The sequence below is a fragment of the Caldimicrobium sp. SLHALR3 genome, assembly GCF_058692735.1.
In genome coordinates this window covers 283,817-395,276 of sequence record NZ_CP182484.1, presented here as the reverse complement: position 1 = coordinate 395,276, position 111,460 = coordinate 283,817, and the positions used below count along the sequence as shown (strand labels likewise).

Genomic DNA, 111,460 nt, shown 5'->3' with positions numbered 1-111,460 from the left:
TACCTAAGAGATGTATTAAGCTTTTTAGCTATGTTGGAGATACTGTACTTGACCCTTTTTTAGGAAGTGGAACAACCTTAATCGCTTGTGCTTTATATAATAGAAAAGGAATTGGAGTTGAAATTGATGAAAAATATTGTGAGTTAGCAAAAAAAAGAATTTTAAAAGAAGTGTTTAAGAAACAAAATTTATTATGGAGTAGAATAAAAATTGCGAAAGAAATTAAGGTGTAAAAAAGAACTTTTTGAAAAGTTGGAAGAAATTTATGAAAATATAGTTAAAGAAGAAGAATTTCAAGAAGACTGGATAAAGGCGTTAGAAAATTTTGATGAAATAACTGAAAACAAATTAAAATTGATTTTAAAAGAATTTTATCCTGTGCAAAAAAGTAGAGATCAGGCTTGGAAATCTTGTAGAGGATTGCTATATGAAAGGGTAGTTTTTAAAACTTTAAAACAGATTATTAATAAAGATGATGAATTGAAAAAGAAATTCGAAGTTATTACTGGAGAAGAGGGAGTTAAAGAAGAATTTCTTAAAGAACAAATTGTAATTAGAAATTGGAATGAAATATGGCCAGATGCAGATATATTGCTTATTAATAAGAAAGATTCACGAATAAAAGCAATTATCTCCTGTAAAACCAGCTTGAGAGAACGATTAACTGAAACAGCTTTTTGGAAAAGAGAGATTGAGGAAAGGCATGGTTCCAAGATTTTTGTTATTTTTATAACAAGCGATAAAGATGAAGAGTTAAAAAACGAGACCAATCGTTACATAATTTTACATGTTATTGATTACACTTTTATTACAAATAAGAAAAAATATGAAGAAATTCATAAAACTTTTGAAAAAAGGTATGCTAATAAAGAAGACTTCTCTATTTTACAGGAAAAGATTAGACCTATAAGCGAATTTGGTGTGGTTTTAAAAAACTTAAAATAAGCAAGAATTTCTTAAAAAGGAGGGAAATAGCAATGAAATTAGAAGGCTCCATTGTAGCACTTGTAACTCCTTTTAAAGATGGAAAGGTAGATGAAAACTCATTAAGAAATCTGATAAAATGGCATTTAGAATCTGGAACGCATGGAATACTTGTTCTTGGAACAACAGGAGAGGCTCCAGCTATTGATTTTGAAGAGAGAAAAAGAATAATGGAGATAGCATTAGAAGAAGCAAAAGGGAAAGTTCCTTTAATTGTAGGAACAGGCACGAACAATACCAAAAAGGTTCTTGAATACACCAAGCTTGCAGAGGAGATGGGATTTGATGCAGCACTAATAGTAACTCCCTATTATAACAAACCTTCGCAAAATGGGCTTTATGAGCACTATAGCTACATTGCAAAAAACACCAAAATTCCCATTATACTTTATAATGTTCCTGGAAGAACAGGGGTTAACCTACTTCCTGAAACAACAGCTAAACTTGCTCAGATTGAAAACATAGTAGCCATAAAGGAAGCCTGCGGAGACATAAAACAGGTTTCAGAACTTCTCCTCAAGTGTCCTAAGGATTTTACTATTCTTTCTGGGGACGACTTTACAGCCTATGCAACGGTTATGCTGGGAGGAAAGGGAGTGATTTCAGTTGCAGCAAATGTTGTTCCAAAGGAGATGGCTCAACTTATGAAATCAGCTTTAAATGGAGAAGTAACAAAAGCTCAGGAGCTTAATCTAAAGCTCTATCAGCTTTACAAAGCCATGTTTGTTGAGACAAATCCTGTTCCAGCCAAAACTGCTCTCTGGCTTATGGGAAAAATTGAAACCCCAGAAGTTAGAATGCCACTTGCTCCACTTACTGAAAAATCTTTAGAAACCTTAAAAACTGTTTTAAAAGAAACTTACAATTTAATTTAATGTTCCACGTGGAACAATTTTTATAATACCAATTTAATTGTTTCTGGAATAAATTTTACAATTTCTGAGATTTGGGTTGAAGGATCAGGGTTTGAAAGCTTTCCTGCGAATCTGTTTATTTTAGCTCCCAAAATGCAGGCTTTTTCTATTTCATATCCTATACCCATGTTTGGAGGATTACCAAGTTTTTGAAGGATAGGTGCTAAAATTCCAATAACTAAGCCTACTGAAATAATTCCCCAACGCGTGGCAAAAAAGTTCTTTAATCCATTCATAGCTACCCCTACAAAAATTATTTAGCTTAATTTTATTTAATTAATTTTTTTAGCTGATAAGTCAAATTGATTGTATCAATTGAAAATCTTTAATTAATAAATATTTTCTATAAGCTAAAGACCAAGATAATTTTTCCAGGATTCTGGATTTAAAAGTTTTATCTCTTTTCCCTTTACCTCAAGAAGCCCTTCATCCTTGAATTTCTGAAAAAGTCTTGAAAGTGTTTCAGGAGTTACTCCAAGAAGAAGGGCAAGTTGCGACTTGCTGAGGTTCAGATTAAAAACCGGTTTTTTCCCTTCTTTTGATAAATCCCATAGATAGCTTAAAAGCCTTTCTCCAGCTTCTTTTAATGTTAAATTTTCTATCTGTTTTACGAGAGTTTTAAGTTTTACGGCAAAAAGTGCCATAATACTTAAGGCAATTTCAGGTTTTCTCTGGATCAGGTTTAAAAATTTCTTCCTTTCAAAAAAGGCAAGGCTTGTCTTTGTAAGGGTCTGGGCATAGGCTGGATAAGTATCGGCTCCTCCAAGAACAATTTCAGCAAAAATATCACCTGGTCCCAGTATGTGAATTATTTGCTCCCTTCCTTTGGGAGAAATTTTGTAAATTTTTACCAATCCTTCTAACACGAGGTAAAATCCCAGAGCCTTTTCCCCTTCTTCAAAAATTTCCTGATTTTTTTCAAAATTTAAACTTATTCCAAGATCTGCTATTTCAGAAAGTATGTCCTTAGGCAATCCCTGAAAAAGGGAGCTTTTATTTAAACTTGCCAAGATTTTTTCTTTTTCTTTCATTGCTGTGTTCCACGTGGAACACATTTAATTTAAAGCAAAATTTGATCTACATCAAGGAAAAATAAAAAGAACGATTTTAAAATTTATATTAAGAAAAATTCTAAAAATAAAAGAGGAGGTAGAGGTTATGTTTTGTAATCAGTGTGAACAAACAGCTAAGAGTTTTGCCTGTACTGTAAGGGGAGTTTGTGGTAAAACCCATGAAACGGATGTGTTGCAGGACCTTCTAATTTATGTTTGTGCTGGCCTTTTAGAGGTTGCACTTGAGGCAGAAAAAAAGGGAATGAAAAAAGATGAGGTGGATTTTTTCCTGATGGAGGCAATGTTTTCAACTTTGACCAATGTAAATTTTGCCCCGGAAAGAATTAGAGCTTATATTGAGAAAGCAGTAAACTTAAGAGAAGAATTAAAGCATGAGGCTAAAGTTGAGGTCACATCCCCCTGGGCCAATTATAAGCCAGCTAAAGATATGGAAATTCTCATTAAGGAGGCAGAAGAAAGGGAGATTGAGCCCAATGTTTTAAAAGAGGAAGGAGAGGACATTGCAAGTCTTAAATTGACCATTCTTTATGCCTTAAAAGGAATTGCTGCCTATGCTTATCATGCCGAAAAGCTTGGAGTAAGAAATGAAGAGGTTTATCGGGCCTTCAAAGAACTTCTGGTGAACATTTACAAGGATAAAACTTCAGATCTTAGGACCTGGGTGGAAAGGGCCCTTGAGGCAGGAAAAATAAATCTTCTTACCATGGAGGCACTTGATAAGGCTAATACCTTTGCCTTTGGTCACCCTGTTCCTACCAAAGTGCCCCTTGGTGCTAAGGCTGGAAAGGCCATCCTTGTCTCTGGACACGACTTAAAAGACCTCTACGAACTTCTCAAACAGACAGAGGGTAAGGGAATTTACATCTACACTCATGGAGAGATGCTTCCAGCTCATGGTTATCCTGAACTCAAGAAATTCCCTCATCTCTATGGCCACTATGGCACAGCCTGGCAGAACCAGCAAAAGGAATTTGAGGTCTTCCCTGGCCCCATCGTGATGACCACCAACTGCCTTATGCCTCCCAAGGATTCTTACAAAGACAGGGTCTTTACCCTCGGACCTGTGGGTTATCCAGGAGTGAAGCACCTTCCTGATGAAGACTTTACACCTGTTATTAAGATGGCCCTACAGATGGAGGGTTTCAAGGAGGATGTCCCTGGAAAGGATATTATGACTGGTTTTGCAAGGAATGCTGTACTATCGGTGGCTGATAAGGTGATTGAGCTTGTTAAGGCTGGCAAAATCAGACACTTTTTCCTCGTAGGTGGCTGTGACGGAGCAAAGCCCGCAAGAAATTATTATACCGAGTTTGTGGAGAAGGTGCCTCAGGATTGTCTCGTACTTACCCTTGGATGTGGAAAATTCAGATTCTTTGACAAGGACCTTGGAACCATTGAAGGTATTCCCAGGCTTCTTGACATTGGACAGTGCAATGATGCCTATTCAGCCATTCAGATTGCTCTTGCACTTTCCAGGGCATTTAATGTAAAGATAAACGAACTTCCGCTTTCTTTAGTGCTTTCTTGGTATGAACAAAAAGCTGTAGCCATATTTTTAACCTTACTCTATCTGGGAATAAAAAATATTAGACTTGGACCGAGTATACCTGCTTTTCTGAGCAAGAATGTAACTAATTTTATTGTTGAAAAATATAGTTTAAAACCAATTACTACTCCAGAAGAGGATATTAAAGCAATACTTGGAGAATCTAAACCTTAGGTTGGACCTTGTTATAAAGTGTTTAATAATATTATAAGGGAGGGTAATAATTGTGAGATGTCCCGGACAGGATTGGAGATTGTGGGGAAAAGATGCAATTTTTGAGGTAAAATGTCCTTATTGTGGAGAGGAAGTAGAATTTTTCAAAGACGATGTTTTTAGAAAATGTCCAAAGTGTAAGAAAAAAAGTTTTTAATCCTAAAATAAACAATAATGAATGTATTAAATACTGTAAGTATGCAGAAAAATGTTTAAAAGAAAGATCATAGTTTTTATGGTTTAATACTATGGGAATAGAAAAAGAAATTTTTAAAAAATTGTCCGAAACAGAAGAGGGATATAAAATCAAAAGATGTTTTGGGTTAAATGGTTGCCCCAATGCTATAACTAATTCTGAAAATCTTTTAAAGGATCTGGAAAGGATTTTAAAAGAAGAAAAAATTACTGAGTTTTTAAAAGAAAAAGTGAAAGGTAAGCTTAAAATTCACCATAAATTTAAGGTAGGGCTTTCTGAATGTCCCAATGCCTGTTCCCAGATTTACATATGTGACTTTGCCTTACATGGAGTGGTTGAGCCTGAGGTAAATGTTAAAAAGTGTTCTTTCTGTGGCTCATGTGTGGAGGTATGTGAAGAAGAAGCAATTACACTTACAGACTATGGTCCTGTAATTGATGAAAAAAAGTGTGTTGGATGTGGTGCATGTATAAGGATATGTCCTGAACAGCTATTAAAGGAACATTTCAAAGGATATAAAATTTATATAGGTGGAAAACTGGGAAGACATCCCCGTTTGGCAACCTTTTTAAGCTATGCTAATGAAAATGAAGTAATAGAGATTTTTAAAAAAGTGCTTAATTTTTACAAAAAACACAATGTAAAAGGAGAAAGACTTGGAGCAATCATTGAAAGGATTGGATTTTTAGATGCTAACTCGCTTTTTCTGCAATCACTCTGAGAATAGTGCTTTGTTTTCTCACATCTTCTTGTTTAAAAGATTGAAAATAATTAACTTAATTAAAACCTATTTTAAGGAGGAGGTGGGTTATGGAAAATTTTGAATTCTATGTGCCAACAAGAATAATTTTTGGTAAGAAGACAGAAGAAAAGATTGGAGAAATCCTGAAAAAGGACAGGATTAAAAAGGGTTTATTTGTTTATGGCAGGGAATCTATTAAAAAGATAGGGCTTTATGATAGGGTTGTTAATTCTTTAAAAAATGCAGGAATTGAGTTTGTAGAACACTCGGGAGTTAAGCCCAATCCTGTGCTTTCTCATACAAGAGAGGGGAATTAAAAAAGCCAAGGAAAACGGAGTTGAAGCAGTTCTTGCTGTATGTGGGGGTTCTGTAAAAACTCAATCTTGATTCAGAACACATCTTCCCAAGAGTATCCATTTTTGATCCCGAATTAACCTATACGGTGAGTTCCCAGTATCAAGCTTATGCTTCGGTAGATGTTATAGCTCACATAATTGAATATTACTTTACTTGCAAGGTATGTCCCAATATATCAAACAGGATTTCAGAGGGACTTATAAAAACAGTTATGGAAACCACAGAGATTATTCTTAAAGAGCCTCGCAATTATCAGGCAAGAGCTGAATTTATGTGGGCTTCAACCCTTGCTTTAAATGGACTTACAAGAACTGGTGTGGGAGGAGGACTTTTCCCCAATCATCTTATAGCTCACGCACTTGGAGGAATTTATGATCTTCCATACGGAGCATGCCTTTCTATAGTAATTCCTGCCTGGATGGAGTGGTATAAGGATGAAAACAGAGCTCAGTTTGATAGATTTGCCAAGGAAATTTTTGGAGTTAATTCTGCTGAAGAAGGAATAAAAGCTCTAAAAAGCTGGTTTAAAAAGATAGGAGCACCTGTTAACTTGAAAGAGGTAAACATTTCAGAAAGTGAAATACCAGAGATTGCAGAAAATGGATACAATCTTGCCAAAGTGTGGGGGATAGAAAACATTTATACCAAAGAGATAATAGCAGAAATATTGAAAAAAGCTTTATAGAGATTTAAAATAAGAATATGTATATTGCAAGAAGACCTGTTGCAGGACACTACGAATATTCTTTAAAGGAATCTTATTATGAGGCTCCCTACTGGAGAAGCAAAACCATTTTAAATCTTGGTTCCTCTCCAGAAGAATACATTACCTACTACAGTGAAGTTGCCTTCTCCATTGATCTTGAAGACAAACTTGAAAAATTAGGTTATAAAGTTGACCAGTGGGAGCTTGAAAGACTCTTTTTCAGGTTTTTAAATCCTGAAGCTCAAAGAATAATCACTCAGTTTACCCGTCCAAAAAGTATAAAAAGGGTTCGCAAAAAGTTTTCTTTAAAAGAAATTCATCCTTTTGACATTAAAAGAAGGCTTGTTTTAAAGTTTGGAGTCACTAATCCAGAAAAATTTATGCACATCCCTTATCCTTTCTTGAGTGATTTATGTGAAAAATCTAGAGATGAGCTTGAAAACTATTTTTGGGACTTAGAGGATAGGCTGAAACACAGAGAAAAGATAAAATACCTTCTGGCAATTTTTGGTCTTTCCTATGTATCTTCCAGGGCAACTCAGGAAGAAATAGATAAACTTTTTATAAACAACCTTTGTGCAATTTTAAAAGACTCCACCTTTAGAATGGGTTTAAGTGAGGAAGAACTTCATAGAAACTATTTTTGTAGATATGTTTGGATGTATTTTGACATGGTTCCCTTCTTTTCTAAACCCAGAGGAGTTCAGCTCAAAGAAAAAGAGATTTATTTAAAGGCTTTCCGTATTCTTGGCATTTCTATTGAGGAGTTAAAGTGTTTATCCAGAAAAGAGCTGTTAAGAATTTTTAGGAAAAAGGCAAAAGAGCTTCATCCAGATAAAGGAGGCTCCCACGAAAAGTTTATTGAGCTGAGAAAAATTTTTGAAGAACTTCTTAGAATTAAAAAATACGAATAAAGGAGAGAGGTTTGAACCTCTCCCCCTCTTTAATAAAGAAGGTGTAGTATGAAGGTAGCCTTTTTAAAAACTTACCTGTAAGGTTAGTTGAAATCTCTTGTCATCTTTTAAAAGTTTGTCCTTGTAGTCCACATGGTCATAGTCAAGTAAAATCATGTTTTTGTGTGGTTTGTCAAGGTGATAGGCAATGCCAACAATGTATCTTTTGCTTTCATCCACTTTACCATCATCTAAATCCTTCTTATCATCATTTTGATCAAAGTAATCGTATCTTCCTATTAGACTTATGGGAAGATTAGAGAAGGCATAGGGTTTTAATTCTAAGAAGAAGGAGTATCCGTCTTTGTCATAGTTATCTGTTCCTTGTTGATTTGATTTACCCCAGTAATATTGGGCAGTTGCGGTAAAATATTGATGTTCATAGCTTGCAAAAAGAATGTTAACCTGCCAGTTAGGAGGATTCTTTTCCTGATTTCCTTTTCCGCGAATTCCAAAGTAGGAAAACTGAAGACCTGGTAAGAGGTCTGGAAGAGGTCTTATAGTTATTCTTGCTTCAATGGGTTTATCGTTATTTTTTTCTCTGGCATGATACCCTGCTCCGTTGTAAATTCCTAAAGCAATGCTTCCGTATCTTCCTGCGTAGTGGGAATTGACCTTTTCTTTATACCAATCTGGCATTTCTCCGCCAAGAAGAGCCATAAAGGTTACTCCAAAGTCTGCAGAATTAAAGACACCATTTCTTTCCGTAAACATGGTATCCTGACAGCGATAGAAGTTTACATGTTCTTCAAAGTCAAGCCAGGGAAAGTGAACCTGTCCAAATTCAAGTTCAGGTTTAGTTAAGAATCCAAAGTCAGGAAACTTAAATTTTCCGTAAATGTATTTGGTTCTAACCATTATTGAACCATCTATATTAGTAGTATTAGGTTTTTGCAGTTCTTCTTTAACCTGAGTTACATCAAAGGTTACATGACCTTCAAACCAGGGGGTTATGCTTTTGGTAAATCTTACATAGCCTCTTTTTATAGCAACTTGACTTCTTTGTTTATCATCTCCTGCATTCCCACCAACATCTTTTCCCTTACCGTTCATGTAAGATATATACCAGAGTCCATTTACTTTAAGTCCCTTTAGATTCTTAACGATGTTTTCTAAATCTTTATCTTTGGTCTTAAGTTCTTCCTTGGTCTTTTCTATCTCTTTAACTATAGTAGACAAGTTTTCCTCCCGGCTCTTTAATTCGCTTTCTTTTTTTTCAAGTTCTGAGAGAAGTTTTTGGATTTCCTGTTTTTTTACTTCGTATTCCTCAAGGAGGGTTTTGAGTTCTGCTATTTTTTGGTCAAGGGCTGTTTGATTTAAAGTTTCAGCGTTGGCTTTAAAACTTGGTAAGGCAATTAAACCTAAGGAAAAAGCTAAGGAAAGGATTTTAAACCTTTTCATACTCCACCTCCTCTTTAATTTTTTCTCTTAGTTTAGCAGAGAAGTGTTAAAAAAATGTTAAAAAAGTATAAAGGAAATGTTAAAAGTTACAGAGGTTTTAAGGAATTTTCAATTTTAACCTTGCTTTAACATTTCTTTAAAAAAATTTTAAAGAAAGGAGCATATACTATAAGAAAAAATTTTAAAAAGGAGGGGTGGATTATGGTGAAGAAGTTACTTTATCTAATTATTACCTTAATGATTGGGTTGTGCTTTTGTTTAGGTAAGGAGGTATTTGCTACCGAGGTATTAAATGGAGCTGGAGCAACTTTTCCGTATCCACTTTATTCTGCTTGGGCTTACGAATACTATAAAAACTCAGGAATAAAAATCAATTATCAACCTATTGGTTCTGGGGGAGGAATTAGACAGATCACTGATAGAACCGTAGATTTTGGGGCAAGCGATATGCCTCTTAAACCTGAGGAATTGAAAGAAAAAAGACTTTTACAGTTTCCTACAGTAGTAGGTGGTGTTGTAATAACCTATAATATCCCTGAACTTAAAAATACTGCACTTGTGCTTGATGGAAGTACTATATGTAAAATTTACTTAGGAGAGATTAAAAAGTGGAACGATCCCCAGATTAAAAGGTTAAATCCAAGGGTAAATCTTCCTGATAAGGAAATTGTTCCTGTACGCAGATCTGATGGTTCTGGAACTACTGCCATTTTTACGCATTATTTAACAGAGGTATGTGCTGAGTGGAAAAGCCAGGTTGGTTATGGAACTTCAGTAAATTGGAAAGCTGGGATTGGGGCAAAAGGGAATGAAGGTGTAGCAAATTATGTAAAAAGAACTCCCTATGCTATAGGGTATGTTGAATTTGCTTATGCCATTCAGAATAAACTACCTGTTGCTTATTTAAAAAATGCAAGTGGAAAGGTAGTAGCACCTTCCATTGAGTCTTTCAAAGAGGCAGCTAAAACCTCTGATCTGAATCCAGAAAAACACTTCTATACTTGGATGACAAATGCTAAAGGTAAAAATTCTTGGCCTATTGCAGGTGCTACTTATATCCTTTTACCTCAAGAGAAAAAGGAAAAAAACAGGTTAGTTGTTAAATTTTTTGATTGGGCTTACACTCATGGGGACAAGCAAGCTATTGATCTTCAGTATGTTCCTCTTCCAAATGAGATAAAAAAGAAGATAAGAGATTACTGGAAAGCTCATGAGATTTATTAAACTCATGAAATTTTCGTAAGAAAATAAATTTTTAGAGGTGGGTCCCCTTTAGTGGGACCCCTCTTCACTTCAAAAAACTTCACTTCAAATAAAAATTGAAGATTTAAAAACTTGAGATTAAAATTGTAAATGTGAAAAAGATTCTCATTGTAGAAGATAACAAAGAGATTGCGGATCTTCTTTCCTTAGCCTTAAAGGAGGTAGGTTTTCAAACTGAGATTCGTGAAAGCCTTTCTCAGGCTTATGTCTACCTTTCTACCTCCCCAGAAATAGATCTTTTACTACTTGATCTGATTTTACCTGATGGCGATGGGCTTAACCTTCTAAAATTTGTAAGAAGTTCCTACAAGTATAAAAATCTCCCAGTAGTAATAGTTTCTGCCAAAGGACAGGAACTTGACCGCATTCTTGGCTTTGAACTTGGAGCTGATGACTATGTAGTAAAACCTTTTAGCCTGAGAGAAGTAGTTTTAAGGGTAAAAAGACTTCTTACTAAGAGAGAAGAATTTCCTTTAACTTATGTTGTTTGCGGCCCCTTTATCCTTGATAAAGAGAAAAAGGCGATTTATCTTGATGGAAAGCTCCTTGATCTAACTTCAACGGAATTTAAAATTTTGAGCAGTTTTATAGAAAATCCGCATAAGCTCTTTTCAAGGGATGAACTTCTGGAAATAATTTGGGGAAACGAAAAGGATTACTATTCCAGAGTTCTTGATGCTTATATTTGCAGAATAAGGGGAAAATTGGGGGAAAGGGGGAAACTTCTTCAAACTGTGAGAGGGCTTGGTTATCGTCTGGTAATAGAAAATGGGTCTTAATTCCTGGGACTTCCTTCTTTTTCTAAGTCTTATTTTTCTTATTTTTCTTGGAATTCTTGCGTATCTTTTAAAGTGCCTTCAGAAGTTGAAACTTGAAAAAGAAAAAGAGGAAAAATTGAGAAGACTCTTTCAAGAAGTCTTTAATAAACTCCCTGTGGAAGCTTTAATTATAAAAAATAAGGAACCACTTTTTCTGAATAAAAAGGCTCTTGAAAACCTTGGTTCAAATCCTGAAATCTCAAAAATAAAGGAGCTTTTTAAGAAAAAAGGCAAAAAAATAGAGTTTTTTGAAATAGAACTTGATAAAAAAGAAAAACTATTTTTGATCTTTGATGTAACAGAGAAAGAAGCTTTAAAGGAGACCTATCAGATGGCTTTAAGTTATCTTTCTCATGAATTTAAGACCCCTTTTACCATTGCCCTTGGACACATTGAGCGTCTGGAAAGCCTTCTTGAGAGGGGAGCTACTTTAGAAGAGATAAAAGAGTCCTTTTCAAAGGTAAAAGGATCTTTAAAAAACCTTGAAAGATTACTAAAAAAACTTTTTTCCGGGCTTGATTATCTTGCCAAGGAAGTAAAGCTTAGGAAGGAGGTTTTTTCTTTAAAGGAGATTATTGAAGAAGCTTTTTTCTGGGCAAGTCCTTTGGCAGAAGATAAAGGAGTTGAGCTTGAATTAAAAATGGAGGAGGAACTAAAAGTTTCTGGTTCAGCAGAACTTTTAACTCAAGCCCTTTTTAATGTGATTGAAAACGCCGTTAAGGTTTCACCTAAGCAAGGGAAAGTAACTGTCTGCTGTTATCCCTACAATCATAAGAAGGTTTTAATCTCCGTTAGAGATAAAGGACCTGGAGTTCCAGAGGAGAAGCTTTCTCTGCTCGGAATGCCCTTCTTTAAATTGAGAAATACCGATGGAACCGGTCTTGGACTTTTTATTACGCGCAAGATTATTGAAGCCCACGGTGGTGAATTAAGATTTCTCTTGCCTAAGGATGGCGGGCTTGAAGTCCGAATCTTACTTGAAAGAATATAAATATACTTAAATTAGATTTTGTTTAATTTTTCTTTCTTGAGAAGAGCCTCTATTTCTTCTTCTGGTAATGGTTTAGAGAGTAAAAAGCCCTGCACATAATCACAATCAAGCTCTTTGAGAATTTCAAACTGCTCTTCTGTTTCCACCCCTTCAGCTACAACCTTCATACCTAAAAAGTGAGAAAGGTTAATTATTGCTGCTACGATATAACGAGTTCTGACATCCTTAACCATGTCTCTTATAAAAGATTTGTCAATTTTTACAATATCAACGGGAAATTCTTTCAAGTAATTCAAAGAGGAATAGCCTGTTCCAAAGTCATCAATAACGACTTTTACTTTGTAAGACTTTAAGATTTCTATCATTTTTGCCGTTTCTATGTTTTCTGCTAAGGTTCGCTCCGTTATTTCAATTTCAAGAAAGTAAGGATATTGAGATAGAATGTCATAAAAATGAGCTAAAGTATTTAAAAAATCAAGGGTTTTAAAGCTCTGAGAAGATAAATTTATGGAAATAGGTATTTTCCATTTTTCAATCTTTTCAAGATTTTTTTCAAAACAGAGCTTTACGAAATCCGATAAGTAAGGACTTACCTCAAGAGTAGATATGAATTCAGAGGGTAAAATCAGCTTGTCTCCATTTTTTATTCTTACTAAGGCTTTAGCTCCAGCAAGTTTTAAAGTTTTTGTTTCAAACCAGGGCTGATAATAAAAAACAAATAGATTTTCCGTGATAGCTCTTTTTATAAGTAATTCAGCTCTGAAATTTTTTTCTACAATCTCCTCTATTTCAGGGTTATAAATTTCTATGACACCCGGTCCTCTTTTCTTTGCTTCAACAAGTGCTAAATTAACCTTTTTCCAGAGAATCTCTTCAGTTTCTCCATCCTGAGGAAAAACAACAACTCCCATATTCCAGTCTAAGGAAATTTTTATGTCATTATAAAAAACAAAATCTTCTAAAACATTTCTCACTTTTTTAATCCATTCCGCAAGTCCCACTTCCGTTACATTTATAATAAAAAGGCTGAATTCGTCTCCTCCGGTTCTTCCAAGAAGCCCTCTATCTCCAAGAACTTCCTGCAACCTTTTAGAAATTTCTTTTAAGCAAAAGTCTCCTGCAGGGGATCCGTAAAAGTGATTTATGTAAGAAAAGTTGTAAAAATCTATTAAGATAAGAGCAGAGGGGATATTTAAAATGGAAAGAAGTTCTGAAAGCTTTTTCTGGAAACCTCTTCTGTTTGAAAGTCCTGTTAAGGAATCCTGATATTGCAGTAATTCTCTTTCTCTTTCAAACTCCAATTCCTTTGTAAGATCACTTCCTATGATTACTATCTTTACTTTCTCAGCAAGCTCAATAAAAGTAATTTTTAGCTCAAGAACGACTCTTGTTTTGTCAGGTTTGTAATAAACAGTAAATCTTGTGGTATCCTCTTTTTTCTCTATCAGCTCTTCTGGTATGAAAAGAAGCTTAAAACAGTTTTTCTGATGGATTTCCTCTTCTTTAAGTCCCAAAAGATCTATTCCATAAGAATTTATGTATTCAACCTTTCCTCTTTCATCAGCTATTATTAAAAGCTCATCAACTTTTTCTATCGTTTTTTTAAGAGTAAGATCCCTTTCAAGTAGGGATACCTTTTTCAGGGCAAAATTGAGATCTGCGGAAAGCTCCTTTAATAGCTCTTCAGTTTCTTCTGTAAAAAGTTCTTTTTCTTCAGAAACTAAGTTTAAAAAGAGAACTAATTTATCATCTTTAAAAAGGGAAAGAGTGTAAACATAATAGGGAGGGGTTTTAATTTCTTCAGGTTTAAGGTCTTCTGGATAGGAGTAAAGGATTTTTCCTTCTTTATCAGTTAAGTAAATTCCTTTTAAATTTAAGGACTCATAAATGATAGGTAAGGTTTTTTCGTAAATTTCTTTTTCGTATTCGCAGGTTATGAGTGCCTGATTTATATTTCTTAAAAGATTTAAGAATTTCTGCAGTTTCCTGAGCTCAGTTACATCAACCCCTATAACAAATCCACAATGTTTATTTTGATAAAAAATAGTTCCTGCAAATACTAAAGTATCTACCTTTCTTCCATCTTTTGTTTTAAGTATTAAAGATGGATAGTATTTGAAAAAGTATTCTCCCTTTAACCTTCTTTCTGCAACTGTTTTTATTTTTTCTTTATCCTCTTCATAATAGAATACATCCCATACTGCCAAGTCTTTAAATTCTTCAGGGGTGTAACCTAAGACTTTACAAAAATAGGGATTTACATAGAGAAACTTTTCGTGGTATATGGCAATTCCAAAAAAGGGAGCATTTAAAAAGGTATCTAAAATAGTGTATTTTTCAATAAATTCAGGGACTTTCGAGCTTATAAGAGAAGAAAGCCTAAGAAAGTTTTCCTCCCATTCGTTAACTTCTTCTATTTTCTCAAATCCAAGCTCTTTTATAAGACTTTCGTCTAAGGAAAACAAGGCATTTTTAATATCTTCTAAAAGTGGACTTTTAGAAAAAACCATAAAGTAGTGAGAGACCTCAAAGGGGAATTTTTCTACAAAGGAAAATCTTTCTAAATAGGGTTTTGCTCTTTTTTCAGGAAGAAGGTAAATATCTCCAGAGCCTTTAAGAATTTCTTCTTCAACCTCACTAAGAGAGTCTTTCAGCACAGGCTGTATTTTAGAAAAATCGACGGAAAGCTTAGAAAGGATTAGATAAAAAAGAAGATAAAAAAATACGGAGCGATTAGCTAAAATAACTTTTATGTGTTCTTTTTCTTTTAGCTTTTCAAGGGAAAGAGGAGACAAAGCAAGGTAGTAGTCTTTTTGATTTTTAAACTTGGCAACAGGTTTAAAATTTTTTTCTATTAAGTGAAGACTCAGAGAAAAGGAGGCATAAAAAAGGTCTACTTTATCTTCCAAGTCCTGAGGAAACTTTTCAAATAATTTGAGGTTTACTTTCCTTTTGAGAAAGGTTTCTAAGTTTTTAGAAAGCTCATTCCATAAATTTAGCTTCTCTTTTTGACAGCTGCAAATTTTAAAATGTATGTCCACTTTTTGAGAATCCTCTGTATTTGAGTTTTTCGGGGGGGGCTAATAAAATTTTGAATCATACATCATTTTAATTATAAATGAATTTTTTATTTTTCAAGTTTAAAAAATTTTAATTATATTAAATTCAATTAAAATATTAAAAATTAAAAAAATTTTTGGGGGAAATTTATGAAACTTGAAGATATTCAGAGTTTACCACCAAGAGAAAAAATACCTCTGGATAAAGTTGGCATTAAGGGATTTAAGTATCCTGTAGTGGTTTTGGATAAAGAAAAAGAATTTCAGCACACAGTTGCTGAAATTAACCTTTATGTAGACCTTCCTGCAAGATTTAAAGGAACTCACATGAGCAGATTTATTGAGGTATTAAACGAGTTTGGGAGGGAGATTCATGTAAAAAATGTAATAAAACTTTTAAAAAAACTAAGAGAAAGACTTGCTTCCCGCTCAGCTTACATAGAAATGTATTTTCCTTATTTTTTAGAAAAAAAGGCGCCTGTAAGTGGTATAGCATCTCTTATGGAATATAAGGCATTTATAATAGCTTCATACTCTAAGAGAAAAAAGGATCTCATAGCGGGGGTAGAAGTTCCTGTTATGACGCTTTGCCCCTGTTCAAAAAGTATAAGCAAAGCACCTCACAATCAAAGGGGTAAAGTAACCATCAAAGTCAGATTTAAAAAATTCATCTGGTTAGAAGAGCTTATTGAAATTGCAGAAACATCAGCCTCAAGTCCAGTTTATTCTCTTTTAAAAAGGCCTGATGAGAAGTTTGTAACGGAAAGAGCTTACGAGAATCCCAAGTTTGTAGAAGATGTGGTAAGAGAGGTAGCAAGAAAGCTTTTAGAACATCCTGAAATTACCTGGTTTACTGTTGAGGCAGAAAACTTTGAATCAATCCATGCCCACAATGCCTATGCTTACATAGAAAAATCTAAACCCTAAGTGTTAAAAATTGAAATAGACAGCTGCATACCAGGTAAAATTGCTATCATCTTGGTCTTTTCTTTTAATGTATTCCTTTAAGGCATCGCGAGCCTTTACATAATCAAAGCCTATTCCAAATCTATTAGTTACATCAATTCCTCTTTTAGTTTTTCTTAGATAATAGCTTAAGCAAACTCCATATCTGTCGTAAGAAAGATCTTTAAAAATTTCTCCTGTTTTGCTGTCTTCAAATTTTCCGTCAGTTTCTACATATTCGTATCTAAAGCCAATTCCAGGAAAGCCAATTCCTACTTTTTCAGCATAAATTAAGTGAGCCTCTCCATACCAGGTCCACATATCTCCTTTTTTATAGGTATTTAAATCTTGATATAAGTGAGTGTCTTTAAAATACATGTATCCAAGTTCAGCTCCTATTAGGTATTTCTTATAAAACATCTTTTCAAAGGCAAAATCAGCGTCATAAGCCCTTCTTGTAAGAGAGGAAGCTCCGTATTTACTTTCATCAAGGTTTTCCAGGTGTTTTTCCTGATGATAACCAAATCCAATAGTCATGAAATCAAAATTACCTCCATAGGTTTGATATTCTCTTGAAGAGGGATCAAACACATTTGGTTCTTGTTTAAAGCCCCAAAAGGTTGGCGTAAATTCAATTCTTGCATCATACTCAAAATTTTTCCAGGTCTTTTGATAAGTTCCAGGTAGTAAAACTGCATTATCCCACTTACCAGAAAGTGTCCAAACTTTATTGGAGTTGGATTTATCTTCCTGAAAGATTCCGGCAAAGTATTTTATCAATCCCTCTTTTATAGAACCTTTAATCATCATTCCCATGTCTGTTCTCTTATAAGCCTGGCTTCCTCTATATCCTCCTTCATAGGGATTACCAGGTTTTAAAGCGGTTTTAAATTGATCAGCTAAAAAGTAATCTCCATCACTTGACATAACAGGGCTATTGTGACGACCTATGAAATTGTGCCTGCTAAAGGGAGTTCTTATCTTTCCAGCCTCTAATATAAATTCTGGACGGAAGTTAAATTGGACTGCCCCTTCCCAAAGCATGGTTTGATAACCTTCATTGTCGTTTGAGTCAAAGTTGCCATAAAAACTTACTAATTTATTTATTTGCCCTTTCACTCCAAGTCTAAATTTGTAAATAAAAAACTGTTGCGATCTATAATCTCTATAACCTGTCCATATTTTTTCAGGATCACCGTATCCACCTTTATCTGCGTTTAAATAAAATACTCTTGCCTGGGCTTGAAGGTTTACAAAGGTTTCATCACTTACTTTTATTTGAGCAGCTTAAGCACTCAAAGGTAAAGCAAATCCCAATATTCCAACTCCAGCTAAACTTAAAAACTTTCTTTTCATGTTCTCCTCCTGCAATAAAGTTACATTAAAAAATGTTATTTTGAAAAGATTTTTTGTCAAAGTTTAAATTTGGTTATGATTTTGAAATAATGACCTTTAAATGTTATTTCAAGGAGTTATAAAAAGTATTTTTAATTTTTTGAAATTTAATTTTTAAATTTTTTAATATTTCTTTTTTGTTCATAGTTTAATAGCCATAGCTTATAATTTTATTTTCTTTTTAGGAGATTATATTATAATTATTAAAAAACATTAAAAGGAGTTAAGCCAATGTGTAAGGAATGTGGTTGTGGGATTACAGATACTTCTGATAAAAAGGCATTAGAAGTTTTTGAAGATATTTTAAAGTATAACAAGTTTCTGGCAATGCATAACAGAGAGCACTTTGAGGAGCATAAAGTTTATGCCGTAAATTTGATGAGTGCTCCAGGTTCGGGAAAAACAACTCTTCTTGAAAAGACTATAGACCTTTTAAAAAATAAGTATCGTATTGGTGTAATAGAAGGAGATCTTGAGACTGAAAGGGATGCAGAAAGGATTAGAAAAAAGGGGATTCCAGTTTATCAAATTACCACAGGAAATGCCTGTCATTTAGACGCAGCTCTTGTCCATAAAGCCATGCATCATTTACCCCTTGATGAAATAGACCTTTTATTTGTAGAAAACATAGGAAACCTTGTTTGTTCAGCAAATTACGAGCTAGGAACCCATTTAAATGTTACTCTTCTTTCTGTCCCAGAAGGAGAGGATAAACCCGAAAAATATCCCCTTATTTTTAAGGTTTCAGATGTAGTATTGATTACTAAAATTGATTTACTTCCCTATTTTGATTTTGACTTAGAAAAGGTAAAAGAAGACATAAAAAAGATAAATCCGAAGGCTCACCTAATTAGTATTTCTGCAAAAACTGGAGAGGGAATGGAGGATTGGATTAGCTTTATTGAGAATAAAGTTGAAGGATATCTTAAAAGTCTAAAATAAAGGAAAAAATACTATGAAGTTTGATAAAATTCTTCTTGCTCACGGAGGTGGTGGAGAGGAAACCTACACCCTTATAAAGGAATACATTTTAAAATACTTTTCCAATCCAGTTCTTGATCAGCTTGAAGATTCAGCTGTATTAAGCGATAGCTTTTCAAAACTTGCTTTTACTATAGATGGCTTTACAGTTAAGCCCATATTTTTTAAAGGCGGGAACATAGGTAAGCTTGCGGTTACAGGAACTATAAATGATCTTGTGGTTGCCGGTGCAAGACCTCTTTATTTAACGACAAGTTTTATAATTGAGGAAGGTTTTTTAATGGGAGATTTTGAAAAGATTCTTCAGAGTATGAAAGAAGAGGCTGAAAAAAACAAAGTTTCTATAGTAGCAGGAGACACAAAGATAGTTCCCAAAAAGGAGATTGACGGAATATTTATTACTACCTCAGGAATAGGAAAAATAGTATATGATGGAATTTCTTGTAAAAACTTAAAGCCAGGAGATGTTATCATAGTTTCTGGTTCAATCGGAGAGCACGGGGCATGTATTCTTGCAGAAAGAGAGGGAATAAGGTTTGAGGTAGAATTAGAAAGTGATTGTGAAAGCTTAATACCTTTAGGAGAAGCGCTTTTTAATACGGAAATAGAAATTCACGCTATGAGAGATCCGACAAGAGGAGGGCTTGCAGCAACGCTTTATGAATGGGCTTATAGTTCTCAGGTAACCATTTTGATTGAAGAAGAAGCTATTCCTGTAAAGCCTCAAGTAAAAGCCTTTTGCGAGGCACTTGGTTTTGAGCCCTATCATCTTCCCTGTGAAGGAAGATTAGTAATTGCACTCCCTGAAAAATACGGAGAAAAAGCTTTAGAAATTTTAAGATCCCATCCATTAGGAACAGAAGCTAAAATCATAGGAAAAGTTCTTGAAAAAAGTTCATTTCCTCAAGTGATATTAAAGACCCTTTACGGCACAGAGCGAATACTTGAAAACACTTCAGGAGAACTCTTCCCGAGAATTTGCTAAATGCACGAATACTTTGTCGTTCAGAACATTTTAAGAACTGTGGAAGAGTTTCTTAAAGATTATCCAGGAAAAAGGGTTACCAAAGCGGTTTTTCTCATAGGTAAATTTTCTGGGATTGAGCCAGAGCTTTTAAAGACAGCCTTAGATTTTTTTAAAAAAGGAAGCCCCCTTGAAGATGCTGAAATAGTTTTTGAATTTGAGGACCTTAAAATAAGATGTTTAGACTGTGGGAAAACCACTGTAAAAGAAAAGTGGAATTTAGTTTGTCCTTTTTGTGGTTCATTTAATACAGAAGTAATTTCAGGAGAAGAAATGTTTCTTAAAACTTTAGAATTGGAAGATAATTAAGCCTTTTTAAGAAGGGATTCAATACCCCAGTCTCTTAGCTGAGCTAAAACCTCATTTAAGAGTTTTTCGTAATTCTTTTTAACTTCATCTGACAGCTCTAAACTCATTTCTAAGGACTTAGGCTCAATTCCTATTATAACTATTTCTTCTGGATAGCTTCCTCTAAGTTTAGCAAGGTTTAAGATGTCAGAAAAGCTGATTTCGTGCATAGAAATTTTTTCCATTACCTGAGAGGGTATATCCTTATCTTTAAATTTGTAAATGGTTCCAGGAGGTTTTCCTCCAGAAACGGCATCTATCACGAGAAGTTTTTTAGCAGATTCAATATAAGGTAAAAGTAAAAAAGCACCCACCGCACCATCAACTATTTCAACTTTATCAGGAAATTCGTATTTTTCCATTAATTCTTGAACTACTTTAACCCCTACACCTTCATCAGAAAGAAGAACATTTCCCAGTCCCAAAACGACAACTTCTTTTTTTTCAGACATTTTTACTCCTCAATTCCGTATTTTTTTAATTTTCTCCAGAGAGAAACCCTGTCTATGCCAAGAATTTCAGCAGCTAGTGTTTTGTTTCCTCCTACTTCTTTTAATATCCATAGGATATACTCTTTTTCCTGTTCTTCAAGGGTAGGGTACCTACCTTCTTTTTTTCTGAAGGTTTTTATCTTGAGAAACTGCAGATCCTCAGGAAGATGCCCAGGCTCTAAGGTATCTCCTGTGGCAAGAGCGACTCCCCTTTCTATAATGTTTTCAAGTTCTCTAACATTTCCAGGATAATCGTAATTCATAAGAATTTCCAAAGCCAAAGGAGAAATTTCTTTAACTTCTTTTTTCATCAAAGCAGAATACTTTTTCAAAAAATAGTAAGCTAAGAGAGGTATGTCTTCTTTTCTTTCTGCAAGAGGAGGAAGTTCAAAAGAAACAACACAGAGTCTGTAATAAAGATCTTCTCTAAATTTTCCTTCTTTAATAAGAGCTTTTAGATCTTTATTGGTAGCTGCTATAAATCGGACATCTACCTTGATAGGGGTTGTTCCTCCGAGTCTTAGAAATTCTCTTTCCTGTATAACTCTAAGAAGTTTTGCTTGCATGGAGGGGCTCATTTCAGTTATTTCATCTAAGAAGAGAGTGCCTTTATCAGCCATTTCAATGAGTCCCCTTTTGGTGGCAGTAGCTCCTGTAAAAGCCCCTTTTTCATGTCCAAAAAGTTCATTGGCAAGTAATTCTTCACTAAAAACTCCACAATTAACAGCTACAAAAGGACCATTTTTTCTAAGGCTATTATAGTGAATATAGCGGGCAAGAAGTTCTTTTCCCGTTCCAGATTCCCCGGTAATTATTACATTACAATCAGTTGAGGCAATTTGTTTAGCAGTTTCTAATATTTTTTGCATCTTCGGATTTTGAGTAATAATAATTACAGGTTTTTTTTCTTCTTCCGCCAATTTTTTAAGTCTTGCAACTTCCTTTTTAAGTTTTACTTTTTCAAGGGCTTCTTTTACAAGTTTTTTAACCTCTTCCAGTTTAAAGGGCTTGGGAAGATAGTAAAAAGCTCCTTTTTTCATAGATTCAATTGCAGAGGAGATCGTTGCATAAGCGGTGATTATTATAACTTCTGTATCTGGTGAAACATTTTTACACTTTTCAAGTATTTCAATGCCGTCAACTTTTTCAAGTTTTAAGTCTGTAAGAACGAGGTCAAAATTATCCTCCTGTAAGAGTTTTAAAGCGTTGGTTCCGCTTGTTGTAGCAACGACTTCGTATCCCTCTTTTTTTAACACATATTCAAGATTTCTTAAGGTTACCTTCTCATCTTCCACTATTAAAATCTTAGGGGTTTTCATATACTTCCTCCCTCATAATATCTTTACGAGTTTTTAAAGGAAATTCTATATAAAAAATAGTTCCTTTGTTTACTTCACTTTCTACCCATATATTTCCTTCGTGCTCTTTAACGAGATTATACACTACAAAAAGCCCAATTCCGTGCCCTTCTGTTTTTTTTGTAGAAAAAAATGGTTCAAAAATTCTCGGAAGATAATCCTTCGGGATGCCTTCCCCTGTGTCCTTTACTATAACTTTTATCATATCTTTTTCCTGAAAGGCTTTTATCTCTATTTCTCCTTCGTCTTTGATGGCTTCAACAGCATTTTTAATAAGATTTATGAAGATTTGCTGAATCTGAGCTTTATTCCCCCATATTTCTATATCTGTTGGAATATCTATTTTTAAGGAGATCTTACTCGGTATATAACCTTTAAGAAGATGAATTGTATTATTAACGCAAGAATTTAAATTTACAAAACTTTTATCTTTGACCTTATAAAAATCAAGCACTGAATGAACAATGTTTTTAGTTCTTTCTATTTCATGTTCAAGGTCTTTAAAAATTTCTTTTTTAAAATTTTCATCTATGCTTTCATCTTTTAAAAGTTCAATACTCGTAGAAATATTTGAAAGTGGGTTGTTAATCTCGTGTGCAATACTAAAAAGAAGCTTTCCCAATGAAGATAGTTTTTCAGTTTCAAGGAAAGTGAAGTAGGTTTTTTTAAAAGTTTCTACGAAATGCTGAAATTCAGGAGGAACAGAAGCCTCTTTGGTTTTTCCAGAAAGGATGTATTTAACCTCGTTTTCTAAAGTGTTTAAGGAATTAACAAGTAATCTATACCAGAGCAACAAGCCTGCTAAAGCAAACAAACTTAAAAAAACCCCAAAAAGAAGAAAAAGCCTTTTTGCAGAGGTAAGATAATTTATAAGAATAGTCTTTTCTATCTTTCTCATCGATTCAGCAAATTTTGAAATTTTACTACCGTGCGTTCTTATTTTTTCTTCCACCTTTGAAAAATTATTATTCGCAGGATTGGCTTTGCTTAGAATTGTTAAAAGTTGTTCATAAGAAAGGAAATCATTTTCTATTTCTTTAATTTTTTCATTTGAACTAAACTTTATAACTTGGGGTTTAAGAAGTTCAAAAAGATTTTTTGATTTTATAAAGTAAGTTTTTAAATTTTCATAGTCTTCTTTATTATAGTAAAGAAAATAGTTTTTTTCATACCTTCTCATTTCCAATACACTTTCTAAAAATTCAGAAAATTTTTCTCCGTATGCTACTTCTTTTTCTATTTCTGTACTAAATCGCCAGAAAAGTAACGAAATTAAAAAAATAAAAGCTATAAATATGAAATAGGCAACAAACAACTGAAGCTTCAGACTCGGGTTTTTAGATTTCATAGTTTCAAAATAATCCAAGTTTTGCAAAATGCAACAAAATTTTCCAAAGAATTTTTAATTGTTTTCAAAGATAAATTTATTATGTTGCATTTTGCAACAAAATATTAAAAGTTGAGATTTTTAAAATTAAGAAAAATTAAAGATTTAGACTACATTAAAATTGGGCATAAAAATTGTTTCTAATTTAAATAGAAACAAAATAGAAACAAAAAACAAAAGGGGGGATAGATAGCCATGAAGGGTAAAAAAGAGTTTTGGAAAAGATTAGAGGATTATTTTACAGCAATAACCTTTGCTGAAGCAGGGGAATGGGAGTATGCTTTGGAAACCTTGGAAGGCAGGAAAAACATTCTGGTAGTCTGTCCCAGAAGGAGTCTTTCAGAAAAGAGTATTAAATACATAGAAAGTTTATGCGAAAGGATAAAGGCAGGGCTTTTATTTGTAGGAAGATGTGAATCTCAGGTAGAATTAATAAAAGAGAACTTTAAAAATAAGTCCATTCCTATTGCCTACTTAAGTTTAGTAAAGTTTTCTGAAAATGATTTGACGAGGATAGCAGAGGAATTTAACATTCAGCTAATATTTGTGGAGTCTTTGGAAGTTCTTGGGAAGATAGCTGAATTAAAAGAGGCAGAGCCAATTCACTTTATGGAAAAGATTTTGGAAAAAGTCCATTGTCCTTTAATTCTATTGGAACAGTCATAATTTAAATATATAGGAGGTGGGTAATGGAAAGAGCGGTTATAAAAAGGCGACCGTTTAAGAAGTTTTTTGTATTTGGGTTTTTAAGTTTTATTCTTTACTATCTTTTACTTACCCATCAGGAATTGGTAAAAGAACTTTGTAGTAAAGGGAGATGGTATGCCTTTTTTCCTTGGCTTACTGCCTTTGTTTTTTCTTTTGTTCACGGAAATTTTACTGATGCCTTCTGGTCTGTTTTGGGAGTTGAGCCCAAGAAAAAAAGAAAGGAGGTGAAGTAATATGGTAGAAGGAGTAGTCACCCACACACAATTTGTAGACTTAGGCACGCTTCAGATACTTTATTTAGTTTTTGTGGGATTTGTTGGAGGACTGGTAAGTGGTTTTATAGGAAGTGGGGGAGCATTTGTGTTAACTCCCAGCATGATGAGTATGGGAATTCCTGGAATTGTTGCAGTTGCAAGTAATTTGTGTCATAAATTTCCTAAAGCTTTAGTGGGTGCTATTAAAAGAGCGAAATTTGGTCAGGTTGATGTTAAACTTGGACTCATAATGGGTGCCTCTGCTGAGGCAGGAGTTATGGTAGGAGCTCATATCCAAGAATATATCAAAAAAACTTGGGGGGAAGCAGGTTCAAGTCTTTATGTAAGTCTTGCTTTTGTAGTGGTTTTATTAATTGTGGGAACCTATGTACTTTTAGATGCCTTTAAAAGTAAAAATATAAGTGAAGAAAAGGAAGATAAGCCAGATAATAGAATTATTCGCTTTATTCATTCTATAAGGATTCCCGGAACCATGGTTTATTTTCCCAGCTTGGGAAAGGAAATCTCGGTTCTGATTACAATTCCACTTGGATTTGCAACAGGAATGCTTGCAGCAACTATTGCAGTGGGTGGATTTATAGGTGTTCCTTCAATGATGTATATTTTAGGAGCTCCTGCTATTAAAGCCTCAGCTACAGAACTTGTTATAGCTTTCGTTATGGGAGCTGGTGGGACATTTAAATATGCCTGGAGCGGATTTGTAGATATAAGACTTGCTATGCTCATTCTTTTAGGTTCTCTTTTTGGTGTTCAGCTTGGTGCTATCGGAACAACTTATGTAAGGGATTACATGATAAAAATCGTTATGGGAACTATAATGCTTATAGTGCTTGTAAGCCGTGCTCTCATGGTTCCTGTATATTTACATCAGCTTAATCTTTGGGTGCATTTAACTCCCGAAATAATAAGATGGTTAAAAAGTTTAAGTTTTGCAGTAAACTTTACTGCACTTTTAGTAGGATGTTTTATAGTATTAGGAGCTTTGATTAAAGGAATTAGAGAAGAAAAGGCTTATCTCAAAAAATCCGCTCTTGGTATTGCTATAGCTGAGGAAAAGAAGTTTTAAGTAGAAAAAGGAGGACTATGAATGAAGGTATTTCAACTTTACAGAAGAATATTGGTTGCCTGTGGAGTGGAGCCTGCCGGGCTCCACGCTTTTAAAGAAATAGTAAAATATGTGAAAAATAACAGCAATAGACTCTTTGCCCTTTCTGTGGTTCCTTTTCACGAAGGAGATCTTCATCTGTGGGTTTTTAAAGATGTTGAAAAGGAATTTAAAAGACCTTATGAAGAGGTTCTGAAAAAAATTAAAGAAATAGCAAATCAGGAAGAAATTATTGTAAAAGCCATTTTAGAAATAGGTGAACCTTTTTCAAAAATTGTAGATACTGCTTTAAGTGAAAATTGTGATTTAATAGTGCTTGGTAGAAAAAAGGATCTTGGTTTAATTAGGAAAATTCTTGGAGTTAATGTAACAAGAGTTATTGGTTATTCTCCGGTTGATGTTCTCGTAATTCCAGAAAACTCTACCCTAACATTTAATAAAATACTCGTTCCCATAGATGGTTCTATATACAGTGAGGTTGCCTTTAAAAAGGCTTGTAAAATTGCACAAAATTTTTCTTCAGAAGTATATCTTCTTTCAGTAATTGATGTGCCCGTTGAAATTTCTGTAGAGCATTCTGACTTTGTAGAAGGGCTTTACAATACTGCTAAAAACATTTTAGAAAGAGCAAGGAAATCTGCTGAAAACCTTGGGATTAAAATAGAAACCTTTGTAAAAGAAGGAGATCCGGGAGAAAAAATACTTTCTTTTGTAGAAGAAAAAGGAATAGAAGTTGTAATAATGGGATCTTATGGGAGAACAGGTATAAAAAGACTTTTAATGGGAAGCGTTGCTGAAAAGGTTCTTACTTTTACTTCAATTCCTGTTTTAATTTCAAAAAATTTAGAACTTTGATAGTTTTACCCCTCCCCCATTTATCCCCCTCTTCTTGAGGGGAATAAATTTTTAATAAAATTTTTTAAATTTTATCGTAAAATCTCAAAATAATATCTTAAAATCTTTTAATCTTCTTATAAAAAATTATTTTGGTTAAATTTAGGGAAATTTAGCCAATTTTAGCTTTGACTTTTTCATAAAAATTAAAAATCATTATTTTAAATAAAATTTTCAGGGGGAGGGGTGTTATGAAAAACTGTAAAAAGGGGAAGATGTGGTTAATTTTTGGAGTTATTTTAGTTTTATTTCTTTTTTATTCTTTTTCTTTTGCAGAGACAGTAAATCCTGCTTCACAGCCTAATCCTTCTTCATCTCTTCCTTGGTGGTTTTGGCCTTTAGCACTGTTTATTTTTACTTTTATTTTGGGTATTCTTGCAGTTCTTGCTGGTGTTGGAGGAGGAGTTCTTTTTGTTCCACTGGTAAGTAGTTTCTTCCCTTTTCACATTGATTTTGTAAGAGGAGCAGGTCTTTTTGTTGCCTTAACAGGTGCTTTAGCAGCAGGACCAGGACTTTTAAGACAGGGATTTGCAGATCTTAGACTTTCTATTCCTATGGCTCTCATTGCCTCAACCTGTTCCATAGTTGGAGCATTAGTAGGATTAAAAATTCCTTCTAATATTGTGCAAATTCTTCTTGGAATAACAATTATTTTTATCGTAATAATTATGGCTACTGCCAAAAAAGCTGAATTTCCAGAGGTAGAAAAGCCAGATGCCCTTTCACAGGCATTGCAAATAGGTGGAATATTTTACGATCCCTCCTTAGGAAAAGAAGTTGAATGGAAGATTCACAGAACACCCTTTGGTTTGGGATTATTTATTTTAATAGGACTTATTGCAGGATTATTTGGGCTCGGTGCTGGATGGGCAAATGTCCCTGTATTAAATCTCGTTCTTGGTGCACCGATTAAGGTAGCAGTTGCTACGAGTAAATTTTTACTTGGTATTACTGATACCTCTGCAGCCTGGGTATATTTGAATAGCGGTGCAGTTCTTCCTATGATAGTTGTGCCAAGTGTTATAGGAGTCATGCTTGGTTCAGTGGTGGGTGTGAGAATATTGGCTATAACAAAACCAAAGATTGTAAGATGGATAGTTATCTTGGTTTTAGGATTTGCAGGAATAAGAGCACTGCTTAAAGGTTTAGGAATCTGGACATAAAAAATTTAGGAGGGGGATAAAATGACACAAAACAAATATGTAAAAGAAGAACAAATAGCCTATGCTAATCTTCTTGATATAGGAATGAAGCTTGGCTTAGCAGTTCTTATAATAACATTTATAATCTATCTCTTAGGAATTCTTCCAAACCAAATTCCTATAAATGAATTGCCAAACTTATGGAAGTTAAAAAGCCACAAGTTTATAGAAGTAACAGGTCTTCCGACGGGATGGGGATGGCTAAAGAATATAAATAAAGGAGATTATCTGAATTACATTCCTATAGCCTTCTTAGGTGCTTTGACCATTTTATGCTACATCAGAATTTTACCTATCTTTATAAAGAAAAAAGATACAGCCTATACCATTCTTACACTTTTAGAAATTTTAATATTAGTTTTAGCAGCAGTTGGAATTTTTAAGATAGGACATTAATTCTTTAAAGAAGCCCGGAAATTTTTCCGGGCTTCTTTTATTAAAAATTTCTTTAAAGTTCTTTTTTATCTTTATCTTTATCTTTTTAGGGTTTAGATTAAAATTTCAATTTTATAATGAGTAAAGTTAAATTTTTAAGTTTTTTACTTTTTTTTATTTTTTTCTTTACCTTAGGTTTAGGTTCTTCAGAAGCTATTCTGGCAAAGGAAGGTAAAAACATAAACTTATTTATATCAGGAAAGGTTTTAGATACCCATAAAAAGCCCATAAAAGAGGCTCAGATAGGGCTTTTAGTAAATGGAAAGCTCCATTTTCTTACTTCTTCTCACGGCACTTATCAAATAGAAACCAAACTCAGCTTAGAAGACCTAAAGAAGGAGAACTTAAAGTTAGAGATCTATAAACCAAACCTTAAAAAGAAAACTGTTCCTTTAAACATATCAGACTTTGCCCAGAAAGGAAACAACTTTTATGTAGTAAAAAATGTTATTCTTGAGAGACACCTTTCCCCCTCATTTTACATAGCGACTGGTATTTTCGTTTTTATTTATATTTTGATAGCCTTTGAGCTTCTTCACAGGACACTTGCTGCTATTCTGGGAGCAAGTTTAATGCTTATTATCACCTACACTTTGGGAATTATCAATCCTGATTATTACATTATTTCCTTTGAGAGAGCGCTTGAGTCTATAGACCTAAATGTGGTATTTCTTCTTATGGGTATGATGATTATTGTTGGAGTTTTGAAAAATACAGGTGTATTTCAGTGGTGCGCCTATATGTCCTATAAAATTGCAAGAGGAAATGTATTTTTGCTTAACGCAATTTCCTGCTTTTTTATAGCAGTAACTTCAGCTTTTATTGATAATGTAACCACTATGCTTCTTTATACACCAGTTTTAATTGAAATAGCTATGGTTTTAAGGATTTCTCCCTTTTCGCTCCTTCTTCCTGGAATAATGGCATCTAATTTAGGAGGAACGGCAACTCTTATAGGAGATCCTCCAAATATTATGATAGGCTCTTACGCAGGACTTACTTTTATGGAATTTGTTAAAAATTTAACTCCAGTAGTTTTAATATGTATGTTTGGATTAATAGCTTACAATGAACTTTTTTTCAGAAAAGAATACAAAAAGGGGAAAATTAAGGATGTTGACGGGTTAATAGCTCAGCTGGAGGAAGAATTTAAAATTACCGATAAAAATCTTCTTACTTATGGGCTTTTGGTAATGGCTATAGTTATTGCCTTTTTTGTGTCTCATGGCTACTGGCATATGGAGGTTAGTATTCCTGCTTTATTTGGAGCAAGTCTTCTTTTTATTTATGGAGTTTTAACTAAAAAAGTAAATATGTTTGAAGTTATAGAAAAGGATATTGAGTGGACAACCCTTCTTTTTTTTATCTTTCTTTTTATTCTTGTAGGAGCAGTTGAGGAAGTGGGACTCCTTGATATTATTGCAGACTGGGTTTATCATCTTTCTAAAGGGAATTTGTTTATTGCCGTAACTCTTATTATATGGGTTTCAGCTTTGATGAGTGCCTTTGTGGATAACATTCCCTTTACTGCCACCATGTTACCAATAGTTGCCTATCTTACTAAAGTTATTCCTGGAGCTGAAAGTAATGTTCTCTGGTGGGCTCTTGCCTTTGGAGCCTGTTTTGGAGGTAATGGAACCTTAATTGGTGCCTCTGCCAATGTGGTAACTGTTGGAATTGCAGAAAGCTTAGGGCATAGAATAACTTTTTTAGAATTTATGAAATATGCCTTTGCGTTGATGATTATAACCGTTGTTATTGCCAATATATGGCTTTTTATATTTTACTAAGGGGGGTCAAGTGGAAAAAATTCATGTATTTAGAAAAGTTTTACTTCCTGTTGATGAAAGTGAATTTTCTAAAAGAGCTGTAACCTTTGCTGGTAAATTTTTAAAATACTTTAATAAAGAAATTTCTGAAATAACAATTTTTCATGTGATAAGATTAGGGTATTTAACTAAGCATGAAAAGAGAGTAGATTTAAGGTTTGAATTTTTAAAGGAATCGAGCTTATTTAAAAAACTCAAGGAGCAATTTTTAGAAGAATTTATAAAACCCATGCTTGAAGAATATAAAAATGTATTAAAAGATTCTGGAATTACAGCTGAGATAAATCAAAGAGTGGAAGAAGGCGACCCTGGGAATAAAATAATAGAAGTTCTTTCTCAAGAGGATTTTTCTTCGGTTTTCATTTCCCGCAGAGGGATGTCACTTACTGAAAGTTTGGTTATGGGAAGTGTTTCCACAAAGGTTATTTATAATGCGAAAAAGCAAGTAGTTTATTTAATAGGAGAAAAGTTTACAGAAAAAACAGAAGATCCTGTTTCAAAGATTCTTATTCCTGTTGATGGATCTGAGTATTCTAAAAGAGCTGTAGAGCACGGAATTTATTTAGTAAAAAACTTAAAAGAAAAAGTAAAAGAAGTAAAATTGTTAAGAGTGATTAATCTTGATGTTTATTACGAAAGAATTGAACAGGGTTTGGATCCTGAAAAAGAGGCTGAAGAAGTTCTCGCTATAGCAAAAAATGAGTTTTTGAATGAGTATGTTCCAGAAAAGCTAATTCAAACGCAAATACTTATGGGAATTCCTTCAGAGGAAATAATAAGGGAGATAAAAGAGAATAATTACAATCTGGTAATTATGGGAAGAAAGGGAAGATCAGCACTTAAAGACCTTGTGCTTGGTGGCGTAAGTTCTGCCGTAATTTATCACTGTAAAGAGCCAACTATTGCTATTATTAACCTTTAACAGATCTTAAGTGATTACAATCTCCTGAATAGATCTTTAAAAATTCGTTTTCTTCTGTTTTTAAGATCAATGCTCCGTCAGGAGAAAGGTCAGTAGCTATTCCTATTTTTTCTCCCTCAGGATGAATGATTTTAACCTTTTTTCCGATAGTAAGACTTTTTTCCTTCCATAAGTCTATAATTTCTTTCGGCTTATAATTCAAAAATTTTTTAAAGTTTTCCACAAGTTCTTTGATTATGTCTTTTCTTCTTAATTCTTTTTTTAAGATTTCTTTTAAAGAAACGGCTTGAGGTTGTAAATTACTTATTTCGTTATTTACATTTATTCCTATTCCTATTATGGCATATTTAATTTTGTCAATCTCAGCTTTTACTTCAAGAAGAATTCCGGCAAGTTTCTTTTCTTTATTATTTATTTTGTATATAACATCATTTGGCCATTTGAGATAAACCTTGATACCTGCTATTTTTTCAATAGCTAAGGCAGTTGCAAGACCAGCAATGTAAGTAAGAAGAAAAGCTTCTTTTAGAGAAAAGGGAGGTTTTATAACTAAGCTCATCCATATTCCACCTTTAGGAGAATACCAGACTCTATCAAGCCTTCCTCTTCCTTTGGTTTGAGTTTCAGCTATGATAACTGCGGATTCTTCTTTTTCAGCTAAATTTTTTGCCACATCCATAGTAGAAGTAACTTCTTTAAAGTAATAAACCTTGTATGGGAGATCAGAGAGTTCTTCAGCACTAAGTAAGTCTATAGAATTTTCTAAGGTATAGCCTTTTGGAGAGCTTTTAATTTGATAACCCTTTTTCTTTAAGTCCTGAATGTGTTTCCACACAGCGGTTCTTGATATACCTAGAGCTTTAGCGATTTTTTCTCCAGAAATTGCTTTATTTTCTTTTAAAAGCTTAAGAATGCTTAATTTAGTAGGACTTATCATCTCATCTACCACTTCCGAAGTGGAAGATTTTGGTGCGGAGGAGGAGGGATTCGAACCCCCGAAGGGAGGGATTACCTCCCTTAGCCGATTTCGAGTCGGCCCCCTTCGTCCACTCGGGCACTCCTCCCTTAGTTAAATTATAACTTTATTTTAATAATTTTTTAAAAACTTGCAAAATATAAAAAATAGTTTATATAAAGGACACCCCAACTTTTTACTTAAAATTTCAAAAGTGAAATGTTAAGTAAAAATGAAAGTTAAAGACATAATGAAAATAAACCCAATTACTTTAAAACTCGAGGATAGCGTCCAGGATTTAATTAATTTATTCAGAAAACACGAAATAGGAAGTATTATAATTGTTGATGAAAAAAGGGAGCCCTATCAAATCATTACTGTAAGAGATTTAACCAAAATATGTCTTACGAGCTTATATCCTCCAACTATTTCCCAGGTATTAAAAGAACTTCACAAAAGCAAGGAATCCTTAATTACTATTTACTATAACGAACCATATACTAAGGCATTAACACTTATGAAAAAAAATAACATAAGTCATCTTCCTGTGATTAATAAAAGAAACAAATTGGTAGGTATTTTAAGTATAAGAGATATTGCTAAAAATTTCCCAGAGGTAATCTATTTAGATCCTCTTACAGAAGTTCATAATAGGTCTTATTTAGAACTTTTAAGAACTAAGCTGAAAAAGGTAAGTGGACCGACGAGCTTTTTAATGATAGATATAGATAATTTTAAAAACATAAATGATACCTTTGGACATGTAGTAGGAGATAAGGTATTAAAAAGCTTAGCCCAGACTTTAAGAAAAAACATAAAAATTACCGATGAACTCATAAGATACGGTGGAGAAGAATTTTTAGTTATAGCTTATAGGTGTGATTTAGAGGAAGGGAAAAAATTAGGAGAGCGTTTGAGAATGAAAGTTGAAAATATTAGATTTGAAGATTTACCTGAGATAAAAATTACTGTTAGTATAGGGCTTTGTCTTTATAAACCTGGAGATGACTTTTGGGATGCTATTCACAAAGCAGATAAAGCGATGTATGAGGCTAAAAAACTCGGGAAAAATAGAGTTTGTGTTTGGGAAGATTGATATTACCTTTTATTTTTAAAAAATTCTCTTAGTAGTTTTTGAGCCCTTTCGCTTAAAAGACCTTTTCTTATTCTAACTTGATGATTAAATCTTTTGTCTTGAACTATGTTGTAAATGCTTCCGCAGGCACCTGCCTTTTCGTCCGAAGTTGCAAAAATAAGTTCCTCAATTCTTGCAAGAACAAGGGCATAAGCACACATAGGACAAGGCTCTAAGGTAACATACATTTTACAACCTATAAGTCTATAATTTTTCAGATTTTTAGATGCAGATTTTATAGCTAAGATCTCAGCATGGGCTGTGGGATCACAAAGCTTGATAATCTGATTTCTTCCCTTTCCTATTATTTTTCCTTCAGGACTTACAACTACTGCACCCACAGGGACTTCATCCTCTTTAAAGGCAAGCTCAGCCTCTTTTAAGGCTTCTTCCATAAAAAAATAATCAGCTTTATCAAACATAACTAATTAAACTAACAAATTTAAAATTATACTTAATAAGGCAAAACTAAAAGGTAAAAGAAAAGACAAATTCTCAAGATAAACTATTTTTCCAAGAATTCTATTTTTAACAAGAAGATAAAGTTTATATGCTAATCCCCAGGATATTAAAAGGACTAAATAATATATATTTATGTAAATTAAAGGAAGCATAAAAAGGGTCCCAAGAATAACGAGGGTTAGCATTAGCTTATAAATAAAAGCTTCTTTGTAATTAAAATAGGAGATTAAAAGGTTTTCTGGTAAAAAGCCATCTGTTTGGAAATAAACCACTTCAAAGTAAAGGCGTAAAAAAAGAAGAAAAAATATAGTCTGCAGAAATATTAAAGAAAAGGAAAAATTCCAGGATGGATAAAGAAAAAGAGAAAGAGAGGCTATGATAAGAAGAGGCATAAGAAAGTGAAAGGAAGTTTTAAGTAAGAGTTGATTTAAAATTAAAAGAGCAATAAAAATAGCTAAAATTCTTGGATGATAAAAAAGGCTACTTATTATGCACAAGAGGGAAAAAATAGCTATGAGGGTTTTTACTAATATGTGGTGTTTTTTTAAGAAAAAGCCCTTTATAGAATAAAAAAATTCAAAGGTTTTTATGTTTTGAAGATTTTCTAAGTTATATTTTAGCATTAAAAAGGAAAAGAGAGAGAAAATAAGGAAAAAAGTTTTTGCGTCAAAGTTTTTATTGGTAAAGCTTAGAAGGGCTAAAAAGAGCAAGGTAAAATTAAGGGAATGAAGGAAAGATAAAAAGGAAAAAGTTTTTAGGAAGTTATAAATTGAGGAGGTGTTTGATTTTAAAAAGTCTACTACTTCGTTTATGAGCCAGTTTGGTGTTGAAGCACCAGCTGTTATACCGATAACCTTTTCTTCCTTAATTTCTTCTAAAGGAATTTCTTCAGGTTTTTCTATTAGATAAACTTTTTTGCCTTCTTTTTTAGCAATTTCAGCAAGTCTTTTAGTATTGGCACTGAACTTTCCACCTATTACAATTATAGAAGAGAGACCTTTGCTTAGATTTATAACTTCTTTTTGCCTTTCTTCAGTTGCGTTGCATATGGTATTTACAATTTTTCCATTGGGATATTTTGATAAAATAGCTTCAGAAAGTTCCTTAAAAAACTTTTTATCTTGTGTGGTTTGAGAGAGAATTACATAGTTTTTAAGTTGAGGAAGATTTTCTATGTCTTTAAAGGAATTAACTACATAGCCCTTATCTTGGCAATATCCGAGAATACCTTTAATTTCTGCATGATTTTTATCTCCTATAATAACTACTTCTTTTCCCTCTGAAACAGCCTTTTTTGCAAGTTCTTGAACTTTTAAAACCCTTGGGCATGTCCCATCTATAATTTCGTGCTTTTTAGAAAGTTTTTCTCTTTCCTGAGGAGGAATCCCGTGTGCTCTTATTATGCAAACTCCAGGATCTACATTTTCTTCTGGGCTTTTGATAATTTTTACTCCGAGTTTACTTAAAAGCTCAAGAGTTTGTGGATTGTGGATAAGTGGTCCATAGGTATAAATAGGGTATTTTTTCTCATTAAGAGCTTTTAAGACGAGGTTTACAGCTCTTTTAACTCCCATGCAAAATCCAGCTTTTTTGGCAATCTTTATTCTCATCTCAAAGCCTCTACTACTTCCTTTTCCAAGTTTTCTATAATACCCTTTTCAGCCATGCTAAAATATCCGTCCTTACCTATGATGATGTGGTCTATTATTTTACACTGAAGAAGGTATCCAGCTAAAATGAGATTTTTGGTAAGTTTTATGTCAGCTTTTGATGGATTTGTGTCTCCTGAGGGATGGTTGTGAACAAGTATTAAAGAGACAGCTTTTTTTTCTACAGCCTTTGCAAAAATCTCCCTTGGATAGACAGCACTTTCTGTAATGGTTCCTTCGAAAAGGGTTTCTATGTCAAGTATTTTGGATTTAGCATCTAAAAAAATTGCTTTTAAGGTTTCTCTTGTAAGATTTTGCATTTCATATTTCAAGTAATCATAAACCTCCTGAGGAGATTTGAGGTATTCTGTTTTTAAAGCCTTAGCTTTTAAATATCTTCTTGCCACTTCTTTTACTACTTTTAAAGGTAAAGCCGACTTTTCTTTAAGCCCTTTAAATTTGGATAGTTCCTCTAAGGAGGCATCAAGAACACTGTCAAGGGTTTTATAATGATTTAAAAGTTCTCTTGCAAGTTTTCTCGTGTCTTTATAAGGAATACTAAAAATAAGAAGGAGTTCAAGAAGGTCTTCGTCGGTAAACCTTTCTGGACCTTCTTTCAAAAATCTTTCCTTTACCCTGTTTCTATGCCCTTTTGCCTTTTCATAAGCTTCAATAAGAATTTTTTCTTTTTTTATGCTCATTAGAGCTTTAAATTAACTTGAGCTTTTTCTGTTATCTTAAAATTGCCAGTATCAATGTTATAAATCAATCCTATTCCCTTTATTTTAAAGCCCTTTTTTATTAATAGAACCTCTTTATCAGTTAAAATGAGATTTTTTTTGGGATAAAAGGTTAGTTCATCTGTTATTATTTCTCCATATTCAGAGGTCACGAGTCGAACATTAGCTTTAAGTAAGAATTTGTCTTCATTTTTTATGTAAAATCCTTTATCTGCCCAGATTTCAACCCCTTTTTCTTTGTTTAAAATATAAATCCCCTCTCCTTTAAAGTTTCCGTTATCTTCCTGAATAAAGTTATTTATTTTAAAACTCCATACAAGTTTTTCTCCTTTGTAAAGAGCATATTCCAGATTTTGAGAGGCAACTTTAAAAGAAAGAGAATGAGAAAAGAGTAGAAAGTTTAAAAAGACTATGTTAAGTAAAAGTTTAGTAATTCTTCCCATTTTCCTTTTGCCTTTAAAATAAGATCACATACTTCTCTTACGGCTCCTTCTCCACCAGGATGTTTAGTTACATAGTCTACATACTTATTTACAGGATACCAGGCATTTGGAACTCCTATAGCAAGCCCAACCTTTCTTAAAATCGGTAAATCTACCCAATCATCTCCTATGTAAGCTACTTCTTCATCTTTAAGATTCTTTTCTTTTAATAAATTTTCGTAAGCTTTGAGTTTTTCAAGTTCTCCTTGTATTAAAATCTTAATTCCCAATTCTTTTGCTCTATGTTCCACCACTAAAGAGGTTCTGCTTGAAACAATTCCTACTTCTACTCCTATTTTTTGCAAAAGCTTAATTCCCATTCCGTCAAGCACATTAAAGTGCTTTATTTCTTTACCATATTCATCTATAATTATTTTGCCATCTGTTAAAACGCCATCCACATCAAGAAGAAGAAACTTTATTTTTTGAGCCTTTTTAAGCACATTCTCAGGATATTCCATGTTTTTCAACAACAGCTCTTAAGTCCTTTATTTGTTGTAAGATATTTTCAAGATCAGAAAGAGGCAAAGAGTTAGGTCCGTCACAGAGAGCTTTATCTGGTTCTGGATGAACCTCCATAAAAATTCCGTCAGCTCCCACTGCAACACCAGCTCTTATGAGATAGGGAATAAATTCCCTTTCACCTCCTGATTTTCCTTCAGCCCCTCCTGGAAGCTGAACGCTGTGTGTGGCATCAAAAATAACCCTTACTCCAAAACCTTTCATAATAGGAATGGATCTAAAGTCTACAACCAGATTTCTGTATCCAAAGGAATAGCCTCTTTCGGTAAGCATTACTTCTTCTGGATTTTGAGCCTGGGCTTTTTGCAAAACATACTTCATATCCCAGGGAGATATAAATTGCCCTTTTTTGATGTTAACTATTTTTCCTGTTTTTGCAGCTTCAACCACGAGATCTGTTTGTCTGCAAAGAAAAGCAGGAATCTGAATAATATCTACTACTTCAGAAACTGGCTTTACCTGCCAGGTTTCGTGAACATCAGTAGTTATTTTAACTCCCGCCCTTTTTTTAATCTCCTCCAACCAGTAAAGCCCTTTTTCAAGACCTGGTCCTCTGTAAGAAAAGAGAGAAGTTCTGTTTGCTTTATCAAAAGAAGCTTTAAAAACATAATCAAACCCAAACCTTGGAATTAGATTTTTTAAAAATTGAGCAATGTATAAAGCAGTGTCAAAGTCTTCAAGCACACAAGGACCAGCAATAATTAAAAAGCTTTTTTTCATAAAGGAAAATCTTTTTTGTTAAATTTTTAAACCTATTTTATAATCAAAAGAACAACCTTGCAAGTATTAAAAATTATGAATTATTTGGAGTTTGAAAAAAATTACATTAAAAAAAGGTGGAGAGGGAAGGTCTCAATTGCTCTTGTTTTTCCCAATTATTATAACATCGGAATGTCAAATCTTGGTTTTTTATACCTTTACGAAAGGCTAAATAAATATGAGGAAATAGTTTGTGAAAGAGTCTTTCTACCGAAAGAAAATGAAGTTTTAAGATCTGTTGAAAGTAATAGACCTCTTAAGGACTTTGATCTCATAATCTTTTCTATTCCCTTTGAAGTTGATTACATAAATGTGATAAAAATTTTAATGCTGGGAGAGATTGAGCTCAGTCCTAAAAAAAGAGAAAAACCCATTTTAGCAGGGGGAGTGGCTACCTGGCTTAATCCCGAACCTATTTCAGATTTTATCGATGTCTTTTTACTTGGCGAATGGGAAGAAATTGAAGAAAAAGTCATTTCCATTATTTTAAAACATTTTCAAAACAAAAAAAAGCTTCTTAATGCTTTAAATGAGCTTCCCTTTTCTTATGTTCCTTTAGAAAATGAAAAGATTATTAAAGTAGCGAAAAGTAAAGAGCCAAAAGAAGTTATTTATTCTAAACTTATCAGTAAAAAGGCGGAGTTTTCAGATACATACTTAGTAGAGGTTTCCAAGGGATGTGGAAGAGGTTGTAGATTCTGTGCTGCTGGATTTGTTTACAGACCTCCGAGAAGGCATTCAGAAAATCTTTTAAGCAAAGTAATAAAAGAAATTCCTGAAAAGTCAAAAGTAGGACTTATAGGACTTGAATTTGCTGATCAAAAAGAGGTTATTTTTCTTGGGAAAAGACTTTTGGAAAAGGATTGTGTTCTTACCTTTTCTTCTTTGAGGATAGATGCCTTAAATGATGAATTTTTGGAGCTTCTTAAAGGAACTAAAAGCATTGCCATTGCTCCTGAAACGGCGTCTTTAAAACTTAAAAAAGTAATTAACAAAAACATAAGTGAGGAGGAAATTTTTTGGGCATTAAGTAGGTTCCAAGAAAAGGGATTAAAAAATGTAAAGTTTTATTTTATGATGGGACTTCCTCTTGAGGATATAGAGGATGTTGAGGAAACGGTAAAACTTGTAGAAGTTTTATTAAAAAAGAAATATAAGCTTAATTTTTCCTTTACTTTTTCTTTTTTTGTTCCCAAACCCCACACTCCTTTTCAGTGGCATAAGTTTCCAGACATAAAGGAACTTAAAGAAAAAGAAAGATTTATTAAAAAGAGACTTGGATTTGTTAAAAATTTAAAGGTAGAATCTCCTAAAACTGCTTTAATTCAAGCTTTAATAGCAAGGGGTGGAAAAAGCCTAAAAGAGTTTCTGCTTTTAATGGCTAAGGGAGAAAGTTTAAATAGAGCTATGAAAAAAATTGATAACTTATCTGAGATTTTAGCACCAAAGAATTCTTTAGAAGTTTCTTTTCCTTGGGACAAAATTGATGTGGGAATAAAAAAGGAATATTTGTGGAAAGAGTGGCAGAGAGCTTTAGATTTAAAATTAACCAATTTTTGTAAACCTGATAAGTGTAAACTCTGTGGAGCCTGCTAAGAGTTGAAAAAGTTAAGAGCTTTGGTTAAGGATTTTATAAATAAGTATAAGGTAATCCCTTAAATGACGGATAATTAAAAATCTGTGTTTTACTCTTTCTTTGGCGTGGAATCCCATTTCTTCTCTGAAATATTTATTTGCTAAAAGTTGTTTTATTCTCAATGCAGTGCCCTCAATGCTATTTACGAGATAGCCTGTTACGCCGTGCACAATCTGTCTTTTTATTCCACCTACATTTGAGCCAACAACTGGCTTTCCTTTCCACATCGCCTCTGAAACAACAAGACCAAACCCCTCTTTTATAGATTTTTGCACAACAACTGTTGCTCCTCTTTGGAAGGCATTAATGTCTTTATGGCTATCAGGTGAAAGATTTAGTACAAAAACATCCTTTTCGTCAGCAGTAAGATTGAGAAGCTCTTTGTAAACTCCTTCTCCTTCTGGATCATCTGAAGCAAAAGATCCAGCAAGAACAAGCTGGCAATCATATTTTTTCTTTACGAGTTTATAAGCTTCAAAAACCCCAAAAGGATCTTTCAGTCTATCAAAACGGGAAACCTGAAGAATAATTGGTTTTTCAGGATCTATACCAAACTTTTCTAATGTATTTATTACTTCTTCTTCTGTAAGCTCTATATTTTTTGGATGCAAGGGATCAATGGATGGAAGAATAGTATAGGTTGGGATTCCTATCTTTTCGTATACAAATTCAGGCATGTGAAAAATACAAGCATCATAGGCATTTAAGAAATTTTCGAGAAAATTCCAGGCTTGAGGCTCAGGAGTTGAAGTGTCTATATGACATCTCCATATCCATTTTTGCCCTGGTTGTTTTTTTATAATAAGACCCATGGGTTGAGGATCATGAATAAAAACTATGTCATAGTTTTCTGTATCTATTTCCCTAAGATTTTCATAAGTAACCTTTAAGTAATAAACAATTTCTTCACTGCTAATACCTTTTCCACTTGGCATGTGAAGAAGATTATGCAATTTTTTTGTAAAATTAAAAAACTTATCATCACCCTTAAACACTTTCCAGTCTGTTTTTATTTCGAGTTCGTTCATAAGAGGAACGAGTCTGTTTAAAATTTCAGCAACCCCTCCTCCTTTGTAAGTAGAATTTATGTGAAGAATTCGTAAACCTTTAAGTTTTTGACTAATGAGAAAGAGCTCTTCAATTGTTTCTTTACCAACAAAGGGAATATATTCTTTTAACATCATTTGTTTTCTAAAATTTTTATGATTTCTTTTTTTACTTCATACAAATTCATGCTGTAAAGATCTAATTTATTTATTTTTTCTGCCTTTTTTGACTCGCCCAAATTGAACAACCAGGAAGAATAGTCGTTAATCAAGGTCTTATTTTCAATTCTTGAAGTTACGAGATGATAAAAAAGAGAATTTATACTTGAATCTTTAAACATATCTATAAATTCTTCTAAATTTTTAGCTATCTTTCCACATTCAATTACTTCTCTTTCAGCTGTGATAAAATAAAACGGAATTTTTTCTTTTTCGTTCCAGTTTTTACCGTAATTTTTTTCCAAGGTTTGAATTAAAACATTTCTCAATTCTTCTAAGTCGTAATAGTCTAAGGGATCAATTATAGAAAGCTTTTCTGCTAAAAAAAGATGCCCATTTTTATAAAACCAGTAGGAAAAACTATTAGTATAAAAGGTAGGTAAATTGTGATAATTAAAAATGTTTATATACATATGATAAAAAATAGAAAATTTATCGATAGTTTTGAGAATTTCTATAAAGTCTTTTATAGAATTTGCTTTGAATCCTGTATATTTTGGAATCCAAAATTCAGACTTGAAGATAAAAGGATTAATCATTTTTTATGAAATTTTCAAGAAGATTTCTTACATCTATATAAGATTTTGCACCATACTTAGCCAAGGTCCTTCCTGATCCTACTTTTATAGTTATAGCCTCTTCTGGAAGGCTTCTAAATAGGTCTTCATCGGTGGTATCATCTCCTACTGCAAGAATAAAATCATAGGGTTTTTCCCTCAAAAATATATTAGCTGCCACACCTTTGTCAATACCTGCAGGTATTATTTCAACAACTTTATTTCCTAAAAGAAGATTAACTTGCATATTTCCAATTAAAATGAGCAGTTCGTCAATTAACTCTGCGATTCTTAAGTTTGCAAGCTCTGGGTCTGCATTTCTGTAATGGAAAACGATAGAAAATTCCTTTTCTTCAATAAAAGATTGAGGTAAGCGATCTACATAAAGTTCCATTATATTTTTTATGGCTGATTTAAAATCTGGTGAGATGTTTACAAGGGTTTCCCAATCCCTGTTATACCTTTTGATAAATATTCCGTGTTCACTTATAAAATTTAATTTTATACCATCAAACCAGTTTGTTAAATCTTCCTTTTTTCTTCCTGAAACAATTACTATATCTGTATTTGGAAATTGAGAAAGATTATTTAGAAGCTCTTTAAGTTTTTTGTCAGGAGCAGCTAAATGTGGTTTTGAGAAAAACGGCACCAAAGTGCCATCGTAGTCAAGGAAAAGTATTCTGTAAGTCGCTTTATCAAAAGATTTTTTAATTTCAGCAACAAGATCTGAATTTAAAAGTTTGGTAGCAAATTTTATTTTTTTATTACCAAGAGATTCTAAGGTAGAAATAAAATCTCTTCCCCACTTTATAATGTTGTATCTTTTTAATCTTTCTTGCATAGAAGAAATTCTTTCTCTTTGCTCTTCTTCTGAGATTTCAAGAGCCTTTTCTATAGCTTCAGTTAAATCACTTACTGAATTGGGATTTACAATAATAGCTTCTCCTAATTCCTTTGCACTTCCTGCAAATTCAGAAAGTATAATAACTCCTCTTTTATCTTTTCTTGAAGCTACAAATTCTTTAGCAATAAGATTCATTCCATCTTTTAAAGGGGTAACCAAAATTACATCTGTAGCTAAGTAATGAGCTACAAGCTCTTCAAAGTTAAGAAATCTGTAATAGTATAATACAGGAATCCAGTGTATTTTCCCAAATCTTCCATTTATTTCACTTATCTTTTCTTCCAATTGTTTTTTCATCCTTTGATAGTGTTCTACGCCTTCTCTTGAAGGAACTACAACCATTATTAAGACAACCTTTTCATGAAGATCAGGACGAGTGATTAAAAGCCTTTCAAAAGCAAGAAGTCTGTTATATATTCCTTTAGTATAGTCAAGTCTATCTACAGAAAAAATAATCTTTTTGTCTTTGAGATGATTTTTAATTTTTTTTACAAGACTTTTTATTTTCTTTTTTTCACAGGCATTATGAAAAAGCTCAAAGTCAATTCCCATAGGAAAGGTTTCAACTTTTATGAATCTATTTTGATATAAGATTCCTCCCATTTTATAATCTATTCCAAGGGTGCGGGAAAGAGTTCTTAAAAAGTTGGTAGTGTATTCAAAAATGTGAAACCCTATAAGATCACATCCTAAAAGACCTTCAAGGAGTTCTTTTCTCCAAGGAAGTTGCATAAAAAGCTCTGGCGGAGGAAAAGGTATGTGAAGAAAAAAGCCTATCATTGTTTCTGGAAAAAGCTCCCTCAACATAGAGGGTAAAAGCATGAGATGATAATCGTGAATCCATACTATTGAGTTTTCTGTTACAAATTTAGATACTTCTTCACAAAAAAGTTTGTTAACTTCTATATAAGTTTCCCAATAACTTTCATCATAAACTACAAAACTTTTAAAACCATGAAAAAGAGGCCAAAGAATTTTATTGCAAAAGCCATTATAAAATTTATCTAATTGCTTTGCAGGAATAAGTATAGGAGAAACTTTATATCTTTTAGCCTTCTTTTTTACCAAATCAAATTTTCTTTTATCTATGTTGTGAGATCCTATCCATCCTATCCAAATATAATCCTTGATATCAGATTTTTTTAAAAAAGTTTCAAGCCCTGATACTAAACCACCAGGACTTTTAGAAAAACTTAAATCTTCTTTTATGGTAAAAGGAAGACGATTAGATACTACGATTAATGTTTTAGATTGATCTTTCATAAAATTTTATGGAATTTTTAAGATTTTTTGATTTTTTAAAAAAAATTAAGCACGATTTTAAATTCGTCAAGTTTTTAAGTTGATATTAAAAGAATTTGTTGTAAAATTGCCATATTATGAGTGTATTGTTAGGAATAAGCATCTTTCCTCTTGATAAAGGAGAAAGTGTTAGTGAATATGTGGCAAGAGCAGTAAAAGTCATTGAAGAGTCAAAATATCCCTATGTTTTGACTCCGATGGAAACAATCGTTGAAACAGAAACTATTGAAGAGGCTTTAGAAATCGTAAAAAGATGTTTTAAGGCTTTAGAAAAGGATTGCAATCGCATTATTGTTAATGTAAAAATGGATTATAGAAAAGGAAAATCAGGGCGTATCAAAGGAAAGGTTAAATCAGTTGAAGAAAAGCTGGGAAAATCTCTTAGCACGACTTAGAGGAGGTCTTTTTGAAACCAAAAAAGATAGTTTTAGCTTATTCTGGCGGTCTTGATACTTCTGTTATTTTAAAATGGCTTGTTGAGAGGTATCAATGCCCTGTCATTGCTTTTTGCGCTGATCTTGGGCAGGAAGAAGACTGGGAAGAAATAAAGAGAAAGGGAATTAAGTGTGGAGCAGAAAAGGTAATTATAAGAGATTTAAAGGAAGAATTTGTAAAAGATTATGTTTTTTTTGCTATTAAAGCTGGAGCAATTTATGAAAACTGGTATATGCTTGGAACATCCCTTGCAAGACCTCTTATTGCTAAGGAACAAGTAAAAATTGCAAAAGAAGAGTCCGCAGATGCTGTTGCACACGGGGCAACAGGAAAGGGAAACGACCAGGTTAGATTTGAGCTAACCTACACAGCACTTTCTCCAGATTTAAAGATCATTGCTCCGTGGAGGGAGTGGGAATTTAAAGGAAGAACTGAGCTTATAGAGTATGCTAAAAAGCACGGCATTCCTGTGCCAGTAACCCCTGAAAAACCTTATAGCATTGATGCCAATCTTTTCCACATAAGTTATGAAGGAGGTATTTTAGAAGATCTCTGGCAAGAGCCTCCAGAAGACATGTTTATTATGACTACCTCTCCGGAAAAAGCTCCGGATACTCCTGAATACATAGAAATTGATTTTGAAAGGGGAGAACCTGTAGCTATAAATGGAGAAAAACTTAGCCCCGCAAGTTTACTTTCAAAGCTTAACAAAATTGGGGGAAAACACGGAATAGGAAGGGTTGACATGGTAGAAAATAGATTTGTTGGGCTAAAAAGCAGAGGGATATACGAAACCCCAGGAGGCACAATCCTTCATGTAGCTCACCGCGCATTGGAACAAATAACTCTTGATAGAGAGGTTATGAGAATTAAAGATACCCTTTCTCCAAAAATTTCAGAACTTATTTACTATGGTTTTTGGTTTAGCCCTGAATTTCAAAGCCTAAAAACCTTTATAGAAAAAACTCAGGAAAGGGTAACCGGAACAATAAGGCTTAAACTTTATAAGGGAAATGTAATGGTTGTTGGGAGAAAAAGTCCTTACAGCCTTTATAAAAAAGAACTTGTGAGCTTTGACGAAAAGGAGGGATACAATCCAAAGGATGCAGAAGGATTTATAAGACTTCAAGGATTGAGACTTAAAATATACAATTTAGTTGCAGGAGGGGATTTATGAGAATCTTTGTTGATACCGCAAAAATTGAAGAGATTAGAAAAGTAAAGGAATGGGGAATTCTTGATGGAGTGACTACTAATCCTACCCTTCTTTCCCAAACAGGGAAACCTTGGAAAGAGGCTGCTTTAGAAATACTTAAGGAGGTTCCAGATAAACCAGTTTCTTTGGAAGTAATAGCAACAGATTTTAAAGGAATGATAAGAGAAGCAAGAGAACTTGCCAAAATGGGAGATAATGTGGTTGTTAAAATTCCATTTACTCACGAAGGAATAAAAGCAGTTCAGGCTTTGGAAGCAGAAGGAATTAAGACAAATGTTACCCTTGTGTTTTCTCCTTTACAAGCTTTAATTGCAGGAAAGGCTGGTGCAACTTATGTTTCTCCCTTTATTGGCAGAATAGATGATGTAGCTTACAACGGAATCCAAGTTTTAGAAGAAATAATACAAATTTATGCCCTTTACGAGTTTGAAACAGAAATAATTGCTGCAAGTATACGCCATGTTGATCATGTTAGAAGATGCGCACTTTTAGGAGTTGATATAGCAACCATTCCTTTTAAAGTAATAGAACAAATGTTTAAACATCCTTTAACAGATGTAGGCTTAAGTAAATTTTTAGAAGATGCTAAGAAAGCTAATATAACTATTATTTAATGTTAGATATTCAATTATTTTATCTTATAAATCATTTTAGATTTCCACTTTTAGATAAAATTTTACCTTTATTTAGCAATTCTCTTTTTATAGATTTATTTTATTTACTTACAAGTTTCACTTTATTAATTAGATATTCTTTTAAAAAATATTTAATTATTCTATTTTTTATGATTTTTGGTTTTTTAATTGTTGATTTTAGTTGTGCAAGAATTTTTAAACCAATTTTTAAGAGAGAAAGACCATTTATTAGTATTTCAGATGTTTATTATTATAAAAATAAACAATTTTTGTATTTAAAAAATCCTTTAAAAAAAGATACAAGCTTAAGTTTCCCTTCTTGTCATGCCTCAAATTCTTCTTTTTCCTCCTTTTATTTATTCTTTTTTTTTCCTAGGTTAGCTATAATTTTATATCCCTTTTTTATTTTTGTTGGGTGGTCCCGTATTTATCTCGGAGTTCACTTTCCTTTAGACATTTTGGGAGGATGGATTTTAGGATTTATTTTTGCTTTCGCTTTCTATAAAATAGCTAATTCAATTTTAACCCAAATTTATGAAAAACAAAGATTTTAAATTAGCTTTTATTTTTATCCTCATTTTGTTCTTTTTGAAAACCATATATCTTTACTTTTTACCAATTTCTCTTTCATATGACGAAGCTTATTATTGGGATTGGTCAAGATTTTTTGACCTTGGATATTATAGTAAACCTCCTATGATAGCCTGGATAATAAAAATATCTACCTTAATTTTAGGAAACACCGAATTTGCAATAAGGTTTCCTGCCTTGATTTGTTTATCTTTAACGATATTTACTTCCTATATCTTAATTTTTAAACATTTTGACAAAAACAATGCCAAATTACTCTTAGTTTTTCTTTCTTTTACTCCAATTTTGACGGTTTATAGTTTTATAATGACCATAGATCCACCTTTGTTACTTTTCTGGGTTTTATCTCTTTATTTCTTTTTAGAATATTTTAAAAATCCATCTCTTAAAAATGCAATTTTGACGGGAATTTTTATGGGATTTGGTCTTTTAACCAAACAAACTATGTTTGTATTTTTATTTTTAAGCCTGATTTATCTATTAATTTTTTATAGAAATTTATTTTTCAAAAAAGAAACTTATTTAATATTTTTGATAGCACTTATTATTTATTTCCCTAACCTTTATTGGAATTACATTCATCAGTTTGTTTTATTAAAACATACAGAAGAACATCTTAGTAGAAAAACTATTTCCATTTATTCTTTTTTAAAATTTTTGATAGACTCTATAGCAGTATATACTCCTCTATTTTTGGTTTTTCTATATGTTGGCTTTTTTTACATTAAAAATTTTTTCAAAAAAACTGGTTCAGAAATTTTAAATTTTCTCTATTTTCTTTCTTTTCCTGCGACTTTAATTCTTACTTTTTTGTCTTTTTTTATTAAGTTTAATGTAAACTGGATTTTACCTTTTATTTTAACAGGATATTTATTTTTGTTTAGCTATTTTTATAATTCTAAAAGTTGGAAAGTTTTGATTTATACCAATTTAATTATAGCTGTTATTTTTTCCTGTGTAATTTATGTTTTTGGTTATTTTTCAGAAAAATTTCCAGAGCCTATTCAGGTGCTTTTAGAGAAATTTAGAGGATGGGAGATTCTTGCGGAAAGGGTTGAAAAATATTATAATAAAGGGGAGCCTATTGTAACTGAGGATAGGGCAATAGCTGCAACTCTGTCCTTTTATTTAAAAGCCCATCCAGAGATTTATGTTATCCAATTTAAAAATTTTCCAGAAAATCAGTATCACATTTGGAGAAATACAAGTTCTTTGATAGGGGCAAAGGTTTTGGTTGTAAAGAGGGGTTTCTCAGAACCCCAATACTTGAAAGATTCTAAAAAACTTGAAGAAATAAGAATAAGAATTACCAAAAAAAGATACAGAAATTTTTCTATATGGCAAGGAATTTTCAATTTTAAGAGTTAGACATGGCTTATTTTTGTCAAGAATGTGGATATAAAAGTTTAAAGTGGCTGGGGAGATGTCCTGAGTGTGGGGCTTGGAATACTTTTGTTGAAGAAAGGGAAGAAAAAGATAAAAAAAATAAAAAAAACTTTTTTGAAAAGGCAAAAGTTCAAAGGCTTTCTGAATTAGAGTTTAAACCACAAGAAAGATTAAAAACTGGTTTATCAGAATTTGACTTAGTTTTAGGAGGGGGGATAGTTTCTTCTTCTCTTATTCTTATAGGAGGGGATCCAGGAATAGGTAAATCTACTTTGTTAACTCAGATAGCAGGTCTTCTTTCTGAAAAAGGGATAAAGGTAGTTTATGTTTCAGCAGAGGAATCTCCTGAACAGGTTAGTTTAAGAGTTGAAAGATTGGGTATAAACAGAGATTTTTATTTTATTTCTGATACAAATTTAGCTGGTATTTTAGAAACAGTTGAGGAAATAAAACCTCAGCTTTTAATTATAGATTCTATTCAAACAGTTTATCTTCCAGAGCTTGAAAGTTCTCCAGGAGGAGTTTCGCAGGTAAGAGAATGTGCAAATACTCTTATGCGTCTTGCAAAAGAAAAGGAAATTACAGTTATTCTGGTTGGGCACATCACCAAGGGTGGGGTTATAGCTGGACCAAAGATTTTAGAGCACTTAGTAGATGTAGTTCTTTATTTAGAAGGGGAAAAAGAAACCGGATTTAGAATCCTTAGAGCTGTTAAAAATCGTTTTGGTCCGGTAAACGAAATAGGAGTGTTTTTGATGACGGAAAAGGGGCTTGTTCCCCATTCTCAATATGAAGACCTTTTTCTTTCAGGAGAAGAAGGAGCTATATTTTGTATAATGGAAGGAACAAGACCCATTCTTGTTGAGGCTCAGGCACTCGTTACGAAAAGTTATTTTGCAGTCCCAAGAAGAACCGCAGTAGGTTTTGATCCCATAAGGCTTTCTTTACTTGTTGCTATCCTTGAAAAAAAACTCGGTTTTAACTTTAGAGATCAGGATATTTATGTGAAAATAGCAGGAGGATTGAGGGTAAGAGATCCTTCAGCAGATCTTGCTATTGCTATGGCATTAATATCAAGTCTTATAGAAAAACCACTACCAGCAAAAACTGTTTTTATCGGAGAAATAGGTCTCTCTGGTGAACTTAGACCCGTTAGAGACATATCTTTGAGACTAAAAGAAGCAGAAAAAAAGGGATTTAAAAAAGCCTTTGTTCCTATTTTAACAGGTATTAAAGAAAAAGAATTTGAAATGGAAATTTTTTCGTGTAAAAAAGTTTCGGAGGTTTGTAAAAAGATTTTTGGTTAAAATGTTTGAAAATATCTTTTCTCTTTGGGGAGATAGAGAGCAACTTAGAATATTTTTAGGAAGATATCCCCATCTTGCTCCTATTTTGTTTATAGTTTTGCAGGCTTTACAGGTAGTTATAGCTCCTATTCCTGGTGAGGCAACAGGATTTTTAGCAGGCTTTTTCTTCGGTGCTTTCAAAGGTTTTTTGTTAAGTAGCATAGGAATTGCCATAGGGTCTTCTATATCCTTTTATATAGGAAGACTTTTAAAAAAGAAAATTTTGAGAAAATACGAAAATTCAGCCCAATATTTAAAAATAAAAAAAATATTTAAAAAATATGGAACTACAGGAGTATTTTTTCTTTATTTATTTCCCGGGTTTCCCAAGGATATTCTAAATTATCTTCTTGGACTTATGCCAATTTCTTTTAAAGCCTTTATTCTGATATCCACTCTTGGAAGATTGCCAGGCACTTTTGCCCTTTCATTGCAGGGTGATGTAGTTTACGGAGGTCATCCTTACCGCATAGTTTTTGTAAGTCTTTCTTTTTTCTTTGTTTTTTTAATCTTTCTTTTTTTAAAAAGATACTTTGAAAAAATTGCTCTTAAAAATTAAATTACTTTTTTCTTACCACCAATACGGGTCTATTTGATATAGCTATTACTCTTTCTGTTACGCTTCCCATAAAAAACTTTTCAATACCTGTTCTCCCATAAGTTCCCATAACTATAAAACCAGCAGCATTTTTGTTTGCTACCTCAACAATTTGCTCAAAAGGTTCTCCCTTTGCCACAACTGTTTGAACCTTTACACCCTCACGCTCAGCAGCCTCTTTTACCATCTTCACGGATTCCTCTGCATAAGGAACATTTTCATCTTTTTTGGCAACAGAAACTACAATAAGCTCACTATTAAATTTTTTGGCAAATCCTATCCCTTCAGATGCTGCTATTTGACTGTAGATAGAGCCATCTGTTGCTATTAAAATCTTATCAAAATTTAAAGTTGCTCCCACAGGAACAACAAGAACATTAGAGACAGCTCCTCCAATTACTTTTCTACCTACAGAACCAAGCATTGTTCCTTTTTTGCCCAGAACTATCAAATCAACATTATTCTTTTTTGCTTCATCAATAATGTATTTAGAAGGCTCGGTTCCTGTATGGCTTACTGTCTCACACTTTACTTGAGCCTTTTCAGCAATAACTTTAACCTCATCAAGAATTTTTTTAACCTCTTTATCTAAAGTCTCCATAAGTTGAGGTAATACAAAATCTGCTCCCAACAATATAGGGAATTCAGCAACACAGATAGCATAAATTGTGCTTCCAAAATGCTTTGCAAGTTCAACTGCTGCCTGCGCAGCAAAATTTGCTGCCTCTGAACCATCAACTGCCACAAGTATTCTTTCCAATTTTACCTCCATTTTAGCCCCCCTTTATTATTATTTTTAAATTTTATTATTAAATTTTTTACAGTTAAAATAATTTTTTAACAAGGACAAAATTTAACAAATTTTAGTAATAAATCGTTAATTCAAAAGGAATTAGACAGTTACAATTATTTTTTTTAATATTTTAGAATTTTATTTTATTTTTCTAAAAATTTTTAATAAAAATTAAATTACCCACCAAAAACTTGAAGGTTGCAAGTGTTCTTTTTTATTTTCTAAATTTTTTGAGGCTTTTACAAAAATGGTCTTATTTTGGTTAAGAGAAGTAAGCAATTTAACCTGAGAATTTTATAACTTTACTTTCAAAAATCTCGGGTTAAAATGGAAGTATGATTAAGAGAAAGCTTTATCAGGAGATAAAAAAGCACATTGAGAAACCTGAGATAACCCTTATTGTTGGACCAAGACAGGCTGGGAAAACAACCCTTATGAAACTCCTGGAGGAGGAGCTGAAAAGAAAAGGAGAACCTACTCTTTTTCTCAACCTTGATCTGGAATATGATAAGGTTCACTTCAGGTCTCAGGAGGCTCTGATTCAGAGGATAAGGCTTGAATTCGGAGAAAAGAAGGGCTTTGTCTTTATTGATGAGATTCAGCGAAAGGAATACACCCTTTAAAATTCACTTCTGGAGAACCAAGGATAAAGCAGAAATTGACTTTGTGATAGATCTCGGAAGAACTCAGATCCTGTTGAGGTGAAGTATAAAGAATTAAAGGAGGCTGAAATTCCAAGGGCTCTACGAAGTTTTATCAAGGTATATAAGCCAGAAAGAGCTTTAGTGATAAATCTCAGACTATATGATAGAATTAAAATAGGAAATACTGAGCTAATACTTTTCCCCTTTTATTACCTTTACGAGGAGGAAATTTTTTAAAAGAAGTTCTCCTTATTTTACCACTTTAAGCGGACTTTGACACCCTTTTGGGCAAGGTATTCTTTGATTTCTCTTATGGTGTACATCCCATAATGCACCATTGAGGCAATAAGAGCGGCATCGGCTTTTCCTTCGGTTAAGACTTCATAGAGGTGTTCTGGGTGACCTGCTCCTCCTGAGGCAATGACAGGTATGTTTACAGCCTCTGCTATCATTCTTGTTATGTTTAGCTCGTACCCCTCTTTTGTCCCGTCTGCATCTATGGAATTGAGACATATCTCTCCTGCTCCAAGGTTTTCAGCTTCTTTTGCCCACCACACTGCATCAATTCCCATAGGCTGTCTTCCACCTTTAATCCAGACTTCATAACCAGAGGGGATTTTAGCTGACTTTTCCACTCTTTTTACATCCATTCCAAGAACTATGCATTGAGAACCAAAAGCTTTAGCTCCTTCATAAATAAGTTTTGGATTTAAAACCGCTGCAGTATTTATTGAAACCTTTTCAGCCCCTGCAAGCAAAACCTCTCTCATATCCTCTAAACTTTTAATTCCTCCTCCTACCGAAAAGGGAATAAAAATGCGTTCTGCAGTTTTTCTAACCACATCAATCATGATTTTTCTGTGTTCAGCACTTGCGGTAATGTCGTAAAAAACAATCTCATCTGCACCCTCTAAATAATACTTTTCAGCCATTTCAACAGGATCGCCAACCTCTACATTATCCTTAAATTTAATTCCCTTTGTAGTTTTTCCGTCTTTTACATCAAGACAAACTACGATTCTCTTGCTGAGCATATCTTTAATTTATAACGAAATCCTTAAAAAGAAAGACCTGAGAGGAGAAACTCCCCTCGTTAGAACCTTAAGCTCAGGTAAAACCAAATCTTTTGCCACCACAGGAAGAACTGCTAAAAGAGGATTTTTTGGCAGAATAAAAACTTGATACAGTTTTTTTGACATTTTGTGAATTACAATATGGGCATTTTACTTTCGTTTCTTCTTCTTTTTTAAGTAAAAGCTTTTCAAAAAGTTTTCCGCAATTTAAACATTTATACTCATAAATGGGCATAACCTAAATCTCCCCTTTTCAAAAATAAAGCCGTAAGTAAAATAATAACTTTTATTTAAAAATCAAGAGCAAATTTTAGAAAAAATTTTTAAAAGTGCTTCTGAAGCCTTTTCTTTGATAAAATAATCTGAGATGGAATTTGTATAAGTAGTTTTTTCAAGGTTAATTTCTACGATTTTTGCCTTATTTAATTTTGCCATATACGGAAGTTCACAGGCAGGATAAACAACTCCAGATGTTCCAATAACTAACATTACATCACAATTTTTTACCTCAAACTCAGCTTTTACTTTTGCGTTAAAGGGTATAGGTTCTCCAAAAAATACCACATCAGGTTTTAAAGGGCTATTACAATCTTTGCACTTAGGATAAGGTAGGGCTTCAATGACTTCTTTTTTAACTTCCTCTCTTTTACCACATCTTAAACACAAAAGCCATCTGCAATTTCCGTGAAATTCTATTACATTTTTGTTTCCGGCAAGTTGATGCAGTCCATCTACATTCTGAGTAATAACAGATTTTAAATATCCCAATTTTTCAAGTTCAGCTAAAATCTTATGAGCAGGATTTGGTTTTGCATTAAGGATAATTTCAAACATTTCTCTTAACATTTTCCAAACCTTTGCAGGATCTTTAAAAAAAGCCTCTATATAGGCAAATTCTTCTGGATCGTACTTAGCCCAGAGTCCCTGTGATCCTCTAAACGGAGGAATACCACTTTCTACAGAAATGCCAGCTCCAGTAAAAGCTACAACATATTTAGAGTCTTTTATGAGTTCTGCAACTTCTTTATATAAATTCATTAAGAAGTCTTTGTTTCCTCAAAAAGCCACTTTTTAAAGCATTCATTTGTTTTTTCTATATCTATTTTTGCAATACAGGGACAGGTATAAGAATGAAGCTCAAGGATTCTTTTTTCTACAATTTCTGAAAGGGATTCCTTTGTTTTAACAATCATGATAGCTTCTTCAGATTCGTCAATTTTTCCTTCCCACCAATAAATAGATTTAACTTTTGAGAAGATGTTAACACAGGCACATAACCTCTCTTCCAGCAAAGTCTTTCCTATTTTTTGAGCCTCATCTACAGAACCACAGGTAACATAAAAAAACACTACCTTTTCTTTCATATAATTTCTACCTCCACTTCTTCGTCTTTTTCATATCCAAGAAGATCCCCGGGGATACAGAGTATCCCATCAGCTTTAACCAAGGTCATAATAAGACCAGATTTGCTTATAAGAGGAGTAGCAAAGATTTCCCCATCTTTTTCTTCAAGATAAACTCGTACAAAGTCTGTTCTTCCTGCTTGGGAGTAAACACTTTTTGTTAGTCTTGCCTTAACTTTACACTTATAACTCTTGTCAGTTATTCCAAGCATTTTTTCCATAACAGGCTTTACGAAAAGCTCGAAACACACATAAACAGCAACAGGATGACCAGGAAGTCCAAAAACGGGTTTTCCGTTACAGATTCCAGCTATTACAGGTTTTCCCGGTTTAATGGAAATTCCGTGAAAAATAACCCCAGGTTTACCAAGTTCATCTATAATTTGAGCAGTCATATCTTTTATTCCTGCACTTGTTCCTCCACTTATTAAAATAATATCTGCCAACTCATTAGCCTTTAACACCACTTCTTTAATTTCATCATAATTGTCCTTTACAATTCCCATTTTAAGAGGAATTCCTCCGGTTTCTTCAATCAATCCTGCTAATACAAAGGAATTAATGTCTCTAACTTTTCCAGGGGTAGCTTTTTCGTTGTGAGGTATAATTTCATCTCCCGTAAGTATTATAGCAACGACAGGTTTTTTAACGACTTTAACTTCAGTAATTCCTAATCCTGCAAGTCCTCCTATATCTTGGGGCTTTAGTTTATGCCCTTTTGGTATTACAAGTTCTCCCTTTTTAATGTCTTCGTCTTCAAAAATGACATTTTCTCCTGGTCCAACAGGCTTTAAAACTTCTATTAAATCAGAAGAAACTTCGTTTACATGTTCTATCATTACCACCGCATCTGCTCCCTCAGGAAGCATTCCCCCTGTTCCAATTTGAGCAGCTTCTCCGGGACCTAAAGAAAAATCTGGAGCCTTACCCATAGGAATGTGCCCTTTTACTGTTAAATAAGCAGGCATAGTTTCTTTTGCTCCGAAGGTATCTTGAGACCTTACTGCAAATCCATCAACAGTTGATCTTCTAAAACCTGGCAAATTTTCAGGAGCAAAAATGTCTTCGTAGGTAACCCTGTTATATGCCTTTTCTATAGGAATTTTTTCAAAAGGAAGACTTGAAAAAGTTACCTTACTTAAAAGAGTCTTTAGCCCTTCTTCTAAAGTAAGATATTTTTTATCAAGCATTACCTTAGGTTTTTATTATAATCAAAGAGAAAAAAAAATAAAGCATATTCAAAAAAGAAGAAAAAAAAGATAATTTAAAGAAAAAATAAAAAATATTTATGTTAATAGCATTTTCCAGAGGAAAATCCCTTTAATTTAACTTGACAGATTTTTTGAAAGAATCTATAAAAATTTAAAGATTAATAAAAAAATTTAAATTAAAAATAGAAAAGGTTTTAAGTAATAAAAAGGAGGTGGGTTTATGAGTATGAAAATTACAAGAAGGGACTTTTTAAAGTTATCCATAGGTTCTTTGGTTTTAAGCTCTTTGGGAATTAATTTAGAACCTGTTAAGGCTTATGCGAAAGAGCTTAAGATTGAGGGTGCAAAGGAGACAACAACCATCTGTCCCTACTGTTCAGTTGGATGTGGAATTATTGTATATGTTAAAGGAGGAAAGGTAGTAAACACTGAGGGGGATCCAGATCATCCCATTAATGAAGGAAGCCTTTGTCCGAAGGGTGCTTCTCTTTATCAGCTGGCAAACAATCCAACGAGGCTTTTAAAACCCCTTTATCGTGCACCTTATTCAGACAAGTGGAAAGAGGTTCCCTGGGACTGGGCACTTGATAGGATTGCCAAGCTGGTAAAGAAGACAAGAGACAAGTATTTTATAGTTAAAAATGAGAAGGGGCAATTAGTAAACAGGCTTGAGGCAATTGCTCATGTAGGATCTGCAGCCCTTGACAATGAGGAGTGTTACATTTTGCAGAAGTTTTTAAGAGCACTTGGAATCGTATACATAGAGCATCAAGCGCGTATATGACATAGCCCAACAGTAGCGGCTCTGGCAGAGTCGTTTGGAAGAGGAGCAATGACCAATCATTGGATTGATCTCAAAAATGCTGATGTTATCTTAGTTATGGGTGGCAATCCAGCTGAAAACCATCCGGTTTCTATGAGATGGATACTAAAAGCTAAAAAGGAAAGAGGTGCAAAGTTAGTGGTTGTTGATCCTAAGTTTACAAAAACAGCTGCACATGCAGATCTTTATGTTCCTATTCGTCCTGGAACAGACATAGCCTTTCTTGGTGGTTTAATAAAGTACATTATTGATAATGAGCTTTATTTCAAAGAGTATGTAGTGAACTATACAGATGCATCCTTTTTAGTTGATCTTAGCTTTAAAGATACAGAAGACCTTGGTGGAGTCTTTTCTGGATACGATTCTCAAAAGAGAAAGTATGATAAGGCAACCTGGAAGTATCAGCTTGATGAAAACGGAATCCCAAAGAAGGATCCGACTTTAAAAGATCCAAACTGTGTATTTCAGCTTTTGAAAAAACACTTTTCAAGATATACCATAGATGTGGTTTCTGAGATTACGGGTGCACCAAAGGAAAAGATTTTAGAGGCTTATAAAATTATTGCATCAACTGGCAAACCAAACAAGGTTGCAACAGAATGTTATGCTATGGGGTGGACTCAGCACACAGTGGGGGTGCAGAACATAAGGTGCATGGCAATTATTCAGCTACTTCTTGGGAACATTGGAATGGCTGGTGGTGGAATAAATGCTTTAAGAGGTGAGTCAAATGTTCAGGGTTCAACAGACATGGGGCTTCTTTTCCACATTTTACCTGGCTATTTACCCATGATAAGGGCTTCTCATGTTGATTTGAAGACTTATATTGAAAAGAATACTCCAAAGACAAAAGATCCTAAGAGTTTGAACTGGTGGAAAAACAGACCAAAGTATATAGTTAGTTTACTTAAGGCTTTCTGGGGAAACCATGCAACTCCTGAAAACGATTTTTGTTTCAATTACTTACCAAAGCTTGAGGATGACAAGTCTTATACCTGGTATGATTTGTTTGATGCTATGTATAAAGGGAAGATTAAGGGATTTTTTGCTTGGGGTCAGAATCCAGCCTGTTCATCTGCGAATGCTAACAAGGTAAGGGTTGCTCTTTCTAAACTTGACTGGCTTGTTTGTGTAAATCTTTGGGATAGTGAGACTGCATCTTTTTGGAGAGGACCTGGAATGGACCCGAAGAAGATAAAGACAGAGGTATTTTTACTTCCAGCTGCGGCATCAGTGGAAAAAGAGGGAAGCATTACCAATTCTGGAAGATGGGTGCAGTGGAGATATAAAGCAGTTGAACCACCTGGGGAAGCAAAACCAGATGCTGAGATTGTAAATGAGCTTTATAAGAGAATAAAAGCTTTATATGAAAAAGAGGGTGGAGCATTTCCTGATCCCATATTAAAGCTTAACTGGAATTATGGAGTTGATAAGGTTGATACGAAGCTTATAGCTAAAGAGATTAATGGATACTTTACCAAAGATATTACGATAGGAGACAAGGCATTTAAGAAAGGGCAGCAAGTTCCGAGTTTTGTATTCTTACAGGATGATGGTTCTACTGCATGTGGGTGTTGGATTTATTCAGCGGCATTTACTGATGAAGGAAACATGATGGCAAGAAGAGAAAAGGTTGATCCAACAGGGCTTGGAATGTATCCGAAGTGGGCATGGTGCTGGCCTGTTAATAGAAGAATAATTTATAACAGAGCAAGTGTTGATCCTATGGGTAATCCTTGGGATCCACAAAGACCTGTTATCAAGTGGGATCCTGTGGCAAAAAAGTGGGTGGGAGATGTGCCTGATGGACCTCAGCCACCTCTTGCTATGGAAGGAGGGGTATTACCTTTTATTATGAAGCCAACAGGTGTGGGAACAATTTTTGGAGCTGGTCTGGCAGATGGTCCGTTCCCCACTCATTATGAGCCCGTTGAATCTCCATTTGCTAATATTCTTTATCCAAAGGTTAGATTTAATCCTACTGCGAGAATATTTAAAGATACACCTCTTGATAAAATAATTTTAGGAGCTGATCCTAAGTATCCTTATATAGCAACTACTTATAGAGTTACAGAGCACTGGCAGACAGGTCTTATGACAAGGAATATGCCCTGGCTTCTTGAGCTTGAGCCTCAGGTATTTGTAGAGATGAGTAAAGAACTTGCTAAGGAGCTTGGTATTAAGAGCGGAGACAAAGTTATTGTTACTTCTCCGAGAGGAAAAATCTGGGCAATAGCTATCGTTACTGAAAGAATTAAACCTCTTAAGGTTATGGGACATACCTGCCATGTTGTAGGAATACCTTGGCATTATGGATGGAGATGGCCTGAAGATGGAAGCGGTGGCGATAGTGCAAACCTTCTTACTCCACCTGCGTATGACCCGAATACTTCCATTCAGGAGACTAAATGTTTTGCTGTAAATATTAGAAAGGCTTAAGGGAAAGGGGGAATTGTTTCCCTTACTTTACAAGGAAATAAAAAGGAGGGATAAAAATGGCAAGAAAGGGACTTCTTATAACACCGGAGTTATGTATAGGATGTAGGGCTTGTCAGGTAGCGTGTAAGTCCTGGAATGGTCTTCCTGCAGAAAAAACAAAAAATAACGGAACTCACGAAAATCCGCCAGATCTTACAGGATATACCTATAACAGGATAAGGTTTTTAGAAAAGGTAGTTAATGGAGAGGTTAAATGGGTTTTTGTTTCTCAAAGGTGTATGCATTGTGGAGAGCCAGCATGTGTTCAGGTCTGTCCAGTTGGGGCTATGCAAAAAGATCCAGAAACAGGAATTGTGTTTTACGATAAAAACATTTGTATAGGATGTCAGGCTTGTAGATCAGCCTGTCCTTTTGATGTTCCAAGATATGATAAAAATGGCAAAATTGGGAAGTGTCACATGTGTATAGACAGGGTTAAAGCTGGTTTAATTCCAGCATGTGCAAAGACCTGTCCAACTGGGGCTATAAAGTTTGGAGATAGAGATGAGCTTATAGCAAAGGCAAGGGCTGAAGGATTTAAGGTGCTTTATGGAGAAAAGGAGCTCGGAGGATTAGGAGTAATTTTTGCAATTAATCAACCCCCAAGTTATTATCAGCTTGCAGAAAATCCAAAGGCACCTGAGAAGGTGGTTGCCCTTGGAGAAATGCTTAGAATTCTCGTGGCTAAAGGAGTTCCCATAGAAAATTCTATAATTAAAGAATTCCTCAGCTAAAGTTTCTCTTTTATCTCAAGGGGGAATTTTCCCCCCCCTTTTCTTTTTTGAATTTTAAAATAAAATGCTTTTTTGAGGTTGATTTATGGAAATTTTAAACATAATAGAAAATTTAAAAGAAGAAAGACCTTATTTAAAAAGCCCTTTAGAACTTTATGAAAAGATTTTGGAGTTTAACAAAAGGTGGGAAGAAATTTTAAAGGAAAGACCTCAAAACAATGTTTTAGATGATATTATAAATGAGTTTTCATCTGTATTTGAGATTCCCTACGAATTTTGTTCTTTTTTAAAATCTGCTATTCTTGGAAGTGGTAAAGATCCTTTTAAAGAACCGAGAAGTATTTTAGAGCTTCCTATAAGTGAGGAAGATTCTGAAAAAGAAGAAATTGAGAGAGCCCTTTTTATTCTTTCAAAGCCTTTTTTTGCCAAATTTAGAGAAAATACCCCAAAAAGAAAAAAAGAAGAGTATTCTGGTAGATGTAGTATTTGTGGTGAGCCTGTATCTTTAACCATGATAGATGCAGAAAATCGTAGACATTTGGTTTGCACAGTTTGTGGACATAAAGAAGAAATATTTAGAATAGGGTGTAGTTATTGTATGCAAAGGGTTTGTGAAAGGATTGACCTTTTGGTGGATGAAGATGAAATAAGGGTTGAGCTTTGCAAAGATTGTAAAACCTATATTAAGAGTTTTAAAAATGAAGTTTTTCAGAGATATAAAGATCCCTATTTAATAGACATAATAAGTTTACCTCTTGATGTAGTTTCTCAAGAAAAGGGATACATAAGAAGGTCTCCAAATATATTAGGTATAAGAAAAATAGTTTAAAGTGGGAAAAAAAGTATTTCACGAGCTTAGTTCTTTAGAGTTTGCGCTAAAAACACTTTTAAAGACATTTAAAGAAAGGGTTTCCCATCCTTTAGATTCTGAAGAGATTCCTGTTAAAAATTCTCTTAACAGAATAACAGCTGAGCCTGTTTTTGCCAAAATTTCATCTCCCTATTTTCATTCTGCCGCTATGGATGGATACGCAGTTCGTTCAAAAGATACTTTTTCTGCTACGGAAAAGGATCCTGTAAGATTAAAAATAGGAGATTCTGCAGTCTGGATTGAAACAGGAGACCCACTTCCAGAAGGCTTTGATGCTGTTATTCCCGTAGAAGAGGTAAATGTTTATGGAGAATATATAGAAGTTTATAAAGCTTATCCGCCTTATCACGATGTAAGACCTGTAGGAGAAGATATTGTAGCAACTGAGCTTATAATTCCTGAGAACCACTTTATAAGACCTGTTGATATAGGTGCTATGCTTGCAAGTGGAATTTTAAAAGTTAAGGTCAGAAAAAGACCTGTAATTGGAATAATTCCTACTGGTTCAGAACTGGTAGAGCCAGAAAAATTAGAGAAAGAAGTTTTAAAGCCTCCCTTTTTAATTGAATACAATTCTTCTGTTCTTGCCAACCTTGTAAGAGAAGACGGAGGTGAACCGAAAGTTTATCCCATTGCTAAGGACGAAGAAAAAAGCATAGAAGAAAGCATCTTAGAGGCTTATAAGGAATGCGATCTTATCCTTTTAAATGCAGGCTCAGGATACGGAAAAGAAGATTTTACTTATAAAGTAATAGATAAGCTTGGAGAAGTAATTATAAATGGAGTAGCCATAAAGCCGGGTAAACCCTTTATAGCCGGATTTATTAAAAACAAGCCTGTTCTTGGAATACCAGGTTATCCTGTTTCAACCTTCCTTTGTTACCAGCTTTTTATTAGACCTCTTATAGAACTTTATTTAGGAATAAAGCTAAAAAGAGAGGAAAAAATCCAAGCTATACTTTCAAGGAATATATCTTCAAGTATAGGGGTTGACGAATTTGTAAGGGTAAAAGTTGGTAGAGTTGGGGAGAAATACATCGTTTCTCCAGTTGGGAGAGGCGCAGGGCTTCTTATGTCAGTTGTGAGAGCAGATGGATACATGATAATTCCAGCAGGTTCTGAAGGATATTCTCAAGGGCAGAAAGTTGATGTCTATCTCTGGAAGCCAAAAGAAGAAATCGACAATACCATTGTTTGTATAGGAAGTCACGATAACACCCTTGATGTTCTTTACAATTATTTGAGAAAAAGATATCCCCATGTGAGTCTTTCGTCTTCCCATGTGGGTTCAATGGGAGGGCTTTCCGCTATTAAAAAAGGAGAAGCTCACATCGCAGGAACTCATCTTTTAGATGAAAAGGAAGGAGAATATAACATTCCTTTTATAAAAAGAATTTTACCTGAAAAAAGGGTCGTGTTAATAAATCTTGTTTACAGAATTCAAGGATTAATCGTTAGAAAAGGAAATCCTAAAAACATTAAAGGTTTTGAAGATTTAGTAAGAGATGATGTAGTTTTTATTAATAGACAGGCTGGTTCTGGGACGAGGCTTCTTCTTGATAAACACTTAAGAGAAGCTGGTATTGATCCTTCAAAAATTAGAGGATATGAAAATGAAGAATACACTCACATGGGAGTTGCTCAGGCTGTGGCAAGTGGAAGAGCAGATGTAGGACTTGGTATATTGGCTTCTGCAAAAGCACTTGATCTTGATTTTATTCCAGTTGCCGAAGAAAGATACGACCTTTTAATTGTAAAAGAATTTTTAGATTTAGAGATAATCCAGGCATTACTTGATGTAATAAGAAATGATCAAGAATTTAGAAGCGCAGTTTTATCTCTGGGAGGATACGACATAAGAGATATGGGAAAAGTAATTTTTGAAAATTAGTCCTTATCATTAGTCCTTTATCAGGTCTTCCAGAGTAACCTGAGATAAGTTTTTGATTAAAGGTAAAATTTTTTCTGTAAATTTATCCATTTCAGGAAGTGCTGGCAAATTTTTTAAGTTATTAATTCCTATTATTTTTGCAATTTCTATTTTTTGCAGTGGTTTAATAAAAAATACTTCGTCCTCTCTGACTGCTATTAAACCTTCATTTTCCAATTCCTGTAGTAAGGTTTCTAAAAATACAGGAGATATGTTTAAATAGTCTGATAGTTCAAACAGGTGTAAATTTTTACCTTCTGCAAAAAGTTTCCCCATAATGTATAAAAGGTAAAGTTTTAAATAGGGATGAGATATGTTTATAGGGATTCTTTTCCAGCTTTTTTGTTCAAGAAAAACTACCAGTTCAGCTCCTAAAAGAAACACTAACCAGTTTACAAAAAGCCATACGAGAAAAAGAGGAATTACTGAAAGAGATTCGTAAATTTTGGAATATCCCACTGCATACTTAACATAAATGGAGTAAAGATACGAAGAAAGGGTCCACAGAAAAGTTGAAAATGTTGCACCGATGAGTGCATCTTTTTTACAAACATCCTTAGCAGGGAAATATATATAAGTTAAAAAGAAAAAAAGAGCGATAAGAACTAAAATAAAAAGATTTAAAAACTTTCCAAGGTGAGGATGGAAAGATAAAGGCAGAAAGAAAAGTAGAGGCATTATAGTGATACATATCCAAAAAAAGATAAGTCTTTGCACAAAGCTTCTTTTTTTTGAACTTTCAAAAATTCTATTAAGTATTCCTTCAATCTGAAAAAGGAGTCCCATTCCCATAATGAAGTAGGCTATCAAGCTGAATTTACCGAGAGGGAAGTTTTCGAGTCTTTTTACTAATTCTAAGATTACATTCATAACTTTTTTGGTAGCTTCAGGGGTAAGATACTGGGTTATGTTTATGAGGATTTGATCAATAAGCTTTTGTTGAGGTAAAAAGATTTTTCCAATGGAAAGTACTAATCCCAGAAGAGGAACCAAGGTAAGGAGGGTATTAAAAGTGAGTCCCTGAGCACTTAAAAGAATGTCGTCTTTTTGAATTTTTTTAAAAAAGGTTATAATGCTAACTTTTGCAAAGCTGAAAAAAATTTCTAATCTTTTCATAAAAGTTAATTTTAATGAAAAAGTTTAATTAAGCCAATAAAAAATAAATTAGCCAATAAGAAAGTTATGGAAGAAAAGAAAGTAATTTTAAGAGAAGAAGAGATTAGAAGTCAAATAGATTGGGGAAGAGTTTTTGGAAGAGAGGCTCCTTTATTTTTGGAAATAGGAATTGGGAACGGGGAATTTATTGTCTGGCTTGCCAAAAAAAATCCTGAATCAAATTTTACTGGAGTAGAAGTTTCCAAAAAGTATTTTAAAAAAGCAGTTAATAGGGTGATAAGAGAAGGGCTTCAAAATGTAAAGCTTATGCACATAGAAGGTGCAAAATTTATGGCTAAGTTTTTGAAAAGAGAAAGCCTTTCAGGTATTTACATAAATTTTCCAGATCCGTGGGTGAAGAAAAAATATCAAAAGAGAAGATTGATCTCTTTGCCTTTTATCTGGCTTGTTGCTGATAGACTCACTTTAGGAGGTTTTTTTCTTATGGTTACCGATTGCCAAGAATACGCTAACGAGGTAGTAGAGCTTTTTTCTGAATGTCCAGCTTTTTCACCTCTCTGGGATACTCCAATAAAAAAAGAACTTCCAGAATATTACTTAACCAAGTATGCAAGAAAATGGCTTTCCTGTGGACTGCCAATTTTTTACATAGGTTTTAAAAAATGTAAAAGAGTTGAAATCCCAGAATGGGTTTATAAAATCTTTCCCTTAATAAAAGTTTCTGAGGAGGAGAAAACCTTGCCTGAAATGATAGTAGAAATAGAAGAAGGGATTGATTTTTTTGAACTTGCTAAAAAATTTCCTAAAGGGATTCTTTATAAAGGGGAAAACGAGGTAATAAAGGTTTTGGATACCTATTCTAAAGAAGATGGTATGCTGATTGATACTCTTGTTGTTGAAGGAACTTTGAGACAAAGATTTTTTATAGCGGTTAATACTTATCATAAAAAAGGACTAATAATTTCTCTTCATGATTCAGAAAAACCAGATATTACGGATGGAGTCCACAAAGCAGTAGCGATGGTAACCTTAGAAATTAAAAAATTTTTCGAAAACCTTCGCATAGTAAAAACAACTTGCAAGAAAAAAATTTTAAATCTCTTGCAAGATTTAGAAAAGAAAGATAAAATTCTATAAAAATAGAATGAGGAGGAAACAATGAGTGTTGATATAGAGGAATTGTTTTTAGAAGGAGCAAGAATACTTACTCTAAAGCAATTTGATTCCGCTTTAGAGATTTTTAATAAAGTGCTTGAAATGGATCCCAATTATGTTAAGGCTCTTGAGGCAAGGGCTGTTATATACATGCAAAAAGGGGAGTTAGAATTAGCAGAAAGTGACTTAGAAAGGGCAATAGAGGTAGAGCCGAATAATGCGAGACTTTATTTTCGTTTAGGGCAGATTTATTATCGGAAAAAGGATTTAGATAAAGCATTGGAACTTTTTACTAAAGCTATTGACCTTGAGCCAGCATATCCAGCTGCTTACATGGCAAGAAGTCAGGTTTTAAGAGAAAAGGGACTTGAAGAAGCAGCAGATTTAGAACTGGATAAGGCTGTTGCTGTGCAAAGAGAACTCGCAAAAGCAAGAAGAGTAGTAGACTTTTAATCTTCTAAAATAACTGTCCAGTTAAAGGGGTCTTCTCTTTCTCCGTACTGTATTCCTGTTATGTAGTCAAAAAGCATTTTGGTAAGTTCTCCTGTTTTTCCATTATTTATGGTATAAATTCTATTTTTATAACAGATTTCTCCCACAGGTGAGATAACTGCAGCTGTTCCTGTTCCAAAGCACTCTTTAAGTGTTCCCTTTTCTATGCCTTCAATCACTTCATCTATTGAGATTCTTCTTTCTTTCACAGGAATTCCAAGCACAGGAGCAAGTTTCAATACCGAATCCCGAGTAATTCCAGGAAGAATTGAACCAGTAAGAGCAGGAGTAGCAAGTTCGTTTTCAAAGTAAAAGAATATGTTCATACTTCCGACTTCTTCTACATATTTTTTCTCTTTTGCGTCAAGCCAAAGAACTTGGGTGTATCCTTTTTTTTGTGCCAATTCCTGAGCTTTAAGGCTTGCTGCATAATTTCCCCCTGTTTTTACATCCCCTGTTCCTCCAGGACAGGCTCTTATGTATTCTGTTGTTACATAGATTTTTACGGGATTAAAACCTTCTTTATAATAAGCTCCTACCGGAGAAAGGATTATTACAAAAAGATATTCACAACTTACTTTAAGACCAAGGTTTGGTTGAGTAGCAAAGATAAGTGGTCTTATGTAAAGAGCTGCCCCCTTTTTCTTGGGGATCCAGTCTCTATCAATAGAAACAAGGGTTTTAATAGCTTTAAAAACGAAATCTGGATCAATCGTTGGTATGCATAATCTTTCAGCAGAACGATTAAGTCTTGCAATGTGATCCCAGATCCGGAAAAATCTTATTTTGCCATCAACTCCGTAATAAGCCTTCAGACCTTCAAAAACAGTCTGTGCATAATGCAAAACTATAGCTGCTGGATGAAGCTCAATATTCGAAAGTGGCACTATTTTTGGAGAATGCCAGCCTTTATCTCCTTCATACTTCATTGTAAACATATGAGGTGTAAAAATTTTTCCAAAAGTAAGTTCTTCAAAATCAGGAGCTTTCCTTTTTTCTGAAGGGGCTAAATTGATTTCTATTTCCATCTTTTTCCTCCCGAATTTTAAAAATTCTTTTTAAAAATATACCCTGTATAAAGTTTTGACAAGAGTTAAAATACATTTAAAATTTAAAATATTATGCCTGTAAAATTTCATCAAACTAAAGTTTCTTTAAAGCTTTTAAAAGAAAAGACTGATCTCATAATTCTTGGAGAAATTTTGCATTATATATGGGAAGTTTTTTTAACCTCAAAAAAAGAGATTTTTTTCCTTTCTCCTGATTCTAAGGAGTTTAAAGGCATAGTAGAAAGTTATGTAAAAAAGGCTTTAGCTTCTTATCCTGAGCCTCTTCCACAAAGAAAATACTTATCAGAGAGAGCTTTAGAAATAGTTGAAAAAATATTTAAAAGTGAAGAATTTAAAAAAATTAAAAAGCTTATTAAAGAAAACGAAATATTAGAAGTTTATAGAGAGGCTGAGGGATTTTTTGAGAAAGAAAACCAAATTTTTGACTTAAGACCAGATGCGATAATAAGGACTAAAAATGGATGGATGGTTTTTGAGTTTAAACTCCACGGAGAATTTGATAAATCTCAGCTACAAAATTACCTTAACTTGTTGAAAAAAATTTTTCCAAATGATAATATTAGAGTGTATTTAATTTCTTTTGAGCCTTTTAAAGTTGAGCTAATACATGAATACTACCCTTCTTATCCCACCCAGCTCTCACTTTTTGAAAACACTGGTTAATTTTTTCTTAGATAAGCACTCTTTAAATGATCCTAAGCTTTTAAAAGTTTGGTGTATTTTTCCAACAAAAAGGGCAGGTCTTTTTTTCAAAAACTACCTTAAAGAAAAGGCTAAGCTAAAAGGAATATCCTGTGGTTTTTTTCCAAGAATTTTATCTTTTGAGGAATTTGTAGAGTATTTGTATACTGAACTTACCGACTTTCCTTTACCGCAAGTTCCAGACATTCTCAGGGTTTTTGTTTTGCTTGAAGTTATGGAAAACAAGTTAAAGCTATTTTCCAAAAATAAAGAGGAAGAATTTGAAAAATACTTTAACTGGGGACTAAAGTTTTTAGAAGTGTTTGAAGAATTTGAAAAAGAAGGAAGGCTTCCAGAAAATTTGCTCTATCCTCCAGAGAGCCTTCCAGAACTTGCAAAAAAACTTTTTGAAGAATTAAAAACCACTTACTTAGAATTTTCCCATCTCATTGAAAAAAAAGGTTTTTCCTATTATTCACATAGATTGAAAAAAGTAGCAGAAATTTTAAAGAAAGACCAAAAAAATTTTAAAGAAATAAAAGAAATCTGGTTTGTTGGATTTGCTGCCTTAAGAAAAGTTGAAGCAGAAATTTTCAAATACTTTAAAGAAAGATTTAAAACTTATTTTATTTTTGAAGTTTACGAACCAATTCCCTGTCTGATAAAAGATACTTTAAAAACACTTGAACTTGAGGGAGAGTGGTTGTCTTCAGATTATTACGAAATAAAAGATTTTAATCCCCCAAAGATTTACTTTTATCAAACTGTAGATCCCCATCTGGAAGTTAAGGAAGCCTTAGAACTTATTTCAGAAAGAATTGAAAAGCCAGACGAGATAGCCATAGTTGTTCCCAATGCTTTGAATTTACTTCCTCTTGTTTATGCCTTGGGGGAAAGAGAAAACATTTTTGAAATAAACCTAACTTTACAGTATCCTATTACAAAAATTCCCTTAAATCAACTTTTAAGAAACTTAATAAAAGCTCAAAAAGAAAGAAGTGGAAATTTTTATCCTACTCAGATCTACTTAAAAATTCTTAAACACCCTTATTTTTATTTTCTTGAGACAGAAGAGGGAGTTTCTTTTAAAGAAGTAATAAAGAAGGTAGAAACTGAGCTTAGAAAAAGTGGTTACTTAAAAATAACTTTAAATGAGGTTGAGGATTTAGTTCCAGAGTATAGAAATTTTCTTGAAGACATTCACAAGATATTTTTTAAAGACTGGGAAAACATTAAAACACCCTTTTCACTTTCTCAAAATTTAAAAAACATTTTGCTATTTTTTGAACCACTTTTTGAAAAGTTAAAAAAAGAAGAGAACTGGCATTCTATTCTTCTTAGAAACTATCTTTACATTCTTGAGACGAAAGTTTTTCCTGTATTTGAAGAAGAAACATACTTTAAAGAAAGAACCTTTTCAGGAAGATTTCTACTTGAAATTTTAGAATACCTTCTTAAGGAGGAGACCATTCCTTTTATAGGAGATCCGTTAAAAGGTCTTCAAATTATGGGATTTCTTGAAACAAGACTCCTTTCCTTTAAAAAGCTTATTATCTTAGATGTAAATGAGGGATATTTACCACCAGCCCAACCGTTTAATCCCCTTCTTACAGATGAAATCAAAAATTACTTAGGTATTCCCATATTTAGAAATGAACTTCTTTTTTATTACTTTGAAAGACTAATAAAGAGTGCTGAAGAGGTGCATCTGTTTTACATATTTGTAGAAAAGGGGAAAACTCAAGAGTTTAGAGAGCCTTCAAGATTCATTCAAAAGCTCAAGTGGGACCTCGAGAAAGATGGGAAAGAACCTGATGAGAGGTTAATTCCTTTAAATCTTGAAATTTTATCTAAAAAAGATGGTATATTAAAGACAGAAAAGGATAAAGAAAGAATTCTTAATCTCATTAAGTCTTCAGAAATAAGCAGATACTTTTTGGAAACCTATTTAAAGTGCGGAGTTAAGTTTTACTTTAAGTATATTTTAAAACTGAAGGAAGTTGAGAAAATAGGTTTAAAACCCGTTGACATAGGTAACTTTCTTCACGAATTTTTTGAAAAATTTTTCAGAGAATTAGAAGGAAAAGAAGTTTTAATAAGTGAGATTTATAGACAGGAGGATTTACTGGAAAAGCTTGAAAATCTGTGGTTAAGTTACAAGTTTGAAAGAAAAATGGATGCCCTTTCTCACTTCTTTTCTAAAAAAATCGCCCAAAAAGCTGTTGTTAAGTATTTTAATTACTTAATAAATTTAGAAAGAGGATTGGGGAACAATACATTAAAAGTAAAAGGAACTAAGATCTTGGGGGTGGAAAAGGAACTAAAGCTTCTCACAAAATACGAGGGATTAGACTTTCTAAAGGAGAAAGAAGACATAAAAATTTTTCTTACGGGAAAACCTGACTTTTTGATTAAAAGAAAGGAAATTGGCGGTGTGAAATATCTCATTTTAGACTTTAAAAGCAATCCTAATACCGAAGCTCATACTAAAAAAGCCAAAGAAATGCTCTCTTTTAAACTCCCGGAGAATTTTGATCAAAAGGCAATTTATGATGTAGCAAATGCCTTTGGCTCAGATCTTTATAACTTTCAGCTGTTTTTTTATTACTATCTTTTTTATCAGCAAAAAGAAAAATTTGTAGAAGAAAATGAAAACTATGTAATTAATGCTGGATTTATCACTCCTTCAGACTTAAAAAAACCCGAAAAATTTATTTTTGATAAACTTGTAAATATAAATAAAAATATAAATAATAATTTTGCAAAGGATTGGAGGGAAATTAAAAATTACTTTGAAAATGGATTTAAAAATCTGATTGATTGGATTTTAACGCATATTATAATTAGTGATAAGTTTTATTTTCCTTTAGATGATAAAGTTTGCAACTTTTGTGAGTATAAAGTAGCGTGCAAAAACTATAGATATCTTTTGTAGTAAAAAGCTATGTGGTTTGAAGAACTTGTTGAACCTGAAAGGAATTTAATTTTAGAAGAAGTTTTTAAGAGAGATAAAAGTTTAGAAAAAATTGCAGAAAGGGTTTTAAATTTGGAACCCATTGATTTTGATTCAGCATTAAAACTTTATAGAAATGGAGATATATTTTTTTTAGGAGAGCTTGCAAGAAAGGTTAAAGAAAAGATACACGGGGAAAAATACTATTATACTATTAATCGACACATCAATTATACCAACATCTGCGTTATAGACTGTAAGTTTTGCGGTTATCACAAGAGACCCGGAGAAGAGGGTGGTTATACCTTAAGTATAGATGAGATTTTGAGAAAGTTGAAAGAAACCCCTGAGTTAAGAGAAGTCCACATAGTTGGAGGTTTAAATCCAGAACTGCCTTACGAATATTATGTAGAACTCATTCGCAGAATAAGATCTTCTTTTCCCAAAATTCACATAAGGGCTTATACTTGTGTTGAAATAGACTGGTTGGCGAGGATTTCAAAAAAATCTGTAGAAGAGGTTTTATCTGAGTTAAAGGAAGCAGGGCTTAATTCAATTCCCGGAGGAGGAGCTGAGGTTTTTTCAGAAAGAATAAGAGCTGAGCTTTATCCAGCAAAAATATCCTCAGAAAGATGGATTGAGATTGCAAAAACTGCACATAGACTTGGAATCCCTACAAATGCAACCCTTCTTTTTGGACACATAGAGACAGACGAGGAGATAATTTCTCATCTGTTTAGACTGAGAGAAATTCAGGAAGAAACGAAAGGTTTTTACTGCTTTATTCCTCTTGCCTTTATTCCTGAGAATAATAAGCTTTCTCATTTACCAGGACCTTCTGCTCATAAGATTTTAAAAGTAATTGCAATATCACGGATAATTTTGAATAATTTTCCGCACATTAAGGCTTACTGGGTCTTTCTTGGAGTAGGTCTTGCACAGGTAGCTTTACTTTGGGGAGCAGACCACTTTCACGGAACGGTGATTGAAGAAAAGATAAGTGAGGCTATGAAAGGAGAGCCTGTAGTTAAACTTCCTCCCTTAGAAATACAAAGACTGATAAGAGAAATTGGCGGTGAACCAGTCCTCCTCTAAGCCTTTTTTCTCTATTTTAATCTCTACCTACAACAGGCGAGCCCTTCTTGAAGAAGCTCTTCATTCTGTTTTTAATCAGACCTTTAAAGGTCCTTACGAGGTTGTGGTCGTAGATGACGGCTCAACAGATGATACCTGGGAGTATTTAAAAGAGCTTTCCAAAGAAAAGGGAAATCTTGTAATTGCAAGGCATGAAAAGAATCTTGGAATCTCTGAAGGAAGAAAAACTGCCTATAAGCTTTCCCAGGGAGATTATCTTTTATATTTTGATTCTGACGACTTATTGATAGATGAGGCTTTAGAAAGGGTCTATCAAACCCTTAAAGAAACTGAGGCTGAATGTTTAATTCTTTCCGTTTATACTGAGAAAAAAGGGAAAAGAAAAGCAAAGATTTTTCCTGAGCCCAAGGAAAGGCCAATGGAGAGGCTTAAGGATTTCCTTTTGGGGCTTTATTCAGACGCCCTTTATGTCTTTAAAAAAGACCTCTTAAAAGATTTTATTTTTCCAGAAAATTTGAGAGTGAGAGAAGATTTTGCAATTTACGGATATCTTTTGACTTTTACCAAACCAATAGTTGTCAAAGAACCCTTAATAATTAAACGCGAACATCCTGAGAGATTGAGAAAAAAAACTGTCTTTTACCTTGAAGACACTTTGAAATCTGTTGAAGCCCTTTTTAAAAACCTTCCAGCTGAATTTCAAATTCTTCTTCCCATGGCTTTAGGGCTTGCTCACTTTGAAATAGGAATTAAACTTGCCCAAAGCAAAAATTATAAAGAGGCTTTAAAACACTACAAAGAGGCCAAAGAAATCTATCCCGAACTCAAAAAAGATAAAAGATTTCTTAAAAAATATCTCAAGGCCTCTATCTTGAGCCTCATCTCTTTATAACATTCATTATAGCTATGGTAAAGACCTTTCAATTTCTCAAAGAAGGGGCTCTACAGATTAACGAGGAGTTTTACGAAATTTTGAAAAACTCTTCCTTTCTTGAAAAACTCAAAGCAAAGGAAGATCTTTCTAAGAGCTTTTCTAAAACATTTTTCCACAGAAAGCGCTATCGCCTGATAGAGTCTTACTTAGTTGAAGGAAAAGAAATCTTTATAAAAAAGTATGCTGACTGCTTTAAAGAGGCTGAAAAGGAGTGGCAAAACCTCCAGCTTCTCTGGAAAAAAGGCTTTCCAACCAGTGTCCCCGTTTTTTACTATCCAAGAGAAGATGCAGTACTACTTGGCACAGAAAAAATCCCTGGTAAATTAATCCTTGAAATTATAAAGGAACATCCAGAAAGAAAGTTGGAGATGCTTGAAACCCTTGCCAAAACCTTAGTGGACTTTCACAGAGAAGGGCTTTTTCATCAAGATTGTTATTTAAATCACTTTTACTTTGACGAAAAAAGCAGGTTTCTTTACATCCTTGATGTTTCAAGGGTCCTTGAAAATCCCTTTTTAAAATTTTATTATCAGGTAAAGGACCTAAGCCAGCTTAAGTATTCCTTTTTAGAGTACTTTCCAGAGACCTGGGAGAGAGAATGGAAAATATTTTTTGAGGCTTACCAAAAATTTTGGGGAGAACCTTTAGGTCTCCTTAAGCTAACTCTACTCAATTTAAAGTTCAGAAAAATCAAGAAACATACCGAAAAACTTAAAAAACTCGGTAAAAATTAAAATAAATGGTTCATAAAATCGATCTTTCTAAAAAATCCGCCATAGGTCTTAAAGGGCCTCTTGCTGGGGATGAACCTCTTTATTTTACCATAATAAATAATTTTTTATTTTTTAGCTCTTCTCTGAAAGAACTTCTTGAGCTTCCTGAAGTCCCTAAGCCTCTTTCTATCTCTCCCCTTGGAATTTCTTTTTACCTACTCAATGGGGTAATTCCAACTCCTTATACCATTTATGAAAATATTTATGTTTTAAATGTGGGAGATAGAGTTGAAATAAGCTATAAAGAAAATTCTTTTCATCTAAAGTTTGCTCATGAGTTTCCTTTTTTAAATTCTCAGCGAGACAAAGAAGGAGAATTTGACGATGAAAAGGTCTTGAGGCTTTTGAGAGAACATGTTGAAAGAAAGGTAAATCCAGATAAATCAATTTATCTCTTTCAAAGTCTTGGGAAAGATTCAAATACTATTTTGCTTTCTCTTTTTCAATCTGAGCTTAAGGAAAAGATTTTATGCCTAACCCTTTCAACGAGAGACAGAAAAGACGAAAGTGAAATTGCTGAAAGTATTGCCAAAAAGCTTGGTTTTAAACATAAAAAACTTTACATCCCTGAAAATCCTGACAAAAGGGTTTTAGAGATTCTTGACTTTTATTTTGAAAATATTTCTCAGCCCTGTGTTGATGGAGTTTCTCTTGCCTATCCCCTTTATGCCTTACAGATTGATTTTACTGAGGCAAATCTCATAGATGGAAGTGGAAATGATATGTTTTTTGGACATGTTCCAAGACCCATTGAATTCAAGAGGCAAAAAATTTATCCTCTTTTTACCTTTCTTAGATCCCTTGCTGATTCTCTTGAAACAGGAAACCCTCTACAACCCCTTACTAAGACCCGTGCTGAATGGATAGGTCTTGACGGCTTGACCTTGAAGGATGCCAAAAGGATCTTTCCCCGAGTCATTTCAACCTTTCCCTACTGGAAAAAAGAATCAGAGAAAAGAAAGGCTTGGGATTATTTTGATCTTAAGGCAGATCTCTGGGGAACCAATGTAGAATACGATTGCGTAATGAAAAAAATGCGAAATATAGCAGAGGTTTATAAAGCAAACCCTATTTTCCCCTGGACTGATCCTGAAATAGCTTGGTATGTAGGGAAGCTACCTGAAAAAGTAGTTTTTGATAGAATTACCTTCAAAAACAAACTCCCTTTGAGAAGATTACTTAAAGAACGACTTGACATTGATTCTGATAAACTTGGTAAGTATTCCTATGGTTTTGATGCATACAAATTTCTTTGCTCTGTAGAAAAGAAATTCAAGGAAGAGATTCTTGAATGCCCTTTGTGGAACAAAAGGGAAGCTGAAAAGATTTACCTGAATTTCAGAAAAAGGGATTCAAAAAAGCTTTTTAGAAAGCTTTTAATCAGGCTTTTTATTCTTTCAAGCTGGTACAATCACTGTAAATATTTGAAAGTTTAATCCTGTAGCAATTTTTTAAAAATTTGAAGGGTTTTTTCCTTAAGATGTTCAGCAGAAAAGGCTTCTTTAATTCTCTCTCTTGCAAGTTTGCCCATCAAGCTTCTTTCCTCTTTACTTAGATTCAATAACCTTTCCATGGCATTGGCAAGTTCCTCTATATTCCCCTTGGGAACAAGATAGCCAAATTTTTTCTCACTTTGAAAGATATCAGGAATACCCTCTGCATCAGTTGCAACAATTGGAAGCCCTGAGGCCATGGCTTCAAGAACCGCAAGTGGCATACCCTCTTTAAAGGTGGCATACACATAGGCATCAAGGGCTTTAAGAAATAGAGGCACATCCTTTTCCTTGATTCTTCCCGGAAAAATCACCTCTTCCTTCAGATTTAACTCCCTTACTAAAGCTCTTGCCTCTTCTATATAGGGGCCATCCCCTGCAAGTACAAGTTTACAGCCATAGCCTTTTTCTTTGAGTATTTTAAAGGCCTTGATAAGCCCTTTTTGATCCTTTTCTTTCCTGAATTGGGCAAGCATCCCAAATAAAAAATCCTCTTCTGGAAAACCAAAAATTCTTCTTGCCTCTCCTTTTTCTATTTCAACCTCAAACTCTTTAAGGTCTATTCCTGAGTATAAAATTTCTATCTCCTCTTCTTTGGCAAGCCCTTTTCTTACAAACTCTTCCTTTAAAGCAAGGCTATTTACAAGAATCTTATCTGTAAGTCCACGAAAAAGTTTAAAAAAGAAGATTTGATGAAGCCCCTTTACGGAATCAGCAATTACGGCATGAAAGATAATCCGAAGTTTGGGATAAAAGAGCTTACAAAACCAGAGATATCTTAAAAGTTTATAACGATGAGTTAGAACTGCTCTGATTTCTTTATTTTTGATAAAATTTAAAAGATAAAAGGCGAATCTTAGAGAAAAGTGGCGTTTTACGCTTTTTCTTTTAAAAGGAAAAATAATGACATACCTTTCTGCTACCTCTTTGTGAAAAAGGTAGCCTTCCTTTGGATCTTTAAAGGTTAAAACAAGTGGTTCAAAACCAGCCTCTTCCAGAGCAAGGATTTGAAGATAGTGCCTTCTATTTCCGTATCCATCAAGCAGAAAGGCCACCCTTTTCCCTTTCCCTGACATAATAACCCCAGACCATTCCTGATGCTATCCAAAAGGGGGTAAATCGCGTTCCCTCTTCCATCCCTTCAAAAAGAGACATTATTAAAAAGGCTATAAGAAACATCAATAATCCAAGGTAAAGAGGTCTTTCCCCTGAGATTTTAACTAACTGATAAGCTCTTTTAAGAGTTAAAAGATAAAAAATTAAAAATAGCAGGGCACTCTGCCACCCTGCCTGCAAGGCCACATTTAAAAAAAGATTGTGGGCATGCTCTAAGGAGAGAGCTTTCCTATTGGTTTCTGCAAGGACTCGTTTTTGAACCCTTCTTCCAAGCCCAGTCCCAGAGAAAGGCTCCTCCAGAGATTTCTTTAAGTAAATAGGCCAGATGTACAATCTCATCCCCATAGAGCCAGCCTGAGCCCAATCCTCTTTTTTAGTGCTTAAGAGAAGGTTTAAATTATCTCTTGACTTAATTAAAATTTCTTTTCCATAAGAAGTTGCTAAAAAGATGCTAATACTTATTAAGAGTAAAATCGCAATCCACAAAAAAGCCAATTTTATTTTTTTCTCAGAAATCAGAAAGAGAGAAAAAATAAAACTGAGAAAAAGACTTAAAATAAAGGCTCTTCTTCCTAAGTAAAGCATAAAAAGAACAATAAAAAAGGAAAGTCCACAAAATAAAAATCTTTTTAGCCCATTTTCTAAACCTATAGCTAAAGAGGTAAAAAAGGCAAAAGCAAAAGGTGGAGTTAATATAACAAGTCCTTTTAATAATGAAGACTTAATATAGAACCAGGAAGCAGTAAGAAAACAAATAAAGGAAAAAGAACACTTATATAATGAAAAAGTAAAATAATAAAGTATCGCCGAGAATACTACTATAAAAAAAATTAGAAAGATTTTATATTCATTTTTTTTAGAAATGAAAATGGACAAGAAAATAAAAAAGAAAAATAAAAAAACATGAAAAAAGTAATTCAATAAAAAAGCCTCTAAAGAGGCCATTTTGTATGGACTAATTATAACAAACCAGAAAAGAATTAACAACCACAAAGGCAATATTATTAAGGGAAAAGTAACCTTTTTCTTAAAGAGGTTAAGATTTTTAATTAATAGATAAACAGAAAGAAAGGTTATTAATATATAAGAAATCCAAAGAAGAGTTTTAGTGTATTTGTAAAAAAAAGAAAGAGAGAGAAAAAACCAGCTGAAATAAAAAAGACTTTCTATAATTTTGGGTATTTTAGTCTCGTTATAAATAATTTGTTCCATGTGCCCCAATTATAGCCAATTTTTATCTTTTTACAACCTGAGTTTCTAAAAAAAACCTTGTTGTGATAAAATTACCTTATGCCTCAAATTCTGCTCGTAAGACCTCGGATTGGGTTTGGAATTGGGGGAGCAGAATATCATGCTGGCATGGTTGCAGTAAAACTTATTGAAAGAGGCTTTAAAGTGGGAATTATTGCAAATGAAATCTTCTTTCCCCCTCACCTCGAGGGAAAAATTGAGTTCTTTCGTGTAAAACTAAGAGGCTTTGGCTCTCTCCCAAAACAAATCCTTTTCATTCTTCAAGCAAAAAAAATCCTCACTCAATTACAAAGCAAGTTAAGGAATCCCAGGGTAATCAGTTTTTTTCGCATTCCCTTTGAGGTTGACCTTTTCATCCTTTGCGACCCCCTTTTTGCCTTTCTCGTTTCCCAGAAAAAACCCCTTCTCTATCAGATAAGACCCAGATATCAGACTTTACTTTATCTTGAAAAAAAGGCCTTAGATAAGGCCAAAAAGGTTATCTCTCTTTTTAAACTGGGAAAAGACCTGATTGAAAGGTTTTATCCCTTTGCCTCAAGAAAAACCTTTATCTGCCACATGGGAATGGACCTTTCCCGTTTTAATCCTGAATTAAAGAAGGAAAGGGTTTCTCTGAGAAAGGCCTTTGGATTCTCTGAAAGTGATTATCTTCTACTCTTTGTGGGATACGACACTAAAAGAAAGGGCCTTAATCTTTTACTAAAGGTTTTACCTTACCTTCCTCAGAGAGTAAAACTCATTATTGCTGGAAAAGAAGGAAAAAGCTCAGAAAGGGTAATCTATCTTGGAAAGGTAAAAGAGGTAGAAAGGCTTTATGCCATTTCTGATCTCTTTGTACTACCTACTCTTTATGATCCAGGAGCTTTATCAACTCTTGAAGCCTTAGCTTCAGGAACCCCTGTTATTACCTCAATTTATGACGGAACAAGTGAGTTTATTAAAGAAGGAATAAACGGTTATGTTACCAATCTTAAAGAGCAAGATCTCAAAAACAAAATTTTAATGGCAATGGAAAATAGCTTTGATCCAAAAGCCTGTTATAATTCAATAGAACACCTCACCTGGGATAACTATGTTGAGTGCCTTATTTCCCAACTTGAAAAAATCTAAGTTTTATTTTTTTGATAAAAATGCTTCAGAGACCTTAGAAAAGCTTTTAAAAGAAGACTTTGAATTTAAACCCTTTAAAAAAAGTTCTTCTCATGTTGTTTTTACCCTAAAAAATCCAAAAGAAAATAAACCCTCTTTTTTGCTAAAAGCTTTTAGTTCAAAATTCTTTACCATAAACAAAGTAAAAAAATACTTAAAAAACTTATCAAAACTTGAAAGCCTTGGTATACCTTTTATAAAACCTATTTTTCTTTTTTGGAAAAACCCTCAGATAGCATTTTTAAAAAGAGTTCCTTTTTACGGAGGTATTCTTTTCCCTTACATTGAAAAAGGTTTTATTAGAGAAGAAGACTTCTTTTTAGATGCTAAAAAAGAAAAAGTAAATTATGAGCTTATAAAAGCTTTAATTTCTTTTCTATTTAAACTTCACGAAAAAGGGGTTTATCTTCGTGACACCAAATACAACAATTTTTATCTCTCTTCAGAAGAAAATTTTAGGATATTTGATTTAGACGGCATTAAAATTTATGATAGATCTCTTTCCAAGTTTGAGCGTTTGAAAGACATATCCACCCTTGCTATGGCTCTTGAATGGATAAAAGTAGAAAATGCAAGAAAACTGGTTTTTAATCTTTATAAAGAGTTATTTCCAGAAATAAGGGAAGAGGATTTTAAAAAATTTAATCACTTTGTAGATGTAAGAAGAAAAAAAAGAGAAATAAAGATTTTGAAAACCTTAAGAAAAAACTAAAAAGTAATTTTTTTCTCTCATTTTGAAAGGATAAACCTGGTAGTTTTTAAAAATTCTTTCAGAAATGCTTTTTTCAGAAAAAAGAATAAAGCTATCTTTTGGAAGAACAGAACAGTCTTTAAGATAGTAAATTTTTGGAACTAACTTATATCTGTATTTGAGATAATACACGAAGTGATGAGGAATGGTTTGGCAAAGGTAGAGTTCTTTTTTGTTTCCAATGAGTTTTGCAACTTCTAAGGCTTTTTTTCTAAAGTGGTTCAATTCCTTTTGATGAAAAGGATAATAAAAGGTAACATAAAGCGATTTTAACAAAAAAACAATGCTTAAAAGAAAATAAAAAAGCTGGTCAGAAGATAAAGTCCTTTTTATTAAGACTAATAGATTGAGAATTAAAAAGAAAAGGAAAAGTGCGTAAAAAATTGGTTTAAGTTCATAGGAAGAAAAAATAAGATAGGTGAGAAAAAGAAGTCCTGCAAATAGATTAAAAAGAGGAAGTGCTAAGAAAAGGATTTTTAAACCCTCCGGTAAGGTTTTATGTTTCAGATAGTAATAAATGGGTAGGGATGCTAAAAAGATGAGTCCAGATGAAGAAGGAAGGATGTAGCGAAGTCTTGCTCCGGGAAAGAGAAAATGAAAAAGATAGGAAAAGAAAAACAAAAAGAAAGAGAAAATAGCCAGATTGTAAAAAAGGGGATTTGGTTTCAAAAATGAGAGAAAATTTTTATCTTTCTTGTAAGAAATCAGAAAAAAGATCCAGGGAGAGTAGCCTAAAAAGGCAAAAACAGCATAAGCTTTAAAGTGCTGAAAAAAACTCATTTCCTGAGCCTTTGCTGAAGATAAATACTCATAAAACCACGCTGTAAGAAAAGGCTTAAATCCTATTTTCAAGCTAACAAGGATTATCCAGATAGAAAATACTCCTAAATAAGTAATAACTCCTAAAAAATGATTAAAACTAAAAAGTTCTTTCGTTCTTTTTTGAAAAACAAAATAAGGTATAAGAGCAAGGTAAAAAAATATTAAAGCCTGAAAGGTTTTAGTTAAGATTCCCAGTCCCAAAAGTATTCCTGAAAATATGTAAGCCGATGTTTTTTTATTCTTTATTTCATAAAGATAAAACCAGCTCCAGATCGCGATAGTTATTAGCATGGTGTAAAATCCGTCAATTTCAGCCCTTATAGCCTTATCAATTACCTCAGGAGTGGTTAAAAAGATTAACCCTGGTAAAAGTATTTCTGTCAAAGAAAATTTGTAGAACTTTTCCTGTGTTTTTTCTAAAATTTTTTGCCAAAATAAAACCAAAAATAAAGAAGTTAAAATTATACAAAAAGAAGAAAATGCTCTTGCTACGGATTCAGAAGGATTTCTTGTTATTGAGAATACCAGAGCTAAAGCCCAATTAAAAAGAGGTGGTTTATTAAAATAGGGTTCCTCAAAGAGTTTGGGAATTAGAAATTCTTTATTTTCAAGCATTTGAAGAGCAATTAAAACCCTTCTCCCTTCTTCTCCCTGAAATTCCTTTTCTCCTATAAATGGAATATAAAGAGCGGTTCCAAAAAGAAATAGGATTAAAAAGATGGTTGCAAAATTTCTTTTCATTTTTAGGGTTTTAAATTAAAATTAAAAATCGAGTTTCAAAAGGTAATTTAATTTTATGCAAAACTATCGATATGTAAAGATTTTTTTTATATTACTTCTGGGGATAGCTTCATTTTACAATCTTGGAGAAAGACCTTTTTTTGGAGTGGAGGGAAGATGGGCTGAAGGTGCAAGGGAAATGACTCTGAGAGATTCCTGGCTTGTTCCCACTATAAATTTTGAACCTCACATTACAAAACCCCTTATTCCTTTCTGGTTAATCAAGATAAGTGGAGAATTTTTAGGATATTCAGAATTTTCAGCAAGACTTCCAGGAGCTTTACTTTCTCTTTTATCCATTGGGATTTTCTATTTATCTGCAAAAAAGCTTTTTGAGAAAAATTGGGCTTTCTTAGTAACTTTTTTTTATGGTATATCTCTTGGTTTTATCCAATTTGCAAGACTTTCTCAATCAGAAATTTATCAACTCTTCGGGATAGTTTCAGGTATTGCAGTTTACATTTATTACAGAGAAAAGAAAAGCTTTTTAGGCTATTTATTGTTTGTATTTTCTCTTCTTTTTGGACTTTTAAGCAAAGGTCTCACAGCTCTGGCAGTTTTAACCCTTTTTGTGCTTTCTGATACAATTATCTATCGCAGATTTTATCATTTCAATGCTAAACTTATTTTATCCATAATTATAGGGGGATTTCTATACTTTTTGCATTACTATTTAATTGCAAAGGCAATTCATACAGAGCTACCTTTTTATCTCTGGTATAAAGAGAATGTGAAACAAGCTTTTGAACCGTATGATAATCTTCGTCCATTTTACATTTATCTTTATTGCTGGCCGCTCTGGGTAGCACCTTTTAGCCTGTTTTTACTGGGAGCAATCTATCATTGCTTTAAAAATTTTAGAAGTTTGAGCCAAGATCAAAAGGTTTTTTTTATAACAAATCTCTCGATTTTTTTATTATTTACCATTGCTAAAGCAAGAAGAGACTACTACATCTTACCCATACTTCCCTTTTCCATTTTTTTAATCGCTTATTATCTTAAAGAGACCTCTAAAGATACTTTAAAAATATGGCTTATAAAAGCCTATACTCTTTTTGGCTATGTCCTTCCTATTTTAACCTTATTGAGCCTTTTTTTCTTAAAGAAAGAAGGCTATTCTTTACGCAGTGAAACTCTAATTTTTATTCCTATAGTCTTTATTTTACAGGTTTTTAGTCTTTTAAAGCTAAGAAAAGAGCATCAATCCCTTTTTTATTTGTTTTTTATCTATTTTCTTTCTGAAATCTTATTTTTTGCTCATATTCAACCTCTTTACAGTATAAGCACTGAAAAGATGTCAGGAAGTTTTGTAAGAGGTTTAACGAATGTTAACTCATCTTTAAAGGTTTGTAGCTTTTCTCCTAATAAAAAGCCAGTTGCCAATTTTTACTTCTATGCCGGAATTGAGAAAAAGATTGTGGAGTGCGCTACCTTTGAAGAAGCCTTAAAAGGATGTGATGTTATTGTAATTCGTGGGTATTTAGATAAAGGTCTTTTAGAAAAAGCAAAAAGCTCTGGATATGCCTTAAAGAGTTTTGAGGATAAAAAAGAAAAGTCCCAAAGTTACTACATTTTTTACCACGCTTCTACTTTTAAAACTTTTATAAACAGGGATTAAACTAAGAAGAATTTTTAAAAAATTCGAAAATGGATTCTACAATGTAATCAAGCTCTTCTTGAGTTAATTCTGGATAAATAGGAATAGCAAGAAGTTCTTTAGCAAGCTTTTCAGCTACAGGAAGTTCATAAGGTTGACTGAAAAATTCAAGATATGCCTTTTGTTTATGAAGAGGTATGGGATAGTAATATCCAATTTCTATGCCTTTGTTTTTGAGAAATTCAGCAAGTTCGTTTCTTTTTTTTGTTCCTATTACATAGCGGTGATAAACGCTTTTTTTATAGGGTGGATCAAGAGGAGGTAGGAAGAGTTCAGGGATTTGAGAGAGTTTTTCTGTATAGTATTTTGCAATTTCTCTTCTTTTCTCATTTTTAGCATCAAGGGTTTTAAGTTTAGCTCTTAATATTACAGCTTGGATTTCATCTAAACGGGAATTAAATCCTGGGAAATAGGAGTGATTTTTTTCTACCTGACCATGAACCCTTAAATATTTAAGTTTATAAGCTATTTTTTCATCATTGGTTACTACAACTCCTGCATCACCAATAGCATTGAGATTTTTGACAGGACCACAGCTAAAGCATCCGACTTTTCCAAAGGTCCCAACTTTTTTGCCTTTGTACTCTGCACCATGAGCATGTGAAGCATCTTCTATGAGGATAAGCCCGTATTCATCGCATATTTTTAAAATTTCATCCATTTCATTCGGATGCCCGTACATGTGAATCAAAAGCAATGCTTTGCTTTTAGGAGTGATTTTCTTTTTAAGGTCTTCAAGATCAGGACCAAAGGTTTTTGGATCTACCTCAAGAAAGACGGGTTTTGCTCCAACAAAGTAAATAGCTTCAAGGTCTGCAATAAAGCCGTTTGCCTGAACCAAAACTTCGTCTCCTCTTCCTATGTTAAGAGCAATCATACTCATAATAAGAGCCGTAGTTCCACAGCTACAGCCAAATGCAAAATTTACTCCTAAATATTCAGCCCATTCCTTTTCGAAAGCCTGCAAATTAGGACCGTTTAATACTTTCATAGAAGAAAATACATCCTTTATACCCTGTAAAACTTCTTCTTCTATTTCTTTAAATCCTCTTCTCAAATCAAGCAAAGGAATTTTTCTCATTTTTAAACTCCTTTTCCAAGTTTACACAATTTTGGTTTAAAAGGGAAAAACACTTCTTTCCCTCTTTCAGCAGACTCATAAAGCCCAATTATAAGTTCAAGAGAAGGTAAAGCCTCTTCACCTACCGCTAAAAATGGATCTTTTTCTCCGGTTTTAAAAAATTTAATAGCTGATTTGATGTAGTTATAATGGGAAAATCCCAGAGGATGAGGTGGATTTTCTTTAAAACCTTCTATCAGGGGTTGAACATCTTCCATCCCTTCAACTGCGAGATAGTCTAAACGATTCATGGCAAAACCACCAAGAATTGCTGAGCCTTTTTCTCCTAAAATAACTACTTCAGCTTTTATATCTTTTGGTCTCGCACAGGTTGTAGCTTCAATTGTTCCAAGGGCACCGTTTTTAAATTTTAATGTCCCTACTAAAAGATCTTCAGCTTCAATGTTAACAAGATATGTTCCCATTTTAGCAAAGACACTTTCTACTTCCCCTCCAAAATAGGTCATTATGTCTGCAAAGTGACATCCCTGTTGTGCAAGTGCTCCTCCATCAAGAGACCAGGTCCCCCTCCAGGAAGCACTATCATAATAGTTTTGTCTTCTACTCCAATAAAATTTAACTGAAATTAAAACAATTTTCCCAAAGGTTTTTTTATCAAGTAATTCCTTTAATTTAATAACAGGAAGGTTTGCTCTATTTTGAAAAATAGTAACGACTTTTAAATTGTGTCGTTCTGAGAGATCTAAAATCCTGTAAGCATCTTTTAAAGTAAGGGCTAAAGGTTTTTCAACAAGTAAGTGTTTTTTAAACTTTTTTAGAATGACCTCTCCTATTTTAGCATGAAGTCCAGAAGGAACGGAAAGATCAACCACATCTACATCTTCTTTCTTAAGCATCTCCTGAAAATCAGAGTATGGTTTGGCAGATAGAACTTTGGCAAAATAATTGGCCCTTTCTGGATTTAAATCAGAAACGGCTAAGATTTTTATGTTTTCCTCTTGTTGTAAAGCCTGATAAATTTTAAGATGCCTTTCTGCAGCTTTACCACAACCAACTATGGCTATCCTTAATTCCATAGGTTCTCCATTTTACTTCTTTTTAAAATATTGTAAAGAATTTTTTGGGGATTAAATTTAATAACCTAAAATGAAATATTGTAAAAAATTTTTTTGTATCTTTGTTTTGGTTTTACTTATTTTTCTTGTATTTTCATACTTTTTGCCCATTCTTTCTTATCAAGAAGCAAGAAGGGTCGTTATAACAAAGGAAACCTGGTACGGAAACTTTTTCATTCCAACCTATAATGGAGAACCTTACTTCACTAAACCACCTCTTTATACCTGGATTTCTATCCCTTTTTTTGCCTTGGGAAATCTCTTTTCTTCTGAAATCTTTTTTCTGCGCCTAATTTCATTTTTAAGTTATCTCTTAACAGCCTTTATTTTATATGAACTCCAAAAAAGGGACCCTTTAAAAACTATCCTCAGTTTTTTAATTTTGTTTAGTTCCTTTAGATTTCTTTCTTTTGTTTATCGTATAGATCTTGAGCCTTTATTTGTATTTTTTACTATAACAAGCTTTTACTTTCTCATACAATTTAAAAACACTTCTCAAGTCAAATATGTATATCTATTTTATCTCTTTTTTTCTTTTGCTTTTTTAGTAAGAGGTCCACTTCACTTCTTTCTCCTTCTTTCTTTGCTAATTTATGCTTTTATTTTTAAAGACAAAAATTTATTAAAAGCTATTTTTTTTCCCAAAGGGTGGTTACTTTTTATTCTCCTTTCCTTACCCTGGTATGTTTTTGGGTATTTAAAATTTGGACCAAGTGTTTTTAAGGAATTTATAGATGTTGATATTTCAAAAAGAATTGCAGGCAAAGGAGATCCATTTTATTACTATTTAAAAGCTTTGTTTTTAAACTTTATTCCCTGGATAATTCTAATTTTGATAAAAATCCGCACTATCATTAAGAAAGTAGTTTTACTTCTTAATGATGATACGAAAATTTATCTTTTTGCCTTTGGCATATCTATTTTGCTTTTAAGTTTTACAGGAGAAAAATTTGACAAATATCTTCTTTTTTTGTATCCTTTTGTAGCTTTATTTTTGACTAACCTTTTGTTAAATCTTTACTCCTTTAGATTTCTTTTATCTTTTGGTGTTATCCTTTTTGTTTTAAATTGTTTAGCTATTTTAGCAATTCAGTTTAATTCTCTTGAAGATTTGAGGTATAAAATTGATATTATAAAGGCAAATTTCCCAAAAAAAGAAAATAAGGTTTTTTATAAAGAAGAAAATCCGCTTTTTATTTTTTATTCTGAAAAACCTATACCAGTTTTAAAAGAAAAGAGGGATGTTTGGGAACTCCTTAAAAAAGGATATGGAGTATTTGCTACTGAAAAAATAAACGAATTTATACCAGCTTTGGTTTTTCAAGATCCTTATAAAAAGGGAAGGGTTTGGTATTACTACAAGGCTACTTTCTCAAAATAAGGTTAAGCAAAATGGTTAAAAGAATGCTTAATAAGATTGAAGTTGCTAGAGGAAAATAAAAGGTAAAGTTTCCTTTTTTTATGTAAATGTCTCCAGGAAGTTTTCCTAAGTATGGCACTTTTGGAAGAAAGGTAAGAAGTAAACCGAGAGCAATTATTAACATTCCAAGAATTATCAAAAATTTGCCAAGTCCTGAAAGTTCATTCATAGCTTTAAAAAATTTTATAAAAAGATGTTAAAATTGCAATATTCAGGTTATGTTTTAAAATCTTGATTATGAAAAAGATAAGACTTTCTGAAAAAGAAATAGAAATCATAAAAAGGAGTGCCGAAGAAATTTTTGGTAAAGGAACGAAAGTGTATCTTTTTGGGAGCAGAACAGATCCTTCAAAAAGAGGAGGAGACATAGATCTTTACATTAAACCACAGGTTAAAGAAAATTTGTTTGAAAAAAGAATTAAATTTATAATAAAATTGTGGGAAATGCTTGGGGAGCAAAAAATTGATGTTATCCTGGAAAAAGACCCAGAAAGAGAGATAGAGAAAATTGCTTTAAAAGAAGGGATTGAACTTTGAGTGAAAAATATCAAAAATTTCTTAAAGATACCCTCAGACATTACGAAATTTTGCAAAAAGCTCTAAAAGAACTTGAAAAAGTTAAAAGTTTTCCTTTATCTGAAAAGGATGTAGTAGAGTTAAAAGAAAATTTGCAGAGTTTGAGTTTACTTGATACTATAGCTTATCGGTTTTCGAAATTGCAAGAAAGTATTGGAAAACTTTTAAGAGTTTATTTAGCACTAAAGGGAGAAGAAACTGAAGAGTTGTTTATGAGGGACATAATTCATCTAGCAGAAAAAAGGGGATTAGCTATTAATTGGGAAAAATGGGCAACCATGAGAGAACTTAGAAACACTTTAACCCACGAATATCCAGAGGAAGAAGGAGTAATTGCAGAAGCTTTGAATAAAGTAAATTCACTTATTTCAGAATTAAAATTGCTTATTTCCCAATTAGAAAGAGTAGAAGAAAGTTAGCTGTCAATGATTGTTTCCTTTTTATCTACTTTCAAAGGAGATTATAATTTTTTTCAATTTGAGCCCTTAAATAACAAAATTTTTGAGATTCTTTCTCAAGCGAAGGCTGTTATTTTTCCTCAAACCGTTTCTCCCGAAATTTATTTTTTTGTTAAAAATTCAGGTATTCCAGTTTTTCCGGAATACACATTTAGATTTCTTTATCCAGGTAAGATCGGTCAGATTATGCTTTTTAAACTTTTAAATCTTCCTCATCCTGAAACTATTATTGTGCCAAGACTTTGCGGGATTGAGGAAAATCCATATAAAAGAATTTTTAAAATCAACTTTCCCTGCATAATTAAAGGAAATTATGGAGATGAAGGTAAAGAGGTTTTTTTGGTGAAAAACGAAAAAGAGCTTGAAAAGATTTTTAAGGAAATTAAAACCTGGGAAAGAGAAGGAAGATTTGGCTTTCTCGTGCAGGAATATATAAATTGCGAATTTGATGCAAGAGCTTATGTTATTGGAGAAAAAATTTTGGTGGTTTTTAGAGAGGGTGGATTCAAAAAAAACATCTCTCAAGAAGGAAGGATAATTCCTTGCCCCAAAAAAGGACTTAAGAATAAAGTTCTCGAGCTTACTCGCAAAATTATAAGAAATACCCACTTTAATCTCGTTGCCATAGACTTTCTTTTTAAAAATGAAAATCCCTTAATAAGTGAGTTTAATTTTGTTTTTGGAAGAAGGGCAATAGGAGAAAAAAAATACGAAAATTATTTAAGAAAGGCTATTAAAGATTTTCTGGAAAAAAATACTTAAAAATGCTTGATATAAATTTTTTAAAAGAAATTTTTAAAAAACTTATAGATGAAAAAGTAAACTTTTGCGTAGTAGGAGGAATAGCTTTAAACTTGTACGGAATTGACAGAAAAACTTCAGATTTAGATCTTTTTATAGAACCTGAGAAAGATAATTTTAAAAAAGTTATTAAGTGCTTATATGATATCTTTCAAGACGAAGAATTGAAAGAAATTAAAGAAGAAGACATACAATATCAGGTTATCAGATATACTACGCCTGCAGGTTTTAATGTTGACTTAATAATGAAAGTTGGAGAAATGATCAATTGGGAAGAAGTAGAAAAAAATATAGAATGGATGGAAATAGAAGAGGGCTTAAAAATTCCTGTTGCAAGTATTAACTTATTAATAAAGATGAAAGAAGGAGCTTCTAAATTTCGTGAAAGGGATAAAGTAGATCTTTATTGGTTAAATCTTTTAAAAAAGATGAAAATTAAAAAAAATGATAAAAAAGTATAAAAGTTTTGAAGAAGCAGAAAAAGATTTGGAATTTTCTCTTAAAACCTTAAAAGAACTCGAAAAACTGTATCAGATTTTTGAAGCCTACGAAAAGTTTTTTAAAATTAAACCAAAGATAAAAAAGCAGGAAAAAAGAATAAGATTTTTCAAAACCTTTGAATCTGCTATAAAAGAAGAGGAGTGAACTTATATCTTAAAATATGAAAGAAAAAAGCTTTTTTGTAAAAACACTTGGATGTAAAGTAAATCAGGTAGAGAGTGCATATATCGTAGAAAGTCTAATTAAAGAAGGATTTTGTCTTTCTTCAGAAGAAAAAGCCCATACTTTAATTTTAAATAGCTGTATCGTTACAGAAAGAGCAGAGGCTGAAACTCGTAAGATTATTAGAAGGTGGCTTAAATTTGAACCAGAAATTGTTGTTCTTGCAGGATGCTATTCCCAAAGATTTGGAAAGGAGGCTTTAAAAATTGCCGAAAAATTTCTCAAAAACGGAAATACAAAGTTTTTAGTTTTAGGACAGAAAGAAAAATTTAAAATTGCAGAAATTTTAAAAGAAATTGAAAAAGAAAAGAGGGATGGTTTGGTTTTGGTTGAGGATATTTCAGAAGAAAAAATGTGTTTCCCCATAGTTTTAAGTAAATTTTTTAATCATTCAAGGGCTTTTGTTAAGGTTCAAGACGGATGCGATAGTTTTTGCAGTTATTGTATTGTTCCTTATGTAAGAGGTGCTCCAAGAAGTGTGCCTGCTGAAAAGGTTTTGGAGAGCATAAAAATTTTGGTTGAAAACGGATATGAAGAAATAGTTCTTACAGGAATTCATCTTGGAAAGTGGGGAGAAGACTTTAAACCAAAAAAGAAACTGACTGAACTTTTGTGGGAAATTGAGGAATATTTAAAATCTCAGGGAAAAGAATTTAACCTGAGGCTTTCATCTTTAGAAGTAAATGAAATAGATGAGGATTTTTTAGATTTTGTTAAAAAAACTCAATTTTTAGCTCCCCATTTTCACATTCCTTTACAAAGTGGTTCAAATCGTATTTTAAAGCTAATGAACAGAAATTACACCAAAGAGCAATATGTAGAAACCCTCCTCAAACTTTACAAAATATGTCCTCATGCAACTTTTGGGGCTGATGTAATAGTTGGTTTTCCAGGAGAAAAAGAAGAGGACTTTAGAGACACTTACGAGGTCTGTAAAAATTCACCTTTAAACTGGCTTCACATTTTCCCCTTTTCTCCTCGTTACGGAACACCTGCAGAAAAGCTCCCTGATAAAGTTTCTTCTAAAATTATAGAAGAAAGAAAGGAAATTTTAAAAGCTCTTTTCACAGAAAAAAGGAAAGAGTTTCTTAAAAATGAGATTGGAAAAATTAGAAAAGTGGTTCTTGAAAGATTTGACGAAAAGGCTGGTATGTGGAAGGGACTTTCTGAAAATTACATATCTACATTTGTAAATCTAAAAGAAAATAATGATAAATTAAGAAAAAAAATCGTTAAAGTAAATTTTACTGAATTTAAAGAAAATTATCTTGTTGGAGATTTAGTGAAAGATTTTAAGAATAAAAAGGCATATTGAAAACCTGAAAGAAGAGTGAAAAATATTACTGCATAAGAAAAAAGGAAAATAAAAAATTCGTTTATTGGTTTTATAAATAGGTTTATAAAGCATAAGAATAAAAATAGTAGTTGAAAAACTGTGCAGGTCTTACCAAGATATGTAGGCTTAAAATTTATTTGATCTGGATATTTTAAAAAAAGAATAGTTGCTCCGGACAGTATAGCTATATCTCTTCCTAAAATGATTAAAAGAAAAGTTAAAGATATATTTTTGTTTAAATAAAGTAAAACAAAGAGCATATTTATAAAAACTTTATCTGCAATTGGATCTAAAATTTTTCCAAGGTCTGTTTTTTGCTGGAATATTCTTGCTATATTTCCGTCAAAGGTATCGCTTAAAATAGCTGTTCCAATTAAAAAGAGTAAGATTTTGGGCTGAACCTTTTCTAACCAAAGAAAAGGAAAAATAAGTCCAAGTATCAATCTATATAAACTTAAAAGATTTGGCAATTTTAATAAATCCTTCCATTTTATTTGCATAAATTTAAATTATAGCTTAAAACCAAAAATTCGTAAATTTTTGCACCTCTTAAATACGCTTATAAAGGGAGAAAGGTTTAAAAGGTTTGAATTGGGAGTAAAATTAAAATTATGATTTTAGTTCATATTTGTTGCGGACCATGCAGTCTTTATGTAGTAGATTATTTTAGAAAAAATAATTTGTCTTTCGTAGGTTATTTTTACAATCCAAACATCCATCCTTATAGAGAATTTCGTCAGAGAATAAAAGCATTGGAAGAGGTTCAGAAGATAAAAAATTTTGACATTATTTGGGATAAAGAATACGGGCTTAGAAAATTTATTAGTGAATCCTTTATGCTCTGGGACAAACCAGGTAAAAGATGTGAAAGATGCTATTTTATGAGACTTTCGGCAACAGTAAAAAAGGCTTTGGAATTAAAAGCCTCAGCCTTTACAACTACTATGCTTTACAGCATCCATCAAAATCATACCTTAATAAAAGAAATGGCAGAAGATTTGAGCTATCGCTACAAAATTCCTTTCTTTTATGAGGATTTTAGAGTGGGTTATAAGGAAGGGCAGGAAGCTTCTAAAATTCTCAATATTTACAGGCAAGGTTATTGTGGATGCATTTTTAGTGAAGAAGAAAGATATTATAAGAAAAGAAGAAAAGAACTGATAAAAGATTTAAAAGGTTTAAAGGATTAGTGGTATTTTTTCACCTCATCAATGATAAAGGCTAAAGCTGAAAAAGCGGAATTTCTATGTCTTGCAAAAACAGCAATTGAGGTAACCCTTTCTCCTACCTTTAAAAAGCCAGTTGCGTGATAAATAACGACTTCTAAAAGGTCATACTTTTTGATAGCTTCTTCTCTTATTTCTTTTAGTTTTTCAATAACAATATCTTTTATTTCAAGCCCTTTAGCAGGGATTTTTTCTTCTCTTTTTAAATCATACTCTCTCACAAATCCATTAAACTCCACCATGCATCCGTATTTCCCTTTAAGACTTTCCGTTAAATCCTCTTTTTTGGTTAAATAGGAATTGTAATCTCTAAAAATCATAAAAAAACTTAAAAATCTGCTTTTATAAGAAGAACACCGCTTTCTTCAGCTTTTTTCTCTAACTCCCTTTTAACTTCAACTGCAACTACAACAGGAATTACTTCTTTTTTGAAAATAGTAGCTAAGATGTTACTTCTTTCTAAAGCTCTTTCTATGTCCTTTTCGTATAGACTATAACTGACTTCTACAGCCAAATAAACTTCTTTTTTGGTGTGTTTTAGTTCACCACTTATTATTAAATCAAGTTGAAAAACTGAAAGTCTTTGTTCTTCGGTAATTAATTTTTTATCTTCGGCTTCATCAAGGAGAGCTGATATTTCTTCAAAAGAAACAAGTTTACTTTTTCTCAATAACTTACCAAAATACGCATAATATTTTTCTCTTACAGTTCTTTCAAATTCTATGTCTTTTAAGTCTTTAGGATTGACTTTTATTAAATAAACTTGCTTTTGTTTTGTTGTAATTTTGTTCTCCAATTTAACTTATTCAAAAAATTTTTTGCTACTTAATTCCAATTTTTCTCATTTTTAAAATTTTCCAGTAAAGATAAGTATAAAGTAGGCAGAAAAAAATGCAACAAATTATGAGAAGTTTCGTATTATTCCAGAATAAAAGGGCAGGAACTATAGCAAAGGCATTAAGCACCCACAGAAAAACAGAGGTTAAAGGATTTCTTATTTCAGGCTCATACAAATTAAAAAGCCACTTAATTAAAATTTTATAAATCAGCATATGGAAGTGAAGTCCATCTGGTTCCATAGCAGATCTTTTTCTCAAGATTTTTTTTCGGTAAATAGAAAACAGGGTTTCGTATACTGGGTAGATGTTTACTGTTAGAGCAAACCAGGCTGAAACCTCAGGATGTTTGTAAACGAGAAGAATAACTGCTAATCCAATGAGAAAACCCGTAAAATAAGCCCCTCCATCACCTAAAAAAATTAATCCAAAAGGATAATTTAAAAGAAAAAAGCCAAGGAGCGCAAAACTTGCAGTTACGCAAAGTGTAGTGATTTCGTAGTCTCCGAGTTTATAGGCTACATAAGAAACTGCCATAAAAATCATCATGGAAACCATGCTTGCAAGTCCATTAAAACCGTCAACTATGTTTATAGCATTTGAAATCCCAGAAAGAGCAAAAACTGTAAATAAAAGAGAAAAAAGAGTTGTTTTTAAAAGAGCATCTACCAGAGGAATGTCTATACGAGTAATCTTAGCATTTAAAAGAAAAAAGGCTAAAACTCCTGCAACAATTAAAAAAAGCATTCTTATCTTTGGATGAAGTTTTCCCGTTATGTCTTCAGTAAAACCTGCTAAAAAGGCAGGAAATGCACATAAAATTAAAAGAGCATAATTTGAGGAAAAGGGTTCTTTTATTAAATAGGAAAGTAAAAGGGCAAGACCTATTCCTGAAAAAATGGCAAGTCCGCCAATTCTTGGAGTGGGACGGGTGTGAAAGGTCTGTGGTCCTACATGCAGGTGATCAGTGAGAAAAAAGCTGATTTTTTTGCTAAATACAATAAATATCAAACAAAGAAAAAAAGAGACAAAAAAGGCTAAACTTGCATACTTTAACATTAGTTAGCTAATTTTATTTATAAATATAAAAACCTTCTAAGTCACCCGATAACCTTTCGTGTTTTAAATTCTCAAAATTTTCTGAACCCACTTTAATTTTTTAAAAATTCTCTGAATAGTAAGTTTATCTAATTTTTTAAGATCCTCGATAGCCTCATCAAGAAACCGAACTTGATACATTAAAATGACTCAAAGCCGAGGTCTTTTGTGACCTTTTCTAAAGATAATCCTCTTTCTCCTGCGATTACTTTTTCTCTCTGTTTTAACAATCTTTTTCGGAATGTATCTTTTATTTTCAGCCCTTCATCAGGATCACCAAAAAGTTCTATTAATTTTTCTTCAATTGCATTTTCAATCAATGTCTTTAATTCTTCTTTCTCTATCTCTATTTCTATTAAAATTTTACCCATCAAACCCTCCCCGATATTACTTATTAAAAATTTTAATCTTAAAAAGCTTCTTTTCAAGCATTATACAATTTATTTATAAATTTCTAAATATTTTGCAATTACAATTTTTTCGTCAAATTCCTTTAATACTAAGGACCTTCCTTTTTCTCCCATTACTTTTCTTTCTTCAAAAGATAAATTTATCATCTTTTCCATAGCCATGGCTTCAAGAAGAACTCTTGGTGTGCCTTTTATTACTCCACCATTCCACTAAAAGAGCCATAAATATTCCAAAGAAGAGAGAAGACCTTGCCTCCTTCACAAATCTTAGCTTTCTCTTCCCCAATCGTCCTCAAATCTGACTATATCATCCTCTTCTACATATTTACCTGTCTGAATCTCAATGATTTCAAGAGAAGTCCTCAAATTAAAAGGTAGTTAATTATTTTTGAAGATATCTTCTATAATTTGCATATATCTTTTAATAATAATTTTTTCGTCAAATTCTTGCAGAGCTAATTCTCTTCCTTTTTTTCCAAATTCTTGCCTTTTCTCTTCAGGTAATTTTATCATCTTTTCCATAGCTTCATAAAGGGATTCTACATCTCTTGGTTTTACCATAAAGCCATTAACCCCATCTCTGATAACCTCTCTACAGCCAGGTGCATCCGTTGTAATAATGGGCTTCTCCATTGCCATAGCCTCAAGAAGGGTCCTTGGTGTGCCTTCTCTATAGGAAGGCAAAACCACGCAATCCGCTTGACATACATAAGGTCTCACATCTTTGGTCTCCCCAAGATACCTTATAATGCCTTCCCACTCTCTTAGCTTTTCTTCTGGAATTGCGGAAGGATTCCCTTTATCTAAAGCACCTAAAAGCCAAAGTTCTACATAAGGATATTTTTCTTTTATTCTTCTGCCAGCTTCTACATATTCCCCCACTCCCTTGTCCCAAAGAAGGCGAGAGACCATAAGAAAGATGAACTTATCTTTTTCTTTGGTTATGTTTTTGCAAAAATCTGGAGAGAAATACTCAACATTTATACCTTCACTTTTTAACAGAATTGTTTTTTGTGAATTAATTATGCTCCTTCTCACTAAAGTTTGCAAATCATCTTGATTTAAAAACATCACATACTTATTAAATTTAAAGACTATTTTATAAAGTGTGCTTACAAACTTTTCCAAAATACCACCCTTTACATAAACATATCCAAGCCCAGTTATTACGCTTACACACTTTATCCCAAGAAATCCACAAGCTATTGAGCTATAAATGTTTGGCTTTATGGTAAAGTTTATAACTAAATCCGGCTTTATCTTGCGATAAATTCTTATGTATTCCATCAAAAGCTTTAAATCCTTAAAAGGATTAGTCCCTTTTCTATCAAGATTTTTAATCTCATAATATTTAAACTCCTTTTTTAGATTTTCAGAAAACTCATCGTAAGGAGCAACCGCATAGACATCAAAGTCCTTTTCTTTTAAAGCTTTCATCAACCCCAGCCTGAAATTCCACAAAGACCAAGAGGTGTTAGAGGTAAGAACTACTTTCAAGGATTATCCCTCTTGATAAAGAACTTCTTTCCACTCTTTAATAATTTTATCCACATGAAAATCGTAAGCTCTTTTTAAAGCTTTTTCTGAGTATTCTTTTCTTAATTCTTCATCCTCAAGCATCTTCTTTATCACCTCTACCCAAAGCCTTTCCTTTTCCGTCAAAGGCTCAAAAGCATCTAAAAATCTATCCTCAAAAACAGGCATTAAAACTCCATAATCCGCAAATTCCGCCTTTTCGGTTTGATATCTAAAATCCGTATTTGGAGCCAATATCTCCCTTGGACCACTTTTGCAGTCAGAAGAAATAACAGGTACCCCACAAGCCATAGCCTCAACCAAAGCATTAGGAAAGCCTTCCCACAAAGAAGGAAAGACAAAAAGTTTTGCTCTTGAGACATACTTAAAAGGATTTTTCTTAAAACCAAGAAAATAAGTATCAAAATTATCACTCAATTCGTCCCTATCCCACACGAAAGTTTTAAGTCCAAGACTTTCAGATAGCTCAACGAGATAGCTTTTAAGCTCTCCTTCCCCAAGGATTAAAAGCTTTAGCTCAGGATAAGACTTTTTGAGTTCTTTAAAAATTCTCAAAAGATACCACTGACCTTTTTGTTTGGTAAGCCTTCCTGTGGTGATGATATACTGGGATTTTTCAAAAACTTTTTCTACTTGCTCTTTGGCTTTTTCTCTTATCTCTTCAATGGGATAGGGGTTATAGATGACTTTTATCTTCTCTACTGAAACTCCAAGATTTATTAAGCTTTCTTTTACTCCGTAAGATACTGCAATCACATAATCTGCTTTTGGATAAAGAAGTTTGGCAAGAACCTTATTTAAACTTCTAATTCCTTTATGTCCCGTTATCTGGTCCATACGAACAGAGATAACAGCTCTATGTTTTAGAAAAATCTTAGCAACCACATTTACAAAATTTGCCCTTTCAAGAAAGGACAAAATAGTGCTTTCTTTTTCAATACATTTTTTAAGTTTTAGCGCATAAAGAGGGATGTAGAGGATTTTCAAAATTGGGTTAGTGTTTTTAGTATGATTGCTTAAGAATTCTAAAGCTCCCTGATGGACAGAATAAGCAACATCTTTTTCAAGCAAAATGATTTTTTGAGGTTTTAGTCTTTCGTAAAGCCTTAGTGCTACCTTTTCTGCTCCCCCTCCTGCAAGAGAGTTTATAAGAAAATAGAATTCCTTCACATCCACCTTTCTCTCCACTGCTCAAAAACAAATAAAAGCCAGAGTTTATTGTGATTAACTCTCCTATCCTGAATATAATCATCAAGAAGCCTTTTAACTTCTGGAGGGTTAAAGATTCCCCCCTTTCTAATTCTCTCTTCGTTAAGATATTCCAAATAGAGTTCCTTTAAATCCTTCTTAAACCACTCGTATATTGGCGCTCCAAAGCCCTGTTTAGGTCTATCTATTAGCTCAGGTGGGATGTATTTATACAAAATCTTTCTCAAAAGATATTTACTCTTTCCATTTTTATACTTAAATTCAGAAGGAAGTTTGCTTGTCCATTCTACTATCTTGTGGTCAAGGAAAGGCTCCCTTCCTTCAAGGGAGACGCTCATAGTGGCTCTATCAACTTTAACAAGTATATCATCTACGAGATAGGTCTTCAAATCCAGAAGCATAAGAGAAGAATATGGGTCAAGGGAGTTAAGGCTTAAGAAATTTTCCCTGTAAGGTTTAAGACCAAGTTTTTGTAAGTCTTCCTCAAGGAAATAACTTACCGCAAGGTCGTATTGTTCAAGTAATGTATTAGCCTTTAAGACATTTCTGAGCTTTATGTATTTATCCCTAAAGTTGGTATATTTGGGAAGTATGGGCTTAAAGGCGTTGTAGAGTTTTAAAGCTAATTCTGGGCTTATGAGATTTAGAGTTTTTGAAATAATTCCTTTAAATGGTAATCGTGAAAGTTTATTTATTCTATCTATTATCATCCAGTATCTTGTATATCCGCAGAACTGCTCATCTCCCCCGTCAGCAGAAAGAGATACCTTTACCTGAGACCTTGCAAGCTTGGAAACTAAATAAGTGGGAATAGCAGAAGAGTCTCCAAAAGGTTCGTCGTAAATCTCTGGAAGTTTTGGGATTATCTCAAAGGCTTCTTTTGGGGTGCAGTATAGCTCCGTGTGGTCTGTTCCAAGATAATCCGCTACCTTTTTGGCAAAGGGTGCTTCATTATATTCCTTTTCATAAAAACCAATGGTAAAGGTTTTTATTTTTATTCCTTCCTTGGAAAGGAGGGCAGACACTGTGGATGAGTCTATTCCCCCACTCAAAAACATTCCTACAGGGACATCGGAGACAAGTCTTAATTTAAAGCTTTCCGTAAGAAGTGCTTCAAGCTCTTTCGCCAATTCTTCCTCTGACCTTTTTAGCCATTTTTCTCTTTCCCTCTGCCCTTCCATGAAGAAGTCTTCCACCTTCCAGTAAGCTTCCTTTCTTAAAGTTCCATCCTTTTCAAGGATAAGAAAGTGTCCGGGCTCAAGTTTGTAGGTATTTTTAAAGATACTATAAGGTGCAGGGATGTATCCGTATTCTAAGAATAGAGATAGTGCCTTTTCTTCAAGCTCTTTTTTAAACTTGGGGTGCTTATGAAAGGCTTTAAGCTCACTTGCAAAGATAAAAAGCCCGTCTTTGTAATAGTAATAAAGAGGTTTTACTCCCATTCTGTCTCTACAAAGGATTAACCTTTTTTCTTTTTTGTCCCAAATGGCAAAGGCAAACATACCTCTAAACTTATGAACCGCATTAAATCCCCATCTGTGAAATGCTTTAAGGATAACCTCTGTGTCAGAGTTAGAGATAAAGCTATATCCGTAGGTCTCAAGCTCCTTTCTTATTTCCTTGAAGTTATACACCTCGCCATTATAAGTAATAACAAAATTTTCAAATTCCATAGGCTGATGTCCAAGAGGAGAAAGGTCAAGGATAGAAAGCCTTCTATGTCCAAGGGCAAGAGGAAAAGATGGGTCTATGTAAAGCCCTGCATCATCGGGTCCTCCGTGGGTAAGGGTATCCCGCATGGATTCAATGATAGAATTTAGGTCGTAATCTTTTTTATAGTTAAAATCCAAAAATCCAACTATTCGGCACATTGTTTTATTGAATTATATTGTTTTGAATTTTTTAACAGAATAAACTTTCCATAAAGTAAATGAAAGAATCTTTTTGCTTGTAAGGGGCTTATAAGTAATGAGACTAATAAGTTTAAAATAAATGGGATATAATTTTTTTGACTTCTATAATTATTGGCTTTTACAAAATACTTTATGGAAAGATTATATAAGTATTCTGTTAATTTTGAATTTTTTAAAAATTCATAATACTCTTTTTCATTATAAAGTTCTTGTCCATATTTTTCTCTTTGTTTTTTTAGCTTAATAGCGAATAACATAGTTTTATATTGCAGTAGAGCTTTTCTTACAGAAATTTTTTGCTGACTTATTCTCCATTTTAGTAAAAATTCTGGCATAATATAAAGATTAAAACCGGAATCTATCGCTCTTAATATAAAATCATAATCCTCAGCATATTTTAATCTATACCCTTTCAAATCTTCATATAATTCTTTTCTAACCATCCATGTAGGATGGCAAAATATATTATGTCCACTTAATAGAACTTTTTGTAAATTCTTTCTATCTAAATTTGGTGGAGTAATACATCCAAATATATTACCATATTCGTCTATTTTATAAACCCAACTACTAACTAATGATATATCTTTGTTTTTATCTAAAAAATTAACTTGTTTTTCTAATCTATATTCTAATGCTATATCATCAGCATCCATTCTTGCAATATATTTACCCCGAGCAATTTTTAAAGCTTTATTTAGTGATTCTGTTAAGCCTATGTTTGCAGTATTTTTTATAAATATAATTCGTGAATCTTTATTTACATACTCTAAAATTATTTTCTCAGCTTCATGATTATTAGGTTCATCTAAAACTATAATAAATTCAAAATCTTTAAATGTTTGATTTAGAATAGATTCTATAGATTCCTTAAGCCACTCAATAGGTTCTCTATATACACTCATTATTACTGAAACAGTTGGATTTTTACTTTTTGACATTTCTCTTCCCCTGAAAATAAAGATTTATCCCATTCCCCTTAAGCTTTCCTGAATAAAGGGCAATTAGAGGTAGAAATATGAAAAATCTGGCTTTCTTTAAAACTTTCAAAATCTTTGCCTGAAAAGATGGTTTTATTTTTTCAAGGTCTTCTACTGCCACTGCACCTGCAAGTCTCTGATTGCCAAGGGCTTTTCCTTTTAGCCAGAGCTTAACTTTATCTAAACTTCCAAAAAATTTTTTCTCAAGATAGAGAGGAAGCTCCTCTTTTGGAAAGTCAGTTTTATAAACCTCTACATCAGAAAATCCACAGAGTTTGAAAGTGTTTTCCAAGGCTTTTGCAGAAAACCTGAGAAAGTGATGAGGAGGATTATCAATATATGAGATTATCCTTTGATATAGGTCTATTTCAAAATAACTCTCCCTATTTGGCACAGAACCACCTATATAGCCTTCGGGCTTTAAAAGTTCCTTTACCATCTCTAAAAATCTCTTAGGATTGTCCTGATGCTCAAGGACTTCAAAAAAGGTAATCACATCAAAGGTTAGGTTGTTTTTCTTGGCATACTCGTAAAACTCTTCAAGACTCATAGCAAACAGGGTATCCACTCCAAGAGATTTTTTGGCAGTTGCTATGCTTTTTGAATCAAAATCTATTCCCCAGACCTCAAAGCCGTGTTTTTGGGCTTCTCTTAAAAAGACCCCATCTCCACAGCCTATGTCAAGGAGTCTACCTTTTACAGCTTTGGGAAAGTGCGTAAAAAATTGCTGATGATGATATCCAATCCTTGACCTTATGCCCTCGTGAAAAGAGATATAACCTTCAAATACCTCACTTTCATAAAACTCAGGAATAATCTTTAGCGGTTCCCACCAGTGAAGCTCACAATTCGGGCACTCGTATTTTTTATATTCCTGATTGTTAAAAGGCGAGGTATAGGTCTCCGTGTAAGAGTTATCCTCTACCAAGGTTTCACATATAGGGCATTTAGGCATGAATTTTTCCTTTTGCACGATTTGTAGCTTTCTTAAGTTCTTTTTACCTGTTTCATTAGTATTTTAAAGATTTCTTATATTTCATGGTATGTTTAAATTAGAGGCATACTTATTCCTCTTAAATTTAAGATAAAATTACTTATAAATTTCTTCTCTCGAGCCTGCTTTTACTATATCTACTATATTATTATCAAAATCTATTCTAAAAATGATTCTATAATTCCCTATTCTTAACCTTAAATATCCTTCCCAATTTCCCTTCATCTTTTTAATATCTACTTTTTCTCCCTTAAGGAATTTAATAATTAATTTTAGTCTCTTCTAATAGTTTATTTTGTTCTAAAAATTTAAAAGCTTGTTTTCTATATACAAATTTCCACATTATAGATTAATTTCCTCTTCGTATTGTACTTCATCAATATCTGGAGCATTTCCAAAAAGTTTTTCAAGCTCTTCCTGTTCTTTATTATCTACATAAGGTAATAGATTCAATCTTAATGCCAAAAATTCTTTTCTTATTACTTCTTCAACTACTTCTTTAATTATTCTTTTTAGTTCCTCAGTGCTTATAATGGTTTCCATTTTGACCCCTCCTTTTTAATCAAGTAATGTCTTACCTTTTTCTCTAATAATAACTTCATTGGACACCGATTCTCCATTCTACAATCTTATGCTGAAGCTCTACAGAAGTATAATGATCTCGCAAATCTTTGAGTGCTCCTGCCCAATCAAATTTCGGCTTTTTCTTAGCTTTTCTCATTTTCTTTTCTAATAAAAACTCTATAAAATCCCTTACCTCACTCTGAAGTTCGGATGGCAATTTATCAATCATCTCTTTAAGAGTTTCCATTGGTTTATCTCCTTCAAATCTTTTTATAAAATATACCACAAGGAGAGGTAAAAAAATAAGCATGTTCCCTCACCAAAGACCTCTACGGCAAGGTCCTTGATGGCTTTTACTTCTCTTTCGGTAAGGCGAATCTTGGTATTATCACTCATTGAACAAGCTATATTTTTTCTAAAAGTTCTTTTGGTGTCTTTCGTCCAATATCCGTTCTATCAAAGTCGCTATCAAAACTTACGATAATAAGTCCATAAAGTTTTGCAGCTACATATTGATAGGCGTCATCAAAATCTAAATGGAATTTTCTCATAACATCTACAAGTGTATTCATGTCGTCAGGCTTAAGATGAATAATAGAAACAGCCCCCTCAATGAAAGCGTCACGGATAAATTGAAGGAAGACTTCACTTCGGTTCAATCTACTGAGAATTATACCAATAGAATGAAAAGTAAAGTCAGTTATAAACAACTGTTCCGAAGGAAAGTGAGCCAAAAAACGACCAACCTCTTCAGATTTTTCCTGATCTAATAGCCGTTCTAACCAAATATTAGTGTCTACAAGGTACATTGAATTAGTCACCACGCCATTCTAATGCCTTCTTTTGAAGCTCAAGTGCGGTATATTGCTCTCTATAATCTCGTAAAGCACCAGCCCAATCTTGGCGAAGCTTCCTTCCATACTTACGCTTTTGTCTTTCCAACAAAAACTCCACAAAGTCTTTTACTTCCTTTTGGAGCTCAGGTGGCAGTTTATTAATCATCTCCTTCAGCGTTTCCATTGATTTACCTCCTTTTAACATTTTTATAAATTATACCACACTTTATAGGCAATATCAGTCTTTTTAGCAATACATAGCTTTTACTCAAAAACCTCACTTCCGTAAAACTCAGGAATAATCTTTAGCGGTTCCCACCAGTGGAGCTCACAATTGGGGCACTCGTATTTTTTATATTCCTGATTGTTAAAAGGCGAGGTATAGGTCTCCATGTAAGAGTTATCCTCTACCAAGGTCTCACAAATTGGACATTTAGGCATAGTTTTCCCTCTTTTTTATAAGCATTATATACGAAACTCCACAGAGCATCAAGTAGGCTCCGAAGGTGCCAAGGCAAACACCCGTTATCCCGAGTTTTAAGATAATTACAAAAAGATAATTTAAAAGCCCGTTTGTTAAGACACCAAGAATTGAGGTTATAAAAACTCCTTTAAAGTCTTCTCTAATTTGAAAAACTCTATATAAAACGGGCCACAGGAACAAAAAGGGAAGGCTTAGTGCATAAAAACGAGTTGCTGTTGAGGTAAGACTTACATCTACTCGGGAGAAAGCTCCGTAACCAAAAAGAAGTCTTACAATAAGATCTGAGAATAAAAAGAGAATCAGGCTAACTGGCACAGTAATAAAAAGAAGTTTTTTAAGATAGAAATTTAGTTTTTCAAGACTCCCTTTGACCTCTGAAAGAGAAGTAATAGCCATGTGTTCAAATTTTAAAACTCCTCTCAAAGCTGAAGCAAATATAAATCCGTAGGTAAGGGCTGAAACTGCCTTTTCTCCAAGAAGAGAACCAAAAGCTCTGTCAACAAGAATATAAAGATGGAAAATTCCATAAAGAGCTGAAAGATAAAAAAAGTGCATTAATAGAGTTTTTGTAGTCTCGTCGTAATAAAACTTAAGGTGTATGAAATCTTTTGCTACAAAAAGCATATAAAGAGTAGCTAAAAACTGGGCTATGGATAGACTTGCAGGAATGATTCTAAAGTCTCTGAAAAGGTATAATCCGAGGGTTATTAAAAGGAAGGTTAAAAAGGAGAAGATAAGCTCACCTACGAAAAAGATGGTAAATCTTCTTAAGCTTCTTAAAACTGCTCCAAAGTGATGAAAAATAAAGTAAAAAAACAGGTAGGGAAGAAGGAGAAGATAAGAAATCTGGGTATAGGATAGAGCTTCTTTTTTAAAGCCGATAGGGATTTTAAGGACAAAGGGCATAAGAATTAAAGCCAGAATTAAGGATAAGCCTGCAAGGATGAGGGTAAAGGTAAAGAGAAGGGAGGCAAGGTGCTTAAATTCTTCCCACGATTTTTGTCTTGCAAAAACGAGATTAGGAACGCCGATGGAGTCAAAAACATCAGCAAAGATAAGGAAGATTCCAAGGAGAGAAAGAGCCATAAAAAAGCCGTCTGTTTTGTAGCTAAAGCCGAGAAGAACGGCAATGGCAACATTTTTGAGATAACCAAAGCCTCTGGCAAAAAGATTGATAAATGAGCTTTTAAGAACAGCCTCTAAAATTTTTTCTTCCTTGGAAAGAAAAAAAAGATTTTGGAATTTACTTATCAAGGTTTTAACCTTTTCAAAATTTCTTTTGTTTATACAGGTCTTTCGGGATTTTGACTTTAAAAGGTTTAGAACCTTTTTTAAGAAATATTATATAAGAAACTTGCAAAGACTCAAGTAGGCTTAGAGTTTTTGGCTTATTAGGATCTTTGAATATTCTAAGGCTAACTTAATATTTTTTGAGATTTCTTTAGTTTTCCACGGATATGTATAAGAAAATGTTGACATGTATTGTAAAAATATTTATAATAAAATTGGACTTTAATCCAAAATTAAGGCTAATTTTTATGGAGTATTTTCCGAGAAAAATTGAAAAAAAATTGGAAAGGTGGTTTGAAAAGGGGTATGTAATTCTTATAAAAGGAGCGAGACAAACTGGGAAAACTACGCTCCTAAAACATTTTCAAGAAAGGTATGGAGGTACTTACATATCTTTAGAATTTGAGGATCTTGCCAAGGCTCTCGTAAAGGATCCTCTTACCTTCGGAAAAAGATTTGTAGAAAAAAAGTATCTGTATATTGATGAAGCCCAGTATGTAAAGAATATTGGGAAATATATTAAAATTCTTCATGACTTTTACAAAGACAAGTTAAAAATAATTATTACAGGTTCTGGCTCCTTTGAAATTAAGGAAAATCTGGGAAAATATCTTGTTGGCAGAGCGGTCTATTTTGAACTTTTCCCCCTTTCTTTTGAAGAATTTCTATTGTGGAAAGATAAAGAGCTTCATAAAATTTTCAAAGAATATTTTAATGAGTTGCAAAACTTTTTATTTAAGGAAAGAGCTTTTAAAAAATTTATCTCTTTTGAAAAAGAATTTTTAAATTATTGGCAGGAGTTTATTATTTACGGTGGATTTCCTGCTATTGTAAAAGAAAAAGATAATGAAGCCAAAACTTTTCTACTTAAAAACTTACTTCAAACCTATCTTGAAAAAGACATCTTTTTCTTCTTGGGAGTGAGGGATTTAGAGAAATTTAGAAGCTTTTTAAAAGTTCTTTCTTATATGTCTGGCTATCTTTTAGAATTAAATAGCCTTGTAAAGGAAATTAAATTAGATTATAAAACTGCTATGAATTATTTAAATCTTCTTATCCACACTTATATAATTGACCTTCTTTCTCCCTACCATAAGAACCTTATAACTGAGTTAAAAAAAATTAAAAAAATTTACTTTTTAGACACAGGATTAAGAAACGCCATTTTAAACAATTTTTCTCTTTTTGATAACAGAACAGATAGAGGAGAGCTTTTAGAAACTTTTGTCTTTAGTGAATTGAAAAAGCTTGGATTGGAAATTAAGTTCTGGAGAACAGCGGGTAAAGCTGAAATTGATTTTATCATTTTTTCAGAAAAAGGTCTTATACCAGTTGAAGCTAAACTTACACCTGAAATAAAAAAGGGATTTTTAAGCTTTCTAAAAACCTATCATCCTGAAAAGGCATTAATGATCAGTTTAAATTTGGAAGAAATTGAATTAAAGAAAATTAATAATACCAAATTATTAATTTTTCCTTGTTTTTATTTTTAAATTTTTAACTTATTTTTTTCGATCTCAGAAAAATTCTCCATAGTGTCAAGAAGTTTGTGTATAAATTAATTCTTCTTTTGAAGTTGTTCTAAATTTTCTTTCTCTATCTCCGTATTTTGCCCTCCTGAGCTCCATAACTCATCTATGTATCTTTCAAAATTATGAACTTTTCTTCTCTCATATTTCATATTCATCTCTTCTATTACCAAATAAACCACCTTCTCAAGTGATAACTCTGTATGAAAGACCTCTATAACCAACGCTTGCCTCTTTACCTTCTTTATAAATCTCTCAAGAGCATTTGTAGTATAAATGTATCTCCTAAGACTTACAGGATACTTCAAATACGTCATAAGACTGTCTAAATCTCGCTCCCAGCTCTTTATTACTTCAGGATAAATCCTTCCCCAAATCCTCTTAAATCTCTCAAAGTTCTCCCTCCATAAACTCTCATTATGTGCCTCGTATATCCTCTTTAAATCCTCTGCCACTACCTCTCGGTCTCTCCTTCTTACCTTCTTCAAAGTATTTCGTACCTTGTGTAAAACACAACTCTGAAAATCGGCTCTCGGATACACTAAAGCTACTGCAGATTCAAGCCCTGGCAAATTGTCGGGAGCATTAAGCAATGGCTCTTTTAATCCTCTATCGTAAAGCTCTGTAAAAACTTCTTTCCAAACCAGTGAACTTTCACCACTTCCTCCTGATAAATAATAAGCTATGACTTCTTTTATTCACTTCTTGCAATCCCATCACTACATAAACAGACTCCTTTTCCACAATTCCGTTTCTTCTCAACTTAATAAAAAAAGCATCTACAAAAAGTATAGGATACCACTTGGTTATAGGTCTTTTTCAAATCTTCCATTTTCTTCTCCACAGCATCCGTTATTCTTGAAAGAGCTTGAGGCGAATATTTAATTCCGTAGAGACTTTCAAGAATTCGTGAGATATCTCTTTAGCGAACCACTTGAATACATAGCAATAATAAGTTCATCCAAAAAGAAAAAACGGTTTTTTTGATAGGGTTCTAAAAGAGAACTTCTGAAGTTATTAAGTCTCGTTCTGACTACCCTTAGGTCTTTAATTTCTCCAAGAGGTGTTTTCAAGTTTCTCTGGTAAAAAACCATTCCCTACATCTCCAAAATTTTCACAAAAGACTTTTCTTTTGCTGAATCATAAACTCAAGAAACTCCTTAATTTCTGATAAAATTTTTTCTAAGAGTTCCTGTTTTATCCTTTCTTTTTCTTTTGAGTGGTGTATAATATTTTTGGAGTTTTTGTAATGTTTTTGTTTCATATTTACCCTCCTGAGTGTGGTATTTTCTTTGGGGAGAACTCTCAGGAGGGCAACTTATATCATTCTTTAAAGATTTCAAGCTCTTTAGTTCATTCATTTTTAAAAATCCATTGCATACACAAAATTTATTATACTACCCTTGACGCTAAGTTTCATTTATCTAAAATTTAGAAATAGAAATAATTTTAAAAATTTTTTTAAAATTTTTTAATTCTAAAAAAGGAGTCAACTATGCGTAAACTAAGAAGAGATTGTCAGCTCCCCCTTCTTATTACATCAACCTTTTCAAAAATTCTTAATTATGAGATTTACAACGCAGTAAGATCTTTTCTTATAAAACTTTACATGAAGGAAATAAATACGGAAAGTTTTAAACTTGAAGACCTTTATTCCTATACTAAGCCAGGATTTTTTACTTTTCCAATTGTTGCAGGTTTTGACATTTATAACAATATAATTTCAGGGGAGTCTTCTTTGCTTGGAGTTATAAACTTCAAAGGGGAAAGGTATCTTATTTCCTGTTATTCAGTAGAAGAGAGATTTAATAACAATTACTTTCTTAGCATTTCTGGAGATATAACAGGAGATTTCAAACCTCAAGAACTTTCTGAAATTTTACTTAAAGAGGCTGTTAAACATTCTGGCTATTCAGGTAAAATTTTAAGAATGGTTTATGATAATCGTTCAGAAAGTGCAACTTTTAAAACTTTGCCTTTTCCAGAGATAACACTTGACGATATATATCTTAAAGATAAATCTGAACTTTATGATTTTATTTTGTCTGTAAAAGAAGCCAGAGAGGGTGTAAGATATCTTTTTGTAGGTGATCCCGGAACTGGTAAAACCGATACAATAAAGGCTATAATAGCGGAGTGTAAAAGAGTTAATAAAGATTTAACAGTATTTGTAGTTGATGCAGGAGGTAGAATTCCTCTTGAGGTCTTATTTGAATATGCTGAGATTTTTAGACCGGTTTTGGTTTGCATTGACGATATTGATTTAATTGTTGGTTCAAGGGAAAAATCATTGCGTTCAACTGAGCTCTCAACAGCCCTTCAAGCTCTTGACGGATTTATTTCAAAAGAAGATACATTCTTAATTGCAACAACTAATGATAGAGAACTTGTTGACTTTGCTCTTAGAAGACCTGGAAGGTTTGATTTAATTCTTGAATTTCAGCATCTTGAACCAGAGTTTTATCCTTCTATTGTTTTAAGAGAAACAGGAGATGAAAAATTAGCTTCAGTTTTTAAAGACGAAAGGGTTTCTCAAAGACTTGAAAGATTAAAAGCAACCGGTGCCTTTCTGGTAACCCTAGTAAAATACTTAAAAAGAGAAAGGTTTAATGAATCAAAATATGATCCTAAAACCGTGCTTGAAGTAATTGAAAAACTTAAGATTTCCTTTCATAAGGAGGTTAAAGCAAGAGAACAGCTTGGGTTTTAGAATACCACCATGAATACCAGCCTCTACTATGCTGATGAAGATTTAAAAAATGTTGAAAGAGAGATATACAAGTTAACCCTTTCCAAAGGTAATGTCAAATTAGATTCTCAGTTTTTACTTGAAAAGCTTTTTGAAAAAGGATTTTCTTTTGCACATTACGGTAAAAAAGAGCTTTTAAGAAAACTTATAAGGTATTTAAAGAGATATGTAAGAGAAACTCTGGAAAATTTAAAAAGCAAAAATTTGGATGAAAATAAAATTCTTAAGATAAGATTTGAAAATTTTCTCCTTCTTGAGCAAGCCTTAAGGGTCTCAACCAATGATTTATGGTTTTTCTATACTACTGGAGTAGATATAGCCCTTAAATGCATAAAAGATCCAAAAATAACAAACTTTCTTTCTGCGATACTTCTTGCCAGATATTATCCAACTTATGAAGAATTTAAAAGGTGGTTTTATCGCTTTGAAAACTTTGAAGAGGAAGAATATTATGAAGAATTTTATGAAGAAGAGTATAATACTTCAGAAGATACTGAGGAAGAAATTATAAAAGAGGATAAGGAGCTTGTTTTAAGGTTATTTATAGAAAATATAGAAAGGCGGTATACGGAAAAATATTTAGAAAAAATGAAGATTGTGGACGATGAAAGTATTATGGAAGAACCATACTATGACCGATTTTGTTATGCAATTGATAAAATCTTAAACGAATATGCTGACATAACAGAGGAAGAAATAAGAGAAATTTTAAGTAAGTTTAATGCAGATATTACGAAAGCACTTGATAGTGAACTAATTAAAGTTTTATACGAGATTCTCAGATATGCACTTGAAAGAATAATAAGTGAAGATGACTACATGAGAGAAAAGTTTGAAAATGAAAGTTTTGAAGACATGGATAAAGACTGTAAGGACTTTGAAGATATTGAATCAAAGGAGTGCCAGTTTGCTCGTATTCTTTACTACTGGTGTATTTCTGTAAGAGCGTTTATTCAAAGAGATTTTAAAGTATTCTCATTTCTGGAGGAAAGGGTTAACTTTAGCAATATAGAGAGAAAAATAATCGATTTTATCAAGAAAGAGCTTGAAAGGAGAAAAGATTACGAAAAAGAAAGACTTGCCGAAATTAGAAGAGCATTTAAAACAAAATCTAAAAGAAGGAGTGAAAAATGTTTGAGTTAAGTGTTAAAGCTCTTGGTGAACTCAGATTAGAGGATTTTTGTCCAAGATGTTTCTGGCTTAAGTATCATTATCCTATAGAAGATAGACATCCTCATTATATACATTTTCCGCGCATATTTACGGATATTGATTCGTATATTAAAAATATTATAAAATTGGCTTTTGAAGGCTATAGATTATTTTCCTGGTTGAGAGATCTTAAAGAAACTTATAATATAGTTGGAGTAAGGAAAAGTAAAAAATTTACAACTAAATTAGGGAATATTAATCTTACAGGTCAGCCAGATATGATTTTTCGTCTTGAAGATGGAGAGATTTTTATTGTTGACTTTAAGACCGCAAAGTTTACAGAGACTCAGGAAAAACTTTTTCCACTTTATGAAGTGCAGTTAAACGGCTATGCCTTTCTTGCGGAAAGAAATGGTTTAAATGTTAAACACCTTGCCTTAATTTATTTTGAGCCAATTACTAACTTTGAACACCCTTTTTATAAACCTGAGCTTAATGAAGAATGTCTTGTTTTATCCTTTGATTTTAAGGTAAAAGAAGTTGAAAAATGGGATAAAGAGGAAATTATAAAACTTATAAGGAAAGCGGAAAGTATTCTTTCAGAGAAAGAGCCACCAGTGGGCTTACCAGACTGCCCAAAATGTGTAGAATTCAATAATTGGATGAGAAGAATTTGGGAGAAAATGAGGTAAGAAGAATTTTGATTGGAAAATAAAAAGAGGAGGTTGAGCCATGGATAAAGAAATAACCTTAACTTCTGAACAATTAAACCTTTTGGAGAAATTTTTACCAGACTTTTTGTTTTATACACAAAGTGACGAATTCATAAAACATATGGAAAAAGTTGAGGAAAAAAAGAAATTTTTTCAAAAAGAGCTACCTTTAAAATTAAACCAGCTTACTGAACCTGATATAGAAAGAATTGTAGAAATGCTTTGGGCTTTTTCTTCTACATGGACAAATATAGGTTATATTGCTAAGAGGATAATAGATGAGAATGGTTTAGAGAAGCTGATTGAATATTTTAAAAAAAAATTATGAATTTAAAGATACTCCAGAAGATGCTTATGAACTTTTTCTAACTTCTGTTAAGCGTTGGGGACCTGCTGCTATAACAGAATTACTATCTTACATTTATCCTGATAAATGTGGAATATGGAATAAAAAGACCCAAAAAGCATTAGAAATTCTTAAAATTGAATCAATTCCTACTCAAAAATATAAAATTTCAAAAGAAGAATACAAAAAACTTAATGAAATTTTAAAAACAATCAAAAGCAAATTAGAAAGTGATCTAAATAAAGAAATTGATTTGTTATTTGTAGATGTTTTTCTATACTACATAGTAGAGTACCATCAATTTGAGCCTTCTAAAAAACCTAAAGAAATTTTAGAATTTGATCACGACGAAATAAAGGACATTATTGAAAGAATAGGAAATATCTTAGGATTTGACACAGAAACTGAAGTAAATATTGCACCTGGTGCTAGGGTAGATGTAATCTGGAAAGCCAAGATCGGAAATCTCGGTCAAGTAAAATATGTTTTTGAAGTTCATAAAAGTGGTTCGATTGATAGTTTAATTTTAAATTTACAAAAAGCGCTAAACGATCCTCATGTTCAAAAAGTTATAGCTGTTTCTGATAGCCATAATTTGAAACAAGTAGAAAAAGAATGTGAAGGATTACCTGAACAATTTAGAAAAGTATTAAAGTTATGGGATGTTACCGATGTTTTAAAAACAGCTGAATCTTTAGAAGATGCAATAAGTATTATAAGAAAACTTGGTTTCTAGAAGAATTATTTTAAGTAATATTGAAGTAAAAAATTGAATAGCATAAATTTAATTATTAATTTTACCCAAATTTCTAACTATCAAAACCTTAAAGAATACTTAACGATAATCACTTCTTATCCCCACCGTCTTATTGGTGGGGTTGCTGTTTCTTTTTATGTGCCTGAAAGAATGCCCACCCCAGGTGACCTTGATCTTCTTTTAGACCCTGAAGACCTGATAAAAATTGCAGGGGCTCTTGAGGAAAAGGGATGGAAAGTAGTAAAGTCAGGATACTGGACTATTTTTGAACATTACATTGCAAGTAAAGATTCAGAAGAATTTGATATACTTTTGAATGAGGAATTTTTGCATAAATCCGATTACAGAGTAGCTACTTGGGAAGGGTTAAAACTAAAAATTCTCTCACCAGAATGGTTAATTCTCAACAAAATGATTGCGGGAAGAGAAAAGGATCAAAGGGATATCGAGTTGTTAATAAAGTCTTTGCGTTATGATCTTAAAAAACTTGAAAAAATTATAAGGGAAGAACTTGGAGAAGAGGGTTTAATTGATTTACAGGGGTTTTTATACCAATATGCTTCTTAACCTTTCCTTTCTTTTTCATTGATCCTTTTATTCCATAATCCCCAAAAGCTTTACTAAATTCCTATGCATAAAAAATATTTTTGTTCTCTTGAAAAGAGAACGGAAGAGTTATGTTTCAATTCCTTACAAATAGGTTCGCAACACTTAAGTTTTTATAAAGTTTATTTAGTTTTTCTCACTCTAATTTTATCTTCTTCAATAACTATAAAATTATTTTCTAATTCTATATTAAAAAGTAAAAGTTTTAAAAACTTTTCAATAGGTAATTAATATCTTTAGATTTTACTCTGAACAAATTATACCTTTAACATCAATTTTCCTTCGGAATACCATTTCGCCAAAATCTTTATCAAAAGTGACAATTATAGCATCTTCTTTTTGAGCTAATTCAACTACTTCTTCGTCAGTCATATCCTTATAATACTCATCAATTCTTATAAAATCATATCCAGTATTTCTTAATTTTTCAATTAATTCAATTGGGACATTCTCATCAGCAACAAATTTCATAAATTATATACTTTTTCATTTCTAACTAATTCAAGAAAATATTCAATTGCAGCCAAAATATCTTCTTTAGTAAGTTGAGGATAATTTTTTAAAATTTCCTCATAACTCCACCCATTAGCCAGCAATTCAAGAATGAACTCTACTGAAATTCTAGTTCCTTTAATTATAGGTTTCCCCAATAAAATTTTAGAATTTATTTCTATTCTCTCTTTATACATATAAATTCACCTTCCCTTTGATTGCTTTAAAAATTTAAAATAGAAACCAACCTCTTAAAAAGGTTAATCTAAAAATAAAACTTTCAATTCCATTGTTTCAATTCCTTATAGGTAGGCTCGCAACAGGACTCGAACCTGCAACCTTTGGATTCGTAGCTTGGTCTTTTCTTTCATTTTTGCAAATTTTTTTCAATTTTCTTTAAATTTTGAAAAATATAATATAAACGTTTTTTTAACATAATTATAACGTGAAGTATTAATGATAGCCAACTTATGATAGATGTATTTTTAGTCCTATTTTGGGGAAAAATCCCCAAAATTGTTCCCAAATGAAAATTGTCTTAATTTTAGGGGACCCTCAAAATTAACACAGAAATGATTTTGCTATAATTTTTGGGGAAGAATCAAAAAACAGTCAAAATGGATTTTGGTATTATAGAATTTATCAGGGCTGTAAAAAAAAAGCTGTAAAATCTGATATTCGGAAAAATTTAATCGAAATTTCTAATCAGATAGGAGATCTTTCAGCTCTTCTCTGGTTATTCCAGCTTGTTTGAGAATTTCTTTAACTGTACCTTTTGGTAAATCCTTTTTATGAAAAGGAACTACAATTCTCCTTTTTGTTTCAGGATGGTAATAAATGCGATGACTTCCTCTGGTTCTATCCAGAATAAAACCTCTTTTAGTCAAAATTCTGGCTATTTCTTCAGGTGTAAGAACTGGGATTTTAGACATTAACCGGAATGGTAATGGTATATTCCAGCATGGATTCTTCAGTCGGGATCTCTTCCTGGTGAGCTTCTAAACTTTCTAAATACAGCTGGATAGCTTCTCTTGCCATTTGAATGGCTTCTTCAATAGTTTCTCCGTAAGTTATACATCCAGGTAAAGAAGGAACTATAACTGTATATCCCCCTTCAGGCTCTTTTCTCAACAACACTCTATAAATTAACATCCTGACACTGCCTTTTAATTTTAATCGCTATTTCTAATTTACAGTTTATCTGCCTTTCTGTCAAGTCAATGTATAAGTCCATATGATTTTAGACTGGGGGTTATTTTTTAAAAAATCTTCACAATACCATCTTATTGGTGTTTTATTTTTTAACCCATAATGAGGTCTCTCACCATTATACCAGATTAAATACTCCATTGGACTTGCCCCAATATATTGGACAGTATAATACAAATTTGGAAAAAAATTAAACTAATTTATTGCAGGAGGTTAATTGTTATGAGACAAACTAGATTTACTGTTGACCAAATTATCAAAATCCTTGCTGAGGCTGATCTTCCTAACTCCTCTGTCCAACAAGTTGCCAGAAAATATAATATCTCCCCAAATACCATCTACCGCTGGAGAGCTAAATATAAAGGTCTTTCTTCCTCCGAAGCTAAACGCCTTAAAGTCCTGTAAAGAAAATCTTAAACTCAAAAAACTACTTGCTGAAAAAGAACTACAAATTCAAATACTTACTGAAGCTTTAAAAAAAGCATCTAACAAAGGAGCAACTTATGTCCCTTGCTCAAAATCTAATCAAAGCAGGTATGTCTGTAACTTCTACCTGCAAGCTTCTCTATATCCCTCGTTCCTCATTCTACTTCTACTTAAAACACATTACCCGCAAAAACTCTAAACTCAACTCTAAACTTGCAATTTTAATTCAAAATCTTGCTTTCTCTTTCCCTTCCTTC

At 32.9% G+C, this 111,460-nt stretch carries 125 protein-coding genes, 1 tRNA gene and 2 pseudogenes (2 of these 128 cut by a window edge); 67 read left to right on the top strand and 61 right to left on the bottom strand.

The annotated features are described in order from the left end of the window. The 3 genes in view from ACLGLP_RS02145 to dapA are tightly spaced (at most 32 nt apart) and all read left to right on the top strand, a layout consistent with a single transcriptional unit that may run on beyond the window. On the top strand, positions 1 to 233 hold the final stretch of the coding sequence (locus ACLGLP_RS02145; RefSeq protein ID WP_492113296.1) for a DNA-methyltransferase. 619 nt of this gene lie to the left of the window's left edge; only the last 233 of its 852 coding nucleotides appear in the window; its start codon lies off the left edge, out of view; its stop codon occupies positions 231 to 233. Continuing rightward, positions 211 to 945, top strand: a complete 735-nt coding sequence (locus tag ACLGLP_RS02140) for a BsaWI family type II restriction enzyme (RefSeq protein ID WP_492113295.1) — start codon at positions 211 to 213, stop codon at positions 943 to 945. The genes ACLGLP_RS02145 and ACLGLP_RS02140 overlap by 23 nt, the downstream gene beginning before the upstream one ends. A 32-nt stretch (positions 946 to 977) precedes the next feature. Further along, entirely contained in the window at positions 978 to 1,859 is an 882-nt protein-coding gene (dapA, locus tag ACLGLP_RS02135) for a 4-hydroxy-tetrahydrodipicolinate synthase (protein ID WP_492113294.1), read from the top strand. A 158-nt stretch (positions 1,860 to 2,017) separates the two neighbouring features. On the opposite strand, the pseudogene ACLGLP_RS02130 reads toward dapA, so the two are convergent. After that, positions 2,018 to 2,134: pseudogene (locus ACLGLP_RS02130) on the bottom strand (YedE family putative selenium transporter); the annotation flags it as partial. Between the two features lie 114 nt (positions 2,135 to 2,248). Further along, a complete protein-coding gene (locus ACLGLP_RS02125) occupies positions 2,249 to 2,929 on the bottom strand; it encodes a Crp/Fnr family transcriptional regulator (RefSeq protein WP_492113293.1) in 681 nt (226 codons plus the stop codon). 127 nt (positions 2,930 to 3,056) lie between these two features. On the opposite strand from ACLGLP_RS02125, the gene hcp reads away from it, so the two are divergent. The 5 genes and pseudogenes from hcp to ACLGLP_RS02100 all read left to right on the top strand — a co-directional run bounded on the left by hcp (position 3,057) and on the right by ACLGLP_RS02100 (position 7,645). After that, on the top strand, positions 3,057 to 4,691 hold the full coding sequence (gene hcp / locus ACLGLP_RS02120) for a hydroxylamine reductase (RefSeq protein WP_492113292.1): 1,635 nt from the start codon (positions 3,057 to 3,059) through the stop codon (positions 4,689 to 4,691). Between the two features lie 52 nt (positions 4,692 to 4,743). Next, positions 4,744 to 4,887 (top strand): hypothetical protein, encoded by a 144-nt coding sequence (locus tag ACLGLP_RS02115; RefSeq protein WP_492113291.1) that lies wholly within the window; start codon positions 4,744 to 4,746, stop codon positions 4,885 to 4,887. A 91-nt stretch (positions 4,888 to 4,978) separates the two neighbouring features. Then, the gene (locus ACLGLP_RS02110; RefSeq protein ID WP_492113290.1) at positions 4,979 to 5,647 is read left to right on the top strand and encodes a 4Fe-4S binding protein; all 669 of its coding nucleotides are present in this window, start codon (positions 4,979 to 4,981) and stop codon (positions 5,645 to 5,647) included. Positions 5,648 to 5,736: 89 nt separating this feature from the next. Beyond that, positions 5,737 to 6,710 (top strand): annotated as a pseudogene (locus ACLGLP_RS02105) (iron-containing alcohol dehydrogenase). Positions 6,711 to 6,727: 17 nt separating this feature from the next. Next, entirely contained in the window at positions 6,728 to 7,645 is a 918-nt protein-coding gene (locus tag ACLGLP_RS02100) for a hypothetical protein (protein ID WP_492113289.1), read from the top strand. A 63-nt stretch (positions 7,646 to 7,708) separates the two neighbouring features. Here the strand turns inward: ACLGLP_RS02100 and ACLGLP_RS02095 are convergent, their stop codons facing one another. After that, positions 7,709 to 9,085, bottom strand: a complete 1,377-nt coding sequence (locus ACLGLP_RS02095) for a hypothetical protein (protein WP_492113288.1) — start codon at positions 9,083 to 9,085, stop codon at positions 7,709 to 7,711. Positions 9,086 to 9,286: 201 nt separating this feature from the next. On the opposite strand from ACLGLP_RS02095, the gene pstS reads away from it, so the two are divergent. The 3 genes from pstS to ACLGLP_RS02080 all read left to right on the top strand — a co-directional run bounded on the left by pstS (position 9,287) and on the right by ACLGLP_RS02080 (position 12,157). Next, positions 9,287 to 10,309: a phosphate ABC transporter substrate-binding protein PstS gene (pstS, locus tag ACLGLP_RS02090; RefSeq protein ID WP_492113287.1), complete on the top strand. Its 1,023-nt coding sequence runs from the start codon at positions 9,287 to 9,289 to the stop codon at positions 10,307 to 10,309. Between the two features lie 131 nt (positions 10,310 to 10,440). Then, the gene (locus ACLGLP_RS02085; RefSeq protein WP_492113286.1) at positions 10,441 to 11,127 is read left to right on the top strand and encodes a response regulator transcription factor; all 687 of its coding nucleotides are present in this window, start codon (positions 10,441 to 10,443) and stop codon (positions 11,125 to 11,127) included. Then, on the top strand, positions 11,117 to 12,157 hold the full coding sequence (locus ACLGLP_RS02080; protein ID WP_492113285.1) for a sensor histidine kinase: 1,041 nt from the start codon (positions 11,117 to 11,119) through the stop codon (positions 12,155 to 12,157). Before ACLGLP_RS02085 ends, ACLGLP_RS02080 begins: the two co-directional genes overlap by 11 nt. 11 nt (positions 12,158 to 12,168) lie before the next feature. On the opposite strand, the gene ACLGLP_RS02075 is transcribed toward ACLGLP_RS02080, so the two are convergent. After that, complete coding sequence (locus tag ACLGLP_RS02075) at positions 12,169 to 15,198, bottom strand: EAL domain-containing protein (RefSeq protein WP_492113284.1); 3,030 nt, start codon at positions 15,196 to 15,198, stop codon at positions 12,169 to 12,171. A 168-nt stretch (positions 15,199 to 15,366) separates the two neighbouring features. Here ACLGLP_RS02075 and folE2 point away from each other — a divergent pair, with 168 nt between their 5' ends. Continuing rightward, positions 15,367 to 16,143, top strand: coding sequence for a GTP cyclohydrolase FolE2 (gene folE2, locus ACLGLP_RS02070; protein ID WP_492113283.1), 777 nt, complete (start codon positions 15,367 to 15,369; stop codon positions 16,141 to 16,143). Positions 16,144 to 16,146: 3 nt separating this feature from the next. On the opposite strand, the gene ACLGLP_RS02065 is transcribed toward folE2, so the two are convergent. Further along, entirely contained in the window at positions 16,147 to 17,205 is a 1,059-nt protein-coding gene (locus tag ACLGLP_RS02065; RefSeq protein WP_492113282.1) for a hypothetical protein, read from the bottom strand. Positions 17,206 to 17,787: 582 nt separating this feature from the next. On the opposite strand from ACLGLP_RS02065, the gene hypB reads away from it, so the two are divergent. The 3 genes from hypB to ACLGLP_RS02050 are packed head-to-tail and all read left to right on the top strand — an operon-like array spanning position 17,788 to position 19,870. Further along, positions 17,788 to 18,498 carry a hydrogenase nickel incorporation protein HypB gene (gene hypB / locus ACLGLP_RS02060; RefSeq protein ID WP_492113281.1) on the top strand — a complete coding sequence of 237 codons (711 nt, stop codon included), beginning with the start codon at positions 17,788 to 17,790 and terminating at the stop codon, positions 18,496 to 18,498. Positions 18,499 to 18,511: 13 nt separating this feature from the next. Then, entirely contained in the window at positions 18,512 to 19,522 is a 1,011-nt protein-coding gene (gene hypE / locus ACLGLP_RS02055) for a hydrogenase expression/formation protein HypE (RefSeq protein WP_492113280.1), read from the top strand. Beyond that, the gene (locus ACLGLP_RS02050; protein WP_492113279.1) at positions 19,523 to 19,870 is read left to right on the top strand and encodes a hydrogenase maturation nickel metallochaperone HypA/HybF; all 348 of its coding nucleotides are present in this window, start codon (positions 19,523 to 19,525) and stop codon (positions 19,868 to 19,870) included. Here the strand turns inward: ACLGLP_RS02050 and ACLGLP_RS02045 are convergent. From ACLGLP_RS02045 to ACLGLP_RS02035, 3 genes are read right to left on the bottom strand one after another with little or no spacing between them, the layout of a single operon-like run. Continuing rightward, on the bottom strand, positions 19,867 to 20,361 hold the full coding sequence (locus ACLGLP_RS02045) for a HyaD/HybD family hydrogenase maturation endopeptidase (protein WP_492113278.1): 495 nt from the start codon (positions 20,359 to 20,361) through the stop codon (positions 19,867 to 19,869). The two genes, ACLGLP_RS02050 and ACLGLP_RS02045, sit on opposite strands and share 4 nt — an antisense overlap. A gap of 2 nt (positions 20,362 to 20,363) precedes the next feature. Further along, positions 20,364 to 21,719, bottom strand: a complete 1,356-nt coding sequence (locus ACLGLP_RS02040; RefSeq protein WP_492113277.1) for a sigma-54-dependent transcriptional regulator — start codon at positions 21,717 to 21,719, stop codon at positions 20,364 to 20,366. After that, entirely contained in the window at positions 21,706 to 23,106 is a 1,401-nt protein-coding gene (locus ACLGLP_RS02035) for a sensor histidine kinase (protein WP_492113276.1), read from the bottom strand. The genes ACLGLP_RS02040 and ACLGLP_RS02035 overlap by 14 nt, the downstream gene beginning before the upstream one ends. Before the next feature lie 234 nt (positions 23,107 to 23,340). Here ACLGLP_RS02035 and ACLGLP_RS02030 point away from each other — a divergent pair, with 234 nt between their 5' ends. From ACLGLP_RS02030 to ACLGLP_RS01995, 8 genes are all read left to right on the top strand, one after another. Beyond that, positions 23,341 to 23,811: a hypothetical protein gene (locus ACLGLP_RS02030; RefSeq protein ID WP_492113275.1), complete on the top strand. Its 471-nt coding sequence runs from the start codon at positions 23,341 to 23,343 to the stop codon at positions 23,809 to 23,811. Between the two features lie 23 nt (positions 23,812 to 23,834). After that, the gene (locus ACLGLP_RS02025; protein ID WP_492113274.1) at positions 23,835 to 24,086 is read left to right on the top strand and encodes a hypothetical protein; all 252 of its coding nucleotides are present in this window, start codon (positions 23,835 to 23,837) and stop codon (positions 24,084 to 24,086) included. A gap of 1 nt (position 24,087) precedes the next feature. Continuing rightward, a complete protein-coding gene (locus ACLGLP_RS02020; protein ID WP_492113273.1) occupies positions 24,088 to 25,194 on the top strand; it encodes a sulfite exporter TauE/SafE family protein in 1,107 nt (368 codons plus the stop codon). 21 nt (positions 25,195 to 25,215) lie between these two features. Continuing rightward, on the top strand, positions 25,216 to 26,088 hold the full coding sequence (locus tag ACLGLP_RS02015) for a universal stress protein (RefSeq protein WP_492113272.1): 873 nt from the start codon (positions 25,216 to 25,218) through the stop codon (positions 26,086 to 26,088). 254 nt (positions 26,089 to 26,342) lie between these two features. After that, entirely contained in the window at positions 26,343 to 27,290 is a 948-nt protein-coding gene (locus ACLGLP_RS02010) for a sulfite exporter TauE/SafE family protein (RefSeq protein WP_492113723.1), read from the top strand. Between the two features lie 21 nt (positions 27,291 to 27,311). Beyond that, a complete protein-coding gene (locus ACLGLP_RS02005; RefSeq protein WP_492113271.1) occupies positions 27,312 to 27,725 on the top strand; it encodes a hypothetical protein in 414 nt (137 codons plus the stop codon). 116 nt (positions 27,726 to 27,841) lie between these two features. Beyond that, positions 27,842 to 29,554, top strand: a complete 1,713-nt coding sequence (locus ACLGLP_RS02000; protein WP_492113270.1) for an ArsB/NhaD family transporter — start codon at positions 27,842 to 27,844, stop codon at positions 29,552 to 29,554. 10 nt (positions 29,555 to 29,564) lie between these two features. Then, entirely contained in the window at positions 29,565 to 30,515 is a 951-nt protein-coding gene (locus ACLGLP_RS01995) for a universal stress protein (RefSeq protein ID WP_492113269.1), read from the top strand. Here the strand turns inward: ACLGLP_RS01995 and ACLGLP_RS01990 are convergent. Both ACLGLP_RS01990 and ACLGLP_RS01985 read right to left on the bottom strand, forming a co-directional pair. Further along, positions 30,505 to 31,452, bottom strand: coding sequence for a biotin--[acetyl-CoA-carboxylase] ligase (locus ACLGLP_RS01990; protein WP_492113268.1), 948 nt, complete (start codon positions 31,450 to 31,452; stop codon positions 30,505 to 30,507). The two genes, ACLGLP_RS01995 and ACLGLP_RS01990, sit on opposite strands and share 11 nt — an antisense overlap. A 35-nt stretch (positions 31,453 to 31,487) precedes the next feature. After that, positions 31,488 to 31,579: transfer RNA gene (locus ACLGLP_RS01985), tRNA-Ser, on the bottom strand. A 123-nt stretch (positions 31,580 to 31,702) separates the two neighbouring features. Between ACLGLP_RS01985 and ACLGLP_RS01980 the strand changes: the two genes are divergently transcribed. Then, positions 31,703 to 32,566, top strand: a complete 864-nt coding sequence (locus ACLGLP_RS01980) for a diguanylate cyclase (protein ID WP_492113267.1) — start codon at positions 31,703 to 31,705, stop codon at positions 32,564 to 32,566. A 2-nt stretch (positions 32,567 to 32,568) separates the two neighbouring features. Here the strand turns inward: ACLGLP_RS01980 and tadA are convergent, their stop codons facing one another. Genes tadA through kdsA form a run of 6 tightly spaced genes read right to left on the bottom strand, consistent with a single transcriptional unit; the run spans position 32,569 to position 37,180 of the window. Then, entirely contained in the window at positions 32,569 to 33,027 is a 459-nt protein-coding gene (tadA, locus tag ACLGLP_RS01975) for a tRNA adenosine(34) deaminase TadA (RefSeq protein WP_492113266.1), read from the bottom strand. A gap of 6 nt (positions 33,028 to 33,033) precedes the next feature. Next, positions 33,034 to 34,677: a 4-hydroxy-3-methylbut-2-enyl diphosphate reductase gene (ispH, locus tag ACLGLP_RS01970; RefSeq protein WP_492113265.1), complete on the bottom strand. Its 1,644-nt coding sequence runs from the start codon at positions 34,675 to 34,677 to the stop codon at positions 33,034 to 33,036. Next, on the bottom strand, positions 34,674 to 35,417 hold the full coding sequence (gene radC, locus ACLGLP_RS01965) for a RadC family protein (protein WP_492113264.1): 744 nt from the start codon (positions 35,415 to 35,417) through the stop codon (positions 34,674 to 34,676). The genes ispH and radC overlap by 4 nt, the downstream gene beginning before the upstream one ends. Further along, on the bottom strand, positions 35,417 to 35,899 hold the full coding sequence (gene lptC, locus ACLGLP_RS01960) for an LPS export ABC transporter periplasmic protein LptC (RefSeq protein WP_492113263.1): 483 nt from the start codon (positions 35,897 to 35,899) through the stop codon (positions 35,417 to 35,419). Before lptC ends, radC begins: the two co-directional genes overlap by 1 nt. Further along, on the bottom strand, positions 35,866 to 36,399 hold the full coding sequence (locus tag ACLGLP_RS01955; protein ID WP_492113262.1) for a KdsC family phosphatase: 534 nt from the start codon (positions 36,397 to 36,399) through the stop codon (positions 35,866 to 35,868). Before ACLGLP_RS01955 ends, lptC begins: the two co-directional genes overlap by 34 nt. Beyond that, a complete protein-coding gene (kdsA, locus tag ACLGLP_RS01950) occupies positions 36,386 to 37,180 on the bottom strand; it encodes a 3-deoxy-8-phosphooctulonate synthase (protein WP_492113261.1) in 795 nt (264 codons plus the stop codon). Before kdsA ends, ACLGLP_RS01955 begins: the two co-directional genes overlap by 14 nt. A 75-nt stretch (positions 37,181 to 37,255) precedes the next feature. On the opposite strand from kdsA, the gene ACLGLP_RS01945 reads away from it, so the two are divergent. After that, entirely contained in the window at positions 37,256 to 38,815 is a 1,560-nt protein-coding gene (locus tag ACLGLP_RS01945) for a radical SAM protein (RefSeq protein ID WP_492113260.1), read from the top strand. A 12-nt stretch (positions 38,816 to 38,827) separates the two neighbouring features. Here the strand turns inward: ACLGLP_RS01945 and ACLGLP_RS01940 are convergent, their stop codons facing one another. From ACLGLP_RS01940 to ACLGLP_RS01930, 3 genes are read right to left on the bottom strand one after another with little or no spacing between them, the layout of a single operon-like run. Beyond that, the gene (locus tag ACLGLP_RS01940; protein WP_492113259.1) at positions 38,828 to 40,036 is read right to left on the bottom strand and encodes a glycosyltransferase; all 1,209 of its coding nucleotides are present in this window, start codon (positions 40,034 to 40,036) and stop codon (positions 38,828 to 38,830) included. Beyond that, positions 40,036 to 40,659 carry a DUF5752 family protein gene (locus ACLGLP_RS01935; RefSeq protein WP_492113258.1) on the bottom strand — a complete coding sequence of 208 codons (624 nt, stop codon included), beginning with the start codon at positions 40,657 to 40,659 and terminating at the stop codon, positions 40,036 to 40,038. The genes ACLGLP_RS01940 and ACLGLP_RS01935 overlap by 1 nt, the downstream gene beginning before the upstream one ends. Beyond that, positions 40,652 to 42,844: a bifunctional alpha,alpha-trehalose-phosphate synthase (UDP-forming)/trehalose-phosphatase gene (locus tag ACLGLP_RS01930; RefSeq protein ID WP_492113257.1), complete on the bottom strand. Its 2,193-nt coding sequence runs from the start codon at positions 42,842 to 42,844 to the stop codon at positions 40,652 to 40,654. The genes ACLGLP_RS01935 and ACLGLP_RS01930 overlap by 8 nt, the downstream gene beginning before the upstream one ends. A 116-nt stretch (positions 42,845 to 42,960) precedes the next feature. On the opposite strand from ACLGLP_RS01930, the gene ACLGLP_RS01925 reads away from it, so the two are divergent. Genes ACLGLP_RS01925 through ACLGLP_RS01895 form a run of 7 tightly spaced genes read left to right on the top strand, consistent with a single transcriptional unit; the run spans position 42,961 to position 49,051 of the window. Beyond that, entirely contained in the window at positions 42,961 to 43,278 is a 318-nt protein-coding gene (locus ACLGLP_RS01925; RefSeq protein WP_492113256.1) for an MTH1187 family thiamine-binding protein, read from the top strand. A gap of 11 nt (positions 43,279 to 43,289) precedes the next feature. Beyond that, the gene (locus tag ACLGLP_RS01920) at positions 43,290 to 44,495 is read left to right on the top strand and encodes an argininosuccinate synthase (RefSeq protein ID WP_492113255.1); all 1,206 of its coding nucleotides are present in this window, start codon (positions 43,290 to 43,292) and stop codon (positions 44,493 to 44,495) included. Continuing rightward, a complete protein-coding gene (fsa, locus tag ACLGLP_RS01915; protein WP_492113254.1) occupies positions 44,492 to 45,148 on the top strand; it encodes a fructose-6-phosphate aldolase in 657 nt (218 codons plus the stop codon). The genes ACLGLP_RS01920 and fsa overlap by 4 nt, the downstream gene beginning before the upstream one ends. Further along, a complete protein-coding gene (locus ACLGLP_RS01910) occupies positions 45,148 to 45,723 on the top strand; it encodes a phosphatase PAP2 family protein (RefSeq protein WP_492113253.1) in 576 nt (191 codons plus the stop codon). Before fsa ends, ACLGLP_RS01910 begins: the two co-directional genes overlap by 1 nt. Then, complete coding sequence (locus ACLGLP_RS01905; protein WP_492113252.1) at positions 45,704 to 47,128, top strand: ArnT family glycosyltransferase; 1,425 nt, start codon at positions 45,704 to 45,706, stop codon at positions 47,126 to 47,128. Before ACLGLP_RS01910 ends, ACLGLP_RS01905 begins: the two co-directional genes overlap by 20 nt. Before the next feature lie 2 nt (positions 47,129 to 47,130). After that, positions 47,131 to 48,453 (top strand): DNA repair protein RadA, encoded by a 1,323-nt coding sequence (radA, locus tag ACLGLP_RS01900; protein WP_492113251.1) that lies wholly within the window; start codon positions 47,131 to 47,133, stop codon positions 48,451 to 48,453. 1 nt (position 48,454) lies between these two features. Further along, positions 48,455 to 49,051, top strand: coding sequence for a TVP38/TMEM64 family protein (locus tag ACLGLP_RS01895; RefSeq protein WP_492113250.1), 597 nt, complete (start codon positions 48,455 to 48,457; stop codon positions 49,049 to 49,051). A 1-nt stretch (position 49,052) separates the two neighbouring features. On the opposite strand, the gene ACLGLP_RS01890 is transcribed toward ACLGLP_RS01895, so the two are convergent. Beyond that, positions 49,053 to 49,862, bottom strand: coding sequence for a universal stress protein (locus ACLGLP_RS01890; protein WP_492113249.1), 810 nt, complete (start codon positions 49,860 to 49,862; stop codon positions 49,053 to 49,055). Between the two features lie 356 nt (positions 49,863 to 50,218). Here ACLGLP_RS01890 and ACLGLP_RS01885 point away from each other — a divergent pair, with 356 nt between their 5' ends. Genes ACLGLP_RS01885 through ACLGLP_RS01875 form a run of 3 tightly spaced genes read left to right on the top strand, consistent with a single transcriptional unit; the run spans position 50,219 to position 50,764 of the window. Continuing rightward, complete coding sequence (locus ACLGLP_RS01885) at positions 50,219 to 50,506, top strand: AAA family ATPase (protein ID WP_492113248.1); 288 nt, start codon at positions 50,219 to 50,221, stop codon at positions 50,504 to 50,506. Continuing rightward, on the top strand, positions 50,475 to 50,588 hold the full coding sequence (locus ACLGLP_RS01880; RefSeq protein WP_492113247.1) for a DUF4143 domain-containing protein: 114 nt from the start codon (positions 50,475 to 50,477) through the stop codon (positions 50,586 to 50,588). Before ACLGLP_RS01885 ends, ACLGLP_RS01880 begins: the two co-directional genes overlap by 32 nt. After that, on the top strand, positions 50,585 to 50,764 hold the full coding sequence (locus ACLGLP_RS01875; protein WP_492113246.1) for a hypothetical protein: 180 nt from the start codon (positions 50,585 to 50,587) through the stop codon (positions 50,762 to 50,764). Before ACLGLP_RS01880 ends, ACLGLP_RS01875 begins: the two co-directional genes overlap by 4 nt. A gap of 17 nt (positions 50,765 to 50,781) precedes the next feature. Here the strand turns inward: ACLGLP_RS01875 and hisF are convergent, their stop codons facing one another. The 5 genes from hisF to ACLGLP_RS01850 all read right to left on the bottom strand — a co-directional run bounded on the left by hisF (position 50,782) and on the right by ACLGLP_RS01850 (position 54,193). After that, complete coding sequence (gene hisF, locus ACLGLP_RS01870; protein ID WP_492113245.1) at positions 50,782 to 51,561, bottom strand: imidazole glycerol phosphate synthase subunit HisF; 780 nt, start codon at positions 51,559 to 51,561, stop codon at positions 50,782 to 50,784. A gap of 73 nt (positions 51,562 to 51,634) precedes the next feature. Beyond that, positions 51,635 to 51,835 carry an FmdB family zinc ribbon protein gene (locus ACLGLP_RS01865; protein ID WP_492113244.1) on the bottom strand — a complete coding sequence of 67 codons (201 nt, stop codon included), beginning with the start codon at positions 51,833 to 51,835 and terminating at the stop codon, positions 51,635 to 51,637. Positions 51,836 to 51,897: 62 nt separating this feature from the next. After that, positions 51,898 to 52,638: an SIR2 family NAD-dependent protein deacylase gene (locus ACLGLP_RS01860; protein WP_492113243.1), complete on the bottom strand. Its 741-nt coding sequence runs from the start codon at positions 52,636 to 52,638 to the stop codon at positions 51,898 to 51,900. After that, on the bottom strand, positions 52,638 to 52,964 hold the full coding sequence (cutA, locus tag ACLGLP_RS01855) for a divalent-cation tolerance protein CutA (RefSeq protein ID WP_492113242.1): 327 nt from the start codon (positions 52,962 to 52,964) through the stop codon (positions 52,638 to 52,640). The genes ACLGLP_RS01860 and cutA overlap by 1 nt, the downstream gene beginning before the upstream one ends. After that, positions 52,961 to 54,193 (bottom strand): molybdopterin molybdotransferase MoeA, encoded by a 1,233-nt coding sequence (locus ACLGLP_RS01850; RefSeq protein ID WP_492113241.1) that lies wholly within the window; start codon positions 54,191 to 54,193, stop codon positions 52,961 to 52,963. Before ACLGLP_RS01850 ends, cutA begins: the two co-directional genes overlap by 4 nt. 247 nt (positions 54,194 to 54,440) lie before the next feature. Here ACLGLP_RS01850 and fdnG point away from each other — a divergent pair, with 247 nt between their 5' ends. The 4 genes from fdnG to ACLGLP_RS01830 all read left to right on the top strand — a co-directional run bounded on the left by fdnG (position 54,441) and on the right by ACLGLP_RS01830 (position 61,011). Beyond that, complete coding sequence (gene fdnG / locus ACLGLP_RS01845) at positions 54,441 to 57,476, top strand: formate dehydrogenase-N subunit alpha (protein WP_492113722.1); 3,036 nt, start codon at positions 54,441 to 54,443, stop codon at positions 57,474 to 57,476. Positions 57,477 to 57,532: 56 nt separating this feature from the next. Beyond that, positions 57,533 to 58,249 carry a 4Fe-4S dicluster domain-containing protein gene (locus ACLGLP_RS01840; RefSeq protein ID WP_492113240.1) on the top strand — a complete coding sequence of 239 codons (717 nt, stop codon included), beginning with the start codon at positions 57,533 to 57,535 and terminating at the stop codon, positions 58,247 to 58,249. 85 nt (positions 58,250 to 58,334) lie between these two features. Next, on the top strand, positions 58,335 to 59,078 hold the full coding sequence (locus ACLGLP_RS01835; RefSeq protein WP_492113239.1) for a formate dehydrogenase accessory protein FdhE: 744 nt from the start codon (positions 58,335 to 58,337) through the stop codon (positions 59,076 to 59,078). A gap of 1 nt (position 59,079) precedes the next feature. Further along, on the top strand, positions 59,080 to 61,011 hold the full coding sequence (locus ACLGLP_RS01830) for a molybdopterin biosynthesis protein (protein ID WP_492113238.1): 1,932 nt from the start codon (positions 59,080 to 59,082) through the stop codon (positions 61,009 to 61,011). A 9-nt stretch (positions 61,012 to 61,020) separates the two neighbouring features. Here ACLGLP_RS01830 and ACLGLP_RS01825 read toward each other — a convergent pair whose 3' ends face one another. Continuing rightward, positions 61,021 to 62,166 (bottom strand): YihY/virulence factor BrkB family protein, encoded by a 1,146-nt coding sequence (locus ACLGLP_RS01825; protein ID WP_492113237.1) that lies wholly within the window; start codon positions 62,164 to 62,166, stop codon positions 61,021 to 61,023. A 66-nt stretch (positions 62,167 to 62,232) separates the two neighbouring features. Between ACLGLP_RS01825 and trmB the strand changes: the two genes are divergently transcribed. Continuing rightward, positions 62,233 to 63,303: a tRNA (guanosine(46)-N7)-methyltransferase TrmB gene (gene trmB / locus ACLGLP_RS01820; RefSeq protein ID WP_492113236.1), complete on the top strand. Its 1,071-nt coding sequence runs from the start codon at positions 62,233 to 62,235 to the stop codon at positions 63,301 to 63,303. A 21-nt stretch (positions 63,304 to 63,324) separates the two neighbouring features. Beyond that, positions 63,325 to 63,774 (top strand): tetratricopeptide repeat protein, encoded by a 450-nt coding sequence (locus ACLGLP_RS01815; RefSeq protein ID WP_492113235.1) that lies wholly within the window; start codon positions 63,325 to 63,327, stop codon positions 63,772 to 63,774. Here the strand turns inward: ACLGLP_RS01815 and ACLGLP_RS01810 are convergent. Continuing rightward, positions 63,771 to 64,841, bottom strand: a complete 1,071-nt coding sequence (locus ACLGLP_RS01810; protein ID WP_492113234.1) for a branched-chain amino acid aminotransferase — start codon at positions 64,839 to 64,841, stop codon at positions 63,771 to 63,773. The two genes, ACLGLP_RS01815 and ACLGLP_RS01810, sit on opposite strands and share 4 nt — an antisense overlap. Before the next feature lie 93 nt (positions 64,842 to 64,934). Between ACLGLP_RS01810 and ACLGLP_RS01805 the strand changes: the two genes are divergently transcribed. The 6 genes from ACLGLP_RS01805 to ACLGLP_RS01780 are packed head-to-tail and all read left to right on the top strand — an operon-like array spanning position 64,935 to position 72,755. Continuing rightward, positions 64,935 to 65,546, top strand: a complete 612-nt coding sequence (locus ACLGLP_RS01805) for a hypothetical protein (protein ID WP_492113233.1) — start codon at positions 64,935 to 64,937, stop codon at positions 65,544 to 65,546. Next, positions 65,491 to 68,499, top strand: a complete 3,009-nt coding sequence (locus tag ACLGLP_RS01800; RefSeq protein ID WP_492113232.1) for a PD-(D/E)XK nuclease family protein — start codon at positions 65,491 to 65,493, stop codon at positions 68,497 to 68,499. Before ACLGLP_RS01805 ends, ACLGLP_RS01800 begins: the two co-directional genes overlap by 56 nt. Positions 68,500 to 68,508: 9 nt before the next feature. Then, positions 68,509 to 69,612, top strand: a complete 1,104-nt coding sequence (locus ACLGLP_RS01795) for a CofH family radical SAM protein (RefSeq protein WP_492113231.1) — start codon at positions 68,509 to 68,511, stop codon at positions 69,610 to 69,612. Next, positions 69,593 to 70,504 carry a glycosyltransferase gene (locus ACLGLP_RS01790; protein ID WP_492113230.1) on the top strand — a complete coding sequence of 304 codons (912 nt, stop codon included), beginning with the start codon at positions 69,593 to 69,595 and terminating at the stop codon, positions 70,502 to 70,504. The genes ACLGLP_RS01795 and ACLGLP_RS01790 overlap by 20 nt, the downstream gene beginning before the upstream one ends. Positions 70,505 to 70,518: 14 nt before the next feature. Continuing rightward, entirely contained in the window at positions 70,519 to 71,280 is a 762-nt protein-coding gene (locus ACLGLP_RS01785; protein WP_492113229.1) for a lipopolysaccharide kinase InaA family protein, read from the top strand. A 5-nt stretch (positions 71,281 to 71,285) separates the two neighbouring features. After that, on the top strand, positions 71,286 to 72,755 hold the full coding sequence (locus tag ACLGLP_RS01780) for an asparagine synthase-related protein (protein WP_492113228.1): 1,470 nt from the start codon (positions 71,286 to 71,288) through the stop codon (positions 72,753 to 72,755). On the opposite strand, the gene ACLGLP_RS01775 is transcribed toward ACLGLP_RS01780, so the two are convergent. Both ACLGLP_RS01775 and ACLGLP_RS01770 read right to left on the bottom strand, forming a co-directional pair. After that, entirely contained in the window at positions 72,752 to 73,867 is a 1,116-nt protein-coding gene (locus tag ACLGLP_RS01775; RefSeq protein WP_492113227.1) for a glycosyltransferase family 4 protein, read from the bottom strand. The genes ACLGLP_RS01780 and ACLGLP_RS01775 overlap by 4 nt on opposite strands. After that, positions 73,851 to 74,849, bottom strand: coding sequence for an O-antigen ligase family protein (locus ACLGLP_RS01770; RefSeq protein ID WP_492113226.1), 999 nt, complete (start codon positions 74,847 to 74,849; stop codon positions 73,851 to 73,853). The genes ACLGLP_RS01775 and ACLGLP_RS01770 overlap by 17 nt, the downstream gene beginning before the upstream one ends. A 369-nt stretch (positions 74,850 to 75,218) precedes the next feature. On the opposite strand from ACLGLP_RS01770, the gene ACLGLP_RS01765 reads away from it, so the two are divergent. Both ACLGLP_RS01765 and ACLGLP_RS01760 read left to right on the top strand, forming a co-directional pair. Next, entirely contained in the window at positions 75,219 to 76,289 is a 1,071-nt protein-coding gene (locus ACLGLP_RS01765; protein WP_492113225.1) for a glycosyltransferase family 4 protein, read from the top strand. After that, entirely contained in the window at positions 76,276 to 77,040 is a 765-nt protein-coding gene (locus ACLGLP_RS01760; RefSeq protein WP_492113224.1) for a hypothetical protein, read from the top strand. The genes ACLGLP_RS01765 and ACLGLP_RS01760 overlap by 14 nt, the downstream gene beginning before the upstream one ends. On the opposite strand, the gene ACLGLP_RS01755 is transcribed toward ACLGLP_RS01760, so the two are convergent. Further along, the gene (locus ACLGLP_RS01755; protein WP_492113223.1) at positions 77,026 to 78,642 is read right to left on the bottom strand and encodes an ArnT family glycosyltransferase; all 1,617 of its coding nucleotides are present in this window, start codon (positions 78,640 to 78,642) and stop codon (positions 77,026 to 77,028) included. The two genes, ACLGLP_RS01760 and ACLGLP_RS01755, sit on opposite strands and share 15 nt — an antisense overlap. Before the next feature lie 55 nt (positions 78,643 to 78,697). Here ACLGLP_RS01755 and ACLGLP_RS01750 point away from each other — a divergent pair, with 55 nt between their 5' ends. Further along, positions 78,698 to 80,299 (top strand): ArnT family glycosyltransferase, encoded by a 1,602-nt coding sequence (locus tag ACLGLP_RS01750; protein ID WP_492113222.1) that lies wholly within the window; start codon positions 78,698 to 78,700, stop codon positions 80,297 to 80,299. Position 80,300: 1 nt separating this feature from the next. Here the strand turns inward: ACLGLP_RS01750 and ACLGLP_RS01745 are convergent, their stop codons facing one another. After that, entirely contained in the window at positions 80,301 to 81,419 is a 1,119-nt protein-coding gene (locus ACLGLP_RS01745) for a DegT/DnrJ/EryC1/StrS family aminotransferase (RefSeq protein WP_492113221.1), read from the bottom strand. Between the two features lie 2 nt (positions 81,420 to 81,421). After that, on the bottom strand, positions 81,422 to 82,495 hold the full coding sequence (locus tag ACLGLP_RS01740; protein ID WP_492113220.1) for a Gfo/Idh/MocA family protein: 1,074 nt from the start codon (positions 82,493 to 82,495) through the stop codon (positions 81,422 to 81,424). Between the two features lie 70 nt (positions 82,496 to 82,565). Here ACLGLP_RS01740 and ACLGLP_RS01735 point away from each other — a divergent pair, with 70 nt between their 5' ends. Then, positions 82,566 to 83,915, top strand: a complete 1,350-nt coding sequence (locus tag ACLGLP_RS01735; RefSeq protein WP_492113219.1) for an ArnT family glycosyltransferase — start codon at positions 82,566 to 82,568, stop codon at positions 83,913 to 83,915. Here the strand turns inward: ACLGLP_RS01735 and ACLGLP_RS01730 are convergent. Beyond that, positions 83,899 to 84,123, bottom strand: a complete 225-nt coding sequence (locus ACLGLP_RS01730; RefSeq protein WP_492113218.1) for a DUF2905 domain-containing protein — start codon at positions 84,121 to 84,123, stop codon at positions 83,899 to 83,901. The two genes, ACLGLP_RS01735 and ACLGLP_RS01730, sit on opposite strands and share 17 nt — an antisense overlap. 68 nt (positions 84,124 to 84,191) lie before the next feature. Here ACLGLP_RS01730 and ACLGLP_RS01725 point away from each other — a divergent pair, with 68 nt between their 5' ends. From ACLGLP_RS01725 to mtaB, 6 genes are read left to right on the top strand one after another with little or no spacing between them, the layout of a single operon-like run. Beyond that, complete coding sequence (locus ACLGLP_RS01725; protein ID WP_492113217.1) at positions 84,192 to 84,491, top strand: nucleotidyltransferase domain-containing protein; 300 nt, start codon at positions 84,192 to 84,194, stop codon at positions 84,489 to 84,491. Next, the gene (locus tag ACLGLP_RS01720) at positions 84,488 to 84,949 is read left to right on the top strand and encodes a nucleotidyltransferase substrate binding protein (protein WP_492113216.1); all 462 of its coding nucleotides are present in this window, start codon (positions 84,488 to 84,490) and stop codon (positions 84,947 to 84,949) included. The genes ACLGLP_RS01725 and ACLGLP_RS01720 overlap by 4 nt, the downstream gene beginning before the upstream one ends. A 6-nt stretch (positions 84,950 to 84,955) precedes the next feature. After that, complete coding sequence (locus ACLGLP_RS01715) at positions 84,956 to 85,750, top strand: ATP-grasp domain-containing protein (protein ID WP_492113215.1); 795 nt, start codon at positions 84,956 to 84,958, stop codon at positions 85,748 to 85,750. A 2-nt stretch (positions 85,751 to 85,752) separates the two neighbouring features. Then, positions 85,753 to 86,250 (top strand): nucleotidyl transferase AbiEii/AbiGii toxin family protein, encoded by a 498-nt coding sequence (locus ACLGLP_RS01710; RefSeq protein ID WP_492113214.1) that lies wholly within the window; start codon positions 85,753 to 85,755, stop codon positions 86,248 to 86,250. Further along, the gene (locus ACLGLP_RS01705) at positions 86,234 to 86,434 is read left to right on the top strand and encodes a hypothetical protein (protein ID WP_492113213.1); all 201 of its coding nucleotides are present in this window, start codon (positions 86,234 to 86,236) and stop codon (positions 86,432 to 86,434) included. Before ACLGLP_RS01710 ends, ACLGLP_RS01705 begins: the two co-directional genes overlap by 17 nt. Positions 86,435 to 86,450: 16 nt before the next feature. Continuing rightward, positions 86,451 to 87,827: a tRNA (N(6)-L-threonylcarbamoyladenosine(37)-C(2))-methylthiotransferase MtaB gene (mtaB, locus tag ACLGLP_RS01700; protein ID WP_492113212.1), complete on the top strand. Its 1,377-nt coding sequence runs from the start codon at positions 86,451 to 86,453 to the stop codon at positions 87,825 to 87,827. Here mtaB and ACLGLP_RS01695 read toward each other — a convergent pair. Next, complete coding sequence (locus ACLGLP_RS01695; RefSeq protein WP_492113211.1) at positions 87,776 to 88,348, bottom strand: CDP-alcohol phosphatidyltransferase family protein; 573 nt, start codon at positions 88,346 to 88,348, stop codon at positions 87,776 to 87,778. The genes mtaB and ACLGLP_RS01695 overlap by 52 nt on opposite strands. A 111-nt stretch (positions 88,349 to 88,459) precedes the next feature. Between ACLGLP_RS01695 and ACLGLP_RS01690 the strand changes: the two genes are divergently transcribed. Next, positions 88,460 to 89,038, top strand: a complete 579-nt coding sequence (locus ACLGLP_RS01690; protein ID WP_492113210.1) for an epoxyqueuosine reductase QueH — start codon at positions 88,460 to 88,462, stop codon at positions 89,036 to 89,038. Here ACLGLP_RS01690 and ACLGLP_RS01685 read toward each other — a convergent pair. From ACLGLP_RS01685 to ACLGLP_RS01595, 19 genes are all read right to left on the bottom strand, one after another. Next, complete coding sequence (locus tag ACLGLP_RS01685) at positions 89,035 to 89,394, bottom strand: molybdenum cofactor biosynthesis protein MoaE (RefSeq protein ID WP_492113209.1); 360 nt, start codon at positions 89,392 to 89,394, stop codon at positions 89,035 to 89,037. The genes ACLGLP_RS01690 and ACLGLP_RS01685 overlap by 4 nt on opposite strands. Positions 89,395 to 89,402: 8 nt before the next feature. Next, the gene (locus tag ACLGLP_RS01680) at positions 89,403 to 89,870 is read right to left on the bottom strand and encodes a hypothetical protein (RefSeq protein ID WP_492113208.1); all 468 of its coding nucleotides are present in this window, start codon (positions 89,868 to 89,870) and stop codon (positions 89,403 to 89,405) included. A 25-nt stretch (positions 89,871 to 89,895) separates the two neighbouring features. After that, a complete protein-coding gene (locus ACLGLP_RS01675; protein ID WP_492113207.1) occupies positions 89,896 to 90,969 on the bottom strand; it encodes a glycosyltransferase family 4 protein in 1,074 nt (357 codons plus the stop codon). Positions 90,970 to 91,032: 63 nt separating this feature from the next. Then, positions 91,033 to 91,149, bottom strand: a complete 117-nt coding sequence (locus ACLGLP_RS01670; protein ID WP_492113206.1) for a type II toxin-antitoxin system RelE family toxin — start codon at positions 91,147 to 91,149, stop codon at positions 91,033 to 91,035. Continuing rightward, on the bottom strand, positions 91,149 to 91,379 hold the full coding sequence (locus ACLGLP_RS01665; protein ID WP_492113205.1) for a hypothetical protein: 231 nt from the start codon (positions 91,377 to 91,379) through the stop codon (positions 91,149 to 91,151). Before ACLGLP_RS01665 ends, ACLGLP_RS01670 begins: the two co-directional genes overlap by 1 nt. 69 nt (positions 91,380 to 91,448) lie before the next feature. Continuing rightward, positions 91,449 to 91,574, bottom strand: coding sequence for a hypothetical protein (locus tag ACLGLP_RS01660; RefSeq protein ID WP_492113204.1), 126 nt, complete (start codon positions 91,572 to 91,574; stop codon positions 91,449 to 91,451). A 111-nt stretch (positions 91,575 to 91,685) separates the two neighbouring features. Next, positions 91,686 to 91,784 carry a hypothetical protein gene (locus ACLGLP_RS01655; RefSeq protein ID WP_492113203.1) on the bottom strand — a complete coding sequence of 33 codons (99 nt, stop codon included), beginning with the start codon at positions 91,782 to 91,784 and terminating at the stop codon, positions 91,686 to 91,688. Positions 91,785 to 91,796: 12 nt separating this feature from the next. Then, a complete protein-coding gene (locus tag ACLGLP_RS01650; RefSeq protein WP_492113202.1) occupies positions 91,797 to 92,915 on the bottom strand; it encodes a glycosyltransferase family 4 protein in 1,119 nt (372 codons plus the stop codon). A gap of 3 nt (positions 92,916 to 92,918) precedes the next feature. Beyond that, complete coding sequence (locus ACLGLP_RS01645; protein WP_492113201.1) at positions 92,919 to 94,124, bottom strand: glycosyltransferase; 1,206 nt, start codon at positions 94,122 to 94,124, stop codon at positions 92,919 to 92,921. Further along, positions 94,121 to 96,034 carry an asparagine synthase (glutamine-hydrolyzing) gene (asnB, locus tag ACLGLP_RS01640; RefSeq protein ID WP_492113200.1) on the bottom strand — a complete coding sequence of 638 codons (1,914 nt, stop codon included), beginning with the start codon at positions 96,032 to 96,034 and terminating at the stop codon, positions 94,121 to 94,123. Before asnB ends, ACLGLP_RS01645 begins: the two co-directional genes overlap by 4 nt. Further along, entirely contained in the window at positions 96,022 to 97,017 is a 996-nt protein-coding gene (locus tag ACLGLP_RS01635; protein ID WP_492113199.1) for a glycosyltransferase, read from the bottom strand. Before ACLGLP_RS01635 ends, asnB begins: the two co-directional genes overlap by 13 nt. Further along, a complete protein-coding gene (locus tag ACLGLP_RS01630) occupies positions 97,004 to 98,011 on the bottom strand; it encodes a class I SAM-dependent methyltransferase (RefSeq protein ID WP_492113198.1) in 1,008 nt (335 codons plus the stop codon). The genes ACLGLP_RS01635 and ACLGLP_RS01630 overlap by 14 nt, the downstream gene beginning before the upstream one ends. 135 nt (positions 98,012 to 98,146) lie before the next feature. After that, on the bottom strand, positions 98,147 to 98,314 hold the full coding sequence (locus ACLGLP_RS01625) for a type II toxin-antitoxin system RelE family toxin (RefSeq protein WP_492113721.1): 168 nt from the start codon (positions 98,312 to 98,314) through the stop codon (positions 98,147 to 98,149). Between the two features lie 78 nt (positions 98,315 to 98,392). After that, complete coding sequence (locus ACLGLP_RS01620) at positions 98,393 to 98,593, bottom strand: hypothetical protein (protein WP_492113197.1); 201 nt, start codon at positions 98,591 to 98,593, stop codon at positions 98,393 to 98,395. A gap of 55 nt (positions 98,594 to 98,648) precedes the next feature. Further along, positions 98,649 to 98,924: a DUF2281 domain-containing protein gene (locus ACLGLP_RS01615; RefSeq protein WP_492113196.1), complete on the bottom strand. Its 276-nt coding sequence runs from the start codon at positions 98,922 to 98,924 to the stop codon at positions 98,649 to 98,651. Between the two features lie 94 nt (positions 98,925 to 99,018). Continuing rightward, on the bottom strand, positions 99,019 to 99,423 hold the full coding sequence (locus ACLGLP_RS01610) for a type II toxin-antitoxin system VapC family toxin (protein ID WP_492113195.1): 405 nt from the start codon (positions 99,421 to 99,423) through the stop codon (positions 99,019 to 99,021). 4 nt (positions 99,424 to 99,427) lie between these two features. Then, the gene (locus ACLGLP_RS01605) at positions 99,428 to 99,634 is read right to left on the bottom strand and encodes a DUF2281 domain-containing protein (RefSeq protein ID WP_492113194.1); all 207 of its coding nucleotides are present in this window, start codon (positions 99,632 to 99,634) and stop codon (positions 99,428 to 99,430) included. A gap of 80 nt (positions 99,635 to 99,714) precedes the next feature. Continuing rightward, positions 99,715 to 99,891: a hypothetical protein gene (locus ACLGLP_RS01600; RefSeq protein ID WP_492113193.1), complete on the bottom strand. Its 177-nt coding sequence runs from the start codon at positions 99,889 to 99,891 to the stop codon at positions 99,715 to 99,717. Next, complete coding sequence (locus tag ACLGLP_RS01595; RefSeq protein ID WP_492113192.1) at positions 99,884 to 101,188, bottom strand: lipid II flippase MurJ; 1,305 nt, start codon at positions 101,186 to 101,188, stop codon at positions 99,884 to 99,886. The genes ACLGLP_RS01600 and ACLGLP_RS01595 overlap by 8 nt, the downstream gene beginning before the upstream one ends. Before the next feature lie 284 nt (positions 101,189 to 101,472). Between ACLGLP_RS01595 and ACLGLP_RS01590 the strand changes: the two genes are divergently transcribed. After that, a complete protein-coding gene (locus ACLGLP_RS01590; protein WP_492113191.1) occupies positions 101,473 to 102,717 on the top strand; it encodes an ATP-binding protein in 1,245 nt (414 codons plus the stop codon). Positions 102,718 to 102,782: 65 nt separating this feature from the next. Here the strand turns inward: ACLGLP_RS01590 and ACLGLP_RS01585 are convergent, their stop codons facing one another. The 4 genes from ACLGLP_RS01585 to ACLGLP_RS01570 form a co-directional block, all read right to left on the bottom strand. Continuing rightward, positions 102,783 to 103,439, bottom strand: a complete 657-nt coding sequence (locus ACLGLP_RS01585; protein ID WP_492113720.1) for an IS256 family transposase — start codon at positions 103,437 to 103,439, stop codon at positions 102,783 to 102,785. Next, complete coding sequence (locus tag ACLGLP_RS01580; protein ID WP_492113719.1) at positions 103,408 to 103,563, bottom strand: transposase; 156 nt, start codon at positions 103,561 to 103,563, stop codon at positions 103,408 to 103,410. The genes ACLGLP_RS01585 and ACLGLP_RS01580 overlap by 32 nt, the downstream gene beginning before the upstream one ends. A gap of 89 nt (positions 103,564 to 103,652) precedes the next feature. Then, complete coding sequence (locus ACLGLP_RS01575) at positions 103,653 to 103,847, bottom strand: transposase (protein WP_492113190.1); 195 nt, start codon at positions 103,845 to 103,847, stop codon at positions 103,653 to 103,655. 20 nt (positions 103,848 to 103,867) lie between these two features. Next, a complete protein-coding gene (locus ACLGLP_RS01570) occupies positions 103,868 to 104,017 on the bottom strand; it encodes a hypothetical protein (protein WP_492113189.1) in 150 nt (49 codons plus the stop codon). A 231-nt stretch (positions 104,018 to 104,248) separates the two neighbouring features. Here ACLGLP_RS01570 and ACLGLP_RS01565 point away from each other — a divergent pair, with 231 nt between their 5' ends. The 6 genes from ACLGLP_RS01565 to ACLGLP_RS01540 are packed head-to-tail and all read left to right on the top strand — an operon-like array spanning position 104,249 to position 109,037. Beyond that, positions 104,249 to 105,463 (top strand): ATP-binding protein, encoded by a 1,215-nt coding sequence (locus ACLGLP_RS01565; protein WP_492113188.1) that lies wholly within the window; start codon positions 104,249 to 104,251, stop codon positions 105,461 to 105,463. 9 nt (positions 105,464 to 105,472) lie between these two features. Continuing rightward, entirely contained in the window at positions 105,473 to 106,645 is a 1,173-nt protein-coding gene (locus ACLGLP_RS01560) for a hypothetical protein (RefSeq protein ID WP_492113187.1), read from the top strand. Then, positions 106,633 to 107,346 (top strand): CRISPR-associated protein Cas4, encoded by a 714-nt coding sequence (locus ACLGLP_RS01555; protein ID WP_492113186.1) that lies wholly within the window; start codon positions 106,633 to 106,635, stop codon positions 107,344 to 107,346. Before ACLGLP_RS01560 ends, ACLGLP_RS01555 begins: the two co-directional genes overlap by 13 nt. Before the next feature lie 40 nt (positions 107,347 to 107,386). Then, a complete protein-coding gene (locus tag ACLGLP_RS01550; RefSeq protein ID WP_492113185.1) occupies positions 107,387 to 107,695 on the top strand; it encodes a hypothetical protein in 309 nt (102 codons plus the stop codon). Beyond that, positions 107,670 to 108,449: a hypothetical protein gene (locus ACLGLP_RS01545; RefSeq protein ID WP_492113184.1), complete on the top strand. Its 780-nt coding sequence runs from the start codon at positions 107,670 to 107,672 to the stop codon at positions 108,447 to 108,449. Before ACLGLP_RS01550 ends, ACLGLP_RS01545 begins: the two co-directional genes overlap by 26 nt. A 33-nt stretch (positions 108,450 to 108,482) precedes the next feature. Further along, positions 108,483 to 109,037 (top strand): DUF6036 family nucleotidyltransferase, encoded by a 555-nt coding sequence (locus ACLGLP_RS01540; RefSeq protein ID WP_492113183.1) that lies wholly within the window; start codon positions 108,483 to 108,485, stop codon positions 109,035 to 109,037. Between the two features lie 282 nt (positions 109,038 to 109,319). On the opposite strand, the gene ACLGLP_RS01535 is transcribed toward ACLGLP_RS01540, so the two are convergent. The 4 genes from ACLGLP_RS01535 to ACLGLP_RS01520 all read right to left on the bottom strand — a co-directional run bounded on the left by ACLGLP_RS01535 (position 109,320) and on the right by ACLGLP_RS01520 (position 110,720). After that, positions 109,320 to 109,547, bottom strand: coding sequence for a DUF5615 family PIN-like protein (locus ACLGLP_RS01535; RefSeq protein ID WP_492113182.1), 228 nt, complete (start codon positions 109,545 to 109,547; stop codon positions 109,320 to 109,322). Beyond that, entirely contained in the window at positions 109,544 to 109,765 is a 222-nt protein-coding gene (locus ACLGLP_RS01530) for a DUF433 domain-containing protein (RefSeq protein WP_492113181.1), read from the bottom strand. The genes ACLGLP_RS01535 and ACLGLP_RS01530 overlap by 4 nt, the downstream gene beginning before the upstream one ends. 504 nt (positions 109,766 to 110,269) lie before the next feature. Next, entirely contained in the window at positions 110,270 to 110,500 is a 231-nt protein-coding gene (locus tag ACLGLP_RS01525; RefSeq protein WP_492113180.1) for a type II toxin-antitoxin system HicA family toxin, read from the bottom strand. Continuing rightward, positions 110,493 to 110,720 carry a type II toxin-antitoxin system HicB family antitoxin gene (locus ACLGLP_RS01520; RefSeq protein WP_492113179.1) on the bottom strand — a complete coding sequence of 76 codons (228 nt, stop codon included), beginning with the start codon at positions 110,718 to 110,720 and terminating at the stop codon, positions 110,493 to 110,495. Before ACLGLP_RS01520 ends, ACLGLP_RS01525 begins: the two co-directional genes overlap by 8 nt. A gap of 279 nt (positions 110,721 to 110,999) precedes the next feature. On the opposite strand from ACLGLP_RS01520, the gene ACLGLP_RS01515 reads away from it, so the two are divergent. Both ACLGLP_RS01515 and ACLGLP_RS01510 read left to right on the top strand, forming a co-directional pair. After that, positions 111,000 to 111,182 carry a transposase gene (locus ACLGLP_RS01515; RefSeq protein WP_492113178.1) on the top strand — a complete coding sequence of 61 codons (183 nt, stop codon included), beginning with the start codon at positions 111,000 to 111,002 and terminating at the stop codon, positions 111,180 to 111,182. Between the two features lie 98 nt (positions 111,183 to 111,280). Continuing rightward, positions 111,281 to 111,460, top strand: the 5' portion of a protein-coding gene (locus tag ACLGLP_RS01510; protein WP_492113177.1) for an IS3 family transposase. Its footprint extends 279 nt past the window's final position; only the first 180 of its 459 coding nucleotides appear in the window; its start codon is at positions 111,281 to 111,283; the stop codon falls past the right edge of the window.

Coding starts and splice junctions, on each gene's coding strand:
- dapA (WP_492113294.1), top strand. CDS start 978: ATGAAATTAGAAGGCTCCATTGTAGCACTTGTAACTCCTTTTAAAGAT.
- ACLGLP_RS02125 (WP_492113293.1), bottom strand. CDS start 2,929: ATGAAAGAAAAAGAAAAAATCTTGGCAAGTTTAAATAAAAGCTCCCTT.
- hcp (WP_492113292.1), top strand. CDS start 3,057: ATGTTTTGTAATCAGTGTGAACAAACAGCTAAGAGTTTTGCCTGTACT.
- ACLGLP_RS02110 (WP_492113290.1), top strand. CDS start 4,979: ATGGGAATAGAAAAAGAAATTTTTAAAAAATTGTCCGAAACAGAAGAG.
- ACLGLP_RS02100 (WP_492113289.1), top strand. CDS start 6,728: ATGTATATTGCAAGAAGACCTGTTGCAGGACACTACGAATATTCTTTA.
- ACLGLP_RS02095 (WP_492113288.1), bottom strand. CDS start 9,085: ATGAAAAGGTTTAAAATCCTTTCCTTAGCTTTTTCCTTAGGTTTAATT.
- pstS (WP_492113287.1), top strand. CDS start 9,287: ATGGTGAAGAAGTTACTTTATCTAATTATTACCTTAATGATTGGGTTG.
- ACLGLP_RS02080 (WP_492113285.1), top strand. CDS start 11,117: ATGGGTCTTAATTCCTGGGACTTCCTTCTTTTTCTAAGTCTTATTTTT.
- folE2 (WP_492113283.1), top strand. CDS start 15,367: ATGAAACTTGAAGATATTCAGAGTTTACCACCAAGAGAAAAAATACCT.
- ACLGLP_RS02065 (WP_492113282.1), bottom strand. CDS start 17,205: ATGCTTTGGGAAGGGGCAGTCCAATTTAACTTCCGTCCAGAATTTATA.
- hypB (WP_492113281.1), top strand. CDS start 17,788: ATGTGTAAGGAATGTGGTTGTGGGATTACAGATACTTCTGATAAAAAG.
- hypE (WP_492113280.1), top strand. CDS start 18,512: ATGAAGTTTGATAAAATTCTTCTTGCTCACGGAGGTGGTGGAGAGGAA.
- ACLGLP_RS02050 (WP_492113279.1), top strand. CDS start 19,523: ATGCACGAATACTTTGTCGTTCAGAACATTTTAAGAACTGTGGAAGAG.
- ACLGLP_RS02045 (WP_492113278.1), bottom strand. CDS start 20,361: ATGTCTGAAAAAAAAGAAGTTGTCGTTTTGGGACTGGGAAATGTTCTT.
- ACLGLP_RS02040 (WP_492113277.1), bottom strand. CDS start 21,719: ATGAAAACCCCTAAGATTTTAATAGTGGAAGATGAGAAGGTAACCTTA.
- ACLGLP_RS02035 (WP_492113276.1), bottom strand. CDS start 23,106: ATGAAATCTAAAAACCCGAGTCTGAAGCTTCAGTTGTTTGTTGCCTAT.
- ACLGLP_RS02030 (WP_492113275.1), top strand. CDS start 23,341: ATGAAGGGTAAAAAAGAGTTTTGGAAAAGATTAGAGGATTATTTTACA.
- ACLGLP_RS02025 (WP_492113274.1), top strand. CDS start 23,835: ATGGAAAGAGCGGTTATAAAAAGGCGACCGTTTAAGAAGTTTTTTGTA.
- ACLGLP_RS02020 (WP_492113273.1), top strand. CDS start 24,088: ATGGTAGAAGGAGTAGTCACCCACACACAATTTGTAGACTTAGGCACG.
- ACLGLP_RS02015 (WP_492113272.1), top strand. CDS start 25,216: ATGAAGGTATTTCAACTTTACAGAAGAATATTGGTTGCCTGTGGAGTG.
- ACLGLP_RS02010 (WP_492113723.1), top strand. CDS start 26,343: ATGTGGTTAATTTTTGGAGTTATTTTAGTTTTATTTCTTTTTTATTCT.
- ACLGLP_RS02005 (WP_492113271.1), top strand. CDS start 27,312: ATGACACAAAACAAATATGTAAAAGAAGAACAAATAGCCTATGCTAAT.
- ACLGLP_RS02000 (WP_492113270.1), top strand. CDS start 27,842: ATGAGTAAAGTTAAATTTTTAAGTTTTTTACTTTTTTTTATTTTTTTC.
- ACLGLP_RS01990 (WP_492113268.1), bottom strand. CDS start 31,452: ATGATAAGTCCTACTAAATTAAGCATTCTTAAGCTTTTAAAAGAAAAT.
- ACLGLP_RS01980 (WP_492113267.1), top strand. CDS start 31,703: ATGAAAGTTAAAGACATAATGAAAATAAACCCAATTACTTTAAAACTC.
- tadA (WP_492113266.1), bottom strand. CDS start 33,027: ATGTTTGATAAAGCTGATTATTTTTTTATGGAAGAAGCCTTAAAAGAG.
- ispH (WP_492113265.1), bottom strand. CDS start 34,677: ATGAGAATAAAGATTGCCAAAAAAGCTGGATTTTGCATGGGAGTTAAA.
- radC (WP_492113264.1), bottom strand. CDS start 35,417: ATGAGCATAAAAAAAGAAAAAATTCTTATTGAAGCTTATGAAAAGGCA.
- lptC (WP_492113263.1), bottom strand. CDS start 35,899: ATGGGAAGAATTACTAAACTTTTACTTAACATAGTCTTTTTAAACTTT.
- ACLGLP_RS01955 (WP_492113262.1), bottom strand. CDS start 36,399: ATGGAATATCCTGAGAATGTGCTTAAAAAGGCTCAAAAAATAAAGTTT.
- kdsA (WP_492113261.1), bottom strand. CDS start 37,180: ATGAAAAAAAGCTTTTTAATTATTGCTGGTCCTTGTGTGCTTGAAGAC.
- ACLGLP_RS01945 (WP_492113260.1), top strand. CDS start 37,256: ATGAATTATTTGGAGTTTGAAAAAAATTACATTAAAAAAAGGTGGAGA.
- ACLGLP_RS01940 (WP_492113259.1), bottom strand. CDS start 40,036: ATGTTAAAAGAATATATTCCCTTTGTTGGTAAAGAAACAATTGAAGAG.
- ACLGLP_RS01935 (WP_492113258.1), bottom strand. CDS start 40,659: ATGATTAATCCTTTTATCTTCAAGTCTGAATTTTGGATTCCAAAATAT.
- ACLGLP_RS01930 (WP_492113257.1), bottom strand. CDS start 42,844: ATGAAAGATCAATCTAAAACATTAATCGTAGTATCTAATCGTCTTCCT.
- ACLGLP_RS01925 (WP_492113256.1), top strand. CDS start 42,961: ATGAGTGTATTGTTAGGAATAAGCATCTTTCCTCTTGATAAAGGAGAA.
- fsa (WP_492113254.1), top strand. CDS start 44,492: ATGAGAATCTTTGTTGATACCGCAAAAATTGAAGAGATTAGAAAAGTA.
- ACLGLP_RS01910 (WP_492113253.1), top strand. CDS start 45,148: ATGTTAGATATTCAATTATTTTATCTTATAAATCATTTTAGATTTCCA.
- ACLGLP_RS01905 (WP_492113252.1), top strand. CDS start 45,704: ATGAAAAACAAAGATTTTAAATTAGCTTTTATTTTTATCCTCATTTTG.
- radA (WP_492113251.1), top strand. CDS start 47,131: ATGGCTTATTTTTGTCAAGAATGTGGATATAAAAGTTTAAAGTGGCTG.
- ACLGLP_RS01895 (WP_492113250.1), top strand. CDS start 48,455: ATGTTTGAAAATATCTTTTCTCTTTGGGGAGATAGAGAGCAACTTAGA.
- ACLGLP_RS01890 (WP_492113249.1), bottom strand. CDS start 49,862: ATGGAGGTAAAATTGGAAAGAATACTTGTGGCAGTTGATGGTTCAGAG.
- ACLGLP_RS01885 (WP_492113248.1), top strand. CDS start 50,219: ATGATTAAGAGAAAGCTTTATCAGGAGATAAAAAAGCACATTGAGAAA.
- ACLGLP_RS01880 (WP_492113247.1), top strand. CDS start 50,475: ATGAGATTCAGCGAAAGGAATACACCCTTTAAAATTCACTTCTGGAGA.
- hisF (WP_492113245.1), bottom strand. CDS start 51,561: ATGCTCAGCAAGAGAATCGTAGTTTGTCTTGATGTAAAAGACGGAAAA.
- ACLGLP_RS01865 (WP_492113244.1), bottom strand. CDS start 51,835: ATGCCCATTTATGAGTATAAATGTTTAAATTGCGGAAAACTTTTTGAA.
- ACLGLP_RS01860 (WP_492113243.1), bottom strand. CDS start 52,638: ATGAATTTATATAAAGAAGTTGCAGAACTCATAAAAGACTCTAAATAT.
- cutA (WP_492113242.1), bottom strand. CDS start 52,964: ATGAAAGAAAAGGTAGTGTTTTTTTATGTTACCTGTGGTTCTGTAGAT.
- ACLGLP_RS01850 (WP_492113241.1), bottom strand. CDS start 54,193: ATGCTTGATAAAAAATATCTTACTTTAGAAGAAGGGCTAAAGACTCTT.
- ACLGLP_RS01840 (WP_492113240.1), top strand. CDS start 57,533: ATGGCAAGAAAGGGACTTCTTATAACACCGGAGTTATGTATAGGATGT.
- ACLGLP_RS01835 (WP_492113239.1), top strand. CDS start 58,335: ATGGAAATTTTAAACATAATAGAAAATTTAAAAGAAGAAAGACCTTAT.
- ACLGLP_RS01825 (WP_492113237.1), bottom strand. CDS start 62,166: ATGAAAAGATTAGAAATTTTTTTCAGCTTTGCAAAAGTTAGCATTATA.
- trmB (WP_492113236.1), top strand. CDS start 62,233: ATGGAAGAAAAGAAAGTAATTTTAAGAGAAGAAGAGATTAGAAGTCAA.
- ACLGLP_RS01815 (WP_492113235.1), top strand. CDS start 63,325: ATGAGTGTTGATATAGAGGAATTGTTTTTAGAAGGAGCAAGAATACTT.
- ACLGLP_RS01810 (WP_492113234.1), bottom strand. CDS start 64,841: ATGGAAATAGAAATCAATTTAGCCCCTTCAGAAAAAAGGAAAGCTCCT.
- ACLGLP_RS01805 (WP_492113233.1), top strand. CDS start 64,935: ATGCCTGTAAAATTTCATCAAACTAAAGTTTCTTTAAAGCTTTTAAAA.
- ACLGLP_RS01800 (WP_492113232.1), top strand. CDS start 65,491: ATGAATACTACCCTTCTTATCCCACCCAGCTCTCACTTTTTGAAAACA.
- ACLGLP_RS01795 (WP_492113231.1), top strand. CDS start 68,509: ATGTGGTTTGAAGAACTTGTTGAACCTGAAAGGAATTTAATTTTAGAA.
- ACLGLP_RS01785 (WP_492113229.1), top strand. CDS start 70,519: ATGGTAAAGACCTTTCAATTTCTCAAAGAAGGGGCTCTACAGATTAAC.
- ACLGLP_RS01780 (WP_492113228.1), top strand. CDS start 71,286: ATGGTTCATAAAATCGATCTTTCTAAAAAATCCGCCATAGGTCTTAAA.
- ACLGLP_RS01765 (WP_492113225.1), top strand. CDS start 75,219: ATGCCTCAAATTCTGCTCGTAAGACCTCGGATTGGGTTTGGAATTGGG.
- ACLGLP_RS01755 (WP_492113223.1), bottom strand. CDS start 78,642: ATGAAAAGAAATTTTGCAACCATCTTTTTAATCCTATTTCTTTTTGGA.
- ACLGLP_RS01750 (WP_492113222.1), top strand. CDS start 78,698: ATGCAAAACTATCGATATGTAAAGATTTTTTTTATATTACTTCTGGGG.
- ACLGLP_RS01745 (WP_492113221.1), bottom strand. CDS start 81,419: ATGAGAAAAATTCCTTTGCTTGATTTGAGAAGAGGATTTAAAGAAATA.
- ACLGLP_RS01740 (WP_492113220.1), bottom strand. CDS start 82,495: ATGGAATTAAGGATAGCCATAGTTGGTTGTGGTAAAGCTGCAGAAAGG.
- ACLGLP_RS01735 (WP_492113219.1), top strand. CDS start 82,566: ATGAAATATTGTAAAAAATTTTTTTGTATCTTTGTTTTGGTTTTACTT.
- ACLGLP_RS01730 (WP_492113218.1), bottom strand. CDS start 84,123: ATGAATGAACTTTCAGGACTTGGCAAATTTTTGATAATTCTTGGAATG.
- ACLGLP_RS01725 (WP_492113217.1), top strand. CDS start 84,192: ATGAAAAAGATAAGACTTTCTGAAAAAGAAATAGAAATCATAAAAAGG.
- ACLGLP_RS01715 (WP_492113215.1), top strand. CDS start 84,956: ATGATTGTTTCCTTTTTATCTACTTTCAAAGGAGATTATAATTTTTTT.
- ACLGLP_RS01710 (WP_492113214.1), top strand. CDS start 85,753: ATGCTTGATATAAATTTTTTAAAAGAAATTTTTAAAAAACTTATAGAT.
- ACLGLP_RS01705 (WP_492113213.1), top strand. CDS start 86,234: ATGATAAAAAAGTATAAAAGTTTTGAAGAAGCAGAAAAAGATTTGGAA.
- mtaB (WP_492113212.1), top strand. CDS start 86,451: ATGAAAGAAAAAAGCTTTTTTGTAAAAACACTTGGATGTAAAGTAAAT.
- ACLGLP_RS01695 (WP_492113211.1), bottom strand. CDS start 88,348: ATGCAAATAAAATGGAAGGATTTATTAAAATTGCCAAATCTTTTAAGT.
- ACLGLP_RS01690 (WP_492113210.1), top strand. CDS start 88,460: ATGATTTTAGTTCATATTTGTTGCGGACCATGCAGTCTTTATGTAGTA.
- ACLGLP_RS01685 (WP_492113209.1), bottom strand. CDS start 89,394: ATGATTTTTAGAGATTACAATTCCTATTTAACCAAAAAAGAGGATTTA.
- ACLGLP_RS01675 (WP_492113207.1), bottom strand. CDS start 90,969: ATGTTAAAGTATGCAAGTTTAGCCTTTTTTGTCTCTTTTTTTCTTTGT.
- ACLGLP_RS01670 (WP_492113206.1), bottom strand. CDS start 91,149: ATGTATCAAGTTCGGTTTCTTGATGAGGCTATCGAGGATCTTAAAAAA.
- ACLGLP_RS01665 (WP_492113205.1), bottom strand. CDS start 91,379: ATGGGTAAAATTTTAATAGAAATAGAGATAGAGAAAGAAGAATTAAAG.
- ACLGLP_RS01660 (WP_492113204.1), bottom strand. CDS start 91,574: ATGGAAAAGATGATAAATTTATCTTTTGAAGAAAGAAAAGTAATGGGA.
- asnB (WP_492113200.1), bottom strand. CDS start 96,034: ATGTGCCGAATAGTTGGATTTTTGGATTTTAACTATAAAAAAGATTAC.
- ACLGLP_RS01635 (WP_492113199.1), bottom strand. CDS start 97,017: ATGTCAAAAAGTAAAAATCCAACTGTTTCAGTAATAATGAGTGTATAT.
- ACLGLP_RS01630 (WP_492113198.1), bottom strand. CDS start 98,011: ATGCCTAAATGCCCTATATGTGAAACCTTGGTAGAGGATAACTCTTAC.
- ACLGLP_RS01620 (WP_492113197.1), bottom strand. CDS start 98,593: ATGGAAACCATTATAAGCACTGAGGAACTAAAAAGAATAATTAAAGAA.
- ACLGLP_RS01615 (WP_492113196.1), bottom strand. CDS start 98,924: ATGCTTATTTTTTTACCTCTCCTTGTGGTATATTTTATAAAAAGATTT.
- ACLGLP_RS01610 (WP_492113195.1), bottom strand. CDS start 99,423: ATGTACCTTGTAGACACTAATATTTGGTTAGAACGGCTATTAGATCAG.
- ACLGLP_RS01605 (WP_492113194.1), bottom strand. CDS start 99,634: ATGGAAACGCTGAAGGAGATGATTAATAAACTGCCACCTGAGCTCCAA.
- ACLGLP_RS01600 (WP_492113193.1), bottom strand. CDS start 99,891: ATGCCTAAATGTCCAATTTGTGAGACCTTGGTAGAGGATAACTCTTAC.
- ACLGLP_RS01590 (WP_492113191.1), top strand. CDS start 101,473: ATGGAGTATTTTCCGAGAAAAATTGAAAAAAAATTGGAAAGGTGGTTT.
- ACLGLP_RS01575 (WP_492113190.1), bottom strand. CDS start 103,847: ATGGTTTTTTACCAGAGAAACTTGAAAACACCTCTTGGAGAAATTAAA.
- ACLGLP_RS01570 (WP_492113189.1), bottom strand. CDS start 104,017: ATGAAACAAAAACATTACAAAAACTCCAAAAATATTATACACCACTCA.
- ACLGLP_RS01565 (WP_492113188.1), top strand. CDS start 104,249: ATGCGTAAACTAAGAAGAGATTGTCAGCTCCCCCTTCTTATTACATCA.
- ACLGLP_RS01560 (WP_492113187.1), top strand. CDS start 105,473: ATGAATACCAGCCTCTACTATGCTGATGAAGATTTAAAAAATGTTGAA.
- ACLGLP_RS01555 (WP_492113186.1), top strand. CDS start 106,633: ATGTTTGAGTTAAGTGTTAAAGCTCTTGGTGAACTCAGATTAGAGGAT.
- ACLGLP_RS01550 (WP_492113185.1), top strand. CDS start 107,387: ATGGATAAAGAAATAACCTTAACTTCTGAACAATTAAACCTTTTGGAG.
- ACLGLP_RS01535 (WP_492113182.1), bottom strand. CDS start 109,547: ATGAAATTTGTTGCTGATGAGAATGTCCCAATTGAATTAATTGAAAAA.
- ACLGLP_RS01530 (WP_492113181.1), bottom strand. CDS start 109,765: ATGTATAAAGAGAGAATAGAAATAAATTCTAAAATTTTATTGGGGAAA.
- ACLGLP_RS01525 (WP_492113180.1), bottom strand. CDS start 110,500: ATGTCTAAAATCCCAGTTCTTACACCTGAAGAAATAGCCAGAATTTTG.
- ACLGLP_RS01520 (WP_492113179.1), bottom strand. CDS start 110,720: ATGTTAATTTATAGAGTGTTGTTGAGAAAAGAGCCTGAAGGGGGATAT.
- ACLGLP_RS01515 (WP_492113178.1), top strand. CDS start 111,000: ATGAGACAAACTAGATTTACTGTTGACCAAATTATCAAAATCCTTGCT.